Here is a 113,320-nt window from a genome sequence, read left to right on the forward strand (position 1 = left end):
GGGGCGTTGCCCGAGCGGGGCACCACCGGCTCGTCGGGTTCGGCGGCGCGGCGACGCCCGCCGGCTGCCGGAGCGGGGCGCTCGGAAGCGCGCCGCCCGGTGGGCTCGGGTGCACCGGGGTCGGCCGGGCCCGGGCGACGCCGGCCGGTACGCGGATCACGCTCGATGGCGGGGTCGGGCCGCAGGCCGTCCGCGGGCGGCGGCACGACGCCAGCCGGTGCGCCGTCGAAGCGGGCCGGCCCGGGGGCGGCAGGTGCTCCGGCGGCCCGCGCCGGGTCGGTCGGGCCGGCGGCGCGCCGACCGGCGGGCGTGCCGTCGGCGGGCGGCACGGCACGGCCGGGCGGGACCGGCTGATCGGGGCCGGGTCGGCGGCCCGCCGGACCAGCGTCCGGACGGCGCAGCGGCGGCATCGCGTCGGGATGCCCGCCGGGTGCGGCGGGGTCCTGATGACGGCCCGGTGGAACAGCGGCGTCCGGGCGACGGCCGGTCGGGGCGCCTGAGGTCGGTGGGCCAACGGGTGGGCCGGGAGGGACCGCCGTACCACGGGAACGGGCCGGGCCGCCGGGCCCGTCGGGTGTCGGGCGAGGCCCCTGCGGGCCGGCCGGGTCACCCCCGCCCGGGCGGGCGGTGGGTGTCGGCGGTGGTACGGCGGCGCGGGCGCCGGGCACCGGCTGCACTCCTCGGCGCGGCGGCTGCCCGGGGGCGCCGGGGCCGACTGCGGGTGGCCCGTCGTCCGGGCGACGGCCCGCTGGCGGCGCCTCCCCCGGCCAGGGGCCGTCGACCGGTCGACGGGCGGCGGCACCGCCCGGTCCACTCTGGCGCGGGGCTGGCGGCGTCGAGGACTCCGGGCCGCTGCCGCGCGCACCAGGCGGCTCCGCCGGCGTACGGGGGGCGGGTTGTGTCGGCGGCCCGGGCGGGTCTGCCGGCGGCATGCCCCCGCGGGGTCGGTTCGGCTCCGCCGGTGCGCCGTCCGGGCCCAGCTCGGTGCGTTGCTGCTTGGCCGAGCGCAGGTCGTCGATCCAGCCGAACTCCTCGCCGGCGACCGGCTCCTCCGGCTCGGGCTCGGCGGCCCGACCGCGACCCCAACGGCGGGTCTTGGCGCGGGGATCGCGCCCCTCGTCCGGGCCCTCGTCCGGGCGGTCCCCACCACGCGATCTCACTGTTGACCCTCTCCTGCGGCGTCGGTGCCGCTGTCCTGCATCGTGCCGGGGGCACCCGTGCCCGTCGTCGGGCGGGTGACCCCCGGGGATAGCGCTGGCGCGGTCTGCGCCGTTACGGACGGCTCGGATGCCGGCGTCTCCGGGCGGGCGGCCGGGGCCGCCAGACCACGAACGATCCGGCGCAGCAGCGGCAGCCGGCTGGCCACCGACCGCTCGGCGCCGTGCGGGCTGGGCTGGTAGTAGTCGGTGCCCACCAGGTCGTCCGGGACGTACTGCTGGGTGACCACGCCGCGCTGGTCGTCGTGCGGGTAGCGGTAGCCGGTCCCGTGGCCCAACCCTCGGGCGCCGGCGTAGTGCGCGTCGCGCAGCCCTCGCGGCACCGGGCCGCCGCGACCGGCCCGGACGTCGGCGATCGCGGCGCCGATGGCGGTGGTGGCCGAGTTCGACTTGGGCGCGGTGGCCAGGTGGATCACCGCCTGGGCTAGGTTGAGCTGCGCTTCGGGCAGCCCGACGTACTCGACAGCGTGCGCGGCGGCGGTCGCGACGCTCAGCGCACCGGGATCGGCCATCCCCACGTCCTCGCTGGCGAAGATGACCAGACGGCGGGCGATGAACCGGGCGTCCTCACCGGCGACGAGCATGCGGGCCAGCCAGTGCACCGCCGCGTCCACGTCCGAGCCACGCATGCTCTTGATGAAGGCGCTGACCACGTCGTAGTGGGCGTCGCCGTCGCGGTCGTAGCGCACCGCCGCCACGTCGACTGCCTGCTCGGCGGTGGCGAGGTCGATCCGCCCGCTGCCGAGGGCGGTGGCGGAGGCCGCCGCCGCCTCCAGGGCGGTGAGGGCCTTGCGGACGTCACCGGCGGCCAGCCGGACCAGGTGATCCTCGGCCTCGGTGGTCAGGGCGAGTGCGCCGGCCAGGCCACGCTTGTCGGCGACGGCGCGGCGCAGCAGACCCCGCACCGCCTCGTCGTCCAACGGCTGCAGGGTGAGCAGCACGCACCGCGACAGCAGCGGTGAGATGACCGAGAAGTACGGGTTCTCGGTGGTCGCCGCCAGCAGGGTGACCGTACGGTCCTCGACGGCGGCGAGCAGCGAATCCTGTTGGGTCTTGCTGAACCGGTGCACCTCGTCGATGAAGAGCACTGTCTGCGGGCCGCCGGAGCGACGCTGACGGCGAGCCGCCTCGATCACGGCCCGGACGTCCTTCACGCCGGCGGAGAGCGCCGACATGGCGACGAAGCGGCGGTCGGTCGCCCCGGCCACCAGGTGCGCGATGGTGGTCTTGCCGCTGCCCGGCGGGCCCCAGAGGATCACCGACATCGGAGCCCCGCCGGAGACCAGTTGCCGCAGGGGCGCGCCGGGGGCGAGCAGGTGCTCCTGCCCGACCAACTCGTCGAGGGTCACCGGGCGCATCCGGACGGGCAGGGGCGAATCGTCGGCCACCGCGGTGAAGCCGTCGACACCGGCGGGACCGTCGGGCGCGCTGCGCGACCCGGCGGGTTCACCGAGGGAGAAGAGGGCGTCGGACTCCATCACGAAGACAGTACCGGGCCGGGCCCGCGACGCCGGAATCGCGCCGCGGGCCCGCCACCGGTGATCGGTTCCGGTCAGCCACGCCCGGGGCGACGACCCCGGTACCAGCGGCCGCCGCCACCGCCGCCACCGCCGCGCGGGCCACTGCCCACGCCGGCCAGGTAGAGCGAGAGGAGGAGCAGTCCGATGAGCACGAGGGTGTTCCAGTTGAACAGGTCGGGTGCGCCGAAGTTGGTGTCGAGCAGGTCGAGGAGCAGAGCGAAGCCAAAGACGATGGCCGCGAGAATGGCGAGCATGTCGGTCCTCCGGTGGGGGTTCCCAGTAGGTCGGCGCGTGATGTACCCAATCGGTCGACTCGCCAATCTCCACGGTGGAGGTGGCCGCCCCGCGCCGGCTCGGCGCGGGCGTTCCACCCCCGGCTCCTAGGCTGAACCGCATGATCATCGACGACCGGGTGCTCCAGGACCGGAGCGCCATCCTGGCCGCCGTCGGCCATCACCCGTTCGCCCGGCACGCGCTCGGGCGGGCCGTGCCGGCGCACGCGTACCGGCGCGATGGCGCGGTGCTGTGGCTGGTCCCGCCCGAGCACGGACCGGCCGGCTGCGCGATCGGCCCGGCCCAACCGGCGCTGGAGATCTGTGTCGCGCTCGCCGCCGACGGGATGCTCCAGCCCGGACAACGGCTGCACCTGCCTCGATACGATCGCGGTCTACTGGCCGACCGGTTGACGGTGGCCGACCACAGCGACTGGGACTTCCACTGGACCGACACGTCGCCACCGACGCAGCCGGACGAGCAGTCGGTGGTACGCCTCACCGACGCCGACCAGCCGGCGCTGGCCGCACTGGTCGACGAGTCGTTCCCCACCAGCACCTCCCGCCCGGGCGACCCACGGGTGGTCGACTGGTACGGCATCCGGGCCGGCGACCGGTTGGTGGCGTGCGGCGCGGACCGCAGCCAGGGCGACATCGGCTTCCTCGCCGGCCTGACCGTCGCCCCCGACCAACGAGGTCGAGGGCTGGGCGCGGCCCTGACCGCAGGGATGACCCGGGCGCTGCTGGCGCGCCACGACACCGTGGGGCTCGGCGTCTACACGCACAATGTCGGTGCGGCGCGGCTCTACCGTCGGCTCGGCTACACCAATACTCTCCCGCTCAGCTCGATCCGCCTCGCCTGACCCGCAGCAGGGGCCCCTCGCGGACGAGGGACCCCTTCCTCAGCGGTCGGCGGCGGGTACCGGAACCGCGGTCGGCTCGACAGCCGGGACGGCTCGGCGGCCGGCCAGCCAGGCGGGCAGGTAGAGCGGTGCGGCGACGGCCAGCACCACAGCGCCGACCACCATCGCGGTACTGATGCTGGTGGCGGCGGCGAGCGCGGTCAGCACCACCCCACCAAGCGCGCCGGCCGGCTGCGCCATCATCGAGTTCAGCGAGAGCACGCTGGTCCGGTACGGGCCGTCGACCTGCCGGTGCAGCAGCCCACTGTGCAGCGGGTTGGACGCGCCGTGCACGGCGTAGCAGGCCAGATACGCCACCAGCACGCCGACCGGTCCGGCGAACAACCCCATTCCGACCACCGTCACGCCCTGGAGGATGCGCAGCACTGCCGCACCCGGCGCGGCGCCGAACCAGCGCAGCAGTAGCGGGGTCAGCGCCGCGCCGGCCGCCGAGGCGAGCCAGGCGGCCGAGTTCGCCGGCCCGAGCAGCGCCGCCGCACGTTCCGGATCACCGATCACCTCGGCGAGCCGGACCGGCAGCAGCGACTCGAAGGTGACCATGCCGAAGCCCCAGAACAGTTCGACGGCCACCAACGCCAGCAGCACCCGGGAGCGACGCAACAGCCCGACGGCCTGACCGATCATCCGGGGCGCCTGGACCACCGAGGATCTCAGCGCCGCGAACCCGGTGGCCGGCCGCTCTTCGACCAGCAGCACGACCAGCGCGACGAGCGCCGCCGCCTGCGCGACGATGGCGGCCAACACGGGCACCGTGAGCGCGCTGACCGGCCCGATCGGGCCGAGCGCGATGAGACCACCGCTGAGCAGCGCGCCACCGCCGATCGCCCCGCCAACGACGGTGCCGGCGTACCCGAGGCCGCGCTCGTACTCGGCCTCCGGGTCGGCGGCCAGGGTGGCGTCGACGTACCAGGACTCCAACGGGCCGCTGTCCAACGCCCGGTAGACGCCCTGCAGAGCCCAGACCACGAAGAACAGCCAGAACGAGTCGGCCACCGCGAACAGCGCCAGCGAGGCGAGGTTGAGCACGCCGGCGGCGAGCAGCACCGGTCGACGACCGAGAGCGTCGGCGAGCCCACCGGTGGGCAACTCCAGCGCCAGCACCAGCAGCCCCTGCGCCGTGCCGACCAGCCCGATCTGCGGCAACGACAGGCCGCGCTCCTGCATCAGCAGGATCATCACCGGGATCATCAGACCCGTGGGCAGCCAGCGCAGGCCGTACAGCGTGAGGTAACGACGCCGAACCTGGCGTACGGTCAGCGCGCTCACGACGACACCTCCGTTCGCGACTGCGGGGCTCGCAACCCCGGCTCACTCCTCGCGCTCACTGGAGGCCCTCGCGCAACGGGTAGGCAGCCAGGAACACCTGCACCGGGCGGGCTTCCGGGTCGGTGGAGGCGGTGGGCTCGGCCTCGCGGTGGTACCGCTCCAGCACCTGCCACACCTCCGCCTTGAGTTCTTCCAGCCGGTCCGGCGGAATGGTCATGAAGATGTCGCCCATGCCGAATCCGTCCCGCCAGGCGGCCGACCACTCGTGCTGGGTGGCGAACCAGCGGTCGGCGGTTTCGGCGAGGAGACGCACCTGGTCGCCCTGGATCCACTCGATCGCGGCCCGGGCGTCGGGGTCGTCGTCGAAGTCAGACGGCTCCCAGTTGGTGACGTCGTGGGCGGCCTGCCACCAGCGCTGCCGCCCGCTGCCCCGGTCGGGATCCTCAATGACCAGCCCGACCTCGGCGAGCTGTCGCAGGTGGTAGCTGGTTGCGCCGGTGTTGGTGCCGAGCAGCTCGGCGAGGGTGGTCGCGGTAGCGGGCCCCTTCACGCGCAGCGCTCCGACCAGCCGCATTCGCAGCGGATGCGCCAGCACCCGGACCTGCCGTTTGTCGATCCGCACTTCCCGCAGCGCCGGCCGCGAGACGCCTTCGTCGTTCACCATGACTGCACACTATCTCTGCACACTTTCTATGCACAACTCTTGTGCATAGAAAGTGTGCACGCGCCCGTTCAGGGGGCGAGGACTTCGCGGACGCCGCGCAGCCGGGTGCGCAGCAGGCCGGCGGCGCGGGTGGAGTCGAGGCGGACATCCGTCGGGCGGACCAGGCCGGCCGCCGCGCTGGTCGTGGTCTTCAGCCCGGCCGCGTCCAGGCCGTACCGCTCGGCGACCAGCAGGCCCAACTCCGCCCGGCTCACCGCGTCCGGACCGGCCACGTTCAGCAGACCGGCGTACGCCGAGGCGACCAACTCCAGCACGGCATCGGCCAGGTCGGCGACGTCGATCGGACAGCGCAACTCGTCGCTGAACAGGGTGGCCCGGCCGGCGAGCGCGTCCCGGCAGAGCTGGATCTGCTTGCTGCCCTCCCCCACGATCAGGGAGGTCCGCACCACTGCGGCGCCCGGGTCGATCGCCCGCACGGCGGTCTCGGCCGCCGCCTTCGCGGCACCGTACGCGTGCACCGGTGTGGGTGGTTCGTCGTCGGCGTACGGCACGGGTCGTCCGGCGTGCAGCGCGTCGCTGGACACGTGCACCAGCCGGGCACCCGCCTCGGCGGCGGCGAGCGCCACGTGCGCGGCCCCGTCGGCGGTGACCGCCCAGTCCCCGTACCGGTAGGGGGTTCCGACCACGGCGTCCGGCCGCACCTCGGCGACCAGCGCGCGCACGGCGGACCGGTCGGTCACGTCCAGCCGACGTGTCGCGACTCCCGGCACGGCGATCTCACCGGAGTGGAACGTCCCAACAACCGACCAGCCAAGCCCGAGGCCCCGCCGACAGACCGACCGCCCCAGTAGCCCACTACCCCCGACAACAAGCACCCGCATCCCAGCCCACTCCCCCACCTAGGTCGATCATGAGGTTAACGAGCGACACGCCGACGCGTGGGCCCGTCAACCCCATGATCAACGAGGCGAGAGGGAGGAGATGCGGGTCAGACCGGGTCTGCTACCGGGGCTGCGGGGCCGGCCGTTCCCGTGTGGGCCGTTGCGGCGGGCTTGGGCTTGGCGTCGATGCCGGCCTCGGCGCGCTGCTGGGCGGTGATCGGGGTGGGGGCGCTGGTCAGCGGGTCGAAGCCACCCCGGGTCTTCGGGAAGGCGATGACCTCTCGGATGGAGTCCGCGCCGGCGAGCAGCATGCAGACCCGGTCCCAGCCGAAGGCGATGCCGCCGTGCGGCGGAGCGCCGTACTTGAACGCCTCCAGCAGGAAGCCGAACTTGTCCTGCGCCTCCTCCGGAGTGATGCCGAGCAGGTCGAAGACCCGCTTCTGCACGTCACCCCGGTGGATACGGATCGACCCGCCGCCGATCTCGTTGCCGTTGCAGACGATGTCGTACGCGTAGGCCAACGCGCGGTCCGGAGCCTCTTCGAACCGGTCGACCCACTCCGAGTTCGGCGAGGTGAACGGGTGGTGCACGGCCGTCCAACCGCCCTCGTCCGTGCGCTCGAACATCGGCGCGTCGACCACCCAGCAGAACGCCCAGGCGCTCTCGTCGATCAGGCCGGACCGCTTGGCGATCTCGACGCGGGCCGCCCCGAGCAGCTCCTGGGCCTCCCGGGTGGTGGCGCTCGCGGCGAAGAAGACCGCGTCACCCGGCTTGGCGCCGACCGCGTCGGCGAGCCCGCCCAGGTGCTCGGCGGAGAGGTTCTTCGCCACCGGGCCGCGCGCCTCACCGGTCTCGGCGTCCAGCACCACGTACGCCAGGCCACGGGCGCCACGCGCCTTCGCCCAGTCCTGCCAGCCGTCCAGCTCCTTACGGCTCTGCGCCGCGCCGCCCGGCATCACCACCGCGCCGACGTAGCCGCCCGCGTCGATCGCCCCGGCGAAGACCCGGAACTCGGTGCCGCGCAGGTACTCGGTCAACTCGGTCAGCTCGACGCCGTAACGCAGGTCCGGCTTGTCCGAGCCGTACCGGGCCATCGCGTCGTGCCAGGTGATCCGCGGGATCGGTCGGGTGATCTCGTGCCCGGCCAGGTCCTTCCACAGCGCCGAGACGATCGCCTCACCGAGGTCGATCACGTCGTCCTCGGTGACGAAGGACATCTCGATGTCGAGCTGGGTGAACTCCGGCTGCCTGTCGGCGCGGAAGTCCTCGTCGCGGTAGCAACGGGCGATCTGGTAGTACCGCTCCATGCCGCCGACCATCAGCAGCTGCTTGAACAGCTGCGGCGACTGCGGCAGCGCGTACCAGCTGCCGGGCTGGAGGCGCACCGGCACCAGGAAGTCGCGGGCGCCCTCCGGCGTCGAGCGGGTCAGCGTCGGCGTCTCGATCTCCAGGAAGTCCCGCTCGTGCAGCACGCCCCGGGCGAGCTGGCTGGCGCGCGAGCGCAGCCGCAGCGCGTTCGCCGGGCCACTGCGGCGCAGGTCCAGGTAGCGGTACCGGAGTCGGATGTCGTCGCCGGCCTCGATCTGGTCGTCCACCGGCAGCGGCAGCGGCGCCGCCTCGGAGAGCACCTCCAGCTCGACGACGGTCACCTCGACCTCACCGGTGGGCAGCTCCGGGTTCTCGTTGCCGGCCGGGCGGCGGGTCACCTCACCGACGACCTTCACGCAGAACTCGTTGCGCAGCGCGTGCGCATCCTCCTCGCGGAACACCACCTGGACAACACCGGAACCGTCGCGCAGGTCGACGAAGATGACCCCGCCGTGGTCGCGGCGGCGGGCCACCCAGCCGGCGAGCGTCACCGTCGAGCCGGCGTCCGCGGCGCGCAGGCTTCCGGCATTGTGGGTACGGATCACGGCTGGCAACTCCTCATCGTGGAACAGTCCTCACCCGCATTCTGTCAGGGGTGGCCGCCCCGCCTCCGGGCACCCGGCAGGCCGGCACGATTCGCTGGTGGGGTGGACCGGCGAACCCCACTCCCCCGGCAGCCGCGCCGGTTAACGTGGCGAAATGCGGCCCGTACCGAACTGGGCCGTCGCCACGGCGGCGGCGGCGCCCGTGCTGCTGGTGGCCGGTTGGACGGTGGCGCAGGCCCAACAACCCGTCGGGTACGACCCGGTCCGGGACACCATCAGCGAGCTGGCAGGGCAGGACGCGACCGACGCCTGGATCATGGTGGTGGCCCTGGTGCTGCTCGGCTGCTGTTACCTGTCCGTCGCCGCCGTCCTGCACGCCGCCGGGCTGCCCAGCCGCTTCCTGCTCGCGATCGGAGGGGTGGCCACCATCGCGCTGGTCGCCTTTCCCCGGCCGCCGGTCGGCGGCTCGCTCAGCCACGGCATCGCGGCGACGGTGGCCGTCCTCGCCCTGGTGCTCTGGCCGGCCGGCTCGGCACTGCGACTGCCGCGCGGTCACGACACCGAGCACCCCACCCGACCGGAGCCGCCCTGGGCGTTCCGCCGGGCGGTGGGGCTGAGCGCCACGCTCGTGCTGCTCGCCCTCTTCGGCTGGTGCGCGTTCGAGGTGACCAGCGGATCCCGCACCGGGCTGGCCGAGCGGGTCACGGCGGTGGCGGTCTCCCTCTGGCCGCTGCTGGCGGTCCTCTCCGCCCGACGGGCGCACCTCGCCTGGTCGGCCGGCGGCACCGTCCGCGTCGGCCCGGACCTGCCGACCATCGGCGTCCTACCCCCGGATCCGCTCGGACCACCGAGCGGCCCCACTCCCAGGCGACCCGACGGGCTGCCCTGAGTCGTCGCCGAGCGTGCGGCCCGGAAACGCGTCTGTCGCATCGTTACGATCGCCCGATGTCCGCCGTTCCCCGTTGGACCCTGCTGTCGGCCGGTGGCGCACCGCTGTTCCTCGTCGGTGGCTGGACCCTGGCGCAGGCCGCCCAGTCCGATGGATTCGACCCGGTGCGGCAGACCATCAGCGCGCTGGCCGCCACGGGTGCGGACCACCGCTGGATCATGACGGTCGGGCTGGCCGGCCTGGGCCTCTGTCACCTGGTGACCGCGCTCGGCCTGGTCAGCGCCGCGCCGGCGGGCCGAGCGCTGCTCGCGCTGGGCGGGCTGGCGACAGTGGTCCTGGTCGCGTTCCCGCAGCGCCCGGCCGGTGACTCGACGACGCACGCCGTGGCCGCCGGCGTCGCGTTCGGGGCGTTGGCCGTCTGGCCGGCCCTGGCGGTGCACCGTCGCGCGAGGCCGTTTTCCGACCGGGAGCACCGCCACCCGCCAGCATCCGTACGCGGGCTGGCGCTCGCGGCGGCAGCGGTCCTCCTCGGGCTGGTCGGTTGGTTCGCCGTCGAGTTCTTCACCGACGGGGCATGGATCGGGCTGACCGAGCGACTGGCGGCGGCCGCCGAGGCCTGCGTACCGCTGGCCGCGGTGCTGGTCTCCCGGCGGCGACCGGGACCGTCCGGGCCCGGCTGACCGTCGTCGCGGCCGGCGGGGTGCGGTGGCTGTCAACGCGACGCGGGCCGCCGGAATGTTCCGGCGGCCCGCGAGCGGTGCGTGGATCAGAAGACGCTGACGCCGTAGCGGCTGAGCGCCTCGGTGACCGGCTGGAAGAAGGTCGTGCCACCGGTGCGGCAGTTGCCGCTACCACCGGAGGTCAGACCCAGGGCGGTGCCGCCGGCGAACAGCGAGCCGCCGCTGTCGCCCGGCTCGGCGCAGACGTTGGTGCGGATCAGACCGGAGACCGAGCCCTCGGCGTAGTTCACAGTGGCGTTGGTCGCCGTCACCGAGCCGCTGCGCAGGCCGGTGGTGCTGCCGGAGCGCTGCACCGACTGGCCGACGGAGGCGTTGCCGGCGCCGGTGATGTCGCGGTAGCTGCCGTTGTAGAGGTAGACGTTGCCGGCGGCGTTGGCGGAGTTGTTGTGCCGCACGATGCCGTAGTCGTTGCCCGGGAAGCTGGTGCCGGTACGGCTGCCGAGCAGCGAGGTCTGGGCGGAGTTCGAGTACCAGCTGGCCGAGATGTTGGTGCAGTGCCCGGCCGTCAGGAAGTAGTAGGTGCTGCCACTGCGAACGTTGAAGCCGAGCGAGCAGCGCCCGCCCCCGCCGGCGTAGATGGCCTGGCCGCCGGAGATCCGGGTGCTCAGCACGCCGGCCTCGGCCTCGACCCGGACCGCGCCGTTGGCCCGCGCGGCGGCGGCCTTGACCCGCTCCAGCTTGGCACCGGTGACGGTGCTGTCGACGGAGACGACGACCTGGTTGGTGACCGGGTCGCTCCACCAGGCGGTGCCAGGGATCTTGGCGGAGCGCTCCAGCTCGGCCGTGGCCCGGTTGAGCTCGGCGGCACCGCGGGTGACGTAACGGACGACGGCGCCGGCCTTGCTCGCCTTGCTGGCGGCGGCGGCGTCGGTCACCGTGACGACGGACTTGCCGCTGGCGTCGATGTACGAGCCGGCGGAGCGGTCGCCGAGTTCCGCGGAGATCGCGGCGGCGGTGTCGGGCGAGGCGGCGGTAGCGGCCTGAGCCGGCGCGCCGATGAGCGAGCCGACAACCAGGGATCCGGAAACGGCGACTGTAGCCGCAACGCGGAATGAGGACCTCGTGGGTCGCATGTAACAACCTCCTGGGCGGGGGAGCGGGTCTGGCCGGGGGCGGCTGACCCGAGGGCAACCCGGCCGATCTGGGGAAACCGGCCGACTGAGACTGAAGTATTCACATACTTAAGATCATTAACAAGGCTTGAATTCGCCCGGATCCGCCGACCTTGACCGGCCACATGGCCGCAACACCCCCGACACGCTGGCGAACAGGCACCGTCACACCCAACCGACATCCGGTTCACATTGGGCGTGCACGATCATCGATGTCTCGTCGCGCTTGGCGTCGCGTACACCGCCCGCGACGGGCGTCAGGGGGTGCGGCGGCGGGCGCCGGGACCCGGACTGGGCATCACGTCGCGTGGCCGGGCCACGTCGTGCCCGTCGGCGCAGCGCAGCTCGGCGCGCACCTCGGCGCCACAGTCGCGGTGCGTGACGCTGAGCGGCGGACCCTCCGCGTCGGCGAGGTACCGGTCACCCCACCCGAGGACGGCGACCAGCACGGGCCACAGATCCAGCCCCTTCTCGGTCAGTCGGTACTCGTGGCGCAGCCGACTGCCGGGCTCCCGGTACGGCTCGCGACTCAGCACGCCCTGCTCCACCAGGCTGGCGAGCCGGTTGGTCAGCACCTGGCGCGGGATGCCGGTGCGCACCCGCATGTCGTCGAAGCGGCGTACGCCGGTGAACACCTCGCGGAGGACCACAAGCGTCCACCGCTCACCGAGAACCTCCATCGCGCGGGCGATGGTGCAGTTCTCCACTGACCAGTCCAGAGCCGGAGGTCGCATCCGACCAGGCTAGATCTCGTTGACAGACTCAGCAACCGGCTGCCAGGCTGCGTCCATGACGCAGACGCAGGAACCAGCGCGCAGCCGTACCTTCACGTGGGCGGACCCGTCGGTCAACGCGGCCCAGGTCGGCCGACGCGGCGGCCTCGACATGTTGCGGGCGATGATCGCCGGTGAACTGGCCGCGCCGCCGGTGATGCACCTTCTCGACATGACCCGGATGGAAGCCGACGAGGGTCGGGTAGTGGTCGAGCTGACCCCGCAGGAGTTCCACTACAACCCGCTCGGCAGCGTCCACGGTGGCGTGCTGTCGACCCTGCTGGACACCGCCGCGGGGTGCGCCGTGCACACCACCCTGCCCGCTGGCGTCGGCTACACCTCGCTGGACCTCAACGTGAAGTTCCTGCGCCCGGTCACCGTCGACAGCGGCACCCTGCGCTGCGAGGGCACGGTGCTGCAACGCGGTCGCCGCACGGCCCTGGCGGAGGCCCGTATCACCGACGCCACCGCCCGCCTGATAGCCCACGCCACCAGCACCTGCCTCATCCTCCCGCTCCCCCAACCCCACCCCACCCCGGACCACCCACTGCGTTGATCATGGGGTTAACGGGCGATTCGAAGATCGAACGACCCGCCAACCTCATGATCAACGAGGGTCAGGGGGGTGGGGGTGGGGGTGGGGGTGGGGGTGGGGGTTAGCGGAGGGCTAGGCGGGCGGCTCTTGCGTCGCGCTTCTCCTCGAAGCGGCTGGCGGCGCGGTCCAGGTTCTCCAGCTGGGCGGCGAGCTGCTCGCGGGCGGCTTCGCCGTCGGCGTTGAGGCCGGTCACGTTGAAGACGTCCCACTGGCGCAGGACCGGCTGCAACACCTCGTCGCGGTGCTGGCGCAGGTCGTAGATGCCGGCCAGGGCGATCGCCACCGACTTACGGGCGAACCCGTCGATGCCGCTGCCCGGCATCTGGAAGTCGGCCACCACGTCGGCGACGGCCCGCATGGCCTGGCTCGGAGCCAGCTCGAACGCGGCCGCGAGCAGGTTGCGGTAGAAGACCATGTGCAGGTTCTCGTCGGCGGCCACCCGGGCCAGCAGCGCCTCGCAGGTGGGGTCGCCGGTGGCCTTGCCGGTGTTGCGGTGCGAGATCCGGGTGGCCAGCTCCTGGAACGAGACGTACGCCAGTGAGTGCAGCACCTCGTCGCCGTGGGCGTTGGTGTAGCCCTCCGACATGTGCGTCATCCGGGCGCGCTCCAACGCCACCGGGTCGACCGCCCGGCTGACGGTCAGGTAGTCGCGGATCGCGACGCCGTGCCGCCCCTCCTCGGCGGTCCACCGGTGCACCCAGGTGCCCCACGCGCCGTCGCGACCGAACAGGGTGGCGATCTCGTGGTGGTACGAGGGCAGGTTGTCCTCGGTCAGCAGGTTCACGATCAGCGCGGTGCGGGCCACGTCCGGAATGGTGGAGTCGGTCGGTGACCACGCCTCGCCGCCGAGCGGCCCGTCGAAGGTCCGCCCCTCGCTCCACGGCACGTACTCGTGCGGGAACCACTCCTTGGCGAGCGAGAGGTGGCGGTCCAGGTTGCGCGCGACAACCGGCTCCAACTCGACGAGCAGGGCGGTCTGGCTCACTGTGGTGCTGACGGTCACGAGAAACTCCCTACGGTGGCGTAACTTACGCTACCGTAGGTCCCCGCGGCCGTCAGCGCCAGTGGGGACACTCAACCGACTGTGGGCTTGAGGTCTCCCAGGGGTGGCATCCACTCCCCCGCTGCGGCCGTGACCTGCTCACCGGAGCGGATGTCCTTCACCTCGTCGGGCGCTCCCTCGGCACCGGGGAACCAGACGTACGGGATGCCGCGCCGCTCGGCGTATCGGATCTGCTTGCCGAACTTCGCCGCGCTCGGCGACACCTCGGTCGGCACACCGCGCCGCCGCAGCGCCTCGGCCACCCGGTTGCTGGCCGTCCGCTGCTCCTCGCTGGTGACCGCGACGAGCACGGCGGTCGGCACCTCCCGCGAGACCGACAGCTCCCCCGCGCCGAAGAGCAGCCCGAGCAGCCGGGTCACGCCGATCGAGATCCCCACCCCCGGGTACGAGACGGCGCCGGCGCTGGCCAGGTTGTCGTACCGGCCGCCGGAGCAGATCGAGCCGAAGCGCTCGTAGCCGCGCAGCTGGGTCTCGTAGACGGTGCCCGTGTAGTAATCCAGGCCACGGGCGATGCGCAGGTCCGCCACGCAGAGGCCGGGCGAGTGCTCGGCGGCGGTCTCCACCACCCGGACCAGTTCCTCGATGCCCTCGTCGAGCAGCGGGTCGCTCACCCCGAGCGCCCGGACGGCGTCGGCGAACGAGGCGTCCGGGGCGGAGATCTCGGCCAGGGCCAGGCACGCCTTGGCCTGCGCCTCGCTCGCCCCGGCGGTCTGGGCCAGCAGCTCGGCCACCTTCGCCGGGCCGATCTTGTCGAGCTTGTCCACGGCGCGCAGCGCCGCCTCCGGGTCGGTCAGCCCGATGCCCCGGTAGAAACCCTCGCAGATCTTGCGGTTGTTGACCTGGATCGTCACCGGCGGGATCGGCAACGAGCGCAGCGCGTCCCCGATCACCAGCGGCATCTCCGCCTCGTGGTGCGGGGCAAGGGTGTCCCGGTCGACGATGTCGATGTCGGCCTGGACGAACTCCCGGTAGCGACCCTCCTGCGGCCGCTCACCCCGCCACACCTTCTGGATCTGGTAGCGGCGGAACGGGAAGTTCAGCTTGCCGGCGTTCTCCAGCACGTACCTGGCGAACGGCACGGTCAGGTCGAAGTGCAGGCCGAGCTGGTCGTCACCACCGGCACCCTCGGCGTCGGCGTGCAACCGCCGGATCACGTAGACCTCCTTGGAGGTCTCGCCCTTGCGCAGCAGTTGGTCCAGCGGCTCCACGGCGCGGGTCTCCAGCGGCGCGAAGCCGTACAGCTCGAAGGTGGCCCGGATCTTGTCGAGCACGAACTGCTCGATCATCCGCTGGCCGGGGGTCCACTCCGGGAAGCCGGAGATGGGCGTGGGCTTGCTCATGGGCGTACTCCTTGCGGTTCCGCGCCCGCGGCGCGGTGGTGTCGTGGGTCCGCGCGCGGCGCGGACGAAGATCTAGAGGCCCCGGGTGGGTGCGGCCGGCGACGTGCCAGCCACCTCGATGAGGTACGGGTTGCTGGCGCGCTCGCGGCCGATCGTGGTGCTGGGGCCGTGGCCGGGCAGCACGACGGTGTCGTCGGCCAGCGGAAGGATCTTGTCGCGCAGGCTGGTGAGCATGGCTGGCATGCTCCCGCCCGGCAGGTCGGTGCGGCCGATCGACCCGGCGAAGAGGACGTCGCCGGAGAGGCACAGCTCGTCAGCCTCCCAGCTCGACCCGGCGCCCGGCAGCCGGAACAGCACCGACCCGCCGGTATGGCCCGGTGCGTGGTCGACGGCGATCTCCAGGCCGGCGAGGGTGAGGGTGGCGCCGTCGGTCAACTCGGCCACGTCCTCCGGCTCGGTGTAGCTCAGCCGGCCGCCGAAGAGCGACGTCAGGTCGGCCGAGAGGCCCTTGGACGGGTCGGCGAGCATCTCCCGGTCGCCGGGGTGCACGTACGCGGTGATGCCGCGCGCACCGCAGACCGGCGCGACCGAGAAGCTGTGGTCGAGGTGGCCGTGGGTGAGCAGCACGGCGGCCGGATGCAGGCGGTGCTCGGCGAGCAGCGCGTCGAGCTGGTCGAGCACCCCGATGCCGGGGTCGACCACCACGCACTGCTCCCCCGGCGCGGTGGCAACCACGTAGCAGTTGGTGCCGAAGGCGTCCGCGGGAAAGCCGGCCACGAGCACGGGCGCTGTCCTTTCCGTCGAGCAGCTGTCGTCCTGGACAGCAGCCTATCGGGCGCGCCGAGCGAGTTTGCCGCGTCCGTCCCACGCGCCCCGTACGGCACAGTGACAATCTCCGATAAGCGCTGCTCGGGACGGGGTGGACCTCGTACACCACATTCTCAGTCACTAGCCGTACACTCTGGCGGGCGTGTGGCGCGGCACACGTGACGCCCGGACGGGCCGGGGCGACCGGCCGCCGGCGACGACCAGGTAGAGGAAAGGGGAGCACGGGTGGCTTCCAGCAGGGACCGGCAGCGCAAACTGGCGCGGGCCAAGCTCGACCGGCAGTTGGCTCGCCGGGCCGCCTCGACGCGGCGCCGACGGCAGATCCAGGCCGGAGTTGGCGCCGCTCTGATCCTCGTGTTGGTAGTGGCCGGTTCGGCCTGGGCGCTCGGCGCGTTCGACTCCGACCCGAAGCAGAATACGGCCGCGGAGGACACCTGCCTCTGGACGCCGCAGGACGCGACGGCCAACACCAACCTCAAGGACGTCGGCACGCCGGCCACCAAGGATCTGCCCACCGACGGCACCCGGGCGATGACAGTGACCACCAACCAGGGCGGGCCGATCACCGCGGAACTGAACCTGACCAACTCCCCGTGCGCGGCGGCGAGCATCGCCCACCTGGCGAGCCGGTCGTTCTACGACAACACCAAGTGCCACGAGATCACCGCCGAGGGCGCGCTGCGCTGCGGCGACCCCAGCGGCACGGGTCTCGGTGGGCCCACCTACTCGTTCTACGACGAGGAGTTGCCGACCGTGCCGTCGGCGTCCCCGTCGGCCAGCCCGGCCCCCGGCCAGCCGCCCACGTACCCGAAGGGCACGATGGCGATGATCTCCAACCCGCCGGGCAGCAACGGCAGCCAGTTCCTGATCTTCTTCAAGGACTTCACCACCGCCGACCCGAAGTTCCCGGTCATCGGCCGGGTGACCGGCGGGCTGGACGTGGTGGAGAAGATCGGCGCCCTCCCGACCGTGGACAATGGGACCGGGGCGAAGGTCAAGCCCAGCACCGATGTGACGATCCAGAGCCTCACGGTCGGTGAGCCGGTCACCGGTGCGGCACCGGCTCCCTCGGCCTCCGGCACCCCGGCCAGCAGCCCGAGCGCCGGCTGACCGGGCGCCACCACCCACCCAAGCGGCACCCAGCAGCAGACAGCCAGGAGGATCCAGGCGTGACGTCCACCAGAGAGCGGCAGCGCGCGGCGGCACGCGCCCGGCTCGAGAAGGAGATGGCCGAGCGCGCGGCCAAGGCCCGCAAGCGCCGGCAGACGACGGCGATCGTCAGCGCGGGTGCCGCGCTGGTGCTCGTGGTCGCCGGCACCGTCTGGCTGGCGGTGAGTCTCGGCGGCGACGACGACAAGAGCAACACCGCCGCGCCGGCGGCGGGCGCGGCCGAGTGCGCGTACAACGCGCTGCCCACCGAGCAGCGGCCCCCGCAGATCAAGGACGTGGGGTTGCCGGGCAACCAGCAGTCCGCCAAGGGCGTCCAGACCATGACGATCGACACCAACCTCGGCCCGATCACCGCCAAGGTCGACAGGTCGCTGGTGCCGTGCACGGCGGGCAGCTTCACCCACCTCGCGGAGAAGAACTTCTTCGACAACACCAAGTGCCACCGCCTGGTGACCGAGGGCATCAAGGTGTTGCAGTGCGGTGACCCCAGCGCCACCGGCAACGGCTGGCGGGACACCGACGGCCAGGGCGGCCCGAGCTACCGCATGGCCGAGGAGAACCTGCCCACCGACAAGCGTCCGCCGTACCCGGAGGGCGTCATCGCGATGGCCAAGTCCCAGGATCCGGGGAGCACCGGCAGCCAGTTCTTCATCGTGTTCGGCGACTCTCCGCTGGACCCGGCGTACACGGTGCTGGGCACCATCACCGGCGGCATGGACCTGGTCAAGGACGTGGCCAAGGCCGGCGACGACGGGGCGTTCGCCCAGCAGGCCGGCGGCGGCCACCCGAAGAAGGAGGTCATCATCAAGGACCTCACGATGAGCAACCCCCAGGGCTGACACCCGCGCAGACGACACAGCGCCCGCCGGCTGAGCCGGCGGGCGCTGTCGCGTTCTGTGGGTACGCGTCGAGCCGCGCAACCGATCCGGTGGGTTGTCAGGCCCCGGAGGTGACCCGGTAGGCGTCGAAGACGCCGTCGACCTTGCGGACCGTGGCCAGCAGGTGGCCCAGGTGCTTCGGGTCGGCCATCTCGAAGCTGAACCGGCTCACCGCCACCCGGTCGCGGGTGGTGGTGACGGTGGCAGAGAGGATGTTGACCCGCTCGTCGGAGAGCACCCGGGTGACGTCGGCCAGCAGCTTGTGCCGGTCCAGTGCCTCGACCTGGATGGCGACCAGGAACGTCGAGGCGGAGGTGAGCTTCCAACTCACCTCGACGACCCGCTCGCTCTGCGCGCGCAGGTCCTCGGCGTTGGCACAGTCGTCGCGGTGCACGCTCACCCCGCCGGAGCGGGTGACGAAGCCGAACACCGAGTCCGGTGGGACCGGGGTGCAGCAGCGGGCCAGCTTGATCCAGACGTCGCTGACGCCCCGGACCACCACGCCCGGGTCGCTGCTGCTCTGCCGACTGCGCGGCGGCCGGGTGGCGACGGCGGTCTCGGCGATGTCCTCCGCCGCGCCCTCCTCGCCGCCGTACGCGGCCATCAACTTCTGCACCACCGACTGCGCGGAGACCTGGCTGTCGCCGACCGCCGCGTAGAGCGAGGCCACGTCGGCCAGGTGCAGGTCGCGGGCGATCGACATGAGCGCGTCGGAGGTGAGCATCCGCTGCAGGGGCATTCCCTGCTTGCGCATGGCCTTGACGATCGCGTCCTTGCCGGCCTCGATCGCCTCCTCGCGGCGCTCCTTGTTGAAGTACTGCCGGATCTTCGTGCGGGCGCGCGGGCTCTTGACGAAGCCCAGCCAGTCCTGTGTCGGGCCGGCCGTCTCGGACTTCGACGTGAAGATCTCGATCACGTCGCCGTTGGACAGCGTCGACTCCAACGGCACCAACTTGCCGTTGACCCGCGCCCCGATGCACTTGTGCCCCACCTCGGTGTGCACGGCGTACGCGAAGTCGACAGGCGTCGACCCGGTCGGCAGCGGGATGACGTCACCCTTCGGGGTGAAGACGTACACCTCCTGGCTGGACAGGTCGAAGCGCAGCGCGTCCAGGAACTCGCTCGGGTCGGCCGCCTCGCGCTGCCAGTCGAGCAGCTGCCGCAGCCAGGTCATCTCGTCGATGTGCGCGGGCGGGCCGACGATCTGGGTGCCCTTGTGCTCCTTGTACTTCCAGTGCGCGGCGATGCCGAACTCCGCGGTGCGGTGCATCGCGTACGTGCGGATCTGCATTTCCACCGGCTTGCCGGTGGGCCCGATGACCGTCGTGTGCAGCGACTGGTACATGTTGAACTTGGGCATGGCGATGTAGTCCTTGAACCGGCCCGGCACCGGCTGCCAGTTGGCGTGGATGACTCCCAGCGCCGCGTAGCAGTCGCGAACCGTGTCGACCAGGATGCGCACACCGACCAGGTCGTAGATGTCGTTGAAGTCGCGACCCCGCACGATCATCTTCTGGTAGATCGAGTAGAGGTGCTTCGGCCGCCCGGTGGTCTCCGCCTTGATCTTGGCGGCCTTCAGGTCGGTGCCGACTTTCTGGGTGACCTGCCGCAACAGCGACTCGCGCTGCGGCTGGTGCTCCCCGATCAGCCGGTTGATCTCCTCGTAGCGCTTCGGGAACAGCGTGCCGAAGGACAGATCCTCCAGCTCCCACTTGATCGTGTTCATACCGAGCCGGTGCGCCAGCGGCGCCAGGATCTCCAGCGTCTCCTTGGCCTTCTGCTCCTGCTTGGGGCGGGGCAGGAAGGTCAGGGTGCGCATGTTGTGCAGCCGGTCGGCCAGCTTGATCACCAGCACCCGCGGGTCCTTGGCCATGGCCACGACCATCTTGCGGATCGTCTCGGCCTTGGCCGCGTCGCCCAGCTTGACCTTGTCGAGCTTGGTGACGCCGTCGACCAGCAGGGCGACCTCGCCACCGAAGTCGGCGCGCATCTGGTCGAGGGTGTACTCGGTGTCCTCGATGGTGTCGTGCAGCAGCGCGGCGACCAGCGTGGTGGTGTCCATCCCCAGGTTGCCGAGGATCGTCGCCACCGCGAGCGGGTGGGTGATGTAGGGGTCACCGGACTTGCGGTACTGCCCGGAGTGCCACCGCGCCGCCGTGTCGAAGGCGCGCTGGAGCAGCCGGGCGTCCGCCTTGGGGTGGTTGTCCCGGTGGCTCGCGATCAGCGGCTCCAGCACCTCGCTGACCTGAGAGGTCTGCCAGGGCGCGTTGAACCGGGCCAGCCGGGCCCGGACCCGCCGGCCGGTGGGCGCGTTGGACAGCCCGAAGCCACCACTGGGCGACGGGTCGATGCCGGCGTCGGTCGGGAACGGCACCACGACACCATCGGCGCCAGGGGACGCCTCGGCGCTCGGCGGGCCGCTGGTCGGACGCACCGCGCTCTCGCCGGGAGCCCTGCCGGAGCCGTTGCCGGTGCCCGTCACCCGGGCCGGCGCGTCGCCTGTCCGGTCGGTCACCGAGCCGTCAGCGTCGCCTGTCGGGTGCACCGTGCCCTCCGCCGGAGGGACGACATCGTGGGACACCGGCCTCCTCACCGCTCGCCGGAAACACGCCAGCCGAAGATCGGCCGACCTGGTCTCGCCCGCCGGACGGCGTACCGCCGGCGTCAGCAAAGGGCAATGCTACCCGCACGGACGGTCCCCTGCCGCTCCGCCGGACGGTCGGCGCCGGGTCCATCCGACGGCTCCGGGATCAAACGGTCAGCAGGGCACCGACCGGCTCAAACGGTCAACAGGGCGTGCACGGGACGCGGTGCCAGTCGCTCGCGCCCACCAAGGAAGCCGAGCTCCAGCAGCACCGTGAAGCCGGTGACGGTCCCACCGGCCCGCTCGACCAGGTCCAGCGTCGCCTCAGCGGTGCCACCGGTGGCCAGCACGTCGTCGACCACCAGCACCCGGTGCCCGGCGGTGAAGGCGTCCTCGTGCACTTCGAGGGTGGCCTCGCCGTACTCCAGCTCGTAGGAGACCGAGTGCGCCGGGCGGGGCAGCTTGCCGGCCTTGCGCACCGGCACCACGCCCACGCCGGTCGCGTACGCGATGGCCGCCGCGACGACGAACCCGCGCGCCTCGATGCCGACCACCACGTCGAAGGTGTCCCGCCCGTGGTAGGCGACGATCCCGTCGATCACCTCACGGAAGACCTTGCCGTCGGCGAACAGTGGCATCAGGTCCTTGAACATGACGCCGGGCTTGGGAAAGTCGGGCACGTCCAGCACCCGACTGGCGACCAGTCGGGCGGCCTCCGGGCCACTGTCCCCGCGCGCTGCGGTGCTGTGGGTCTCCGTCACGGCTGTTTCGCTCTCCTTCAACGACGAACGGCGTCCGGCAACAGCATGCCGGACGCCGTTCGGGTGTCTCCTGTCGGGTCAGCGCCGCTTGGCGCCACCCGGCCGGTTGCCGCCGCCACCCGGGCGACCGCCCCGGGCACCGGTGGGCCGCTTGCCCGCCGGCCGAGCGCCCACCTTGGGGGCGGCACCGGCCAGCGCGGCGGCGTCCGGGTCGACCGGCTCGTCCGTCGCGTCGGCCTGGGCCACCGGGCTCGCGGCACCCTTACCGGGGACCTCGCCACGGCTGACCGCGCCCCGCCGGGTCAGGACCCGCTTGTTGTGCGCCTGGATCCGCGGGTCGTAGTTCTTCAGCAGCGCCAGCAACGGGGTGGCCACCAGGATGGAGGTCAGGAACGCCACCGCCATACCGACGAACAGCACCAGACCGAGGTCCTTCAGCGTGCCGGCGCCGAGCAGGCCGGCACCGATGAAGAGCAGACCACCGACCGGCAGCAGGGCGACCACCGAGGTGTTCAACGACCGCATCAGGCTCTGGTTGATGGCCAGGTTGGACGCCTCGCCGTACGTCTGGTTGTTGTTGGCGGTGATGCCCCGGGTGTTCTCCTGGACCTTGTCGAAGACCACCACCACGTCGTAGAGCGCGAAGCCCAGGATGGTGAGGAAGCCGATGATGGTCGACGGGGTGACCTCGAAGCCGACCAGCGAGTAGATGCCGGCGGTGAGGATCAGGTTCGTGATCAGCGAGGCGACCGCAGCGACGGCCATGCGCCACTCGAAGCGCAGGATCAGGTAGACCATCACCAGCGCGATGAAGATGACCAGACCGAGTACGGCCCGCTCGGTCACCTGGCTACCCCAGGCCTCACTGACCTGGTTGTCGCTGATCTGGTCGGCGCTGATGCCGAGGTCCTCGGCGATTTGGGCCTTGACCGCGGTGGCCTGCTCGGCGGTGAGCTGCGGCGTACGCAGCTCGTAGGAGTCGCCGCCCGGGCCGCCGACCTTCTGACTGGTCGCCACCGTGACGCCGGTGTTCTCCGCGGCGAGGGCCGAGTTGACCTCCCGCTCGGCGTCGTCCAGGGTGCCGACGCTGGCCGGCACCTGGAACGAGTTACCGCCGGCGAACTCGATGCCCAGGCTGAACCCACGGATCGAGAAGCTGAGGATCGCGATCAGGACCAGGACCCCGGCGACGCCGAACCAGAGCTTGCGCCGGCCGACGATGTTGAGACCGGCCTCGCCGTTGTAGAGGCGGCTCGCCAGACCGTTTTCAGCCATCTCAGGCCTCCTTGGCGCGCGGGTTGCGGGGCTGAGTCGGCTGGTTGCGGGCCGGAAGTGCCCGGCCCAGACCGCTGACCCGCGGGGACAGGAACGCCCGGGTCCGGGCGAACATCGTCATGATCGGGTGCCGGAAGAGGAAGACCACGACCAGGTCCAGGACGGTGGCCAGGCCGAGCGCGAACGCGAAGCCCTTGACCGTGCCGACCGAGACCACGTAGAGCACCACAGCGGAGAGCAGGGTGATCGCGTTGGCCGAGATGATCGTCCGACGGGCCCGGATCCAGGCACGGGGCACCGCGCTACGCGGGCTGCGCCCCTCCCGGATCTCGTCTTTCAGTCGTTCGAAGTAGATGACGAACGAGTCCGCCGCCACACCGAGCGAGACGATCATTCCGGCGATGCCGGCGAGGGTGAGCGTGAAGCCGATCTGCCGACCGAGCACCACCAGCGCGCCGAAGACCAGCAGCGCCGAGAGGATGAGGCTCAGGAAGATCACCGAGCCGAGCAGCCGGTAGTAGAAGAACGCGTAGATGATGACCAGCAGCATGCCGATACCGGCCGCGAGCAGACCGGCGCGCAGGTGGCTGGCACCCAGCGTCGCGGTGACGTTCTGCGCCTCCTGCTGCTCGAAGGTCACCGGCAGCGCGCCGTAGCGGAGCTGACCGGCGAGGGTGCTGGCGTCCTTCTGAGTGAAGGTGCCGGTGATCTGGGAGTTGCCGGTCAGCACGCCCTGGATCTCCGGGGAGGAGACGATCTTGTTGTCCAGCACGACGGCCACCCGGCACTTGCCGTCCTGACCCAGCGCTGTCGCGTCGCAGGCCTGGCCCTCGTTGTTGAACGCCTCACGGGTCAGCGAGGTCCACTTGCCCTGGCCGTCGCCGGTGAAGTCCAGGCTGACCACCCAGGCGTTCGTCTGGTCGAGCACCGCGTCGGCGTCGGACACGTCGGTGCCCTCGACCTTGGCCTGGTCGAGCAGGTACTTCGACGCGCCGTCCTCGCAGGAGACCACCTGCTGCTTCGGGTCGGAGATCGACGCCGGGGGGCGCTGGTCGAGCTGCGCGCAGCCGATCGTCGGCACGTTGAACTGCATCTGCGCCGGCAGCACCGCGACCTCCTGCGGAGACAGCGTGCCGAACGGATTGAGCTTCTCGGCCAGCGACGGGTCCGCGGTCAGATCGGCCGGGGCCTGCAGCCCGTTGGCGGCCTGCCACGCGGCGGCGCCGACCTTCTGCTCGACGACCTTGCGCTGCTGCTCGACGCTGGCCGGCACCGGCTCGGCACTGGCACTGGGTGCGGCGGCGCTCGGCGAGGCAGTGGCGGACGCGGAGGGGGTCGGCGTGGCGCTGGGCGACGCCGGGGCCATTCCGCCCTGACCGCCGCTGGGCGACGAGGTCACCTTCGGCGAGGCGCTGCCCGTCGGGGTCGGGGTCGCGGCGCCGGACGGGGTCGCACTGCCGGTCGGGGCGGCGCTACCGGACGGGGCCGGCGTGGCGGCGGGCGGCGCCTCGGCCACCCCGCTGCCGGAGGCGGCCTTGAGCACCTTGCGGAACCGCAGCTCGGCCGCCTCGCCCACGTCGTCGAGGTTCCGGTTCTCGCCGGGCAGGGAGATGACGATGTTGCGGTTGCCCTCGGTGACCACCTCGGCCTCGGCCACGCCGAACGCGTTGACCCGGCTCTCGATGATCTCGCGGGCCTCTTCGAGGTTCTCCGCCGTCGGGGGCTTGCCGTCGACGCTGTTGGTCGCCTCCAGCGTCACCCGCGTGCCGCCGATCAGGTCCAGACCGAGCTTGGGCTCGAGCCGGTCCTTCCAGCTGCCGCTGGCGCCAGCGAAGAACACCAAAAGATAGAGGACCACGAAGATGAACCCGAGCACGGCGAGCTGCCGCCCGGGGCGCATCTGTCCCTGAGGTGGTGCCACGGCTGTCCTGTCTCCCTGTACGGTCGCGCCGCTGTCGCAGCGGCGGCGGTGTCGGGCCGGGGGTCCCGCCCGACGGGGTCTGCCTTGAGCCGACGGAATGCCGACACGAGGACCGGGCACCTCGGCGCGGAACGCCGACGGTCACGGGAACGTGCCGACGCCCGGCGTCGACCCAACTATCCAGTTTTCACGTCTCGTCCGCTGCCCCGTCGGGCGCGACGACCCGGAAGCCGGCCGACCGGCCGTACGCCGGACTCGCCGCTCCCCGGGGGGTCACTCCTTGACGGTGTCCGCGTCCTCGGTGACCGGCTCGCTCGGCAGCTCCGCGCGGGTGACCACCCGCGCGATGGCCGGGCGGGCGTAGCGGGTCTGCACGCCCGGTGCGACCTCGATCAGGACAGTGTCGTCCTCGATGCCGGTGACCGTGCCGTAGAGCCCACCGATGGTCACGACCTCGTCGCCGGGACCGAGGTTGGACTGCATCGACTCCGCCTCTTTGCGGCGCTTCTGCTGGGGCCGGATCATCATGAAGTACATGACACCGAAGAGCAGGGCGATCATCAGGATCGGCGTGAAACCGCCGGCCCCGCCACCCGCTGCTGCGTAATGCACGGTTACTGACCTTCCCATTGGCCACCTGCCCGGCACCGTGGGTGCCGGAGCGGAGGCGGATTCTCACGTCCTGTACAGACCGCGGCGAAGTCTAAACCCTGCACCTGAGAACGCCGAATGCGGCACAGATCACGTTCACATCACGGCTGATCGACATCCAACGAGAACAAGTCGGGCACTGGTGGAGCATCTGCACCAAATGTACCATTCGGCGGTGTACGGCCCAGATGCCGCCAGGCGGCCTCGGTCGCCACCCGACCCCGAGGCGTCCGGGCCAACAGCCCGGCTCGCACCAGGAACGGCTCGCAGACCTCCTCCACCGTGTCCGGCTGCTCCCCCACCGCCACGGCGAGGGTGGACAACCCGACCGGACCGCCCCGGAACGAGTCGACCAGGGCGGTCAACACCGCACGGTCCAGCCGGTCCAGGCCCAGCGCGTCCACGTCGTACACGATCAGGGCCGCACGGGCGGTGTCGAGATCGACCACCCCGTCCGCCCGGACCTCGGCGTAGTCACGGACCCGGCGCAGCAGCCGGTTGGCGATCCGCGGCGTGCCCCGCGACCGACCGGCGATCTCGGTCGCACCCTCCGGAGTGATCGGCACCCCCAGGATCCGCGCCGAACGGTGCAGCAACGTCTCCAGATCCGCCGGAGCGTAGAAGTCGAGGTGCGCGACGAAACCGAACCGGTCCCGCATCGGCCCGGTCAACAGGCCCGAGCGGGTCGTCGCGCCGACCAGGGTGAACGGCTCGACGTCCAACGGGATCGCCGTCGCCCCCGGACCCTTGCCGACCACCACGTCGACCCGGAAGTCCTCCATCGCGCTGTACAGCAACTCCTCGGCCGGGCGCGCGATCCGATGAATCTCGTCGATGAAGAGCACGTCGCCCTCGGCGAGGCTGGTCAGGATCGCCGCCAGATCACCGGAACGCTCGATCGCCGGGCCGCTGGTCACCCGGATGCCCGCGCCCAACTCGGCGGCGACGATGTTGGCCAGACTCGTCTTACCCAGACCCGGTGGACCCGACAGCAGGATGTGATCCGGTGGCGACCCCCGTCGCATGGCGCCCTGCAACAACAGGTCGAGCTGGTCGCGTACCCGGTCCTGGGCGATGAACTCGGCCAACCGCCTCGGCCGGACGGTGGCCTCCGCATCCCGGTCGGCGTCACTGACGTACGCCGAGACGAGCCCCTCGGTCTCGCTCATCGTGCCGCCTTCATTCGCGACTGCGGGGCTCGCAAACCCGGCTCACTCCTCGCGCTCATCGTGCCGCCTTCATTCGCGACTGCGGGGCTCGCAAACCCGGCTCACTCCTCGCGCTCATCGTGCCGCCTTCATTCGCGGCTGGGCGGTCATCGGGTGCGGCCGAGCAGTCGGATGGCCTGCTTGAGCAGGACCGGCACCGGCGGGGTCTCACCCTCGATCGACTCCGCCACCGCGGCTACCGCCTGATCGGCCTGACCGGCCGTCCAGCCCAGCCCCACCAGCGCCTGCCGGACCTGGTCGGGCCAGCTGCCGCGGGTCACCCCGGCTACACCGTCGGCGCCGATCGGCACCGGGCCGATCCGGTCGCGCAGCTCCAACACGAGGCGTTCCGCACCCTTCTTGCCAATCCCGGGTACGCGGGTCAGGGCGGCCGTGTCAGCGTTGGCGATCGCCTTGCGCACCGCGTCCGGGGTGTGCACCGCCAGCACCGCCTGGGCCAGTCGCGGGCCGACCCCACTGGCGGTCTGGAGCAGCTCGAACAGCGACTTGGCGTCGTCGTCGGCGAAGCCGTAGAGGGTCAGCGAGTCTTCCCGCACGATCAGGCTGGTGGCGAGCCGGGCGACCTGGCCGACCCGCAGCTCCGCGAGGGTCCCCGGGGCGCAGTGCACGGCGAGCCCGACCCCGCCGACCTCGATCACGGCCTGGTCCGGACCCGTCGCGGTCACCGTGCCGCGCACGCTGGCGATCATCGTGCTCCTCCTCGTCGTGCCCGGTCGGCCGCAGCGGCCAGCTTGGAGCGGGTCCCGCCGCGCCACACGTGACAGATGGCCAGGGCCAGCGCGTCGGCGGCGTCCGCCGGCTTCGGCGGCTCGGCCAGCCGCAACAGCCGGGTCACCATCGCGGTCATCTGCGCCTTGTCGGCCTGACCGGACCCGGTCACGGCCGCCTTCACCTCGCTCGGCGTATACGTCTGCACCGGCAGCCCGGCCCGCGCCCCGGCCAGCACGGCGATGCCACTGGCCTGCGCGGTGCCCATCACGGTACGAACGTTGTGCTGACTGAACACCCGCTCGACGGCGACGCTCTCCGGTTGGTGCTCGGCGACCAGCTTGTTCAGCGACCGGTCCAGGTGCAACAGCCGCAGCGCCAGGTCGTCGGCCGGATCGGTGTAGACCACGTAGTAGGCGACCAACGTGCAGGGCCGTCCGGGCACACCCTCGACCACGCCCACCCCACACCGGGTCAACCCCGGGTCCACACCGAGCACGCGCACGCCGCCCCCTCCCCAGCTGTCAGCAGTACGTGTGTTCGACACCCTAACCGGCGCCCTTCCCACCAGCCCCACGGGACACGCCCTCCGCACCCCGCCCCTCGCGTGGCCCGCGGCCCCGCCGCGCCCCACGCCACAGGCCAGGCCAAGCCAGGCCAGGCCAAGATCTGGGCAACTTCCCGGATCTTGCTGCCTCCGACGGACGAGAGACAGCAACATCGCTGATATTGCGCGGATCTTGACGACGAAAACTGTGCCGATTGACCGGGAGCGGCTTTCGGGACGCCCTCGGCCGTCAAGGTCACGCTCGATCCAGGAAGTAGTGGCCACGACGAGCCGGGATGCCACTACATCCAGGATGTTGCACGATCTTGCGGCGGGACGCGCGCGGCGCGGCGAGACGGTGCGGCGCGCGGCGGGACGGGGGTGGCGCAGCGAGACGGGGCGCGGCGCGGGTGGAACGAGCGGCGGCGCGGCGGAGGCGGGCGGCAGGGACGGGTGGGGCCACACAGCTTTGGTACGGAGTATGTGTCGCTGGCCCATGTGCCGGGGAGCACACAGCTCGTAACTTCTTGCGCCATGACGGCAGAACCCGTGGTGGTCCCCCACGTCGTGCAGGTCGACCTCTCCGGTCGGACCGCCCTGGTCACCGGGGGCGGCGGCGGCATCGGGCGGGCGTGTGCCCTGCGACTGGGCGCAGCCGGCGCCAAGGTGCTCGTGGTGGACCGCAACCTGGAGGCGGCCAAGGCGGTGGCCGCCGAGGCTGGTGGCCGGGCCGAGGGTGTGGACCTGTCCGACGCCGCGGCGGTGGATTCACTCGACGTGGACGTGGACATCGTGGTGAACAACGCCGGGCTCCAGCACGTCGCGCCGTTGCAGGACTTCCCCGTGGAGCGTTTCGAGTACATCCAGCGGGTGATGGTGGAGGCGCCGTTCCTGCTGATCCGCCGGGCGTTGCCGCACATGTACGCGCGGGGCTGGGGGCGGGTCATCAACATCTCGTCGGTGCACGGGTTGCGCGCCTCGCCGTACAAGGCGGCCTACGTTTCGGCGAAGCACGCCCTGGAAGGGCTGTCGAAGGTGGTCGCTCTGGAGGGTGCCGCGCACGGGGTCACCGCCAACTGCATCAACCCGGCGTACGTGCGTACCGCCCTGGTGGAGAGCCAGATCGCCGACCAGGCGGCCAGTCACGGCATCGACGAGGCCGAGGTGATCGAGAAGATCATGCTGGCCCGGGCCGCGATCAAGCGGTTGATCGAGCCGGAGGAGGTGGCGGAACTGCTGGCGTACCTCTGCTCGCCGCCGGCGGCGTTCATCACCGGCGCGTCCATCGCCCTCGACGGGGGCTGGACGGCCAACTAGTGGGGTTGAGCACAATGTCGACCATGTCATCGCCGGTGGAGTTCCTGGAGTTGCTCGCCCGAGAGGCGGCGACGGTCGAGTTCGAGGGACCGCTGGTGGCCGCGCGGGCCGCCGGGCTGCCGCCGGACCGGCTGGCCGAGCTGGAGCAGGCCAAGTCGGTGGCGTTGCGGGTCCGCGCGCTGCTGGAGCGTCGCCGCCGCCGGGAGAGCGAGCTGTCCGGCCTGTACGACACGGTCAGCGACCTGGCCGGGCTACGCGACCTGGACGACGTGTTGCGGGCGATCGTGCACCGGGCCCGTCACCTGCTCGGCGCGGACGTGGCGTACATGACGCTCAACGACGACGAACGTGGCGACACCTACATGCGGGTGACGGACGGGTCGGTCTCGGCCCGGTTCCAGCGGCTGCGCCTGCCGATGGGCGCCGGTCTCGGTGGCCTGGTGGCCCAGTCCGGCGCCCCGTACGTCACCGCCAACTACGGCGAGGACGCGCGCTTCCACCACACCGGCGAGATCGACGCCGGGGTGGGTGAGGAGGGGCTGGTGGCGATCCTCGGGGTGCCGCTGCGGCTCGGCTCCACCTCGATCGGGGTGCTGTACGCGGCCAACCGTTCGGCCCGGCCGTTCGTCCGGGAGGAGGTGGCGCTGCTGGTGTCGTTGGCCGCGCACGCCGCGGTGGCGATCGACACCGCGCGGCTGCTGACCGAGACCCGGTCGGCGTTGGCCGAGTTGTCGGCCGCGAACACCACCATCCGCGCGCACAGCAGCTCGGTGGAGCGGGCCGCGGCGGCACACGACCGGATGACGGCGCTGGTGCTGCGCGGCGGCGGCGTGGAGGACGTGGCGGCGGCGGTGACCGAGGTGCTGGGCGGCGCGCTGCTGGCCCTGGACGCCGAGGGCCGCCTGCTGGCCCGGGTGGGTGAGATCGACGAGCCGGACCGCGCGGACATCGTCGAGGCGGTGGCGGCGTCGCGGACCGAGGGGCGCAGTGTCCGCCGGGGTCCCCTCTGGTACGCGGCGGTGGTGGCCGGCGCGGAGAACCTGGGCGCGCTGGTGCTGCGCCCGGACGACGAGTTGGTCGACGCCGACCAGCGCATCCTGGAGCGGGCCGCGTTGGTGACCGCGTTGCTGCTGCTGTTCCGCCGGACGGTCGCCGAGGCGGAGGGGCGGGTGCGTGGCGAGCTGTTGGACGACCTGATCGCCCGCCCACTGCGCGACACCGACGCGCTGCGTAGCCGGGCCCGTCGGCTCGGGGTGGACCTGGACGCACCGCACGTGCTGGTGGCGGTGGGCGACGACGCGATCGCCGCGACCGGATCGGCCCGGCAGCGGGTGCTCTCGTGGGCCACCACGTACGCCTCGGCGCGCGGTGGACTGGCCGCGGCGCGTGACGGCCGGGTGGTGCTGATGCTGCCCGGGTTGGACGCGGGCGGCAGCGCCCGCGCGGTGGCCCGGGACCTGTCCCGGGTGACCGGCCGGCCGGTGACCGCCGGGGCGAGTGGCCCGTCGAACACCCCGGCGGCGTTGGCCGGGACGTTCCAGGAGGCGGACCGGTGCCTGACGGCGTTGGGCGCGCTGGGCCGCGCCGGGCAGGGCGCGAGCACTGTGGAGTTGGGCTTCGTCGGGTTGTTGCTGGGCACTGTCGGTGACCGGGGTGAGAAGGACGTGACGGAGTTCCTCGGCGCCACCGTCGGGCCGGTCCTCGACTACGACGCCCGGCGCGGTACGGCGCTGGTGAAGACGCTGGAGGCGTACTTCGGGGTGGGTGGCAGCCTGGCCCGGGCCGCCGAGCAACTGCACGTGCACGTCAACACGGTGACCCAGCGGTTGGAGCGGGTCGGGCAGTTGCTCGGCGTCGACTGGCAGCGGCCCGAGCGGGCGCTTGAGGTGCAGCTCGCGCTGCGCCTGCACCGACTGCGCGCGCCGGCCAACTAACGCCGGTCGGCGGCACGAACGCCGCCGACCGAGCCACCCGACGCCACCGGGCACGAACGGCGCCGGCCGAACGGCCGGCGTCAGCGGGCCCGGATGCCCTCCAGCACGGCGTCGACGACCCGTTCGGGCAGGGACTGCTCGTCCAGGTCCGGGTTCCACTGCAGCACCCGCTGGATCAGCATCGGCCCGGTGAGCAGCGCCATCGTCACCTCGACGTCGATGTCGGCGCGGAGGACTCCCTCGTCGATGCCGCGGCGCAGCACCTCGCGCATCAGCTGTCGCCGGGGCGAGATGATGTTCTGGTAGAGCTGGAACTGGTCGGCGCTGCGGTTCACGGCGGGGGCCAGGCAGGGCATGATCTTGGCCGCTCGCGGGTCGACGTTCTTGCCGATCGCGCCGACCAGCAGCACCAGGTCGTCGCGGACGGAGTGGCCCGCCGGCTGCGCCAGGACGCCCTTGAGTCGGCGCAACGCGTCCAGCAGCAACGCGTCCTTGCCGGCCCAGCGGCGGTAGATGGTGGCCTTGCCGACCCCGGCGCGGGTGGCGATCGCCTCGATCGAGAGCGCCTCGATGGTGCTGCCCTCGGCGAGCAGGTCGAGGGTGGCCTCGATGATCGCCTCGTCGGCGCGGATGCTCCGCGGTCGCCCGGGCGACCGCGGAGCATCGGCAGTGGACGTCATGTCCGCCATTCTCCCCGAACCTATGCCGTGCCGGCCAGTTCAGGCTCGGCGACCGGGGCCGCCGGGGCGACGCTCGTGTCCTCCTTGCCTGGCATCCAGCGCAGCACCACGATGATCCCGAGTGCGGCGATGACAGCGGAGAGCCCGGCCGCCCAGTGCATGGCGGTGACGAAGGCGTCGTTGGCCGCCGAGATCAGCGCGGGCGCCGCCGGGCCGAGCTGGCCCGCTGCCGCGTACGCCCCGGAGATCGACTCGTTGGCCGCGTCCTGGGCCTGCGTGGGCAGACCGGTCAGCGCGTCACCGATGTCGCTGCGGTAGACCGCGGAGAGCACCGAGCCGAGGACGGCCACGCCGAGCGCGCCGGCCACCTGGCGGATGGTGTTGCTGACCGCGGAGCCCACCCCGGCCTTCTCCCGGGGCAGCGCCGACATGATCGACTCGGTGGCCGGCGGCATGATGTTGGCCATTCCGGCGCCCTGGATGAGGAAGACGAGCAGCACGATCCAGATCGGGGTGGAGGCGCCGATGAAGACGAAGGCGCCGAGTGACACCACGGTCAGCGCCAACCCGACGGTGGCGACGGCCTTGCCGCCGTAGCGGCGGACCATCGCGGCGCTGCGCGGCGCGAAGACCAGCTGGGCGCCGGCGAAGGGCAGGAAGAGCAGACCGGTCTGCAACGGGCTGTAGTCGCGTACGAGTTGCAGGTAGAACGAGCCGAAGAACATCGAGCCCATCGCGGCGAAGAACACCAGGCCGACGATGGCGACCGGCGCGGCGAACCGGGGCACCTTGAACAGCCGGACGTCCAGCGACGGGTGGTCGCTGCGCCGCTCGTGCTGCACGAACCAGGCCAGCACCGCGATGCCGACCAGGATCGAGCCCCAGGCCACCGGGCGGTCGAAGCCGTGCTCGCCGCCGTCGATGATGCCGTAGGAGAGGGCGACCAGGCCGACCACGGAGAGCAGCACGCCGAGCACGTCGATCCGGCCGGGCCGCGGGTCACGCGACTCGGGGACCAGCAGCGCCACCAGCACCACCCCGGCGGCGACCACCGGCACGTTGATCAGGAAGACCGAGCCCCACCAGAAGTGCTCCAGCAGCGCGCCGCCGAGGATCGGGCCGATCGCCACGGCGAGGCCGACGGCGCCGGCCCAGACACCGATGGCCCGACCGCGCTCGCGCGGGTCGAAGACGTTGGAGATGATCGACAGTGTCACCGGCATGATGGCCGCGCCGCCGACCCCCATCAGGGCGCGGGCCGCGATGAGCTGTCCGGGGCTCTGGGCGTACGCGGAGAGCAGTGACGCCAGGCCGAACAGCACCAGGCCGATCATCAGGAAGCGCTTGCGGCCGGCGCGGTCGCCGAGCACCCCGAAGGTGAACAGCAGTCCGGCGAAGACCAGGGTGTAGGAGTTGATGGACCACTCCAGCTCGCCCTGGCTGGCGCCGAGGCCGTGCACCGGGTCGGCCAGGGTGCGTAGGGCGACGTTGAGGATCGTGTTGTCGAGGACGACCACGAGGAGGCTGATCACCAGCACCCCCAGGATCGCCCACCGCCTCGGGTGTCCGGTGTTGTTGTGCAGCTCCATGCCGTGCTTTCCCCCCACGCTGGTCACCCGCGACGAAATACGATACGGGTCAGACTCGTAACGCGGGTCAGCCTACGACGCGTATTAACGATACGGCACCGATCCGTATCGTATGTGGTGGGCATCACGCCCGGGCACGACCGCCAGGCAGGCGTCGACGGCCTCCGTCAACGTGCCGAGACGGACCGCCGGACCGCCGAGCGGCTCGATCCAGCCCGGCCCCGCGCCGTACACCCGAAGGAGCGGAAAGTCCCGGGCGAAGCGCACCAGGCGGTACGCGCGGCCGGTGAGCGGCGTCTGCGACCAGAGCACGACGGTGCGCGGGCGGGCCCGGTACACAGCGCTCGTGAGGGCGGACCAGGGCAGCGCGGGGCCGAGGTTCAGACAGCCGCGGCCCTGCTCGCGCAGCGCGGCGGCGAGCGCCAGCAGCCCCAGGCTGTGCGCCTCCTTCTCGGCGCCGGCCAGCAGCACCCCGCCGGTGGGCAGTGACCGGCCCGGCTCCCGGCGGTACGCGTCCAACCCGACCCGGACGCCCTCGAAGAGGGCGTGCTCGACGACGATCTCGGCGGCGGTCCGACCCGACAGCCGGGCCAGCAGCGGACGGCAGACCTGCTCCCAGAGCGCCGGAACGCCCCACGCCGCGACCAGCTCCAGCAGCACCGAGGCGACGCCGTTGGCGTCCAGGTCCTCGGCCGCCAGCGAAACCTGCTTGTGCGCGATCTCCACGGCCTCCGCCGGCATCGGATCGGTCAGCACCAGACGTACCCCCGGGTAGACGTTCTCTACCCGGGGGTTCGCTCGGAGGGCGCGCGGCGGATGCGCCGTCGCGGAAATTCAGCGGCGGCGGGCCGCCAGCCGGTGGGCCAGCGCGGCCACGCTGCCCCAGATGCCGCGCCGGAACAGCACCACGACCAGGACGAAGATGCCGCCGGTCACCAGGCCGATCGCCTCGAACCCGGAGAACGACAACCAGTCCTCCAGCCGGACCACGAGGGCGGCGCCGAGCACCCCACCCCAGAGGGTGCCGATCCCGCCGAGCACCACCACGATGACGGCCTTGCCGGAGGTGGTCCAGTGCAGCACGTCCAGCGAGACGAACCGGTGGCCGACAGCGAACAGCCCGCCACCGAGGCCGGCGATGAACCCGGAGAGCACGAACGCGGTGAGCTTGTAGCGGTGCACCGGGTAGCCCAGCGCCCGCGCCCGGGCCGGGTTGTCCCGGATGCCGACCAGCACCCGACCGAACGGTGAGTGCACGATCCGCCAGGCGGCGGCGAGCCCGAGCAGCACGATCGGCAGGATCGCGTAGTAGAAGAAGTAGTCGTCGGTGAGGTCGAGGCCGAACAGCTCCCGGGGCACCCCCTGGAGGCCGTTCTCGCCCTGGGTCACCGAGCGCCACTCGTTGGCGACGTAGTAGACCATCTGCGCGAAGGCCAGGGTCACCATGGCGAAGTAGATGCCGGTGCGCTTGACCGCCAGGTAGCCGATCGGCACCGCCAGCACGGCCGCGGCGAGGGCCCCGGCCAGCACCGCGAGGGGAAACGGCAGGCCGGCGTGGATGGCCACCAGCCCGGTGACGTACGCGGAGGTGCCCCAGAACGCGGCGTGGCCGAAGGACATCAGCCCGGTGAAGCCGAGCAGCAGGTCCACCGCCACGGCGAACAGCGCCCAGCAGAGGATGTCCACAGCGACCGCCGGGTAGAGGCCGTTGGGCAGCCACGCCGCCACGGCCAGGCCGACGGCGAGCAGGGCGTACCGGACCCAGCCGGGGGCCCGGGCCACCGCGATCAGCCCGGACGGTGGTGTCGAGCGGGACGCGTCGGTGGGGGTGTCCACGGTGTTGGTCATGCGGGGGCCTCCTCCCGACCGAACAGGCCGGCCGGGCGCCAGAGCAGCACGCCGGCCATCACGACGAAGACGATCGTCTGCGAGACGAGCGGGAAGTTGGAGAGGTACGCCTCACCCCACGCCTGCACCAGCCCGATGCCAAAGCCAGCGGCGACCGACCCGAAGATCGAGCCCAGCCCGCCGATCACCACCACTGCGAACACCACGATGATCAGGTCCGCGCCCATCAACGGGTTGACCGCGCGCATAGGCGCGGCCAGCACACCGGCGAGGCCGGCCAGCCCGATGCCGAAGCCGAAGACCGGAGTCACCCACCGTCCGACGTCGATGCCGAACGCGCGGGTCAGATCCGGCCGCTCGGTGGACGCGCGGACCACCATGCCGATCCGGGTCCGGGTCAGCACCCACCACACCGCGACGCAGAGCAGCACCGCGAAGCCGAGGATGAACACCCGGTACGTCGGGAAGTCGAACAACCCGAAGTTGACCGACCCGCTCAGCAGCGACGGCGTCTCGTATGGGCTGGACTGCACGCCGTAGCGCAGTTTCACCAGGTCCTGAAGGATCAGCGTCAGACCGAAGGTGAGCAGGAAGTTGTAGAGCGGGTCCAGTTTGGTCAGCCGGTGGATCACCGCGCGTTCCAGCGCCATGCCGAGCAGACCCAACCCCACCGGCATGATCACCAAGGCGGCCCAGAACGGCACGCCCGCCTCGCTGAGCAGCACGTACGCCCCGAACGCGCCGAGCATGTAGAACGCGCCGTGGGCGAAGTTGACCACCCGCAGCATGCCGAAGATGACAGCGAGCCCGAGGGCGAGCAGGGCGTAGAACGCCCCACTCACCAACCCGTTGAACGTGTTCTGCGCGAATCCGCTCATAGTTTGCAGTCCGCCGAGGGCGCGCGGAACGCCTCCGCGGCGGGGATCGTCTTGAGCACCTTCACGTAGTCCCACGGCTCGGCGACCTCGGCCTGCGGCTTCACCTGGGCCAGGTACGCGTCGTGCACCACCCGGTGGTCCTCGGCGCGGATCTTCCCGTTGCGCAGGAAGACGTCCTCGACCGTCTTGCCCTCCAGGCCCTTGACCACGGCGTCCGCGTCGTCGGTGCCGGCTGCCTGCACGGCCTCCAGGTACTGCAACGCGGCAGAGTAGTTGGCGGCGTGCGCGAAGGTCGGCCGAGTGCCGGCCTTCTGCTGGAAGCGGTCGGCGAACTCCCGGTTCTTGGCGTCGAAGTTCCAGTACCAGGCGTCGGTGTACGTGGTGCCGGCCAGCGCGGCCGGGGTGAGCGAGTGGATGTCGGTGAGGAACATCAGCCCCACCGCCAGGCCGACGCCCTTGTCCCGCAGCTTGAACTCGTTGTACTGCTTCACCACGTTGACCAACTCCGCGCCGGCCTGCATGGTGCCCAGCACGTCCGGCTTCGGGTTCAGGTTCGGCGCCTTGAGCAGGAAGGTGGAGAAGTCACCGCTGGTGTTCGGGAACGGCGCCCCGTCCTTGCCGACCACAGTGCCGCCGGCCGCCGTGATCGCGGTGGAGAAGCTCTTCTCCATGTCCTGACCGAAGGCGTAGTTCGGGTAGAGGATGTACCAGTTCTTGCCGATCTGCTCGGTGGTGGTCTTCCCGGTGCCGTTGGCGAGCATGTACGTGTCGTACGCGTAGTGGAAGGTGTACTTGTTGCAGCTCTTGCCGGTCAGGTCGGTGGTCGCCGCACCGATGTTGAAGTAGAGCTTCTTCTTCTCCTTCGCCACGTCGGCGACCTTCAACGCGGCCGACGAGGTGGGCACGTCCAGGATCAGGTCGACGCCCTTGCGGTCGTACATCTCCTGGGCCTTGGAGTTGGCCACGTCCGGCTTGTTCTGGTGGTCGGCGGTCTCCACTGTGATGTCGGTGGTCACCGCCTTGTCGCCGTACTTCGCTGTGAAGTCGGCGATGGCCATCTCCACCGCCGCCACCGAGTTCTTCCCGGACAACTCCGAGTACGCCCCGGACTGGTCGTTGAGCACGCCCAGCACGATCTTGTCGCCGGTCAGCTTCTGGTCGCCACTCGACTGGGGGCCACCGCCGCCGCATCCGGCGACCAGCACCACCACGGCCGACGCCGCGGCCACACCCATCGTCCTGCGCATGCCCACTCCATCCATCCCGCGCGCCGTCGCGCGGGTCGTCGTTGAGAAAATTCAGATCCCGAGGTATGCGAGCAGTTCGCGCTCGCGTGAACGCACCTCGGAGTTGTCCATCGCCTCGGCGACCCGGCCCTCGGCCAGCAGGTAGTGCCGGTCGGCGACACCGGTGGCGAAGTGCAGGTTCTGTTCGACAAGCAGCACTGTCACCCCGTGCCGCTTGGCCTCGCGCAGCAGGTCGCCGACCTGCTGCACCAGCAGTGGCGACAGCCCCTCGGTGGGCTCGTCGCAGAGCAGCAGTCGGGCGCCCATCCGCAGCACCCGGGCCAGCGCGAGCATCTGCTGCTCGCCGCCGGAGAGCATGGTGGCCGCCGAGTCCCGTCGGGTGTGCAGGGCCGGGAACGCCTCGTACACCCGCTCCAGCGACCACGGGTCGGGACCGACAGTGGGTGGCAGCGTGAGGTTCTCGGTGACGGTCAACGTGGCGTAGCTGCCCCGGTCGTCGGGCACCCAGCCGAGCCCCAGACGGGCCCGCTTGTGCGCCGGCAGCCTGGTGATGTCCCGCCCGTCCAGCTCCACAGTGCCGCGCTGACCGGAATGCAGTCCCATCACGCAGCGCAGCAGTGTGGACTTGCCGGCACCGTTGCGGCCGACCAGGGTGACCACCTCGCCGACGGAGACCTCGAGGCTGACGTCGCGCAGCACCTGCGCCTCGCCGTAGAAGGCGGACAGGTTCTCAATGCGCAGCATCGGCCACTCCCAGGTAGGCGGTGATCACGCGCTCGTCGGCGCGGACCTGCTCGTACGGGCCCTCGACGAGGACCTTGCCGGCCTGGAGCACTGTGACGGTGTCGGCGAGCCGGCCGACCACGCTCATGTTGTGCTCGACCATCACCACGGTCCGGCCCTGGCGGACCCGACCGATCAGCTCGACGGTGCGGTCGACGTCCTCCAGGCCCATGCCCGCTGTCGGCTCGTCGAGCAGCAGCACCTTCGGGTCCAGCGCCAGGGCGATGGCCAACTCCAGGGCGCGTTTGCGGCCGTACGCCAGGGCCGCTGAGGGGGCGTGCGCCAGCTCGGCCAGCCCCACCATGGCCAGCAGTTCGTCGGCCCGCTCGGTGTAGCGGCCCATCAGCTTGGCCGAGCGCCAGAAGCGCCAGCCCAGCCCGCTGGACGACTGCAACGCCAGCGCGACGTGCTCGCGGGCGGACAGCTGCGGAAAGAGGCTGGTGATCTGGAACGAGCGGGCCACACCGAGCCGGGCCACCTGCTCGGGGGGCAGCCCGGTGACGTCCCGCCCGGCCAGCTCGATCCGGCCACCACTGGGTCGCAGGAAGCCGGTGAGCAGGTTGAACAGGGTGGTCTTGCCCGCGCCGTTCGGGCCGACCAGCGCGTGCACACTGTCCGACGCCACGTCGAGGTCGACGTCGTCGACCGCCCGGAAGCCCCGGAAGTCGCGGGTCAGCCCACGGGCCGACAGGAGCGCTTGCCCGGCCATCGCCTCATCCTCCGCACGTCGCGGCGACGGTCGGTTCGGTGACCGTGGTCACAGGCCCGTCGCGTGGACGAAACCTACGGCGGGCCGCCAGAGTCGAACCATGTCGATCGGCTCCATATTCGACAGGCGTTTGGCGTGCCCGAACGCCACTCCCCCGCGCCGTCGACTTGACCGGACCCCCTAGGTTGATGATCCACACAGCCCACCGGAAGGTCCCCACCCCATGCCCGTCGGCTTCACCATGGCGATCGTCTTCGCCGTCGCCCTGGCGGTCAGCGCCGTCGTCGCTCTCGTCGCTCCCGCACGGTCGTTCAAGCGGATGGCCGCCCTCGCGGCGCTCGGCTTCCTCGCCCTCACTCTGGTGGTCGGCGTCGCCTCCAGCGCCCACTCGGTGCCCATCCGCTCGGTCGGCATCGTCACCAGCTTCGGCAAGCCCACCGGCGAGGTGACCGGCTCGGGCCTGAAGTGGGTGGCGCCCTGGCAGAAGGTCGGCGAGTGGGACGCGGGCCGGCAGAAGTACGACCACATCGGCGGCAACAACTGCGTACGTGTGCGAACCGGCACCCTCGCCGACGCCTGCGTCGAGGTGCTCGTCGAATGGCAGGTCAAGCCGGAGAACGCGCCGAAGCAGTTCATGGACTACAAGGGCGACTTCGGCAGCTTCCGGGGTCAGCGGGTGGGTGTGCAGCTCGACAGCGCGGTCAACGACGCCTTCGCCGCGTACAACCCGCTGGAGAAGATCGACGCCCAGACCGGTGACCTCAACGTCGACCTGAAGCCGTTCGCGGCGAACATCAAGACCAGTGCGGAGGCCCGCCTCGCCACCGACGTGGACATCCTCTCGGTGACCATCACCCGGGTGAACCACGACGACAAGACCGAGGGCAACATCAAGGCGTTCCAGGACAAGCTCGCGCAGACCCGCAACCTGGAGCAGGACCGCAAGAACGCCGAGATCTCCAAGCAGATCACCGAGACCAACGCGAAAGTCGACAAGGTGACCCGCTGTCTGGAGATCGCGGAGAAGAACGGCGCCAACCCGGGGCTCTGCATCAACCCGGGCATCGTCACCGGCAAGTGACCAGAAGCCGGCCCACCCGTGGCGGGTGGGCCGGCTCAGCTAGGCGAAGCTGAACAGCGGCGGGAAGACGAGGACCACGATCCAGGCCCACACCGCGTACACCGGCAGGTAGCCGGTCTGCCAGCGTTCAAGTGTCGCGAACGGCGTACGCCGGCGGATGAAGGTCAGCAGTAGCCACGCCGACCAGGCGAGGTTGACCAGGAGGATCACGTTCTCGCCGAGCGCGGCGGCCCGGTTGGGCGTACCGCCGTACTCGTCGGTGATGCGCCCGGTGATCTCCAGCAGCACCAGCACGTCGATGGCCAACGCACTGACCACGAGCGCGAGTTGGAGCTTGTCGAACGGGCCGGGCGGGGCCAGCGGCTCACGGGCCGAGAGTGAGTAGAGCAGCAGCCCCAGCACCACGACCAGCAGCAGGTCGAAGAGGAGCAGTGCCTCCCGCTCGACGTCGATGCCGTGGCTGGTCCAGACGACGGCAACCAGGAAGGCGAGCAGTGCGGCCGTGAAGAGCGGGGTGAACAGCCTGGTGAGGACCGGCGCGATGTTCTCCACGACGCTCTGCTTGGCCTCGACGAGCCAGCCGGCCACCACGACCGCGGCCGCGGCGCCACCGGGCAGCAGCCACTGCGAGATGAACGCCTCCGGGACGATCCCGATGGCCGCGAAGGTGTTGAACAGGAACGCGGCGAGCACGCCCCCGCCGAGCGCCATCAGCACCAGGTAGATGAACCACTCGCCGGTGAACCTGATGAAGTCCATGCGTCGACGCGACGAGCGCCAGTCGTCGGCGACATAGGCCAGACCGACCACCAGCCACAGGGCGATGGGCAGGTGGATGCTGGTGACGACAACTGACTGCGAATCGTCCGCCAGAGGGTAGGCGTTGGCCGCCACGGCGCCGAGGACGAAGAGCGCCGCCAGTGCCGCGATCACCGTCCGTCGGGCTCCCCGGCGCCACGCCAGGTACGCCGCCAGCCAGGGCAGCACGAACACTGTGAAGTTGCGCGCGTAGAACGAGCCGTCGTCGGCGAAGCTCAGCCCGAACAGTGCCGGCACCTTGACGGAGACCAGCGCGCCCGCGGCACAGCCGAGCATGACCCACAGGTCCCGGCGCGAACGCGTGCCGCCGACCGGGCTGCCGGAGTCGCCGGTCAGCACCAGTTGCTTCCACAACCGTTCCGAATGTTCCCGGGCGAACTCACGGGAGAGGTCGTCGAGGCTGCCCATCCGTTTCACAGCGACCAGGAACGCCTCGTCCGGGCTCAGGCCGGCGGCGACGAGCGCGTCGACCGAGCCACGGAGGTGGTCTTCCAGCTCGTCGGCGTCCACCGCCTGCAGCTCCCTGCGGCGCAGCACGTACTGACGCCACTGCTCGAACTGCGCTTCCAACTCCGGCGGCCCGTCGTGCGCGGTCATGCGAGACCCTCCAACGGGTGCGCCGTGAGCGGCGCGCGGTCGTGCCAGATCTCCTTGAGCGCGCCTACCACTGTGTCCCACTGCCGGCGCTGCTCGGCCAGCTCGGCCAGGCCCCGGTCGGTGATGCGGTAGTACTTGCGCTTGCGCTCGCCGGCGACCGCCTGCCAGCTCGACTCCAGGTGGCCGAGGCGCTCGAGCCGGTGCAGCAACGGGTAGAGCAGCCCTTCGGTCCAGTCCAGCTCACCCCCGGACAGCTCGTTGATCCGCCTGATGATGGCGTAGCCGTAGCTCTCGCCCTCGGCCAGGATGCCGAGCACCATCGGCGTCGCCGAGGCGGCGACCAGATCCTTGGCGACCTTCACGTAACCTCCCACCACTGAACCTAGAAGTACGATGCATAGTACTGCTAGGTATAGCTCCCGGCGCAACGGCCGGGAGCGAGACAACGACCGAATCGCCGTCCCGGGCAACTGTGGTGCCGCGATCGGGCACTTCCGGGTTAGCCTTGGCGCATATGGCTACCTTTCGCAGCGCCTCAGTGCTCCTTTCCTCAGACGGCACCAGGACCCCCGGCACCGCCGCGCTCTTCGCCGAGCCGGCCCGTAGAGGCGGGACCCCGCCGTGGGCGGGCGACTTCCGACCCGCAAACAGCGCCGGCAACGGCCCCAAGAACGCAGTTGGAAAGACCTTCACCCTGGAGTTGCCCGACGGCAGCACCGGCAAGGTCGTCGTACAGGGCCTCAAGAGCGGCAAGGGCGGCGTCGTGCTGGCGCTGATGGGCGAGGACGCCCCGCCCTTCTGACCAGTCGCACGGCTCGCGTCGCTCAGACGCCCAGGTTGGCCCCGTCCGGGGTCAGCCCGGGGCGCCTGGCCAACCACGCCCGTCGTCCCGGGAAACCGCTGGGCCGTCGATGGTCGGGGCGCGACAATGGCCGCTGTGCCGGAGGTCGAAGTCGTCGTCGCCCACCAGGAACGCGCCACCCTGCGCGTCGGCGACGTGTTCCTGAAGATCGACGCTGACCCGGGGCGTACCGACGTCGAGGTCGAGGCGATGGTGCTGGCGCCCGTCCCGACCCCCGAGGTCCTCTGGCGTAGGACGCCCGTGCTCGCGCTCGCCGCCCTGCCCGGAACGGCGCTCGGTCGCCTCGGCGAACCGTCGACCGCGTCCCCGGCGGCGTGGGCCGCGGCCGGCGCCGCCGCTCGCACGCTGCACGACGCGCCGCTACCGCCCTGGCCGGGCCGCAGCCGCGAGGAGTTGACGTCGCAGCTCGACGCCGAGTGCGCGTGGCTGGTCGGCAACGGCGTCCTCCCCACCGACCTGGTCATCCGCAACCGCCAGGTTGCCGAGGCGGCGCTCCGCCCGTGGACACCGGTATTCACCCACGGCGACCTGCAGATCACCCACGTGTTCGTCGACGGTGACGAGATCACCGGCGTCCTCGACTGGTCCGAGGCGGGCCAGGGCGACGCCCTCTTCGACCTGGCCACCCTGACGCTCGGCCACGAGGAGCACCTCGGCGACGTCCTCGCCGGCTACCGCGCCGACGTCGACCTCGACGTGATCCGCGCGTGGTGGTCGTTGCGAAGCCTGCTGGCGGTCCGCTGGCTCGTCGAGCACGGCTTCGACCCGTACGCACCAGGCTGCGAGGTCGACGTGCTGAGATCCCGGCTGTGACGAGCGTCAGTCCACTGTGACCACCCAGCGGGCGCCCTCGCCCCGCGCCAGCCGGTCGAACGCCGCGGGCGCCTCGTCCAACGGGATCGTTCCGCTGACCAGCACACCCAGATCCAGTGCGCGGTCGGCGAGCTCGGCAGCCAGCACCGGCACCTCCCGGTCCGGGTCGGACGAGCCGTACACCGAGGAGCGCAGGGTGCGCGCGGAGTGGAAGATGTCCAGCGCGCCGAGGCTGACCATGTCGTCCTTCGCGCCCATGCCGACCACCGTCACCGCTCCCCCACGCCGGGTGAGCCGCCAGGCGGCGCGGATGGTGGCGGCCCGGCCGACGCACTCGAAGGCATGGTCGACGCCACGGCTCTCGGTGCGCGCCCGTACCTCCTTGGAGAGCCGGTCGTCGGAGAGCAGGAAGTCGGTCGCCCCGGCGGCGAGCGCCAGTTCCCGCTTCGCTTCGGCGACGTCGATGGCCAGGATCGTCGTGGCACCGGCCCGGCGGGCCGCGCTGAGAACGGCGAGCCCGACCCCACCGAGCCCGACGACAGCGACCGACTCGCCGGGTGCCACCCGGGCGGTGTTCCGGACCGCGCCGACGCCGGTGAGCACCGCGCAGCCGAGCAGTGCGGCCTGCTCGGGCGGCAGCCCGGCGGGAATCGGGATGACGGCACGTTCGGGTACCACCACCGCCTCGGCGAGCGCGCCGAGGCCGAGGGTCAGGTGCAGCGGGACCCCGTCGTCGGTCTCGCCGCGCGGCACCGTCGGGGCGGTGGTGTCGGCGCAGAGCCACGGCTCGCCGCGCCGGCACCACCAGCAGGCCCGGCAGGCCGGTGCCCAGTTGAGCACCACCGGGGTGCCGACGGTCAGGTGGCTGCCCGGCCCGACCTCGGCCACCACCCCGGTCGCCTCGTGCCCCAGCGCCAGCGGGAACCTCGCGGCGAGGGTGCCGTTGACCATGGACAGGTCGGAGTGGCAGACACCGGCCGCCCTGATCGTCACCCGCACCTCGCCGGGGCCGGGCGCGGGCAGGCGTACCCGCTCGACCCGCAGCTCGGCGCCGGAACCGCGCGCGACAAGCGCGCGAACGATGACCGGCGCGGACGCCGGCTCGGCGTCGCCGCCCGGCGCGGTCGGGGACAGGTCGGGCCGGCCTGCGGGCGCGGCCGGGGACAGCTCGCTGTCTTTCATCGCTGGATCGCCTTCAGCTCGCAGAACTCGGCCAGGCCGTGCACGCCCAACTCCCGGCCCAGGCCGGACTGCTTGTAGCCGCCGAACGGGGCGAGCGGGTTGAACGGGGCGCCGTTGATGTCGACGGCGCCGGTGCGCAACCGCCGGGCCACCGCGAGCGCCGCGTCGGTGTCGGCGGACCAGACCGCGCCGGCCAGCCCGTACTTCGAGTTGTTGGCGATGGCGACCGCCTCGTCGGTGTCGGCGAACGGGATGACGGCGAGCACCGGGCCGAATACCTCCTCCTGGGCGAGCGCGCTGTCGGGGTGCACGTCGGCGAAGACGGTCGGGGCGACGAAGTGCCCCCGAGTCGGCACCGGGGCGTCGGGCCCGCCGACGACCAGTCGGGCGCCGTCGGCGAGGGCCCTGTCGATGTGGCCGCGCACCCGCTCGGCCTGGGCGGCGGAGACCAGCGGGCCGAGCCGGGTCGCCGGGTCGAACGGGTCGCCGAGCCGGTAGCCGGCCACCGCCGTGGCGATCAGGTGCAGGGCCTCGTCGTACCGGTCGCGGTGCACCAGCATCCGGGTCCACGCGGTGCAGGTCTGCCCGGAGTTGAGCAGGGCGTTGCCGACGCCCACCTTGACGGCGGTGGCCAGGTCGGCGTCGGGGAGGATCACGTTGGCGGACTTGCCGCCAAGCTCCAGGGCGACCCGGGCGATCCGGTCCGCGGCGGCCCGCATGATCCGCGCGCCGGTGGCGGTGGAGCCGGTGAACGAGACCAGGTCGACGTCGGGGTGCCCGGCGAGCGCCTCACCGACCACCGGCCCGGTGCCGGGGACCAGGTTGAGCACCCCCGGCGGCAATCCGGCCTCGGCGACCGCGTCGAAGAGCAGGTACGCGGTCAACGGGGTCAGCTCGCTGGGCTTGAGCACCACCGTGCAGCCGGCGGCCAGGGCGGGTGCGAGCTTCGCCATCACCTGGTGCAGTGGGTAGTTCCACGGGGTGATCGCGCCGACGACGCCGATCGGCTCGCGGACGACGAGCGAGTTGCCGATGCTCTCCTCGACCGGCGCCTGGGCGGCGAGCGCGACGTGGTCGCGCAGCACGGTCAGCGGCAGCCCGACCTGCACCCGGGTGGCGAGCTTGAGCGGCGCGCCCAGCTCCACGGTGATGGTGCGGGCGAGGTCGTCGGCGCGGGTGGTGAGCGCCGTGTGCAGCCGGTCGAGGTGGGCGGAGCGCTCGGCGGGGGTGGCGGCCGACCAGGCGGGAAACGCGGCCCGGGCCGCGGCCACGGCGCGGTCCACGTCGGCCGGGGTACCGGCCGGCACCTGCCCGACCCGCTCCCCGGTGCTCGGGTTCTCCACGTCGATCAGGTCGGTGCGGGCGGGTGACGTCCACTCCCCACCGACGTGCAGGTGGTGCCGGAGGCGCAGGGAGTCGGGCAACTGCGACGGCGGGGCGGCGAGGTCCATGTCGTCCCTTCGATGGTGGGCGATGGGCGATGGCGACGGGGTCGCGATGGGGGATGGCGACGACGTCGCGGCGGGCGATGAAACTAGCGCTGGGAGTTTGGACGCTACCCGTTGGGCCGGGCGGACTCCACCGTGTCGACGGTGCGGGTGTACTCGGCGGCCAGTCCGTGCAGCAGGGCGTCCAGGCCGAGCGCGAAGGCGCCCTCGTCCACGCTCTGCTGGTGCTCGGCGAGCCGGTGTGCCTGACGCAGGTGCGGGTAGTGCGCCGCGTACAGCTCCGGGTCCTCGACGAAACCGCGGGCGAACGAGCCGAGCGCCGACCCGGCCACGAAGTAGCGCAGCGCCGCGCCGATGTGGGTGGCGCGGGCCGGCGGCCAGCCGGCCCGGACCAGGCCTCCGTAGACCGCGTCGGCCATGGCGAGGGCGGCTGGACGACGACCCGGCCCCTGGGCCAGGTAGGGCACGATGTTCGGGTGCGCGGTGAGCGCCCGCCGGTACGACCAGGCCCAGTCGCGTAGCGCGGCGACCCAGTCGCGGCTGGCGAAGCCACCGGTGTCGACGGCGCCGGTGACCGTGTCGGCGACCGCGTCGAGGATCTCGTCCTTGGTGGCGAAGTGGTTGTAGAGCGAGGGACCCTGCACGCCGAGCGCGGCGGCGAGCCGGCGGGTGGAGAGTGCGCCGAGCCCGTCGGCGTCGATCAGCGCGAGCGCCGTGTCGACGATCCGGTCGCGGGTGAGCAGCGGCCGCCGAGGTCGGGGCACGTCAGACCTCCTCGGTGTGGGGCGTCCCTGCCCGTGGGAACCACCTGTTCACGCACCCTATCGGGGACCGTCGTCGGGTCGGCGTCTCCACGAGGGGTCTGGACGAATGAAAACTTACACCGCTAGTTTAGGGATGACCGCTGCGACCCGCAGCGGCGCACCACGCCGACCGAGGGGGAACCGTGGACTTCGCACTGTCCGACGAGGAACGCGCCGTCCGGGACACCGTGCGCGCGTTCATCACCCGCGAGGTGATGCCCCTGGAAGCGGAGGTGCTCCGCCGCGAACGGGCGCACCAACCGGGCCTCGACCACTCCGAGGTGCGCGAACTGCAACTCAAGGCGCGCAAGTTCGGCTTCTGGGGCCTCGCCACCCCGGAGGAGTACGGCGGGATGAACCTGCCAGCCGTGCTCCAGTCGTTGATCTGGACCGAGCTGGGCCGCACGTTCGTACCGTTCCGCTTCGGTGGCGAGGCGGACAACATCCTGTTCCACGCCACCGAGGAGCAGAAGCGGGAGTTCCTCATCCCCACCATCGAGGGTGAGCGGCGTTCCTGCTTCGCGATCACCGAACCGGGCGCCGGGTCCGACGCGGCCAACATCCGGCTGTCCGCCCGCCGCGACGGCGACGACTGGATCCTCGACGGCGAGAAGACCTTCATCACCGGCGGTCACGACGCCGACTTCGCCATCGTGGTCGCGGTGACCGACCGGGAGAAGGGCGCCCGGAACGGCGGCGCCACCGCGTTCCTGGTGGACCGGTCGATGGGCTGGCGCTCCGAGTTCATCCAGACGATGGGCGAGGGCGGGCCCGCGTCGCTCATCTTCGACGGCGTACGCGTGCCGCACCGCAACATCCTCGGCGAGATCGGGCAGGGCTTCACGCTCGGCATGGAGTGGATCGGCAAGGGGCGCTACACCATCCCGTCGCACGCCATCGGCATCGCCGAGCGGGTGTTGCAGATGGCCATCGAGTACGCCAACACCCGGGAGACCTTCGGCGCGAAGATCGGCACCAACCAGGCCATCCAGTGGATGATCGCCGACTCCGAGACGGAGCTGGAGGCGGCCCGTTGGCTGGTGCTGCGCTCGGCGTGGACCGTCGACGCGGGCCTGGACCCCCGGCACGCCTCGTCGATGGGCAAGCTCTACGGCGCCGGCATGGTCAACCGGGTGGTCGACCGGGTGCTCCAGATCCACGGCGGCATGGGCTACACCCGAGAGCTGCCGATCGAACGCTGGTACCGGCAGGTCCGGCTCTACCGGATCTTCGAGGGCACCGACGAGATGCAGCGGCTGATCATCTCGCGGGACCTGCTGCGCGGCTACACGAAGATCGGCGGCCACCTGGCCTGAGCCGGACGTCTGATGCCGTCGAGGACGGCCGGCCGCGCGCCCGGCCGTCCTCGACGCCGGTTCAGCCGGTCAACGCCGTCAGCGCGGCATCCACGTCGGCCTCCGTGGAGTAGACGTGGAACGAGGCCCGGACCCGTCCGGCGCGCACCGCCGCCCGGATGCCGGCCGCCGCGAGGCGCTGCTCCGCGTCGGGCACGTCCACGCTGACGATGGCGCTCTCCCCCGGCGGTCGACCCAGCCCGGTCAGGAACCGGTTGGCCAACGCCACGTTGTGCGCCCCGATCGCCGACACGCCGATCTCGGCGACCACCTCCAGTGCGGGCGCCGCCCCGACCCAGCTGAACCAGGCCGGTGAGATGTCGAACCGGCGAGCGTCGTCGGCCAACCGCAGCGGCGGGCCGTAGTAGGAGGCGTGCGGGTCGGCACCCGCGTACCAGCCGGCCGCGTCGGGGCGCAGCCGCTCGCGCAACGCCGGGGCCAGATAGGCGTACCCCGTCCCGCGCGGATTCATCAGCCACTTGTAGCCGCCCACCGCCACCGCGTCGGCCCGGCTGCCGTCGAACGGCAGCCAGCCGCACGCCTGGGTGGCGTCCACCGCCACCAGCGCGTCGTGCGCGCGGGCCGCGGCCACGATCTCGTCGTACGCGGCTACCGCCCCGTCGGTCGACTGGACCAGGCTGAACGCGACCAGGTCGGTGTCAGCGTCGATGGCGTCGACCAGCGACTCCAGTGGCACCGTGCGGACCCTGACGCCCCGTTCCTCCTGCACCAGCCAGGGGAAGAGGTTCGAGGTGAACTCGACCTCCGGGACCACCACAGTGGCACCGGCCGGCAGTGCCGCCGCGACCGGTGCGAGCAGCTGGGACACCGCCGCGCCGACCGCCACGTCACCCACCGGCACCCCGATGAGGCCGGCGAAGGCGACGCGAGACCGCTGCGTCGACTCGCCCCAGCCTTCCCACGACGTACGACCAACCCGCCAGGCGGCGAGGGCCTCCTGCACCGCCGCCCACGCCGGCTCCGGCGGCAACCCGTAGCTGGCGGTGTTCAACCAGCCCGGCTCCGGCTGCCACAGCTTCTGCGCCTGCTCGATCTCCATGCCGTCGACGTTAGGCCGGGCGCCGCGCGACGGGCACGGCCAATCGGCGACCGGCGGCCTGTCAGATCCGTACATCAGGTCACCTGGCAGGTGTCGCTCGCAGTCCGTCGATGGTCAGCCCGAGGACGCGGTCGCGCTGGGCGTCGTCAGCGTATGAAACCGTGCTGACGCCGGAGATCATGCGCAGGATGTCGTCGATCGATGGTTCCGGGCGCGCGACCCCGGCACGTTGCGCGCGTTCGAGCAGCGGGCTGCCGGCCTCCCGCATCGCCCGGCGGCAAGCCTGGAAACTGTCACTGGTGCGGTTGAGCGCGTCGGCGAAGGCGAGCTTGGTGCCGATGTAGTCGACGAAGCGGCGGAGCCAGGTGACGAGCGCGTCCCAGGGTTCGAGGTCGTCGAGGTCGGCGGCCACCCGGCACAACGCCTCGACTTCTTCACGGTGGACCTCCTCGACGAGGTCCTCGCGGGTGGGGAAGTTGCGGTAGAGGGTGGCGATGCTCACGCCGGCCCGTCGCGCGATCTCCTCGAGTGAGGCCTGCGCGCCGTCTTCGGCGAACGCGTCCCGGGCGGTCACGAGCAGGGCATCGAAGTTGCGGCGGGCGTCTGCGCGTTTCGGCCGCCGCGACGTGGGGATCGCCACCATGCCACCTCCCGTTGTTGCCAAACGTAGGATCCCTACGTTTAAAGTGTAGGGGCACTATCAGTTCTGATCCTACGTGCCTTTCACCTGAGGGAGCGACGACATGTCCGCTAAGAAGATCGCGCTGGTCACCGGCGCAAACAAGGGTGTCGGTCTGGCGACCGCACGCCAGCTCGCCGAGCGCGGCCTCACCGTTCTCCTCGGAAGCCGCGACACCGAGCGGGGTGCCGCAGCGGCCAAGGAACTCGCTGACACGGGGCTCACAGTGCGACCGGTACAGATCGACGTCACCGACGACGCGTCGGTCGCGCGGGCGGCCGAGCTCATCGACCGCGAGTACGGCCACCTCGATGCTCTGGTCAACAACGCCGGCCTGCTCATTCGCAAGCCGGCCGTCGCGGTGACGGCCGAGGACCTGCGCCCGGAGTTCGAGACCAACGTGTTTGGCACCGTCCGGGTCATCCACGCCATGTTGCCCCTTCTGCGTAAGTCGCCGTCAGCGCGAATCGTCAACCTCTCCAGCGACTCGGCGATCTTCGCGAAGGCCACCGAGAAGGGCTCGATGTTCGCCCGCTCGCACGAGTCGTTCGCCTACTCCGCCACCAAGACCGCGGTGAACATGCTGACCGTCAAGTACGCCAACGCCTTCCTCGACGACCCGGAGCTGGCGCACGTAAAGATCAATGCGGTGACTCCGGGCTACGTCGCCACCGACCTGAACAACTTCAAGGGCGTGAAGAGCACAGACGAGGGTGCGCGCGCCTCGGTGTACTGGGCCACCGTTGACGATGACGGTGAAACCGGCGGCTTCTTCGACGACAACGGTCCGGCGCCGTGGTGACTGCTCGTCAGGGCTAGTCGCGGTGGCCGGTCGGCCCGCCGACAACAGGCGGGTGGATCCGGGCGAGACTGTCGGCGAGGCTGGCGAGCCACCTGTCGGCCTCCACCAGGTGCCGGACCGACCGGAGGTCGGCCTCGCCGAGGAGGGGACGGATCCGGTCCAGCTGGTCGACGCAGGTGGTCGAGACCTGTGCCCCGGCCGATGTCGGGCCGTGGGCGACCTCGTCGGCGAGGGCGTCGTACGCCGACCGCAGGCGCCCGGCGGTGTCCCGCAGCAGCGCCGCCGCCTCGGGCCAACCGGCGAGGCAACCGGGCGGGTTGCGTCGCAGCAGCGACTCCGCGCCCGGCACGACGTGGTGCCCGGTGCTCAGGACGGCATCCCAGTTCACCTGCTGACGGTGCGGATCGTGCCGCTCCGAGTGGTACTGGCAGTACGACGAGTCGATCAGGACCATCCGCCGACGGACACGGTTGAGGGCACCCTCGGGTGGCGGAGCGTCGCCGAGCACCGCCTGGACGGTCTGGTCGACGGCGTCCGCGCTGGCCTTCAGGTATCGGGTGGCGTTGTGCCGCAGGTCGTGGCCCGCGCCGCGCGGCCACATCGCCACCCCGGCGAGGACGCCGATCACCGCTCCGAGCAGCACGTCGACGAGGCGGGCCTCGGCGAGCCGCCACCCTGCCGGGCTCAGCTGGGCGAAGACGACAGTCAGCAGCACGGTGAACAGCGCCTGCTGCCACACCGGCCCGAGTAGGCGACCGACGCCGAAGGCCAGCAGCAGGGTGATCGGCAGGACGATGGCGTACACGATCGGCTCGTCGACGACGAGCATCACCCCGCCGCTGACCACCGCGCCGATGATGGTGCCCAGCACGGCCGGCCGCAGCGCGGTGCGGGTGTCGGAGGCCGAGGTGCGCAGGACCGTGAGGGTGGCCAGCAGGACCCAGAAGCCGTGGGTCAGCTGCAACACTCCGGCGGCGACCCGGGCGATGGCGAGCGCCACGGCCAGCCGCAGCGAGTTGTGCAGGTGGGCCGAGCGCGGCGCCAGGTGGGAGCGGAACTGCCACCAGTACAGCGTCCACGGGCTGCGCCGGGTGTACTCGAACAGCCCCGAGGAGGCGTCGTCGTCGAGCCGCACCCCGGTGGCCACCCGGGAACCGACGGCGAAGACCCGCACCTGGTCCGCGAGGGCCAGCGCTGTCGCGTCCCGACACAACCGGGGTACGTCCGGCGCGTCGCGGACCCGGCCCTCTCCCACGGGGTACGCCGCCTCGGCTCGTCCGACCGCCACGTCCAGGTCGGCGGGGGCTACCGCAGGGGCCCCCGGCGACAGGCTCCGGCCGGCGGCGCGGGTGGTGTCCGCGCACGAGCGCAGCAGACGGGCCGCCGCCAGGTCCGGGATCGGCTCCGGCGGGGCGTCCGCCGCCAACCGGTCCGCCTCGGCGAGCACCTCCCGTAACGCGGCGGCGCAGATCCGCAACGCCCGGTCCTGAACGCCCGCCGCGGAGGGCGCCCACGCCGGAGGGCTGCGGTTCAGCTCGATCGCCGCCACCACGTCGTACGCCCGCCCGCGCCGCGTGTCCCGATCACCAGCGGCGGCGTGCGGGTCGGTCAACCTGTCGGCGGCGGCGTCGAGGAAGGCGGCGACGCCGTCCGCCGCCTCGGCGAGGCGCTGCCGGTAGGAGACCGGCACCGGGTCGGGCCAGACGAACACCTCGGCGGCGGCGAGCAGCACGACGGCGAGCGTCACCCCGCCGAGTCGTTCCGGCAGGGTGCCCGGCTGGTACGGCGGGAACGACGCCAGGATGTAGAAGAGCTGGAACGCGCTGGCCAACCCCACCAGGCGTGGGTTGCCGACCCCGGCGAACGCCACCACGAACCCGACGACCAGCATGCCGCCGGCGGCCGCCCACGTGCTCCACGCCACCAGTGAGCCCACCGCGATCAGCGCCCACACCGCCGGCAACGACAACACGAGGATCCGCGCCCGTTGCGGCGCCGGGCCGGGCAGCTGCGCGAACGACCCGGCGGCGATCGTGCCGAACAGCCCGTAGGTGGCGAGCGTCGAGTTGCCCGCCCCGTACCGGCAGCCGTAGAAGACGACGGACGCGACGAGCGTCAGTCGGGCCGCGCGTCGCAGGATGGCGTCACCTGGGTCACGGCGGCGAAGCCGGCCAAGGAGGCTGGTTCCGAGCACGACCGCTCCCCCGGGTTCGTCGCAGCACCCCTCCCCGGCCCACCATTCTCCACCGCGCCTCGGCGGGGGCGGCGGGTTTGGCGACGAATCACCGTCGGACGCTGCCGAGCAGACCGAGTCGGAGGGCCCGGAACAGGGTGCCGGGACGGCTCAGGGCGGCCGGGTGGTCGAGCATGGTGGTGACCCGACCCAGCCGTGCGTTGAGCACCGGATCGGTCAGCGACGCCCGGAAGAGCAGATCCCCGAACCACTTGGTGACCTTGTAACCGGGCGGGTAGGGCCCGTCGACGTGCGGCAGCTCGATGTCGGCGGTGGTGGAGATCTGCCAGGCGGCGTCGACCACCACCCGAACCTGGTCGAAGTACGCCCGTGCGGGCTCGTCGTGCGGCTTCGGACCGGAGCGCAGGTACTTCGACAGGCAGGAGGCGTGCAGCGTCGCGGAGGTCATGCCCTGGCCGTACACCGGGTTGAAGGACGCGACCGCGTCACCGGCGGCGACCAGCCCGGCGGGCAGCCGGTCGAGCTTGTGGAAGTCGCGGCGTCGGCTGTCCGCCTGGTGGTACGTGACCACCCCACCGAGCATCTCCCCGTGTTCGGCGATGTCACCGAACATCTGCGGGTAGTGCTCCCGGCAGCGGGCGGTGAAGTCGGCGACGTCGCGGCTGGGTCGGTCCCCGTCGTAGCCGGCCACCAGCATGATCCAGCGGTCCCCCTCGACCGAGTTGATCCCACCGATCCGGGCGGTGCGCCCCTTGCCCGCCATGGTGTGGAAGACCGCCACCCAGGCGTCGCTGACCTTCTCGTCGCGCGTGAAGAGGGCCGTGGCGTAGTTCAGTTTGATCGGCATGCGGTGCATCGGCGGGCGCGGCCAGCCGTGCTCGGCCAGCCAGTCGCTCAACCGGCTGGACCGCCCCATCGCGTCGACCACCAGGTCGGCCGCTTCGACGACGGGCTCGGTGCCCCCCTCGGGCAGGTACCGGACGCCGGTGACCCGCCGTTCGTCGAAGAGCAGGCCCTCCGCCCGGCCGTACACCATCCGGATGTTGTCGACGGCGAGGGTGCGCCGCCGGACCAGCGCCTCCAGGAACGGACGCGTCGTGATCAGGGCAGGCCCGGTGCCGGTCGGCGCGGGCGGCAGACCCAACATGCCGTTCACGAAGATCTTCGCCGTGCTCGGGTCGCGTGGCGGCGGCGGGGCGCCGAGCGCGAGCGCCTCGTCGGCGATGCCGGGGAACCAGCGCTCCAACTGGACCTGACCGGCGGGCAGCAGCGCGTGCACCTGACTGCCCTGGGGCACACCCGGGCGGGGCCCGGCGTCGACATCGGACGGATCCCGTTCGATGATCAGCACTTCCTCGGCGTGGTCGCTCAACACCCGGGCCGCCAGCAACCCGGCCATGCTGCCGCCGAGCACCACCGCACGTCGCATGACCACTCTGGTCTCGGCCGGTGGTTCGGCCGTCGCTAGCTCGGCGAAGAGCCGGGACGGAGAGGGGGGCATGCGATCACTCCTCGAACGGTCGGGAAACCTCGGCATCCACGACCGTAACCACCGCAGCCCCTGCCGTCAGCGCTCAGTTGGCCCGCCACTTCTGGTTGGCGTTGCCGTTGCACGGCCAGATCTGCAGCCGGGCGCCGTTGTTCGGGTTCGAGTCGAGCACGTCGACGCACCTGTCCGCCCTGGTGTTCACCAGGTCGTACGCCTTGTTGAGGGTGAACCTCTGCGATGCCGCGCCGGAACAGTCGGCCAGTTGGACGGCAGCACCGTCCTCGGTGGAGTGGCCGGCGACATCCAGGCACTTGCCCATCGAACGGACCGTGCCATCCGCCGGGAAGGTCCACAGCTGCTTCGCGGTCCGCCGACAGTCCCAGATCTGCAGCCGCGCGCCGGCGACAGCGTTGCCGTCCGGGATGTCGATGCAGCGGTCACTGGCGAAGCTGGAGATCTGCTTGCCGGCGGGCGTGCCGCCCTGCGTGGGGGACGGCGGCGGCGGGGCAGCCGGCTGCTGCGTCGCATTTCCCGGGCCGATCGTCGTGCCGCTGCCCGTCCCGGGCGACGGCGGCCCCGCGCTCGCTGATGATGGCGGTCCAGCGGGTCGGGACGGCGGGACACCCACGACCGGCAGGCCCTGGAAACCATCAGCGATCAGCGCGAAGACGGCGGCGCTCGCGGACCATTCGGCGGCGGAGGTGGTCCAGTCGATCGAGTACGCGTGCCCGTTGTGGCCGACGAAGGCACGGCTCAGCATGTGCATCGGCGTGCCGTCCTCGTCGGTGTACGTCCACTCCCATTCGGCGGCCCGCAGCTGGTAGCGCAGCGCGTCGAGGCGGACCTGCCGGTAGTCGGCGTACTGCCCGCGCTGCGCACCCTCTCGCTCCCGCAACTCGGTGACCAGGTCCGCTGGGATGGACCGAAGCTCGTCGACGACGAGCACGCGACTGCCGTCCGGCTCGCGGAACGCGGCGCGCTCACCGTCGCGCCGCGCCTGCCAGCCGTCCGGCACCGGTACGAGGAAGCGGGGATCGTCACGGTAGTAGCGCCAGCCCGCGGGCGCCGGTGGCAGCACCCTGGACACCGGCGTCTCGGCTATCGGCGACGGGTTCACTGCCGGCGCCGCCACTCCGCCGTCACCCGCGCCACCGAACAGCCCGCCTTCAAGCAGGGACGTGGTCGCCAGCAGGACGACGAGCAGCGCGGCGGCCCCGATCGACCCGATCAGACGAGCCCGACGCTTGCGGCCCGCCCCGGACGCCGGCCCGGCGGGGACAGTCGGCGACGTGGGGACAGTCGGCGACGTGGGCGGACCGGGCTCGGCGGTGACGAACTCGGGCACGATCGTCGGACGGGGCCCGTCGCCGGCGGGGGCGGTGGCCGTCGTGGCGGTGAGCCGGGTTAGCGGCCCGCCGTCTGTGGTGCTCACCTCGGCGGCTGGCACGTCCGGGGTGGCGGCCTGCCGCAGGAGACGATCCGCCTCATCGGCGCTGATCCGCTGATCCGGCTCGCGGCGCAGCAGTCCTTCCAGGAGCGGGGTCAGCCGACCGGCTCGTCGCGCCGGCGGTGGCGGCTCGGTGGCGAGGGCTGCCAGCGTGGCGATCGGAGACGAGCGGTGGTACGGGGTACGTCCCTCGACCGCCGCGTAGAGGGTGGCGCCGAGCGACCACAGGTCGGCCGCCGGCCCCACGTCGCCGTCGGTGGCCCGCTCGGGCGCGAGGAACGCCGGCGAGCCGAGCACCATCCCGGTCTGCGTCATCCGTGGGTCGCCGGGGAGGGTGGCCAGACCGAAGTCGGTAAGCACCACTCTGCCGTCGTCGCCGAGCAGCACGTTGGCCGGCTTGACGTCCCGGTGCAGCACGCCGGCCTGGTGTGCGGCGCGCAGCGCACCCAGGATGCCCAGCCCGATCCGTGCAGCGCGGTCCGCCGGCATCGACCCCTCGGCTTCGAGCACCTGATGCAGGGACCGGGACGGCACAAGCTCCATCACGATCCAGGGGTCGCCGCCCGCGTGCAGCACGTCGAAGACGCGTACCACATTGGGGTGGCCCAGGCGGGCGACGGCCCGCGCCTCGCGCATGGACCGTTCGCGCATCTCCCGGCGTTCGTCGTCGCGCAGGCCGGGCGGTGCCACCAACTCCTTTATGGCGACGTCGCGCTGGAGCATCTCGTCGCGGGCCTGCCACACGCGGCCCATCCCGCCCTGACCGAGCGGACGGACCAGCCGATAGCGATCGGCAATCAACTGTCGAGAGGCGTCTGGCACGACAGGAAGGTACCCGCCGAGCTTTACGCGCCCAATTTCTGTGGCCGCTGGAAAAGCGACAGTTGGATTTGTCACACGCAAGATCGACTGCTTACCGATCGTTCATTTAGACATAACTCCACTATCGGCACGAGCACTGTCGCCCACCGCGATGTTACCAACGCGTATATCGGTAACCTGCTATGAATATCGAATGAATTCGAATTCCGCAGAACGCCGGACCGGCCGCGCCACGGCCTGGTGTGGCTTCCTGTGCCTGGCGTTGGTCCTGTCCGCCTGCACGTCGGCAGGTGACTCGCGCCAGCGCACCACGCCGCCGGCCAACAGCGCGGCGCCGTCGACGGGCGCCAGCGTTGGGGTGCCGCCCTGCACGCCATCGGTCGACACGCTGCCGGCACCGCCGGCGGGCTACCGGTTGGTGGGGAAAGACGTGGCGGTGCCCGACGCCCCCGTGCTGTCGGCAGAGACATCCGGGGAGGCCGATCCGGCGGCGCGACTGTTCGCCAAATGGGGGCTCGTCGTCCGCGCCGGCCGCGTCGTCGACCTGCGGGTGGCACCGGGCTGGCAGGACAAGGCCCGGCTCGGATGGGGCCGCACCGGCATCCCCGGGGCGACCGCCACGGTGCACGCCTGCACGCCTGAGGGTGGGCAGGCCCAGTGGATGGCCTTCGTCGGCGGCACTTGGGTCGCGCGGGCCGCCTGCGTACCACTGATCGTGACGTCGAACGGCCAAACCGACCGCGTCAACGTCGGCATCGGCACCCCCTGCGACAAGACCACCACGCCGTAGCCCCGGGCGCCCCACCGCGCCCACGGATGATCAAGATCTTTGCGTCATCCGCCGCGGCGTGTCGTGACGCAAACCTCTTGATCATCGCCGGCCGGGGTGGGGGTGGGGTGGGGGTCGTTGCGGGCGGTTGGGGTGGACGGGGGCGTCTACTGTCTACACAGCCTGCGTACCGACTGCTCACCCCGCCGACACCCTGGACGTTCTGTCGAGAGGTCAACGACATGCTGAAGGCCGAGGATCTTCCCCCGTTTCAGCGCGCCGTGTCCTACGAGTCGCAACGCGGCCAACACGTGTACGCAACCCTGATCGCGCTGCGGCTGTCTTTGCTCCTGGTGGCCGCCGTCGCGGGGGTCGCCACCTGGAAGCTCGACAATTTTGCCCTGGGCCCGGCGCTCGCGGCGGGCGCCTTCGCCGCCACCTCGATCGTCGAGGTCTTCCTCCTTACCAATCGCCCCGACGAACGGTGGTACGTCGGCAGAGCCCTCTCCGAATCCATCAAGTCGCTCACGTGGCGATTCACCATGGCGGCGGATCCTTTTCCCCGATCGCGGAGCGAGTTGGAAAGCGTCGAGGAATTCACCAACCGGCTGTTGGGTCTGACCCGGGACATGTCGGCCGCCGGGTTGGCCGCCCCAGCGGTGGCCGGGCAACAAATCACGGAAGGAATGCGGAAACTACGGGCGGCCTCCCTTGCGGACCGCCGCGCCGCGTACCTGACCGGCCGCCTGGAGGCCCAGCGAGCCTGGTACGCCGAGCGATCGCTGTCGAATCGGGCGCGGGCGACCCGCTGGTCGGTCGGCATGCTCGTGCTGGAGATAGCCGGGGTGACCCTGGCCGTGTCGAGGGCTGCCGGGCTGACCGACCTCGACCTGCTCGGAGTGGCCGCCGCGGCGGTCGCGGCCGGCGCGGCGTGGACGCAGACGCGGCAACACTCCGGGGTGGCCACCGCCTATGCCCTGGCAAGTCAGGAGCTTGCCGCCATCGGGTCCCTCGCCACCCGGATCAGCTCGGAAGCCGAGTTGTCGCGGTTCGTGAATGACACCGAAACGGCGATCTCCAGGGAACACACGATGTGGCGTGCACGCCGACGCTGACACCTCGCGGTCGAGGGTCGCGGCGGCACCCGGCCGCCGCGACCCCGGCCACGCCGCGGATCAGGCCGGCACTCCGGCCGGCGCGGCCTCCTTCTCGTCTGCGCGCGGCGTCGCCGCCTCGTCGTCGTCGTGCTCGTCGACCATGGTGGCCTCGTCGAACGGGTCGTTGCCGCTCAGCACCGCAGCCGCCCGATCCCTGTCGAACTCTCCGGTCCAGGTCCCCACCAGTACTGTCGCCACCGCGTTGCCGGCGAAGTTGGTCAGCGCCCGGGCCTCCGACATGAACCGGTCGATGCCGACGATCAGCCCGACCCCGTCGACGAGGTCCGGCCGGTGTGACTGGAGGCCGCCGGCCAGCGTGGCCAGCCCCGCGCCGGTGACCCCGGCGGCGCCCTTCGAGGCGATGATCATGAACAGCAGCAGCGAGATCTGCTCGCCGATGGCCAGCGGTTTGCCCAGCGCGTCGGCGATGAACAGCGACGCCATGGTCAGGTAGATCGCCGTACCGTCCAGGTTGAACGAGTAGCCGGTTGGCACCGTGATGCCGACGACCGGCCTGCTCACGCCGAAGTGCTCCATCTTGGCGATCAACCGCGGCAGCGCCGACTCCGACGACGAGGTGGACAGGATCAGCAGGAACTCCCGGCCCAGGTAACGCAGCAGCGAGAAGATCGAGACCCGGGCCACGAACCACAGCAGCGCGCCCAGGAAGACCAGCACGAAGATCAGACAGGTGGCGTAGAAGCCCACCATGATCTGGGCGAGGCTCTTGAGGGCGTCCACGCCGGTCGCGCCGACCACGGCGGCCATCGCGCCGAACGCGCCGATCGGCGCCAGCCACATGATCATGGCGAGGACCTTGAAGACGACCCGCTGGATGACGGTGATCGCGCTGAGAACCGGCTCACCCCGCCGGCCCATGGCCTGGACGGCGAAGCCGACAAGCAGGGCGACCAGCAGCGTCTGGAGCACCTTGCCCTCGGTCAGCGAGGAGAGCAGCGTCGTCGGGATGATCCCGAGCAGGAAGTCCGCCGTACCGGCGGCCTCGTCACCGGCGGCGGCCTTGCCGGAGCCGGCGAGCTCCGGGCCGAGGTTCAGGCCGGAGCCGGGGTGGATGAGGTTGCCGACGACCAGGCCGATGGCGAGCGCGACAGTCGACATGGTCAGGAAGTAGCCGAGGGCCAGGCCGCCGACCTTGCCGACCTTCGCGGCCTGCCGGACGGAGCCGACGCCGAGCACGATGGTGCAGAAGATGACCGGGCTGATCATCATCTTGATCAGGTTGACGAAGCCGGTGCCGATCGGCTTGAGTTCCTTGCCGAAATCGGGGGCGACCAGGCCGACCACGATGCCTGCGACCACGGCCACGATGACGGCCAGATACAGGAAACGGGTACGGTCCCGGCGGACCGCCGGTGCCGGGGTGGTGTCGGGTGCGGTGGTGTCCATGTCGACAATGTGAAGCGCGTCTCACCCGTTGACAGCCTTGCGGTCATTCTGTTCACCGCGACGGCGTCAACGGTGGCGTGACAAGGAGGTGGTGGAGGTGGCCCGACGCCAGTGGAGCATCGCGGGGCAACTCTTCGCCCTCCAGGCGATGGTGGTGACGCTGCTCGTGCTGGCCGGCGCGGCGGGCGCCGTCTGGCTGGCCCGCAGCGACGCGCGTCAGGCCGCGCAGGAGGAGGTGCTCGCGGTGGCGCAGACCGTGGCCGGCTCCCCCGACGTCCGCGCGGCCCTCGCCACCACCGACCCCGCGAGGGTCCTCCAGCCGTACGCCGAATCGATCCGGAAGGCCACGGGCATCGACTTCGTGGTGGTGATGGCCCCCGACCGCACCCGTTTCTCGCACCCCACCCGGGAACGGATCGGCGAGCCGTTCGTCGGCGAGATCGGGCCGGCGCTGGCCGGCCGCCCGTTCACCACCACAAACGTCGGCACGCTCGGCGAGTCGGTGCGCGCTGTCGTTCCGGTGTACGACGAGCAGCGGCGCCTCGTCGGTCTGGTCTCGGTGGGCATCACCACCCGTGCGATCGACCGTAAGTTGCTCGGCCAGTTGCCGGTGCTCTTCGGTGTGGCCGCGCCGGCTCTGGCGCTCGCCGCGATGGGCTCCTGGCTGCTCAGCCGCCGGCTCCGTCGCCAGACGCACGGCCTGGGGCCGGCGCAGATGACCCGGATGTACGAGTACTACGACGCCGTTCTGCACTCGGTGCGCGAAGGGCTCGTCGTGCTGACCACCGATCGTCGGGTGGCGCTCGTCAACGACGAGGGCCGCCGGCTGTTGGGGCTCGACGCGGACGCGCCGGTGATCGACCAGCCGGTGGCCGGGATCGACCTGCCGCCCGCGGTGGCCGAGCTGCTCGACTCCGGGCGTGACGCCCGTGACGAGCCGATCCTCGCCGGTGACCGGGTGCTCGTCGCCAACCAGCGGACCACCCGCTTCGAGGGCGCGGTGCTCGGCACCGTGCTGACCCTGCGCGACCAGACCGAGTTGCGCACGCTGGCCAGCGAGCTGGATTCGGTGCGGGCGCTGACCGAGGCGTTGCAGGCGCAGACCCACGAGTCGGCCAACCGGCTGCACACAGTGCTGACCCTGGTGGAGCTGGGCCGCGCCGACGACGCCGTCCGGCTCGGCACCCGGGACCTGGCCCTCGCCCAGCAACTGACCGACCGGGTGGTCGGCGCGGTGACCGAGCCGGCGTTGGCCGCCCTGCTGCTCGGCAAGTCCGCACAGGCCGGCGAGCGCGGGGTGGACCTGGTCATCGAGCCGGACTGCCGCCTCGACGACAGCCCACTGCCCACCGGTGACCTGCTCACAGTGGTCGGCAACCTGGTCGACAACGCCCTGGAGGCGGTCGCCGGCACGCCGCCGCCGCGCCGGGTGCGGGTCTTCGTCGGTACGGCCGACGACGAACTGGTGGTCCGGGTCGCCGACAGCGGCCCCGGGCTGGCACCGGAGCGGGTCGCCGACGCGTTCCGGCGCGGCTGGTCCACCAAGAGCACCGGCCGCGGCCTCGGCCTGGCACTGGTCGGGCAGGTGGTGCGCCGGCACGGCGGTAACGCCGAGGTCTGTCGCTCGGACGACGGCGGCAGCCTGTTCACCGTCCGACTACCGGTCGTCGGGGCACGCCGATGAGCGACATCCGGGTGCTGGTCGTCGAGGACGAGCCGCTGCTGGCCGAGGCGCACAGCGCGTACACCGAACGGGTTCCCGGTTTCGTGGTGGTCGGGATGGCGCACACCGCGCGGGCGGCGATGGCGGCCCTGCGCGCCAACGACGGCGGCGACGTGGACCTCGTACTCCTTGATTTTCGGCTGCCCGACCTGCACGGCCTGGACGTCTGCCGGGCGCTGCGCGCGGCCGGCAGCAGCGTCGACGTGCTCGCGGTGACCTCCGCGCGGGACCTGGCGGTGGTACGCACCGCCGTATCCCTCGGGGTGACCCACTACCTGCTCAAGCCGTTCACGTTCGCCGCGTTCCGCGACAAGCTGGAGCGGTACGCCGACTACCGCGCCCAGGCGCTCGCCGACGGCGAGGTCGCCGCCCAGCACGAGGTCGACCAGATGTTCGCCACCCTGCGCGGCACCGCCGGGCACAGCCTGCCCAAGGGGCTCGACGCGCAAACCCTCGATCGGGTACGCGCCGCGCTCACCGACGGCTCCCGCCCGGAGGTCGGACTGTCCGCGACCGAGGTGAGCGCGCTGACCGGCATCTCCCGGGTGACCGCCCGCCGCTACCTGGAGTACCTGGTGACTGTCGACCGGGCCGCCCGCACCCCCCGTTACGGCACCCCCGGCCGCCCCGAGGTCGAGTACCGCCCCCGCTGACGCGCCCCACGCCCCGCGCTCATCGTCAAGATCCGAGCAGTTTCCCTGTTTTTGCTGCCTCCGACGCGCGCGAGACAGCAACAACCCTGATGTTGCGCGGATCTCGACGATGCGCGCTTCCGTAGCGCCGGGCGTGGCTGTTCCGCACGGCGGAGCGCCATCTGATCAGGAACCCGGTGGCGGGGCGAAGATCCGTTGTTAGACTCGGCGGAGTTGGGTTGGCGGTACGACCAGGGAGACCAGACATGGCGGGTGACGACGACATCTCCGGGTGAGACCGGACATGTTCGGCCATCGGTTCGGCGCGCGTAGGCGCAGCCGCCGTGGCCATGACGTCGTTCCACCGGTTCCCGTTGTCGTCGGGCGGCTGAGGCGCGCCCACCCCACCCTTTGAGGTCACTCGCATGTCTGATGCTTTCATCGTCTGCTCGAATCTGTCCTTCTCCTGGCCGGACGACACCCCGGTCTTCTCGGAGCTGTCCTTCACCGTGCCGGGCGGTCGCACCGGCCTGGTCGCGCCCAACGGCGCCGGCAAGAGCACCCTGCTGCGGCTGATCGCCGGGGAGCTGCGGCCCAGCGGCGGCAGCGTCACCGTCGACGGGGTGCTCGGCTACCTTCCGCAGACGCTGCCGCTGGTCGGCGACCTGAGCGTGGCGCAGGTGCTGGGCGTGGCCGAGCGAATCGCGGCGTTGCACGCCATCGAGACCGGCGATGCCAGCGAGGAGCACTTCGCCACCATCGGAGACGACTGGGACATCGAGGAACGCACCCGCGCCGAACTGGACCGGCTCGGCCTCGGTGACCTGGAACTCGACCGGCGGCTGCACACCCTCAGCGGAGGCCAGGTGGTCTCCCTCGGTCTGGCGGCCCAACTGCTGCGCCGCCCGGACGTGCTGCTGCTCGACGAGCCGACGAACAACCTGGACCTGGAGGCCCGGCACAAGCTCTACGACGTGCTGACCGACTGGTCCGGGTGCCTGCTGCTGGTCAGCCACGACCGGGAACTACTGGACCGGATGGACCGCATCGCCGAGCTGGACCAGGGCGAGATCCGCTGGTACGGGGGCAACTTCACCGCGTACACCGAGGCGGTGCAGGCGGCGCGGGAGGTGGCCGAGAGCAACCTGCGCAACGCCGAGCAGGAGGTCAAGCGGGAGAAGCGGGAGATGCAGCAGGCCCGGGAGCGGGCCGACCGGCGGGCCAGCAACGCCTCGAAGAACCTGAAGAACGCCGGCCTGGCCCGGATCGTCGCCGGCGGGTTGAAGCGCAGCGCGCAGGAGTCGGCGGGCAGGGCGCAGGAAACCCACTCGTCCCGGCTCGGTCAGGCCAAGGCTCGACTCGACGAGGCCGGCCGGGCGGTACGCGACGAGGACCGGATCGTCGTTGACCTGCCGGACACCACAGTTCCGGGCGGGCGCACCGTCTTCTCCGGCCACGGGATGCGGGCCCGCTTCGACGACCGGGAGCTGTTCGGCGGCGACGGCGCCGACCTGGTGATCCGGGGTCCGGAACGGATCGCGCTCACCGGGGCGAACGGCGTCGGCAAGTCGACCCTGCTGCGCCTGGTCCAGGGTGACCTGCAACCGTCCGGCGGTGAGCTGAAGCGCGGCGACGGGCGGATCGCGTACCTGTCGCAACGGCTGGACCTGCTGGACCTCGACAGCACGGTCGCGGAGAACTTCGCCGCGTACGCGCCGAACCTGCCGGACGCCAAGCGGATGAACCTGCTGGCCCGGTTCCTGTTCCGGGGCGCCCGGGTGAACCTGCCCGTCGGGGTGCTCTCCGGCGGTGAACGGCTGCGCGCCACCCTGGCGTGTGTGCTCTGCGCCGAACCGGCGCCGCAACTGCTGCTGCTCGACGAGCCGACGAACAACCTGGACCTCGTCAGCGTGGGTCAGTTGGAGAGCGCGCTGTCGGCGTACCAGGGGGCGTTCGTGGTGGTCAGCCACGACGAACGGTTCCTCGCCGAGATCGGCGTGCAGCGCTGGTTGCGGCTGGCCGACGGCCAGCTGCGGGAGATCAGCGCCCCCGAGCGGGGCTGAGCCTGGCGGTCCGGCCGGCGCACGCCGGCCGGACCGAGGCCCGCTCAGCTCACGTTGGCCGGGCCGAGGACGCTCTTCAGGTCACCCATCAGCGCGGTCGTCGCCGCCACCCGGAACGGACCCAGCCGCAGGGTGGTGGTGCGCCCGCCGTTCTGGAGTTTGACGTGCACCTCGGTGTCGCCGGGGTGCAGCACAAGGGTCTCCTTGAGTTTCTCCACCAGCGGTGGTGTGCAGCGGTGCACCGGGATGGTGAGGGTGACCGGCTTGTTGGTGGCGCTGGTGCTGACGTCCGGCATGGACATGTCCATCGCCATGATCCGTGGGGTGTCGTCGCGGCGGTCCACCCGACCCTTGACCACCACGATGGCGTCCTCGGCGATGTACTGCCCGATCACCTCGTAGGTGTTCGGGAAGAACAGTGTCTCCACCCCACCGGCCAGGTCCTCCAGGGTGGCCGATGCCCAGGCCCGGCCCTGCTTGGTGACCCGGCGTTGCACCCCGGAGAGGATGCCGGCGAGGGTGACGACCGCCCCGTCGGGCACCGCGCCCTCCTCGGCCAGCGAGGCGATGGTGGTGTCGGCTGCCGCGTTGAGGATGTGCTCCAGGCCGAACAGCGGGTGGTCGGAGACGTACAGGCCGAGCATCTCCCGCTCAAAGGCCAGCTTGTCGCGCTTGTCCCACTCACTGTCGCCGATGGTCGGCATCACAGTGGTGCTGCCGGTGTCGGCGTCACCGAAGCCGGCGCCGAACAGGTCGTACTGGCCGACGGCCTCCTTGCGCTTGACGTCGGCGTACGCGTCGATCGCGTCGGCGTGCACAGCGAGCAGGCCCTTGCGGGGGTGGTCGAGGGAGTCGAACGCGCCCGCCTTGATCAGCGATTCGATGGTCTTCTTGTTGCAGACCACCGCGTCCACCTTGGAGAGGAAGTCGTAGAAGTCGGCGTACTCGCCCTTCTCCTCCCGGCAGCGCATGATCGAGGCGACCACGTTCGCGCCGACGTTACGCACGGCGGCCAGGCCGAAGCGGATGTCCTTGCCGACCGGGGTGAACGGCCCGGCCGAGGTGTTCACGTCCGGCGGCAGCACCTGGATGCGCATCCGGCGACACTCGGCCAGGTAGAGCGCCATCTTGTCCTTGTCGTCGCCGACGCTGGTCAGCAACCCGGCCATGTACTCGGCCGGGTAGTGCGCCTTCAGGTACGCGGTCCAGTAGGAGACCAGGCCGTACGCCGCGGAGTGCGCTTTGTTGAAGGCGTACCCGGCGAACGGCACCAGGACGTCCCACACGGCCTGGATCGCCTCGTCGGAGTAGCCGCGCTCGCGGCAGCCGTCCCGGAACGGGATGAACTCCTTGTCGAGGATCTCCTTCTTCTTCTTACCCATGGCCCGGCGCAGCAGGTCCGCCTGACCGAGGGTGTAGCCGGCGAGGATCTGCGCGGCGCGCTGCACCTGCTCCTGGTAGACGATCAGGCCGTGGGTGGGCGCCAGGATCTCCCGCAGCGGCTCCTCCAGCTCCGGGTGGATCGGCGTGATCTCCTGGAGGCCGTTCTTGCGCAGCGCGTAGTTGGTGTGCGAGTCGACGCCCATCGGGCCGGGTCGGTACAGGGCCAGGACGGCGGAGATGTCCTCGAAGTTGTCAGGCTTCATCAACCGCAGCAGTGACCGCATCGGCCCACCGTCGAGCTGGAACACGCCCAGGGTGTCACCGCGGGCCAGCAGCTCGTACGCGGCCTTGTCGTCCAGCGGCAGGCCCAGCAGATCGAGCTTGAGGCCGTGGTTCAGTTCGATGTTCTTGACCGCGTCGTCGATGATCGTCAGGTTGCGCAGGCCGAGGAAGTCCATCTTCAGCAGCCCGAGCGACTCGCAGGTCGGGTAGTCGAACTGCGTGATGATCGCTCCGTCGGCGTCGCGGCGCATCAACGGGATGTGCTCGATGATCGGCTCGGCGGACATGATGACGCCGGCGGCGTGCACACCGGTCTGCCGGATCAGCCCCTCGATGCCCTTTGCCGTGTCGATCACCTTGCGGACGTCCGGGTCGGAGTCGTACAGGCCGCGGATCTCGCCCGCCTCGGCGTAGCGGGGGTGCTTGTTGTCGAAGATGCCGGTGAGGGGAATGTCCTTGCCCATCACCGCCGGTGGCATCGCCTTGGTGATCCGGTCGCCGACCGCGTACGGGAAGCCGAGCACCCGGGCCGAGTCCTTGATCGCGGCCTTCGCCTTGATCGTGCCGAAGGTGGCGATCTGGGCGACCTTGTCGTCACCCCACTTGTCGGTGACGTACTTGATCACCTCGCCGCGCCGACGCTCGTCGAAGTCGATGTCGACATCCGGCATCGAGACCCGCTCGGGGTTGAGGAACCGCTCGAAGATCAGGCCGTGCTGGATCGGGTCCAGGTCGGTGATGCCCAGCGCGTACGCGACGAGCGACCCGGCGGCCGAACCACGGCCCGGGCCTACGGCGATGCCCTGGTTCTTCGCCCACTGGATGAAGTCGGCGACCACGAGGAAGTAGGACGGGAAGCCCATCTGGTTGATGACGCCCAGCTCGTACTCCGCCTGGACGACGTGCCCCTCCGGGATGCCGCTCGGGTAGCGGCGGGCCAGGCCGGCGAAGGTCTCCTTACGGAACCAGGACTCCTCGGTCTCCCCCTCGGGCACCGGGAAGCGCGGCATCAGGTTGTGGAACTCGAACATGCCCTTCGGGTCGACCTTCTCGGCCACCAGCAGGGTGTTGCGGCAGCCCTCCTGCCACAGCTCGGACGAGTCCACAGCGCGCATCTGGTCGGCGCTCTTGATGAAGTAGCCGCCGCCCTCGAACCGGAACCGGTTGGGGTCGTCGATGTTGCTGCCGGTCTGTACGCAGAGCAGCACGTCGTGGGCGGTGGCCTGCGCCTCGTGGGTGTAGTGGGAGTCGTTCGTGACCACCGGCGGGATGTCCAGCTTGCGGGCGATCTCGGTGAGCCCCTCGCGGACCCGGCTCTCGATGGAGAGGCCGTGATCCATGATCTCCAGGAAGTAGTTGTCCTTGCCGAAGATGTCCTGGTAGCTGGCGGCGACCTTGAGGGCTTCGTCGAACTGGCCCAGCCGCAGCCGGGTCTGCACCGCGCCGGACGGGCAGCCGGTGGTGGCCATGATCCCCTCGGCGTGCTCGGCGATCAGCTCCATGTCCATCCGGGGCCACTTGACGTAGTGCCCCTCCATGGAGGCGCGCGAGTTGAGGGTGAAGAGGTTCTTCAGGCCCTGCGCGTTCTTCGCCCACATGGTCTTGTGGGTGATCGCGCCGTTACCGGAGATGTCGTCGCTCTTCTGCTCCGGGCGACCCCACTTGACCCGAGCCTTGTGATAGCGCGACTCCGGCGCCACGTACGCCTCGACGCCCAGGATCGGGGTGATCCCGGCGGCCATCGCCTGGTTGTAGAAGTCGTTCGCGCCGTGCATGTTGCCGTGGTCGGTGATCGCCACAGCGGACATGCCCAACCGCTTGGCCTCGGCGAACAGGTCCTTCAGTCGGGCCGCTCCGTCGAGCATCGAGTACTCGGTGTGCACGTGCAGATGCGCGAACGAATCAGCCATGCGTGGCGCCCCCCGGCGGTGTGGATCTTGTTGGTCGGAGCCGACCGGGACCTACCCTACCGAGGTGATCTCGGCGGCTCCACCGTCCGCGCCGAGGGTGGCCCTCGTCTCCTGATCGCCCCCGGGTACGCCTAGGCTCGGAGGATGGCGAGGTACTACGACGTACACCCGGAGAACCCACAGACCCGGGTCATCGGGCAGGTCGCCGACCTGATCCGCGGCGGTGGGCTGGTCGCCTACCCGACGGACTCCTGCTACGCGCTCGGCACCCAACTGGGCAACCAGGACGGGCTGGACCGGATACGGCAGATCCGACACCTCGACGATCGGCACCACTTCACGCTGGTCTGCCACGACTTCGCCCAGCTGGGTCAGTTCGTCCAGATCAGCAACTCGGTCTTCCGCCTGGTGAAGGCGTCCACCCCGGGCAGCTACACGTTCATCCTGCCGGCCACCCGGGAGGTGCCCCGCCGGATGCTGCACCCGAAGAAGCGGACCGTCGGCGTGCGGGTGCCCCGGCACACCGTCACCCAGGCGCTGCTGGCCGAGTTGGCCGAGCCGCTGGTGTCCAGCACGCTGGTCCTGCCCGGCGACGAGGAGCCGATGACCCAGGGCTGGGAGATCAAGGAACGGCTCGACCACCAACTCGACGCGGTGCTCGACGCCGGCGACTGCGGCAAGGAGCCGACGACCGTGATCGACCTGTCCGGGCCGGAGCCGGAGATCCTGCGCCGGGGCGCCGGGGACCTGTCCCGCTTCGAGTAGCGCGCCAATTACGCGTCGGGTGCCGGACGGTACGGGGCCGCCGCGCCGGCACCGGTCGTACGCTCAGGGATCGGCACCGGCGAGCATTGGACACCCGGCATGCCCGACGCGGACGACATCGACGCCCTGGCCCGGTCCGCCGCGCACGGCGACCCGGCCGCGCTGAACGCCCTGCTGGTCGCGGTGCGCCCGGAGGTGCTGCGGCTGTGCGCCCGATTCCTGCCCAGCCGGGAGGACGCCGAAGAAGCCTGCCAGGACACCCTGCTGGCGCTGGCCGGCGGCATCACCCGGTTCGAGGGGCGCTCCTCGTTCCGCACCTGGCTGCACCGGCTGACCGCCAACCGGGCCCGCTCCACGTACCGCACGCTGCGCCGCCGCTGCCGCCTGGAGGCCGAGGGCGTGCCGCTGCCCGACCAGGCCGACCCCCGACGGACCAGCGTGGTCGCGGGCACCCGCCTCGACCTGCTCGACGCCTTCGACTCGGTGCATCCCGACCTCGCCGAGGTGGTCGCCCTTCGCGATGTCCTGGGGCTGAGCTACCCCGAGATCGCCGCCCTGCTCGACGTGCCGCTGGGCACTGTGAAGTCCCGGTTGCACCTGGCCCGACGCCAGGTCCGGCAGCGGCTCGGCGCGGAATGAACCGCAGGTCGTTCCGCCGGGTCGTCGTCCTCGCGGCCACCGTGGGGGTCGCCGCCTGCGGCGCCGACGCCGTCTCGCCCCTGCCCGTCCAACCGGCCGGCCCGACCCTCTCGACCCCGACCCTCTCGCCGCCGTCCCCCTCCGCGATCCTCCCGATCCCCGCGCCCACCGGGTCGCCGTCCCGACCGCCGCCGGCCAGCGCGCGCCCGGCACCGCCCGCACCCACCAGAACACGGGGTACGCCCCGAACGACTCCCCCACCGACCGACGCGACGCCGGCCTGTCAGGGCGCGGTCCGCTACGACCTGCCGCTCGCCGAGACCGAGATCGAGCTGCTGAAATCGCTCTGCTTCGCCACCGGTGCGGTGTTGCGCATCCAGGGCATCGGGCCGGGGCTCGTCACAGTCGACCGCCCGGAGTTGGTCTCCCAGCAGTACGAGGCGGGCGTGGTGGACATCCGCTTCGTCCGCGCCGGCACCGTCGCCGTGACGATCCCCAAGGACGGCCGTGAGCACACCATCACCGTGGTGGTCCGCTAGGCCCTGTCTCCCGGATCACGAATCTCGTTCGCTGGACGGACGGGCGGTCGATGCCGTCTCCGCTTGTTCGACCTGCTGGATGAGTTGCTTGAGGTGGGCGATCTCGTCGCGCAGGGCTGACTGACCGGCAGCGGTGAGAGTCACCCAGGTGCGTGGGCGCTTGCCCTCGTAGCCCTTCTCGATCTCGATCAGCTCGGCCTTCTCCAGGACGGTCAGGTGCTGCCCGAGGTTGCCTGCGGTCAGCTGCAGGGTGGTGCGTAGGAAGCCGAACTCGACCTGGCGGGCTTGGTGCGCGATGGCCAGGATGCCCAGTCGGACGCGCTGGTGGACCACGTCGTCGAGGCCGTTGGTGGGATGGTCGGTCATCGCCCCGCAACCTCGGTGGTCGGCCGGGTCATGGCGAAGGCGGCACTGCCGAGCAGCAGCAGCGCCGCCGGGACTAGCAGGTACGGCAGGAAGAACCACGGCGAGGTCGAGTGGATGACCTGGCCGCCCTGCACCATCACGATCGCCAGATAGACGAGGCTGTACGCCAGCAGCGCCCAGTTGTGTTCGACCCGCGCGAGCACCAGCAGCGCCAACGCGATGACCGCTAGGGGGCTGGCCAGCCCGTTGATGAGCCACGCCGCCGGCCCGACCTCGATCTCGACCGGATCGGTGGAGAAGGGGTCGGCGGGGACGGGGATGAGCGGGTGGAACGTCAGCCAGATCGACACGGCTGCCATCAGAACGGCCAACGCGACGCCGACGACGACGTAGGGGCGGATCGGGGTGCCCACGCCACGCCGTCGGGACTGCCTGACGTAGAAGCCTGCGATCGCCGCGTAGGCGAGCACCAGCGCGACCGTCCAGTACCCGAGCTGCGTGGGGTTGGGCCCCATGCAGACCGTGTGCTGCGGGCGGGATCGGCAGGTGTCGAACAGGTCGAGGTAGGGGGCGTACCGGTAGACGGGTACCGCGACCAGGGTGATCACCGCGAAGACCAGCAGTGGAAACCAGGTGCCGCGCTGGGCGGAACGGACCTGGCGTGTCAGGTCGCGCACGGCCGCCAACAGCTCGCGAGGCCCGTCCGCCTGAGGAGCGGATTCGTGTGTCATGCAGTCAGCTTTGCATTACAGACCTATCCGCGCAAGAGAGTCTGACAACCTAGCCCGTGGCTCGGCGGCGGGCCCGCAGGAACTCGGTGCCCGCGACCCCCAGCAGCACCAGACCGGCGGCGACGCTCACCGCCAGACCGGGCAGGTGCGGCGCGACCGGGGCGAGCGCGATCGTCACGACGACGCCGACGACGTGGGACAACGGCAACCGCTCGTAGACCTCGTACTCGAGCACCGCCCGACCACACAGCACCAGCCCGGCACCGCCCAGGATGAGCGCGACCATCGCGGCGCCCGGCCGCTCGCCGGGCTGCTCGATGATCCGTTCGACGCCAGCGGCCGTGCCGACCACGCCGGCGATCATCAGCCAGTGGGCGTACGGGTTGGTCTGCACCAGCCGGGCCGGATGCGGCGACGACTCGATGGCGGCGCGGAGGGTCGCCCTGGCTCCCCGGGCGTAGCTCCACCAGAGCACCGCGGCCGTGAGGAACGCGGTACCGAAGGCGGCCACCCGGTCCGCTGTGAAGGGTTGATGGCCCAGGCTGAGGACGCTGACCAGGACCAGTTCACCCAGGGAAAGGATGTAGATCTGCTGGTAGCGCTCGGCGAGGTACTCGGGCACCACCTGGTAGCGCGGCAGAGGTGCCCGACCGGGGAGCGGAAAGCGCAGACCGAACGCGGTGTAGTCCACCGTCAGCGCGGCCAGCCACAGCCCGAGCCGCCAGCCGGGATCGGCCACCAGACCGCCGACCACCCAGAGGCTCCCCGAGCCGACGTCCCAGATCAGGGCGCGTACCGGACGTTCCTGCTCCGGCTGGCCCCGCAGGGACCAGGCGAGCACCAGCCCCCGGACCAGGAAGATCGCGACCCAGGTACCGCTGAAGATCAACCCGTGGTCACCGAACGCCGTGGGCAGCGCGGCGGCCATCAGCATCAGGCCGAACATGGTGCCCAGGATCAGCAGCGGGACCGGCTGTCTCCGAGGGCTGTAGCTGTCGGTGATCAACGTGGTGGTCACCCACACCGCGAACAGTGTCGACAGCAGGAGCAGCGCCTGGGCAATGCCGATCCAGCTCTGGTCGGCGGCCATCTTCCTCGATGTCATCGCCAGACCGGCGACCAGTGCGAGGTCGAAGAACAGCTCCAGCAGATCCGTACGCGGTGACCCGTTCCGCGTGCGGATCTGCGCCCGACGCGTGCCGCCGCTCACCGGCTCGCGCTTCTGGGCCACAGTGACAGCTTCACACCCGCAGGGCCGCCGCCGAGCGCGTTTCGACAGCACCTACCGCAGGTGTACGCCGGCGAGCAGGGTGTCCACGAAGTCGGGCCCGCTGGCCACTGGTGGGGTGATCTGCGCGTACACCAGGGCGGATCGGCCGGGGTGCAGAGCGGCCGACTCGACGATCTGCGGCCGACCCCGGTCGCAGCGGTACGCCACCACTGTCCACTCGACGCCGTCCTGCCGGGTGACGCGGGTCGGCGCGGGCGTGCACTCGCCGTGCGTACGCTCGGCAAGGAACCCGGCGGGCGTGGCGCGGGCCGCCGTGCTGGCGGAGAGGCCCACGAACGCGCCAGGGAGTCGGGGGTCGGCTGCCCAGCGGCGGGGTTGCGGCGACATCACCAGCGCCGGTTCGGGTTCGCCGTCGGCGCCGTACTGACCGGCCCAGGTGGCACCCGTGGCGGACCAGCCGGGCGGCAACGTCACTGTCAGCGGCCCGGTCGTGTACGTGCCGCCGACCGGCCGCGCCGACCCGGCACCACCCGGCTCGGCGCCCACCGCCCCCACCGCGGCGACGGCCACGACCGCGGCCCCGGCTAGCCGCAACCGGTACCGGCGACCCGGTCGAGATTGGCGCCGCCCCGGACCGGTCGCCGTAGCCGGTCCCGCCCGGCCGCTCCCGCCGGTCGCCACGCCAGGCCGTCCCGGCTGGCCGCTCGCGCGGAGCAACGCGTCGTGCATCGTCGCGGCGTCGGGGTAGCGGTCGGCCGGGCGGTGGGCGGTGGCCTGGGCGAGCACCGCCGCGACCGCCGGGGGCACGTCGTTTCGCAGTCGGAACTCCGGTGGGTGCCGATCGGTTCTGGTCGGGTTCGCGCCGGTGGGGTCGGCGGCCAGCAGTCGGATGCCGAGCCGGCCGAGCCCGTACACGTCGGCGCGGGTGTCGATTACCGCGCCCGGGTCGTCCTGTTCGGGGGCCATGTAGCCGGGAGTGCCGGCCCGGGCGGTCAGCCCGGAGGCGGCGGCGAGCGCCTTGGCGAGGCCGAGGTCGGCGATCAGCACCTGTTCCGCGCCGCCGGGGCCGGCGGAGCGGAACAGGATGTTGCCAGGGGTGAGGTCGCGGTGCACGACGCCGTGGCGGTGCAGCACGGCAACCCCGGCGCAGACCTCGCCCAGCAGCCGCAACGCTGCCGGAGTGGGGAGCTCGTCGGCGGCCAGCCGGTCCCGCAGGCTGCCCCCGTCCGCCCAGGCCAGGACCGCGTACGGCCGGCCGTCGGGCAGCTCACCGACGGTGTGTACCCGGATCAGCCGCTCGTGCTCCAACCGGCGCAGCAACCGGGCCTCGTCGAGGAAGCGTTCCCGGACCCGCAGGTCGTGGCTCCAGTTCTCGGCCAGCACCTTGATCGCCACGTGCGCGTCGAGCGCCCGGTCGTAGCCCAGCCAGACGGTCGCGAACGAACCGACGCCGAGCAGTCGCTCGATGGTGTAGGACCCGATCCGCAGTGGAGCCGTCACGGTGCCACCCCCGGCCGGCGTTTCTCTGCAGAGTAGACCGGGCGGTCGGAATCCCGACGAACCGTTTGCCCCGGCGCGGTGACTAACAGGGCAGGAGAACCATCACCGAAGGAGCCACCATGAACCGTCCCGCGATCCTCCTCACCACCGCCGCGTTGGCGCTCGGCACGCTCGTCCCGGCGACGGTCGCCGGTCCGGCGGCGGCGTCCCCGGCCGGCGGCGCCGTGCCCGCCTCGGCGCCCGGTCCGCTCGGCACCACCGTCGAGCACAGCCACCCGGAAGTGCTCAGCGTTCGTGGCGCCGGCGTGTACCGCATCGGCGCCAGCCTGGCGTCGCTCACCAGGAACGGGCACGTCGGCTGGACCGCGCCGGGTTGCGACGGGGTGGTGCACACCGGCGTGACCGGTTCCTGGGCGGGCGTGCTGCTGTTGGCCTTCCGCAACGGGCGGCTGGTGGAGGTCGGTACGGCCACCGCGCCGCCGCGTTCCCCCGCCGGCGCCTCGGTCGGCATGTCCTTCGACGAGTTGGAGGCGATCTACGGGCGGCGGGGTTCGCTGATCCGCAACGACGCGGGCGACGCCGAGGCGTACCTGGTCCGGGTCGGGTCGCGGGTGGAGTTGTTCACCGGGCACCCGATCCGGCCCGGGGTCGGCTACTTCCAGGTCGGGCCGGCCAGCTTCCTCGAGCGGAACTTCCGGCAGGGCCCGTCCTGCTGACTTTTCCCAGGTGCGGGGCGTCCGGTGTCGACCGGGCGCCCCGTTCGTCGTCTCGGCCCGAACGGAGGTTGGGCGGACACGATGATGTCGCGGTAGACAACAGTGTGTGCCACACAGTATGGTGTGACACATGGTTAGCGAGGACGTTCTACGGACGCACCTACAGGAGTTGCGTCGAGGCACCGTCGTGGTGGCCAGCCTGGTCGCGCTGCGCCGACCGGACTACGGCTACGCACTGCTGCAACGGCTCACCGACCACGGCTTCCCGGTCGACGCCAACACCCTCTATCCGCTGCTGCGCCGCCTGGAGGACCAGGGGCTGCTGACCAGCGAGTGGAACACCGAAGAGAGCCGGCCGCGCAAGTTCTACCGGACCAGCGACGAGGGCGAGTCGATGCTGAGCCGGCTCCTCGACGACCTCGCCGCCGTGCAGACCTCCATCACCGGCCTCATCCAAGGAGTCGACCGATGAACACCCTGACCGACCGCTACCTCGCCGCCACCCTGCGCTCGGTGCCCACCCAACGCCGCGACGAGATCGCCACCGAGCTGCGGGCCTCCATCGAGGACATGATCGACGACCGCACCGGCGGTGGCGCGGACCCGACAGTGGCCGAGCGGGAGGTGCTCACCGAGCTGGGCAACCCGGACGAGCTGGCCGCCCGGTACGCCGACCGCCGGTTGCAGCTCATCGGCCCGACCTACTACCTGGTCTGGCTGCGGCTGCTGAAGCTGCTGCTCAGCTTCATCCCGGCGCTCGTCGGCACGATCTTCGCCATCGTCAAGGTCGCCGAGGGCAGCGGTTTCGGGGCCATCGGGCCGGGCATCGTCATCGCCCTGCACGTGGCCGTGCACATCGCCTTCTGGCTCACAGTGACCTTCGCGATCATCGAGCGCTCCCAGGCGACTGTGGACCTGCCGGGCTGGACGGTCGACCAACTGCCCGACGCGCCTGTGCACCGGGGCATCCCACTCGCCGACACCGTCGCGTCGGTGATCATGCTGGTGCTGACCATCGCGTACCTGCCGTTCCAGCACTACCAGTCCTGGGTGCGCGGCACCGACGGCGAGAACATCCCGCTCCTCGACCCGGCGCTCTGGTCGTTCTGGCTGCCGGCGCTGATGGTCGTCCTGGCCGCCAGCGCGGTTGTCGAGATCGTCAAGTACCGGATCGCGCACTGGACCTGGGCGCTCTTCGGCATCAGGGCGCTGCTCAGCCTGGCCTTCTCGGTGCCGCTGATGTGGCTGGCGCTCTCCGACCGACTGCTCAACCCGGCCCTCGGCGAGCGGCTCAGCTGGCTGGCGGACGCGGACAACCGCAACGTCCTCGGGGCGACCATCGCGGTCGGCACGGCCGTGGTGGTGGTCTGGGACCTGATCGACACCGCTCTGAAGACCCGGCGGCAGACCGCGTGAGTGATCCCCGACCCGACGGCCCGGCGCGAACCCCGCGCCGGGCCGTCGCCCGTCGTGGTGACCACTGCGACATCGGCCCGCCCGGTCGGCGGGCCCGGTGGGCGGCGTGGCATCGTTCCCGGATGACAGTGGCACCGCGAGAGGGATGGCGCCGGCCGGGCCCGACGGCGGAGCAGCGCCGAAACGACCTCTGGATCGGCCTGGGAATGACCGGGCTGGCGTTGGTCAGTCTGACCCTGGCCCGCAGCACCGGCGCGTTCCTGCTGGGCCCACCGCCGTCCGGGCCGGAGCAGCTGTTCTGGACCGTCGCGGTGACCCTCCCGCTGATCTGGCGACGACGCTGGCCGACAGCGACCCTGGTGGTCGTCGCGGTGGCGTTCATCGCCGCGCAGGCGCGCTCGGCCCCGGAGAGCCAGTTCTCCTCCTGGGCCCTGTTCTGCGCCCTCTACACAGTCGGCGCCTGGGGGCAGGACCGCCAACTGTCCCGCCGGCTACGGATCGGCGTGATCGCCACGATGTTCGCCTGGCTCGGGATCTACTACGCGGTGATGATCGACCACATCCCGGCGGACGCCTTCGCCGACGCGGTCGGGCCGGTGCCCCCGGTGCTCGCCGCGATGGTCAACGGTGTGCTGCTCAACGTGCTGGTCTTCGGTTTCGCGTACTTCTTCGGCGAGACCGCGTGGGTGGCCGCGCGCCGCGAGCACGAGCTGCGCGCCCAGGCCGAGGACCTGCGCCGGTCGCAGGCCGAGGCCCGGGAACGGGCGGTGCTCGGCGAACGGGTCCGGATCGCCCGGGAGCTGCACGACGTGGTCGCCCACCACGTGTCGGTCATGGGCGTGCAGGCGTCCGCCTGCCGCCGGGTGTTCGACCGCGACCCGGGCAAGGCCCGCACGGCACTGACCGCCATCGAGCAGAGCGCCCGCACCGCCGTCGACGAGCTGCGTCGGATGCTCGGCGTGCTGCGGACCTCCGCCGGCACCGACGCCCCGCCGCCGACGGCCGGCGGCGTCGAAAGGATCGACGAGCTTGTCGAGCGGGCCCGGGCCGCCGGGCTGACGGCAACCCTCGGGGTGTACGGCGACCCGGTCGCGTTGCCCGAATCGGTGTCCCAGACGGCCTACCGGGTGACGCAGGAGGCGGTGACCAACACCCTGAAGCACGCCGAGGCGGCCCTGCTCGACGTGCGGGTCCGGTACCTGGCCCGGGAGGTGGAGGTCGACGTGACCGACGACGGGCGGGGCGGCAGCCCGGCCAACGCCGTCGGGTTGGGCCTGATCGGGATGCGCGAACGGGTCACCGCGCACGACGGTGACCTGGAGGCCGGGCCCCGGGCCGGCGGCGGCTGGCGGGTACGCGCCCGCTTCCCGCTCGCGGCGTCGGCGGACCGCCCGGTCGGCCCGCAGCGGGAGCCGAGCGACAGGCACCAGGCGGCGGCCGGCGCGGAGCCTTCGGCATGAGCGCGGCAACCCGGCACACACCCGACACCGGCCCGACGGTCCGGGTGCTGCTCGCCGACGACCAGCACCTCGTCCGTACCGGCTTCCGGGTCATCCTGGAGGTGGAGGACGACATCGAGGTGGTCGGTGAGGCCGCCGACGGTGAACGGGCCGTCACCATGACCCGGGCCACCCGACCCGACGTCGTACTCATGGATGTGGAGATGCCCGGGATGGACGGCCTGGAGGCCACCCGGCAGATCGTCGCCGACGGCCCCGGGGCGCCCGCGGTGCTGATCCTCACCACCTTCGACCGCGACGACTACCTGTTCGCCGCGCTGCGGGCCGGGGCCAGTGGCTTCCTGCTCAAGAACGGCACACCGGAGGAGCTGATCGAGGCGATCCGGGTGCTGGCCAGGGGCGACGGCCTGCTCGCCCCGGAGATCACCCGCCGGGTGATCTCCACGTTCGCCCGGCCCGGTGACCCGACGGGCACCGCCCACCGGGGCCCGGACGCCGATGCCGCGCTGGCCGAGCTGACCCCACGCGAACGGGAGGTGCTGATGCTGCTCGCCGCCGGGTCGAGCAACGCGGAGATCGCCGCGACCATCCACCTGGGCGAGGCGACGGTGAAGACGCACGTGAGTCGGGTACTGGCCAAACTCGGCCTGCGCGACCGGGTGCAGGCCGTGGTGTTCGCGTACGAGAACGGGGTGGTCCGGCCCGGCGGGTGACCGCCGTCCGCCGCGAGGTGGACCCGTCCGCTCACCCGCCGGGCGGACGGCGCGGCGGCGTACCCGATCTAGCGTGGGTACGTGACCAGAACGCTTCGCCTCGACGGCGTCGACCGCAGCTTCGGCGACCGTCAGGTGCTCAGGAACGTGTCCTTCGAGGTGACCGCCGGCCGGATGACCGGTTTCGTGGGCGCCAACGGCGCCGGCAAGACCACCACCATGCGGATCATCCTGGGTGTCCTCGCCCCCGACGCCGGCGAGGTGAGCTGGGGCGGCGCCACCCTGACCCGGCAGGACCGGCGGCGTTTCGGCTACATGCCGGAGGAACGGGGCCTCTACCCCAAGATGACCACCCGCGAGCAGGTGGCCTACCTGGGCCGGCTGCACGGGTTGGACGCCGCCGCGGCCCGGCGTTCCACAGACGCACTACTGGACCGGGTCGGGCTCGGCGAGCGCGGCGACGACCTGCTGGAGACGCTGTCGCTGGGCAACCAGCAGCGCGCCCAGATCGCCGCCGCGCTGGTGCACGACCCCGAGGTGCTGGTGCTCGACGAACCGTTCTCCGGCCTCGACCCGCTGGCCGTGGAGACCGTCGTGGCGGTGCTGCGGGAACGGGCCGCGGCCGGCGCGCCGGTGCTCTTCTCCAGTCACCAGCTCGACGTCGTGGAGCGGCTCTGCGACGACCTCGTGATCATCGGGGACGGGGTGATCCGGGCCGCCGGCAGCCGGCAGCAGCTGCGCGACTCGTACACAGTGCGCCGCTTCGAACTGGTGGTGGAGCACGACGCCGGCTGGGTACGCGACCAGCCCGGGGTGACAGTGGTCGAGCTGGACGGCGCCCGCGTGGTCTTCGACCTGCCGGCCGGCACCGACGAACAGCCGGTGCTGCGGGCGGCCCTCGCGCGCGGCCCGGTCCGCGCCTTCCGCCCGGTCAGCCCCTCGCTCACCGAGATCTTCCGAGAGGTCACCCAGTGAACGTCACCCAGGCCACCCGGCTGGTCGCCGAACGCGAGATCCGGGTCAAGCTCCGCGACCGCACCTTCCTTTTCGGCACGCTGTTCTTCCTGCTGATCGCCGCGGCGGGCACCATCCTGCCGCCGCTGTTCTCCGGCGGGCCGTCCACTGTGGCGGTGACCGAGAGCCTCGCCGCGCCACTGCGCGCCGCCGGGCTGGAGGTCCGGGTCGTCCCCGACGACCGGGCCGCCGAACAGGCCGTCCGCGACGACGACGTGGACGCGGCGGTGGTCACCGGACCGGCCGTCCTGGCCATGGACGACGCTCCCGACGACGTGGTGAAGGCCCTGAGTACCCAGCCGACCGTCCGCCTGCTCGACCCGGACGCTGTCGACCCGGTGGTGGCGTTCCTGGTGCCGTTCGTCTTCGCGTTCGTCTTCTTCCTCACCTCGCAGACGTTCGGTGTGCAGATCGCGCAGAGCGTCATCGAGGAGAAGCAGACCCGCATCGTGGAGATCCTGGTCGCCGCCGTGCCGGTCCGGGCCCTGCTGGCCGGGAAGGTGGTGGCCGGGGCCATCCTGGCGTTCGCGCAGATCGCCCTGATCGCGGTGGTTTCGGTGCTCGGTCTGCAGTTCGGTGACAGCGGGGGCCTGCTCACCCTGCTCGCCCCGGCGATCGGCTGGTTCGTGCCGTTCTTCCTGATCGGTTTCGTGCTGCTCGCCGCCATGTGGGCGGCGGCCGGCGCGCTGGCCAACCGGCAGGAGGACATCGCCGCCGTGTCGACGCCGGTGCAGCTCGCCGTCATGCTGCCGTTCTTCGCGGTGATCTTCCTGAACGACAACGCCACAGCGATGCGGGTGCTGTCCTATGTGCCGTTCTCGTCGCCCACCGCCATGCCGCTGCGGCTGTTCACCGGGGACGCGGCCGGATGGGAGCCGATCGTCTCACTGGTCATCCTGGTGCTCGCCGCCGGCGCGTTCCTCCTCGCCGGAGCCCGGGTGTACGAGGGGTCGCTGCTGCGCACCAACGGCCGGACCTCGCTGCGCACCGCCTGGCGGGAGCGGGAGACGATCGGCTGAGTCGACGGGCTCGCCCCGCGCGGGCGCCGGTGTCCTGATCGGATGCCGGCGCCCGCTGCCGTGCGGCACCGTTCCGCGCACTGTTCGGTGGCCGTGAACAGCGCGAACACTCCTACGTTGAGCCGATCCTCACGGCAACGACCTGGTCGTCGCCGTTTCCCGGACCGGAAAGGCTCTCGATGTCCCCACCGATCAACGCACGGCGGTTCCGCCGGCTGCTCAGCGTGGTCCTCGCGGTCGCCCTCGCCAGCACCCTCACCGCCGTCGTCCGCCCCGCGCCGGCCGCCGCCGCCCCGGGCGACCTCATCCTCAACGGCACGTTCGACAACGGCAGCACCCAGCCCTGGTGGACCCGGCTCGCCTCGACCAGCACCACTGTCAACGCCGGGCAACTGCGCGTGCGCACCAGCGCGACTGTCGGCAAACCCGTCTGGGAGGACCTGGTCGGTCACTTCGAGTTCGGTGTGACGGCCGCGCAGCCGTACCGGTTGCAGTTCGACGCCTCGGCCGACGTCAACCGTTCGCTGCGCGTCTCGGTCTCCCGGGCGGACACGCCCTTCACCTCCGCCGTCGACCAGAGCGTCGCGCTGACGTCCTCGACGCGCCGGTTCACATTCGACTTCACGTCCCCGTTCGGGGACCCGAAGGCCGTGCTGCTGTTCCACTTCGGCGGCCAGGCCGCCTCGACGGTCCGGTTGGACAACATCTCGCTCACCCCGCTGGCCGTGGACCCGGCCACCGATCCGATCCTGTACTGGAACGGTGTCCTGCTGTCCACGTACAGGGCGCTGGACCTGCCACCCACCTCCTCGTCCCGCGAGGCCGCCATCCTGCACGCGGCGATGCACGACGCCGCCGTCTCGGTCACCGGGGTCGGCAACCCCTACCGGGTACGCGTGCCGGTCAGCTACCCGGGCACCATGGACAACGTGGTCGCGCCGTCTCTGCACGCGGCCATCGACCGGGCCGCGTACGACGTGCTGACCGCCCTGTACGGCGGCCAGGGCCAGTCCTACTCCCAGGCCCTCGCCGGCGCTGTCGCCCTCCGGCCGTCCGGGGTGAACGCCGCCGAGGTCGCCCGTGGTGACACCGTCGGCGCCGCCGCGGCCGTCGCCAACCTCCAGGCCCGCGCCAACGACGGCTCCGGCAACACCACGCCGTACCAACTGGACGGCGTACCCGGGTCGTGGCGACCGACCAACGGCAAGGCGGCGGTCAGCCCGAACTGGGGACTGGTCACCCCATTCGCGCTCACCTCGGGCCGGCAGTTCCGGCCCGGCCTGCCGGCCGACGCCACCGATTACGACAACCTGCTCGACAAGGAGGAGTACGACGCCCAGGTGCGGGAGGTCCGCGACTACGGCGGTCGGACGTCGTCGCTGCGGACCCCCGAGCAGACGCAGATCGCGTTCTTCTGGGCCAACGACCTGGGGGGCACGTACAAGCCGCCGGGTCAACTCTTCGCGCACACCCGGATCGTGTCGGAGCAGCGTCAGCTCGGCATCCTGGCCAACGCCCGGCTCTTCGGGCTGGTCGCCCTCGCCCTCGCCGACGCCGCCATCGCCGCCTGGGACGCCAAGTACCAGACGCCCATCGACCTGTGGCGGCCGGTGAGCGCCATCGAGGCGGCGGAGGGCCCCGGTTGGCAGCCGCTGTCGAAGACCCGCGAGGGGGTGCCGTACACGCCGGCCTTCCCGGCCTACATCTCCGGGCACGCCACCTTCGCGGGGGCCTGGTCCGCGGTGATGAAGAGGTTCTTCGGCACCGACGCGATCGCCTTCGACGCCACCACTGACGATCCGCACGCAGTGAACGTGGTCCGGCACATGACCGGCTTCGACGATGCCGCCGAGGAGAACGCGCTGAGCCGGATCTACCTCGGCGTGCACTATCGGTTCGACGCTGACGCCGGGCTCGCCACCGGACGCTCCGTGGGCGCGTACGTGTTCGCCAACCGCCTGCGACAGTGAATCTCCACTAGGGGGTAACGGGGGGATGCTCCCCGTCCGGTTCGTGGACCGGGCGGGGAGCATCACGCGTGACCGCTACGTCGCGCAGTTCCAGTGGCCGAAGTCGCCGGTACGGGACCAGATCTCCCGGGCCGTCCCGATGTTCCAGGCCGGATCCAGCACCGTCCGGCGGTCGACCCCGAAGCGGGACACCTCCACGTCGCTGAACTGGAACAACCCCCAGCGCCGCGACCCGTCCTCGACGACCTCCACCCGGTACGGGTCCAACCCGGACAGGCAGCGCGCCACCTCCACCGCCCCGGCCGGGTCCTCCGGGAACATCTGCCGCAGGTGCTTACGGATCCGGTCCTGCGGCCAGCTGACGGGAACCTTCCGATCGCCCGCCAACTCGTCGAACAACCGCGCGTCCGCGGTGCCACTGACCGGCAGACCGCCGAACGCCTGGAACACCATCACCCGGCTGGTGGTGTCCGGGCCGAACCAGCCGTCGACAGGCACTGTGAGTCCGTCGGCCACCAGATGTTCCTGGAGGCTCAGCACGCAGGGGTCGTACATGCCCTGGCGCAGCACCGCCGGGCAGCCGCCGGTCGACGCGCTGTCCACAGTGGGAGCGGCGCGAGGTGGCAGCGCCCCGGTCGCCCCGACCGTCAGGACGCCGAACACCGCCAGCAGCGCCAGCCGGAGCCAGCGACGGGCCGGCCAGGGCGCTTCGGGTCGGGGCGGAACCGAGCCGACGCTCGGGCGGATGGTCGCCGGAACGGTCGAGGATGGGCCGGCCGGAACCTGCGCCGGGCCGCCCTCCCGTCGACCCTGCTCGCTCAGGCGGGCCTCGATGTCCCGCCGTGTCTCCAGCCACCTGTCGACCTCGACCGCCGGGGTACCGCAGGCCGCCAGCAACGCGACGACGGTGCGCTCCCGTGGCAGCGTCGTCCGCCCCAGCATCGTCGCGAGGGTGCTCGGTGGCAGCCAGTGTCCGGCTGCCGAGGCGCGCCGGGCGATCTCCCGGTAGGTCAGCCCGGACCGCCGCCGCGCCTCCCGGAGCAACGCCACATACTCCCCCGCCGTGGCCACCTGCGGCACCGGATCCCGGACAGCATCATCCATCGAATCTCCCCGTGTCTTGGTGTGGTCGAGCCGGCGCTGGCGCGGGCCCGTCAGCCGAACACCGGTCAGCGGCGCGGCCATCGAGAGAAGACGCTAGGCAAGCCGGTGGGCGAAGACAATGCCCTGATGGCCGCGCCGCGCTGTCCGGGCAGCTCAGGGCGGCCTGTCCGGATCCTGTCCGACCATCTCGGACAGTGGGCGGGACCCGATTTGCCCACGCGTCCGCGGTGTCTGGACAATCGGGCGATGACCACGGGGGAGCTACGCCCGGACGACGCGTCCAATCCGGCCGAGTTCGTCGAGTTGCTGCGCCAGCTCAAGGACCGGTCGGGGCTCACCTACCGGCAACTGGAGCAGCGTGCCGCGGCGGCGGGTGACGTGCTGGCCCGGAGCACGGCGGCCGACATCCTGCGCCGGTCCACACTGCCGCGACCCGAGGTGGTGGCCGCGTTCGTCAGGGCCTGCGGCGCGGAGGATCAGGTCGAGACGTGGCTACGGGCCCGGCACCGCCTCGCGGCAGGTCAGTTCGCCCCGCCGTCGCCAGCAGCTGACCCACCGCCGGTTGACGCAGTCACGACTCCGGAGCGCGCCGGCCCGGCCCGCCCACGCTGGTTCGCGCGGCCCGCGCCGCTGGCACTGCTCGTCGTGGCTGCCCTGCTGGTCGCGCTCAGCGTGGGCTTCTGGATCGAGCGACGCGACGACGAGCGAGCGCGAGCCACCGATCCGACCGCATCGGCGGCCGCCCGTTTTCCGAGCGGGGGGCTCAGTCAGATCCGCCCCGTCCGCAGCCCGCACCTCTGCCTCACTGAGGGTCGCGATCGCACCGGCCAGTACACCAAGGAGATAGCGGTCCAGCGGCCCTGCGCGGAGGCCACCCCACCGGACACCTCGCTGGAACCGGTGGCCGACGGAATGTACTTCATCCACTGGGTCCACCCGGTGCTCGGTAAGGGCTGCCTCACCATCCGCGACGAGGATCCCGGCCGGGATCTACTCGAACCCTGGAACGAGGAGGATTGCAGCGCGGACAGGCCGAAGCAGGTGTTCCACTTCGAACCGGCCGGGGCGACGCCCAGCGCATACCGAATCCGGCCCGACCGTAGCGAGTTGTGCGTCGGCCTGCGCGACGACGACAGCGACGTGTCCGACGCGGCGCTGGTCGAGCCGTGCACCGGCGGCCCGGATCAGGTGTGGCTGGTCAACGCGCTGCCCGGGAACTGATCTCGGCGCCGCTCAGCGCGGGTGGCACCTGATCCCAGTGGGCGGGCAGCGGAGGCGCCGTCCAGGCGGGGTCGGGCTGCCAGGAGGCCCACGCCCGGTCCCACCAGCGCTCACCGCCGTCGAGCAGGTCGGCGATCCGGTCGCCCTCGGCCTGGATGGCGTCCCCCATGCCCGGGTAGCGCCCCTCGACGAGGCGCTGGGCGAACATCTCCACGTCTTTCCAGACGTACCGGTCGGCATCCGCGGCCCACCACAGGTCCAGCTCGTGGTCCAGGGTGTCCACCCCGATCGCCGTACGGCGCACCGGGTCCTGGAGGTTGAAGTACCAGCCGGCGAAGTCGCGCCCCGGCCCGGTCCAGAACACGTCGATCGAGTGTGCCTCACCGGGGCGTTGCAGCATCAGCTTGCCGTGCCCGGACCAGGAGCGGTGCCCGGCGGTCTCCCACGGGTGCCGCCCGCACGGGAAGACGCCGGTCTCCGGGAAGCCGAACTGGGCGCCCGGTGGAAGGTAGAGGGCGAGCAGGTCGGGCGAATCCTCGACGCAGATCGTCGGGCAGCCGAACCAGACCTCGCCTCGCAGCACCTCACGGCGTACCACGGTCTCGCCCGGTGCAAAGCGCTCCGCCCCCACCGCGGCACCTCCTCGTTCGACGCCAACCCAGCCCCGCCGCGATCGTGCACTTTCGGTTGACGACATGTCACGTGTGACCCGGTCTGCTGGGCCAGAAAGTGCAAGATCGCGGCGGGATGAGGCGGGGCGGACTCAGGCGTCGACCGCCGCCATCACGTCGTCGCTGATGTCGAAGTTGGCGTAGACGTTCTGGACGTCGTCGCAGTCCTCCAGGACGTCGATCAGCTTGAAGATCTTGCGGGCGCCCTCTTCGTCCAACGGCACGTTGACGCTGGGGATCAGCGAGGACTCGGCCGACTCGTACTCGATGCCGGCATCCTGCAACGCCGTCCGCACCGGGACCAGGTCGGTCGGCTCGGAGACCACCTCGTACGCCTCGCCGATGTCGTTGACCTCTTCGGCACCGGCGTCGAGGACGGCCAGCATCACGTCGTCCTCGCTGGTGCCCTCCTTGGGGACGATCACCACGCCCTTGCGGGAGAACATGTACGACACCGAGCCGGCGTCGGCGAGGGAGCCGCCGTTGCGGGTCAACGCGGTCCGTACCTCGGTCGCCGCGCGGTTGCGGTTGTCGGTGAGGCACTCGATCAGCATGGCCACGCCGTTCGGGCCGTACCCCTCATACATGATCGTCTGCCAGTCGGCGCCGCCGGCCTCCAGGCCGGAGCCGCGCTTGACGGCGCGATCGATGTTGTCGTTCGGCACCGAGCTCTTCTTCGCCTTCTGAATGGCGTCGAAGAGCGTCGGGTTACCGGAGGGGTCACCGCCGCCGGTCCGTGCGGCCACCTCGACGTTCTTGATCAGCTTGGCGAACATCTTGCCGCGCTTGGCGTCGATGACGGCCTTCTTGTGCTTGGTCGTCGCCCACTTTGAGTGGCCGGACATCTTCTACCTCCGTTGCTACCCGCCGTCTGCATCGACCGCACCGCTCACGCCCTGCTCCCGCCGGCGCACGCGGAGGTGCCGGTCAGCTCTGGTGGAAGCCGTGGCGGGCAGATGGCCCTGCCGAATCTCCGCAATCCTACCGACGTCCCCCCGGTCGCTGTCATGCACCGCGCTCGGCACGGCCGCCCGGCCTGCCCGGACCAGGGCAGACGGGACAAAAACCCGGTCCGGGCCGCGACCGCGGCGAGCATCATGGACAGCCCGGCACGGTCACCCGCCGGTTCAGGAGGCGGCGCGGACCAGGTCCACGAAGTACGCGTGCACCCGCAGGTCACCGGTGAGCTCCGGGTGGAACGAGGTGGCCAGCAGGTTGCCCTGTCGGACCGCCACGATCCGGTCGGCGGCCGGGCCGCCGGCCACGACCCCGATGACCTGTACGCCGGCACCGACCCGCTCGACCCACGGTGCGCGGATGAACACCGCGTGGAACGGCTCGCCCGGCACCCCGGCGACGGTCACCGGCGCCTCGAACGAGTCGACCTGCCGGCCGAACGCGTTGCGTCGGACGGTCATGTCGATGCCGGAGAAACCCCGCTGATCGGGTCGACCGTCGAGCACCTCGGTCGCCAACATGATCATTCCGGCGCAGGAGCCGTACACCGGCATGCCGTCGGCGATCCGCTTGTCGATCGGCTCGCGCATCTCGAAGATGTCGGCGAGCTTGCTCATTGTGGTGGACTCGCCGCCGGGGATGACCAGGCCGTCGACAGCGTCCAGCTCCGCCGGACGGCGGACCGGGCGGGCGTCCGCGCCCGCCGCGGCCAGCGCCGCCACGTGCTCGCGGACGTCGCCCTGGAGCGCGAGCACACCGATCACGGGTGCCGTCATGGTCGCACCGTTCCTCTCCGCGTCCGCCGTCCGGGAAAAGCGCTCACCAACCGCGCTCGGCCAGCCGGTGCGGCTGCGGGATCTCGTCGACGTTGATGCCGACCATCGCCTCGCCGAGACCCCGGGAGACCTTGGCCAGCACGTCCGGGTCGTCGTGGAAGGTGGTCGCCTTGACGATCGCGGCAGCCCGCTGCGCCGGGTTGCCCGCCTTGAAGATGCCGGAGCCGACGAAGACGCCCTCCGCGCCGAGCTGCATCATCATCGCCGCGTCGGCCGGCGTGGCGATCCCGCCCGCGGTGAACAGCACCACCGGCAGCTTGCCGCTCTCGGCGACCTCCTTGACCAGCTCGTACGGGGCCTGCAACTCCTTGGCCGCGACGTACAACTCGTCGGTCGGCAGCGAGGAGAGCCGGCTGATCTCCTGGCGGATCTTCCGCATGTGGGTGGTGGCGTTGGAGACGTCACCGGTGCCGGCCTCACCCTTGGAGCGGATCATGGCCGCGCCCTCGGTGATCCGGCGCAGCGCCTCGCCCAGGTTCGTCGCGCCACAGACGAAGGGCACCGTGAACGCCCACTTGTCGATGTGGTTCGCGTAGTCGGCCGGGGTCAGCACCTCGGACTCGTCGACGTAGTCCACGCCGAGCGACTGGAGGATCTGCGCCTCCACGAAGTGGCCGATGCGGGCCTTGGCCATCACCGGGATGGAGACCGCCTCGATGATCCCGTCGATCATGTCGGGGTCGCTCATCCGAGACACCCCGCCCTGCGCGCGGATGTCGGCGGGCACCCGCTCCAGGGCCATCACCGCGACGGCGCCGGCGTCCTCAGCGATCTTGGCCTGCTCGGCGTTGACGACATCCATGATCACGCCGCCCTTGAGCATCTCGGCCATGCCACGCTTCACGCGGGCGGTGCCGACGACGGGGGCGGTACCGGTGTTCGACGGGGTGTTCTCGGGCACGGGTCATCGCTCCTTGGACGTGCGCTGAGGGTGGCAGCGAAAATGCTACGCGCGGTGCAACGCCGTACCGACAGCCAATCAGACCCCCGGTGGCCTGCACTGTGGCAGTGGTCACCGGCTCGGCGCGAGAGCACGGCGACCTCGGAGGTCAGGCCGCGGGGACGTCCGCGGGGACGACGAGGGTCGGATCGTCGATGTCGAAGTAGCGCGGCCACTGCCGGCCCCGCCCCATCCGCAACAGGCGCACCAGCGGCCGGCTGCGCGCCGAGCGGGCGTCCCGGACCAGGTCGGTGTGCACCTGCCGGGACAACGCGAGCCGACGGCTGGCGGCGATGACCGCCGCGCAGTCCGGGTCGCCCGGGTCCAACTGGACGCCGCGCAACTGCCGGGTGAGGTCGTTCTCCGCCGCCTCCCGCTCGTCCGGGCTGGCGTCCAGGGCGATCCGGGCGGCCGCGTACAGCTCGACGCCGAAACGCCGCTCAGCCAGGACCGCGGCTGCCGCCGCGCGGCGCAGCAGGTGAGCGTCGAGGGCCCGGGCCGCCAGCTCCGCGCGGCTCTGTAGCCGCTCGACCCGGCCGGCGGTCCAGATGAGGTACGCCGCGACCAGCCCCACGACCACGCTCGCGGCCACCACCCACCACATGTGCGGCATCGTAGTGCTGCTCCGTTTCGTCCGATTGGGCGCGGCCGGACCGGTCCCACCGGTCACCACCGCGCCATCCGTCACACCGGCTCAGCCCAGCCCCACCCATTCCTGGTCGATGACCCGCCCGTCGGTTGCCTCGATCGCCGCTGCGTATACCTCCAGAACGCGGCGAGCAACCACCGGCCAGTCGAAATTCGCGACCACCTGATCGCCGCAGGCGCTCAGCGTGGCCCGACCGGCAGGGTCGTCCAGCAGCTCGCCCAGCACGTCACGCAGCCCCGCCGCGTCACCGGTGGGGAAGAGCCGACCGGCCCGCCCACCGTCGAGCACCCGCCGGAACGCGTCCAGGTCACTGGCGACCACAGTCGTGCCCGCCGCCAAGGCCTCGGTGAGGATCATGCCGAACGACTCACCGCCGGTGTTCGGTGCGACGTAGAGGTGCACGCTGCGCAACATGCGCGCCTTGTCCGCTTCGCTGACCAGGCCGAGGAACGTGATCCGCTCGTGCAGCTCGGTGGGGAACTGGTCGTACAGGTCGTCGGGGTCACCCGGGCCGGCGACGAGCAACCGCAGACCGGGCCGGGTGCCGGCCAACGCCACGAACGCGTCGCGCAGCACCGGGAAGCCCTTGCGTGCCTCGGTGAACCGGCCCAGGAAGCCGAGCGTGCCGCCGGTGCCGGCCGCGCTCTCCCCCGGCCAACCCGGCAACGGCTCGGCGTCGGCGAACTTGGCCACCGCCACCCCGTTGGGGATCTCCACCGCCCCGCCGTCCATGTGCTCGACCTGGACCTTGCGGGCCAGCGCGCTCACCGCGATCCGGGCCGTGATCCGCTCCAACACGATCTGGAGCACACCCTGGGCGGCGGCGAGGACCCGCGAACGGGTCATCGCGGTGTGGAACGTGGCCACCACCGGGCCACGGGCGGAGAGCACGGCCAGCAGCGACAGACTCAGCGTGAGCGGCTCGTGCACGTGCAACACGTCGAAGTCGCCGTTGGTGATCCACCGCCGCACCCGGGCGGTCGACACCGGACCGAACGCGATCCGGGCCACCGAACCGTTGTACGGCAGCGGAACGGCCCGGCCGGCGGACACCACGTACTCCGGCAGCGGCGAATCCTCGTCGGCCGGCGCCAGCACACTGACCTCGTGGCCCAGCGCGATCAGCGCCTCGGCGAGATCCATGACGTGGTTCTGCACCCCACCGGGCACGTCGAAGGAGTACGGGCACACGATGCCGATCCGCATGTGTCAGCCCACCTCCTCAGGCCTGGCCGGAGGCCGGCGAGGGCAGCGCCGTGCCCTCCCCCGCCCTCCCCTGGTCCAGCCACATCCGCTGCAACATGTGCCAGTCTTCCGGATGCCGGGCGATACCCGCCGCCAGACGGTCGGCGATCAGCTGGGTCAGCGACCGGACCCGCTGGTCCAGCGGTCCCACCTCAGGCCCCGGCACCGGCAACGGACCAGCCAGCGACGCACAGGCGGCATCCGGCTCGTACCACATCGAGGCCACGTAGAGCGGCGCGCCGGTGTGCAGCGCGAGCAACGCCGGCCCGGCGGGCATCCGGGTCTTCCCGCCGAAGAAGTCCACCTCCACCCCCCGGGCGGAGAGGTCACGGTCGGCCAGCAACGGCACCACCGCGCCGGCACGGAGCCGGTCCAGCAACACGTCGAACGCCGGACGCGGCCCACCGTGGGTCGGCAGGATCTCCATCCCGAGAACCTCTCGGAAGGCCAGGAACCGCTTGTACACGCCCTCCGGTTTGAGCCGCTCCATGACGGTGGTGATCGGCCAACCGGTGGCCGCCACCCAGGCGCCCGCGGCGTCCCAGTTGCCGGCGTGCGGCAGCGCCACCACCGCGCCCCGGCCGGCGGCCACGTCGGCGGCGAGCAGCTCGGCGCCGTCGAGCCGGAAACCGGACAGGATCTGCGACCGGCTCAGGGTGGGCAGCCGGAACGCCTCCATCCAGTACCGGGCGTACGAGCGCAACCCGCGCTTGACGAGATCGTCCAACTCGGCCTCGGGCAGCTCCGGGCCGACCACCCGGCGCAGGTTCGCGCGCAGTCGGGCCGTACCCCCGCCGCCGGTGCGGTGGGCGCGGTCCGCGCCCGCCTGGAACGCCGCCGCCACCAACGACCGGGGTAGCGCGCGGACCACCCGCCACCCGGCGATGTAGCCCAGCTCGGTGAGGTTCACGCGACTCGGCCGCCGGTCGTCCGACGCCGGGCCCGCACGCCACTCACGCCTGGCCGTCCGGCTGGAGCTGCTGGGCCTGGCGGTAGACGTGCGTCATCCGCTGCCCCACCGTGAAGATCGACACGGCGGCGAGCAGCCAGAGTGCGATCTCCAGCGCCGGCTTCACGTTCAGGCCGGTGAGGATGCCGCCGACCCCGACGATCAGCAGCCGCTCGGTGCGCTCGGCGATGCCCACGTTGCAGGTCATGCCGAGCCCCTCAGCGCGGGCCTTGACGTAGGAGACGAGGCTGCCGGCGGCCAGGCAGACCAACGCGGCGGCCACCCCGGAGTGGTTGCCCTGCGTGGCCAGCCAGTACGCGACAGCGCCGAAGACGGCGCTGTCGGCGACCCGGTCCATGCTTGAGTCGAGGAACGCGCCGAACCTGGTGGAGCCGCCGCTCATCCGGGCCATCGTCCCGTCGAGCAGGTCGGTGAGCGCGAACAGGGTGACGATCAACGCGCCCGCGACCAGGTGGCCGCGGGCACCGAAGCCGAGCGCGCCGACGAGCACACCAACGGTGCCCGCGACGGTGACGGCATTGGGGGTGACGCCCGCGCGCAGCAGGGCGCGGGCAATCGGCTCGACGACGCGGGTCATCCCCGCGCGGGCCGACACTTGGAAGATCTTCGCCATGGCGGTCCCCACGATAACGGTCCGCCCAGCTCCGGCGATACGGACGGTCCCGCCGACCCGCCCGGGGGAGGCTTGTGCCTACCCGGCAACGGGTGTGAGATCGAGCCGGGAGGTGAGCCAGCTCACCCGTCCGCCCGTCCCGTTCCCGCTGTGCAGCAGACCACCGGAGGATATCGCCGCGCACTCGCCCCGGGCCGCTTCCCGTCGCGCGGCGGTCGCCACCACCACCGGCTGAGGGAGGTGCGCCCCATGGCGCAGAAGAGTCACGAGAAGGGTTCCACCGGCGGCACGCCGGTGGTGACCGAGCCCGAGCGGGTTCGCAACGTGGTGCTCGTCGGGCACTCCGGGGCGGGCAAGACCACACTGGTCGAGGCCCTGCTCGCCGCGACCGGCACCATCGGCCGCGCCGGCACCGTCGTCGACGGCACCACCGTCGGCGACCACGACCCCGCCGCCGTACGCCAGCAGCGCTCGGTCAGCCTGTCCTGCGCGCCGCTGCTGCACAACGGCATCAAGGTCAACCTGCTGGACACCCCCGGGTACGCCGACTTCGTCGGTGAGCTGCGCGCCGGGCTGCGGGCCGCCGACGCCGCGCTGTTCGTGGTCTCCGCCGCGGGCGGCATGGACGCGGCCACCGTCGCGCTCTGGGAGGAGTGCGCCGCCGTCGACATGCCGCGCGCGGTCGCGGTGGCCCGACTGGACCAGCCCCGCGCCGACGTCGACGAGACCGTGGCGCTCTGCCAGCGCCTCTTCGGCGACAACGTGATGCCGCTCTACCTGCCGATGCTCGGCGACGACGGGGTCTCCACCGAAGGTCTGCTCGGCCTGATCACCCGTCGGGTCTTCGACTACAGCGCCGGGCTGCCCGCCGACGTCCGCGACCCGGACCCGGAGCACCAGCGGGCCATCGACGAGTCCCGCGACGAGCTGATCGAGGGGATCATCGCCGAGAGCGAGGACGAGACCCTCATGGACCGCTACCTCGACGGCGAGGAGATCAGCGACGAGGTGCTCATCGACGACCTGGAGAAGGCCGTCGCCCGGGGCCACTTCTACCCGGTGGTGCCGGTCTGCGCCCAGACCGGCGTCGGGCTGGACGTGCTGCTGGAGGTGCTGACCGCCGCGTTCCCGTCGCCACTGGAGCACGAGCTGCCGGCGGTGACCGGCGTGGACGGGTCGCCGCGTCCGCCGCTGAGCTGCGACCCGGCCGGGCCGCTCGTCGCCGAGGTCGTCAAGACCACCGTCGACCGCCACGTCGGTCGGGTCTCGCTGGTCCGGGTCTTCTCCGGCACGCTGCGCCCCGACCAGACCGTGCACGTGTCCGGGCACGGGATGGCCGAGCGCGGGCACCCCGACCACGACGCCGACGAACGGGTCGGGCACATCTACACCCCGCTGGGCGCCACGCTGCGGGAGGTGTCGCTCTGCGTGGCCGGTGACATCTGCGCGATCACCAAGTCGGGCAGCGCCGAGACCGGCGACACCATCTCGACCAGGGAAGACCCGCTGCTGATCGCCCCCTGGGAGATGCCGGAGCCGCTGCTGCCGGTGGCGATCGTCGCCCGGAGCCGCGCCGACGAGGACGCCCTGGCCCGCAACCTCGCCCGCCTGGTCGCCGGCGATCCCACGCTGCGGCTGGAGCGCAACCCGGAGACCCACCAGCTGGTGCTCTGGTGCATGGGCGAGGCGCACGCGGACGTGGTGCTCGACCGGCTGCGCGCCGGCGGCGTCGAGCTGGACACCGAGCCGGTCAAGGTGTCGCTGCGCGAGACCCTGACCGTGCCCGCGACGGGGCACGGCCGCCACGTCAAGCAGTCCGGCGGCCACGGCCAGTACGCGGTCTGCGACATCGAGGTCGAGCCGCTGCCCCGTGGCAGTGGCTTCGAGTTCGTCGACCGGGTGGTCGGCGGCGCGGTGCCGCACAACTACATCCCGTCGGTGGAGAAGGGCGTCCGCGCCCAGCTGGAGCGCGGGCTGGTCGCCGGGCACCCGGTGGTGGACCTGCGGGTGACCCTGGTCGACGGCAAGTCACACAGCGTCGACTCCTCCGACGCGGCCTTCCAGACCGCCGGCGCGCTGGCGCTGCGCGACGCCGCCGAGCGTGGCCAGCCGGCGCTGCTGGAGCCGATCGACGAGGTCACCATCCGGGTTCCGGACGGCTCGGTGGGCACGGTGATGGGCGACCTGTCCGGCCGACGCGGCCGGGTGCTCGGCACCGAACCGGACCCGGACACCGAGGGCCGCACCCTCGTCCGCGCCGAGGTGCCGGCCACCGAACTGCTTCGGTACGCCGTCGAGCTGCGCTCCATGACGGCCGGCACCGGCACCTTCCGCCGTCACTTCGTCCGCCACGACCCCATGCCCGCCCACCTGGCCGACCAGACCCGCAAAGAACAACTCCCCTAACCCCCGACGCGCCCCCCGCTCTCGGGTCGATCATGGAGTTGTGGTGGGCAGAAGGTCGACCTAGGCCCGATTTGTGGGGCACCACAACTCCTTGATCGACGCGGGCCGGTGCGCGGGGGCGGGGCCGGAGCGGGGGGCGGGCTACGGGTGGACTGTGGGGTGGGTGGGGCGGGGCCAGTGGGGGCGGTCGGCGTCGCGGAGGGCTGCGGTGCGGACGGCGGCGAGCTGACGTTCCACCTCGACGAACTGGTCCGCCGGCAGCGGGCCCCTGTGCAACGCGGCCGCGTTCTCCTCGACCTGGGCGACCGTACGGCAGCCCGGTATCGGGATGGTGCGACCGCTGCGCGCCCAGATCCAGCCCAACGCGCCCTGGGCGAGGGTGCGCCCGTCGGCGGTGAGCGCGGCACGGACCGTGCCGACCCGGCGCAGCCACTCCGGTGCCGGCCGGCCACCCCGGAACCACTCCAACCAGCCCGGCGCCAGCCCACGTACGTCGTCGCGGGGCAGCGTCGACCCTGCCGAGTACTTGCCGGTGAGCAGCCCCATCCCGAGTGGGCCCCGGTTGACGCTGGCCAGGTCGTACTTGTCGCAGACGGCGAGCAGGTCGGGGGCGTCGCGCAGCACCGACAGCGTGTGTTGCACGGCGGTGGCGCCGGCGGCGGCGTGCCCGAACGCGGCGGCCCGGTCGGGGCGGTCGGTGCTCCACCCGTACGCGCGGATCAGGCCCTCGGCCACCAGGTCCTCGCAGGTCCCGATCAGCGCCTGCGCCCTGGGGACCGGAAGGTCGGCGAGGTGCAGCTGGTAGAGGTCGATCCGGTCGGTGTCCAGCCGGCGCAGTGAGGCGGTCACCGCATTGCGCAGGTAAGCGGGTGACGCGTCCTCGCCGGTGGCCTGCCGAGCGGCCTCGTCGAAGGTGTAGCCCCACTTGGTGGCGATCACGGCGTCGTCGCGGCGACCGGCGAGGGCGCGACCGAGCACCCGCTCACCGTGCCCGGCCCCGTACGTGTCGGCGGTGTCGAAGAGGGTGATGCCCAGATCAAGTGCCCGGCGTACCGCCCGCACCGACTCGTCGTCGTCGACCGCGCCCCAGCCCAGCGGCTGGGCGCCCTCCGCCCAGGGCCCGCCGATCGCCCAGCACCCCATGCCGAGGGCGCTGACCTCGATGCCGCTGCGCCCCAACGTCCGTGTCGTGACTGCCATCGGCCGATCGTGTCACCTTCGACCGGCCGGGGCGTAGCAGTTCCGCGGGCGGACACGCGGGTGCACGGAGACGGTCACGGTGCGGCATGATCAACGCCATGCGACGGCTCGGTGTGGACATCGGCGGAGTGATCATCGAGCCGGCCGACGACGACGCGGACACCTCCTTCTTCGGCGCGAACTACCTGCGTACCCCTGCTGTCGTCGGGGCGTTCGACGCGCTCGCGGCCCTCGGCCCGGCCTTCGACGAGGTGCACCTGGTGTCCAAGTGCGGGGAGGCCACCGAGCGGCGCACCCGGGAGTGGTTGGCCCACCACGGCTTCCCGGCCCACACCGGCATCCCGGTCGAGCGGGTGCACTTCTGCCGCACCCGACCGGACAAGGCGCCGATCGCCCGACGCCTCGGCCTGACCCACTTCGTGGACGACAAGCTTGAGGTGCTCGGCTACCTCGACTCGGTGCCGCACCGCTTCCTGTTCCGGCCCCGCCGGGCCGAAGTCGCCGCACACGCCGCGCTGCTGCCCCGCGTACACCGGGTGGAGAGCTGGTCGGAGCTCAGTCCGCTGCTGCGCGCCGCCTGACCGGTCCGGCGCGGACGTCGCGCGGCGCGGACGTCGGCGGTCAGGACGGCCAGGCGCGGGCGAGCAGGTCGCGGGTGTCGCCGAGCAGTTGCGGCAGGACCTTGGTACGGCCGATCACCGGCATGAAGTTCGCGTCGCCGCCCCAGCGCGGCACCACGTGCTGGTGCAGGTGCGCGGCGATGCCGGCGCCGGCCACCCCGCCCTGGTTCATGCCCAGGTTGAAGCCGTGGGCGTTGCTGACCTTGCGGATCACCCGCATGGCGGTCTGGGTGTACGACGCCAGTTCGGTGGTCTCCGGCACGTCCAGGTCGGTGTAGTCGGCGACGTGCCGGTAGGGGCAGACCAGCAGGTGCCCCGGGTTGTACGGGTAGAGGTTGAGCACCACGAACACGTGCTCGCCCCGGGCCACCACCAGGCTCTCGTCCGGAGGCAGCTGAGGGCCCCGGCAGAAGGGGCAGCCGGTGGGTTTCTCGTAGCCCTCGGCCGGGCGGTCCTCGCCGGAGATGTAGGTCATCCGGTGCGGCGTCCAGAGCCGCTCCAGGCCGTCCGCCATGCCGTCGATGTCCGTGTGCCGTTCCGCCCCTGTCACGAGCCGATCCTACGGAGCCCCGCTGGCACGCCGCGACACCCGCCGTCAGGAAACCCGGGCGATGCAAGTTCTTGACGGATCAATACTGAAGCCTGAAACTTCCATGCATCCACGTACTTCCATGCATTGATGGAGGGCTACATGTTCCGACGGCTCGGCAGGCTCCTCGCGGCACTGGCGTTGACCGCCGCCACCACAGTGGCCGGCGTCACCCTCACTGCCGGCGCGGCCCAGGCGGACGGCTGCTACACCTGGGGACGCACCCTGTCCCAGGGTGCGTCCGGCGAGGACGTCCGGCAACTCCAGATCCGGGTCGCCGGCTACCCCGGCTACGGCGCGGTGCTCACCCTCGACGGCGCGTACGGCCCGGCCACCCGATCGGCGGTGATCCGCTTCCAGCAGGCGTACGGGCTGCCCGCCGACGGCATCGCCGGCCCACAGACGTTCAACAGGCTCTACGCCCTCCAGGACGACGACTGCACCCCGGCCAACTTCAGCTACCCCGAGCTGAACAAGTGCAACAGCGACTGGTCCGGAGGCGCGGTCTCGGCGAGCACCGCCCGGTTCAACGCCCTCGTCTCGATGTGGAAACTCCAGGCCATGCGGCACGCCCTCGGGGACGTCTCCATCGCGATCAGCAGCAGCTTCCGCAGCTACGCCTGCAACAGCGCGGTCGGCGGGGCATCCAACAGCAGGCACCTGTACGGCGACGGGGTGGACCTGGTCGGGTCCCCGTCGTTCTGCCGGCTGGCGCAGCAGGCCCGCAACCACGGCTTCGGGCAGATTCTCGGCCCCGGCTACCCGGACCACAACGACCACACCCACGTGGCGGCCGTCGGAGGATGGTCAGCCCCCAACTGCGGCATCTGACACCCCGCGCCGCCTCCGGGCGAAGATCGTGCTCGAACATGGCAGTGGTGGCCTCCCCCACCGGGGAGGCCACCACTGCCTGGATCGCACACGATCATGCGGCACGCGGACCGCGCGCGGCGGTTCCGCTACTCGGCGGCGGCGGAGGGGCCGATGTTGGTCCGCGAGCTGACCACGTCCAGCACGTGGGTCACCGCCTCGGCGACCGGCACCCCGTTGCGCTGGGAGCCGTCGCGGTAGCGGAACGAGACAGTGCCGGCGGCCACGTCGTCGTCACCGGCGATCACCATGAACGGGATCTTCTGCTGCTGCGCCGTCCGGATCTTCTTCTGCATCCGGTCGTCACCCGCGTCCACCTGTGCCCGGATGCCCTCGGCGCGCAGCGCGGCGACGAAGCCGTGCAGGTAGTCGGTGTGGTCCTCGCGGATCGGGATGCCCACCACCTGCACCGGTGCCAGCCAGGCCGGGAAGGCACCCGCGTAGTGCTCGGTGAGCACCCCGAAGAACCGTTCGATCGACCCGAACAGCGCACGGTGGATCATGACCGGCCGTTGCCGGCTACCGTCGGCGGCCTGGTACTCCAACGCGAACCGCTCCGGCTGGTTGAAGTCGACCTGGATGGTGGACATCTGCCAGGTCCGGCCGATGGCGTCGCGGGCCTGCACGGAGATCTTCGGCCCGTAGAACGCCGCGCCGCCCGGGTCGGGCACCAGGTCCAGGCCAGAGGTGGCGGCGGCGGTCCGCAGCGCCTCGGTGGCCTCGGCCCAGTCCTCCTCGGCGCCGATGAACTTGGGCGAGTCGTCCCGGGTCGACAGTTCCAGGTAGAAGTCGTCCAGGCCGTAGTCGCGCAGCAGGTCGAGGACGAAGCTGAGCAGCGTGGACAGCTCGCCGGCCATCTGCTCGCGGGTGCAGTAGATGTGCGAGTCGTCCTGGGTCAGGCCACGGACCCGGGTGAGGCCGTGCACGACGCCGGACTTCTCGTACCGGTAGACAGTGCCGAACTCGAACATCCGCAGCGGCAGCTCCCGGTACGACCGCCCGCGCGACCTGAAGATCAGGTTGTGCATCGGGCAGTTCATCGCCTTGAGGTAGTAGTCCGCGCCCTCCAGCTGCATGGGCGGGAACATGGTGTCCGCGTAGTAGGGCAGGTGGCCGGACGTCTGGAACAGCTGCGCCTTGGTGATGTGCGGGGTGTTGACGAACTCGTACCCGGCGGCCTCGTGCCGCTGGCGGGAGTAGTGCTCCATCTCCCGGCGGATGATGCCGCCCTTGGGGTGGAAGACCGCCAGGCCGGAACCGATCTCGTCGGGGAAGCTGAACAGGTCGAGGTCCGCGCCGAGCTTGCGGTGGTCGCGCCGGGCGGCCTCCTCCAACAGCTTCAGGTACGCCTTGAGCTCGTCGCGGGTCGGCCACGCGGTGCCGTACACCCGCTGTAGTTGGGGGTTCTTCTCCGACCCCCGCCAGTAGGCGGCGGCGGAGCGCATCAGCTTGAACGCGCCGATCAGTCGGGTGGTCGGCAGGTGCGGGCCCCGGCACAGGTCCGACCAGCAGACCTTGTCCTCCTTGGCGTCGAGGTTGTCGTAGATGGTCAGCTCGCCGCCGCCCACCTCCATCACCTCGGCGGTGTCCAGACCCTCGCCCTTGACCTCGATCAGCTCCAGCTTGAACGGCTCGTCGGCCAGCTCGGAGCGCGCCTCGTCCAGGCTGCCGAAGCGGCGGCGACGGAACCGCTGCCCGGACTTGATGATCTCCTGCATGCGCTTCTCGAGCTTGCTGAGGTCATCGGGCTGGAACGGCTTGTCGACGTCGAAGTCGTAGTAGAAGCCGTTCTCGATGGGCGGGCCGATGCCCAGCTTGGCCTCGGGGAAGATGTCCTGCACGGCCTGGGCGAGCACGTGCGCGGTGGAGTGGCGCAGCACGTTGAGCCCGTCGGGCGAGTCCAGGCTGACCGGCTCGACGACGGTCTCCTCGGCCGGCGTCCAGTCCAGGTCGCGCAGCTGGCCCTGCGGGTCGCGGACCACGACGATCGCCTTGGGGCCGTTCGCGGGCAGTCCGGCCGCGGCCACCGCGTCGGCCGCCGTGGTCCCGGCGGCGACGACGACGGGGTCGGCCACGGCGGGGGTACGGGGTGCGGACACGGTGACTCCTCCAAGTGGTACGAAACGGTGCCGATCCTCGGCTCCTGCCGATGCTATCGGTCGCCCCGCCCCCGGCCGGGAAGGGCACCTCCTTACCGCCGACGTTGAACCTTTCGCGCCTCGCAGCCGAACTAGAGGGTGTGGCCGGAAACCGGTGCCGGCCGCGTCGAGACGGATGGGGGCACGAGATGGCGAGCACGTACGGCGGTGGCCGTCGGCGGCGGATCGTGGCGGCGACCGCGGTGACCGCCGCTGGGCTGCTGCTCTGGCCCGGCGCGGCGTACGCGGCGGACGTGACGACCACCCCGACCGAGGCCCGGCAGGGCGACGCGGTGCGGCTGGAATTCAGCGTTCCGGAGGAGCGGGCCGGCACGAAGACCAAACAGATCGAGGTCCGGCTGCCGGCCGACGCGCCGATCGCCGAGGTCTACCCCATGTCGGTGAACGGTTGGGCGCCCCGGATCAGCTCCCGCACCCTGGACAAGCCGGTGGCCGGCATCCACTCCGCCGGGGTGAGCACTGTGACCACAGCGGTGACCTGGGTCCGGGTCGGCGCGAGTGACAGCGGACCGGCCCGGTTGGCGCTCTCCATGGGGCCGATGCCGCAGGCCGAGCGGCTCACCTTCGAGGTCGTCCAGACGTACGCCGACGGCACTGTGGTCCGGTGGGCGGACGCCGCCGGTCCGCACCGGGCCCCGACCCTCACCCTGCTGCCGGCGGCGCCCGGCGCGGCGGGTCCGGCCGCACACGGCGGGCACGGTGGCCCGGCGGCTGGCGCACCGACCGCCGCGGGCGACGGTGCGGACGCCGCGCCGCCGGCCCGATCGGGCGGTGCCGACGGGGGCAGCGCCGACGGGATGCTGGCCGCCGGCCTGCTCGCCGGGCTGGGCGGCGGCGCGGCGATCGGCTGGCTGGTCAGCCGGTGGCGCCGACGCGACCCGGACGAGGCCACCGCGCTCGCCGAGGTGACCGGCGGCCCGGACGAGGCCGCGACGCTGGCCGAGATAACCGGCCGCGGAGACGACACCGCAACGCCAGACCCGACGCCAGCCAACCCGCAGCCCGCTGTTCCCGCTGCATCGCGCTGATCCACTCGGGTTCCCGGAAACCGTGGTATCCAAGCCGCACGGACAACCCGATCTAGCGGTGATCCACTCGGCTTTCCGGAAACCGCGGCATCCAAGCCGCGCGGACGGCCCGATTTTCAGGAAGCCGAGTTGATCGTGCGCAGCGCAGGCGCAGCGCAGGCGCAGCGCAGGCGCAGCCCGGTTGGCCAGGGATCCCCGGGGATCAGGGGAGCCAGGTAGGTAGCGGTTCGCGGGCGGCCAGCCACTTCTCGGGCACCCCGCCCGGGGTGCCGACGCCGGTGTGTGCCGCCACCACCGCCCCTGCGATGGCCGACGTGGTGTCCACGTCCCCACCGGCCCGTACGCACGTCTCGATGGCCGCCGGATAGTCGTCCAGGTGGGTGGCGGCCACCCAGAGGGTGAACCCGACGGTGTCCTGGGCGGTCACCCGGGAGCCGTTGCCGAGCGCCGCCACCACCCGGGGCAGCGGCCGGCCGAGCAACCCGGCGGCCCGGAGTACGCCCCGGTGCACCTCGGTGCCCGGGTCGAGCACGGCGGCGATCCCGGCGAGCAGCCGCTCCGGCGGCGGCCGGTGCCCGTCGAGGCGGGCCCGGGCGGCCAGCGCGGCGGCGACGGCGACCGCGACCGCACCGGCGATCCCCTCCGGGTGGGCGTGCGTCACCTCCGCGGAGGCGCGGGCCTGCGCCGCGGCGCGCGCTGTCGAGTCGGCGAAGTACGCGCCCAGCGGGCCGACCCGCATCGCCGCGCCGTTGCCGCAGGAGCCCTGCCCGTCGAAGGCGGAGGCGGCGGCCAGCGGCCACGGGGTGCCGTCACGGATCAGCCCCAGGATCAGCATCGCGCCCGCGCCGTAGCCTCGGCGCTCAGTGCACCGCTGGGCGAAGGAGAGGGCCAGCCGGTCCCGGTCGATGCCGCCGGAGTCGGCCAACTGGGCGAGGACCGAGCAGGCCATCTCGGTGTCGTCGGTCCATTCCCAGGGCGCCGACGGTAGGGCGTCGGTGGCGAGGTCCACTGGCGCCGGCGTCGGCAGGAAGTACTGCGCGCCGAGCGCGTCGCCGGTGGAGAGACCGGCGAGGCTGTCCCGGGCGAGCGCCAGGCGGGCATCGGCGAACAGGGTGAACGACATCGTCGTACCAGCTTGCCCGGTCGCCAGGCACGCCGCAACGCGATCAACTTGCCAGGCCAAGTACGGTCTTGTCGTGGCCTCCGTGCTCCTGGTCGAAGACGATCACGTCGTACGCGGCGCGATGCTGCGGTCCCTCACCGACCGGGGGCATGCCGTGCACGCCGTGGGTACGGCGTTGGACGCCCTGCGTCGGGTCGCCGCGGAGACACCCGACCTGGTGGTGCTCGACCTCGGCCTGCCCGACCTGGACGGCTCGGACGCGCTGCGGATGCTGCGCGGCATCACCGACGTGCCGATCATCATCGCCACCGCCCGCGACGACGAGCAGTCGGTGGTCAAGCTCCTGCGCGCCGGCGCCGACGACTACATGGTCAAGCCGTTCACCGGGGCGCACCTGGACGCCCGGATCACCACGGTGCTGCGGCGGGCCGGTCGGGCCAGTCGGTCCGTGCAGCCCGCGGTGCACAGCGTCGGCGGGCTGCGGGTGGACGTGGGCGAGCGCAGCGCCCAGCTCGACGGGGAGCCGCTGGCGCTGACCCGCAAGGAATTCGACCTGCTGGCGTATCTCGCCGCACGACCTGGGCGGGTAGTGTCCCGCCGGGAACTCTTGGAGGAGGTATGGCGGCAGCCATCGGTCGGCGAGGATCAGACCATCGACGTTCACCTGTACTGGCTCCGCAGAAAGATGGGCGAGTCCGCGGCGAAGCCGCGCTACCTGCGCACCGTGCGGGGGGTCGGATTCCGGCTGGTGGCACCGGACTGAGGACGGCGCTGGCCCTGCTCACGGCCGGCATGTGCAGTCTCGTCGCGCTCGCGTTCCTGATCCCGCTCGGGCTCAGCCTGCGGGAGCAGAGCCGGGACGAGGCGATCGCCGACGCGGCGCGGCGCAGCGCGCTGGTGACCGGCGCGCTGGCGGTGAGTACCGACCCGGCGGTCGTCGAGCGTGCAGTGGTGGCCAGCGCCGAGGGCGCCCCCACCCGGCCCGTGGTGCACGGCTTGGGGTTGGACGAGTCCGCCGGTCGGGCCAGCGGCAGCGACCTGGACCGGGCACGCTCGGAGCGCCAGTCGTTGGTCGTCGACGTCGACGGGGGTGTGGCCCGGCTCGACCCGGTCGTCCTCGGTGACCGGACTGCCGTGGTCGAGGTGTTCCTTCCGGAGTCGACGCTGGGCGAGGGCGCGGGCGGCACCTGGCTGCTGCTGTTCGCTGTCGGCGCGGCGCTGGCCGGCGCGGCGGTGCTGGTGGTCGACCGGGTCGCCGCCCGCGCTGTGGACTCGACCCGAGGGCTGGTCAAGGCCGCGCTCTCCGTCGGCGACGGCGACCTCGGCGTACGTGTCGAGCCGACCGGTCCGCGCGAGTTGGCCGAGGCCGGGTACGCCTTCAACCGGATGGCGGACCGGCTGGACGCCGCCCGCACCGACGAGCGGGAGCTGGTGGCCGACCTGTCGCATCGTCTGCGCACCCCGTTGACGGTGCTGCGGTTGGACGCGGAGGCGTTGGAGTCCGACGACACCAGCGTGGGTTCGTTCAGCCCTGCGGAGCTGGACCGGCTGCGCGGGATCCGGCGGATCCGGCAGGCGATCGTCACCCTGGAGGGTGAGATCGACGTGCTGATCAAGACCACCCGTAAGACGGTGGCGCTAGAGGCCGGGCCGGCGATGTGCGACGTCAGCGAGGTGGTCCGGGACCGGATGGTGTTCTGGGCGGCCCTCGCTGGCGACCAGAACCGGCCGCACCGGGTCAACGGCGCGCAGCTGCGCATCCCGGCGCCGGTGCCGCGGGCCGAGCTGGCCGCCGCGCTGGACGCGGTGATCGGCAACGTCTTCCGGTACACCCCGCAGGGCACCGCGTTCGAGGTGGCCGTGTCCCGGCGCGACGGTTACGTGGCGATCCGGATCGACGACGCCGGCCCCGGCATCGCCAACCCGGACCGGGCGCTGCGCCGGGGCGCCAGTGACCAGGGTTCGACCGGGCTCGGCCTGGACATCGCCAAGCGGGTGGCGTTGCAGGCAAATGGCTCGGTGAGCATCGACCGCGCCCGGCTGGGCGGTGCCAGCGTGGTGATGCTGCTCGCCGACCCGGAGGCGACTCCCCGGCAGGTCAGCCGCTTCGGTCTGGTCGGCCGGATGGCCCGCGACGCCCGGGACACCAAGGCCAGCGGACGTCGCTGGCCCCGCCAGCGCCCCACCGACGACTGACCCGGCCGAACCCCCGGGGCTGTGCGCCGGCGCAAGTCTTCCTTAGATCGCGGTTAACGACCGCGTCGGATCGGTCACGGGCTGACAGGATCAGAGCACGAACCCACCAGTTCCACCGGCCGAGCGCACCACGCACCCAGGGCCGGTGGAGTCGCGCGCGCGGCGGGAGTCACAGGTCCCCCCACACCCACGCTCCCGCCGCGCGCCCTGCTCGACCGACCGACCAGCTCAGCCAGCGGTGGCGAGGTACGCGTCGATCTCGTCGAGGATCCGCTGCTTGCCGGTGGGGTCGAGGAAGGACGCGGTCACCGCGTTGCGGGCCAGCCCGGCAAGGCCCTCGGTGCCCACCCCGAGCAGGCGGGCCGCCACCGCGTACTCGTCGTTGAGGGTGGTGCCGAACATCGGCGGGTCGTCGGAGTTGATGGTGACCAGCAGCCCGGCGGCGACCAGTTGGGGAAGCGGGTGCTCATCGAGGGTGGCCACCGCCCGGGTGCGGACGTTGGACGTCGGGCAGATCTCCATCCCGATCTGCCGCTCGGCCAGGTACGCGAGCAGCTGCGGGTCCTGCGCGGCGGAGATGCCGTGCCCGATCCGCTCGGCGCCCAGCTCGTTCAGCGCGTCCCAGACGGTCTGCGGTCCGGTGGTCTCCCCGGCGTGCGGCACCGAGCGCAGGCCGGCGGCGCGGGCCTGGTCGAAGTACTGCCGGAACTGCGGTCGGGGTACGCCGATCTCCGGGCCGCCCAGACCGAAACTGACCAGCCCGTCCGGGCGCTCGTCCAGGGCGATGCGCAGCGTCTCCTCGGCCGCCGGCAGGCCGGCCTCGCCGGGGATGTCGAAGCACCAGCGCAGCTCGATGCCGAAGTCGGCCAGGGCGCGCTTGCGGGCGTCCTCGATGGCCTCGCAGAACGCCGGCGCGGGAATGCCCCGTCGGACGTGCGAGTACGGGGTGATGGTCAGCTCCGCGTACCGGACCTGTTGGCGGGCCAGCTCCCGGGCCACCTCGTGGGTGAGGATCCAGACGTCCTCCGGGTCACGGATGAGGTCCACGACGCTCAGGTAGACCTCGATGAAGTGCGCGAAGTCGCGGAACTCGAAGTAGCTGGCCAGCGCGTCCGGGTCGGCCGGCACGGGGGTGCGTCCCTCGTGGCGGGCGGCCAACTCGGCGACGATCCGGGGCGAGGCGGAGCCGACGTGGTGCACGTGCAGCTCCACCTTGGGCAGGCCGGCGATGAAGGTGGGCAGGTCGGTCACGGGTTCTCCTGGGCATGGTCGCCGGTGCGGGCGACGACGAAGACGCGGCGGAACGGGAAGTACACCTGACCCTGCCGCACCGGGTACACCGCGGTGAGCCGTACTCCCAGCTCGGCGCGGAAGGCGGACCAGCCGGCGGCGTCCAGTGCGGCCCGGACCGGGCGCAGCGCGGTGCCCTCCATCCAGGCCAGCACCGGGTGCTCGGCGGCGGGTCGAGCCGGCAGGAGGTGCACGTAGGTAGTCTCCCAGGCGTCCACCGCGCAGCCGGCGGCGGTCAGCAGCGCCGCGTAGTCGGCCGGGTCGTCGACCGGGTCCGCGCGCAGCAGCGGCGCGACGTCGGCCCGCCAGGTCGGCCGGTTGGCGACCTCCCGCAGGGCGCGGTGCGAGTCGGCGGCGAAGTTGCCGGGGACCTGCATGGCGAGCCAGGCCCCGGCGGGCAGCTCGGCGGCCCAGCGGCGCAGCAGGTCCTGGTGGCCGGGAACCCACTGCAACGCCGCGTTGCTGACCACCACGTCCTCGTCGCCGGTCGGACCCCAGTCGCGAAGGTCGGCGACGGCGAAGTCGACGGGCGCGCCGAGGGCCTCGGCCCGCTCGATCATGTCAGGTGAGGAGTCGAGGCCGAGCACCCGACTCGTCGGCCAGCGCTCGGCGAGGACGGCGGTGAGCTGACCGGGGCCGCAGCCGAGGTCGACAACGGTCCGGGGTCGGTCGGCCGGCACCCGGGCGAGGAGGTCGTGAAACGGCCGGGACCGCTCGTCGCCGAAGCGCAGGTAGGTCGTCGGGTCCCACATGGTCGCCTCCCTAACCGTACGTCCGTACTGCTGAAGGTACGGCTCGCGTGGCAGGGTGGCAACCCGATCACTAGGCTCGGGGCATGGAACAGCGCAGCTTCAACCGGCTCGGCCGGACCGTTGGCGCGGTCGGCCTGGGCGCGTGGCAACTCGGCGCCGACTGGGGCACCGTCAGCGAAGACGACGCCATGGCGGTGCTCGCCGCCGCCGTGGACGCCGGGGTCACCTTCCTCGACACCGCCGACGTGTACGGCGACGGCCGCAGCGAGCAGCTGATCGGCCGCTTCCTGCGCACCCGACCCGACGCCGGGCTGACCGTCGCCACCAAGATGGGCCGCCGCGTCGAGCAGCGGCCGGAGGCGTACACACTGGCCAACTTCCGGCAGTGGACCGACCGCTCCCGGGCCAACCTGGGCATGGACACGCTGGACCTGGTCCAGCTGCACTGCCCACCCACCGAGGTCTTCTCCTCCGACGAGGTCTTCGACGGCCTGGACACCCTCGTCGCCGAGAAGGCCATCGCCGGGTACGGGGTCAGCGTCGAGACCTGCGACCAGGCCCTCACCGCGATCGCCCGACCGGGGGTGGCCAGCGTCCAGATCATCCTCAACGCGGTTCGCCACAAGCCCCTGGAGCGTGTGCTGCCCGCCGCGGCGGCAGCCGGGGTCGGCATCATCGCCCGCGTGCCGCTCGCCAGCGGCCTGCTGTCCGGCCGTTACGACGAGCACACCGAGTTCCCCGCCGACGACCACCGCAACTACAACCGGCACGGCGCGGCCTTCGACGTCGGGGAGACGTTCTCCGGAGTCGACTTCGACAGAGGTCTGGCCGCCGTACGCCGGCTGGCCCCGCTTGTCGACGCGGACCGCACGATGGCGCAGTTCGCGCTGCGCTGGGTGTTGGACCAGGCGGGCGTCACAGTGGTCATCCCCGGTGCCCGCGACGCCGACCAGGCCCGACGCAACGCGGCCGCGGCGACCCTGTCCCCGCTCACCGACGAGCAGCTGGCAGCCGTACGCGAGACCTACGACGAGCTGATCCGCCCGCAGGTGCACGACCGGTGGTGACCCGCGCGCCCGGGGTGCTCGCGTCGCACCGCCCGGCCCGCGATGCTGGACTGCGGCGCGCCGCCCCGGGCGGCGGAGAGGGGACGCGATGAGGGGCTGGCTTCCGCTCACCCTCGGCCTGCTGGCCGTGGTGATCGGTGCGGTGTGGACGGTCCAGGGCCTCGGCTACGTCAGCGGCAGCGTGATGACCGACGAGAAGATCTGGGCGGTGATCGGCCCGCTCGTGGCGGCGGCCGGGCTGGTGGTGATCTGGCTCGGCCTGCGCTCGCGTCGACGCTGACCGGTCGCCGCACCGGGGAGCCCGAGCAGGCGAAAGCCCCGCATCCCAACCGGGATGCGGGGCTTTACCGCGACCCGTGAGCCGGATCGTCCCACTGGCCGGCGGGGGCCGGCCGTCCTACTCAGATGGGACGGACCTGCTCAGCCTGCGGGCCCTTCTGACCCTGAGCGATCTCGAACTCCACCCGCTGGTTCTCCTCCAGCGAGCGGTAGCCGCTGGTCTGGATGGCCGAGAAGTGGACGAACACGTCAGCACCCCCACCATCGACGGTGATGAAGCCGAAGCCCTTGTCAGCGTTGAACCACTTCACGGTTCCCTGAGCCATGTGTATCTCCCTCTAAAAACTGGCGGCCGTGCACGCCGTCCGGCCGATTGGCCGTTTTTGAGCAGCGGCGCCTGAGGCAGCCCCACGAAGGAGACTTCTCTCAACCCACGCCATCTCGCAACAGCGGGGACCAGCAAATCACGGAGGTAAAAAGTCTGTCACGACCTCTCCAACGAATTTCTCCGACATGTGACCTGACGGATGCCTCAGGTGTGCCGGGCGGCGTGCGATGCCATGCGAAAGCCCCCTTCCCATCGATGCGGGAAGGGGGCTGAAGTCGCTGCTGGTCAGTCCGGCCAGCTGCCGGTCATCCGGCGTACGCCGACCGCGCCGCCCCGGTCCACTGCGGCCCGGACGACAGCGAAGATGGCGCCCTGCAACGCCGCGGCGGCCAGGATCTCGCCCCAGCCGCGATCCTCGTCGGTCGCGTTGGGGGCCTCACCATCGCCCGCGGTGACCTTCCAGACCTGCCGGAAGATCGCCCCGGCCACCGTGCCCGCGGCGATACCCAACAACACGCCGACCGGCCGGTACGCGACCCTGCCGATGCTCTTACTCACCTACGCCTCCCCCGCACGATCATCAGCACCACCACGGTGGCCACCGCACCGGCCGCGATGGCCGCCCACGGCACCGGGTTGCGGCGCACCAACTCGCCCTTGTCGTACGCCTGTGCGCGTACCAACTCGCCCTTCTCGTACGCCTGCGCCCGCGCCATCCCGGCGCCACGCGCGGCCTGTCCGCGGACCCGAGCGACGGTCTGCGCCGCCTGCTCCCGCATCCGCTCCTTGGCCTGCTCGGCGGACTCCTTGAGACGCGCCTTGACGTCGGCCTTGGCGGCCAACGCCTCCATCGTCTCGCCCAACTCGACCCGGGTGCGACGGATCTCCTCGCGGAGGGCCTCCGTGTCGCCGGTCCCGTTGCCGGTCATTGCCGCCCCCTGTCCTTCACCGCGGCGGTGACAGTGTCCATGTCTGCCCGGAGGCTGCGGACCGTGGCCGCAGGCATCGGCGGGACGGCACGGCTGACCTGCTTCTTGCCCACCAGGGCGAGGATGCCGGCCACCAGGAAGCAGGCCACCGCCACGATCAGCGCCGCGGCCCAGGCGGGCAACACCAGGTCGAGCAGCAGGATCGCCGTGGCGACCAGCGCGCCCAGACCGAAGAACGCGAGCGCGCCACCGCCGCCGAACAGGCCGAGCCCGATGCCCGCGTGCTTACCCTTCTGGGTCAACTCAGCTCGGGCCAGCGTCAGTTCGTCCCGCACGAGGCGGGAGATCTGCTCGGTGGCCCGCTGCACCAACTCGGCGGTGGAGGGCTCGCTCCCGTTCTGGGATGTGCGGGCTTTCGCCACGTCAGCCATGCTGTCCTCCTTTCCTCATCACCGCGCTGTATGCCCGAAGTCGCCGCTCGTCAATCCTAAAGCGCGCCAAGCAGCTCACCGTCCCCGTTGTCCGGACGCCGCGCCGCCGATACGCGGCCAGCCGCCGCGATCACGCCAGAGACGTCCGGCAGCACATCCCCCACCCAAGCCCGACCAAACCTCCCGCAACGGACCCCGCTCCCCCGGGCCCGGCCCCCGGCTCCGCGCCCCCGCAGCGGTGATCATGAGGTTGGCGGGGACAAACCAGACGCACCCACCCGCCAAGCCCATGATCACCGCGCCCTGACCGACCCCGGACTGGTGTGCGGGATGTCAGGGGCGGGTTTCTTCGGGGCCTACGAAGGCTTCGCTGCGGGCGTCGCCGTCGTCGCTACCGCCGAAGACCCGGGCGTCGTCGGGCGCCTCGGTGTCGGACGGGCGGGCCGGCCGCCGCGGTTGCACCCACTGCCAGGACAGGTTGCTGGTGGCGTCGCCCAGCTCGGTGCGCAGCCGGGGCATCGCGGTCGGGCGGTTGTCCCGGATCCAGGCGACCAGGTGCTCCCGGACGAGGCAGCGCAGGTCCCACAGGCTGCCCGCGTCGGCGGCGCTGACCAGCGCCCGCAACCGGACCGTCCCGCCGGTGGCGTCGGTGACCTGGAGGACGCAGACCCGCCCGTCCCACAGCTCGGTGCCCTCGACGAGGCGGCGCAGCTCCTCACGCATCGTCTGCACCGGCACCGCCCAGTCGACGTCGAACTCGGCGGTGCCGAGCACCGCCGCCTCGGTCCGGGTCCAGTTCTGGAAGGGCTTGCTGGTGAAGTACGAGGTGGGCAGGATCAACCGGCGGTCGTCCCAGATCTGCACCACGACGTAGCTGAGGGTCAGCTCCTCGATGCGACCCCACTCCCCCTCGACGACGACCACGTCATCGAGCCGGACGGCGTCGCTGAAGGCGAGCTGGAGGCCGGCGAAGACGTTGCCGAGCAGGCTCTGCGCGGCGAGCGCGGCCACCACACCGACCACACCGGCCGAGGTGAGCACACCGGCGCCGATGCCCCGCACGCTGGGGAACGTCATCAGCATCACGCCAACGGCCAGGATGACGATCACCGCGATGGTCAGTCGGCGCAGCATCACCACCTGGGTCCGGACCCGCCGGGCGTGCCGGTTGTCCGGTACGTCGACCCGGAACCGGGCCAGCGCGGTGTCCTCCACGACGACAAGCAGACCGGCGACCAGCCAGGCCACTGTGGCGATGACGCCGAGGATGAGCAGGTGCAGCAGCAGCCGCCGCCAGCTCTCGCCGACCGCGTACCCGGTGCTGAAGCGGACGGCGAACTGCACGGCCAGGACCGTTCCGGCGACCTGGAACGGACGGTGCGCGTGGTCGGTCAGCTCGGTCAGCAGCAGTGATCGGCGGCCGAACCGCCGGGTCAACCGGTGGACGACCTCGACCAGGAACAGGGCGACCGCCGCCGCGACGAGCGCGGCGACGGCCGTTTCGAGATAGTTCTGCACGGCTTCGATGCTCCCCTTCGACCAGGCGTCGGGCACTTCGGGCAAAAGCCCAAGAGTGCCCGACGGCCCGGGAATCGACCAGTTCAGACCTTGCGGTACCGGGACTGGAGGAAGCAGTACACGCCGAAGGCGGCGATGCCGAGGGCGACAAGGGTCAGCAGGAACGTGCCGTACGACTGCTCTCGCAGGGCGTGCAGCGCGGCGTCCAGACCACGTGCCTTCTCCGGGTCGTACTTGACCGCGGCCACGATGATCAGCAGACCGGCGATGCCGTACGCGACGCCCTTGGCGATGTATCCGGCCATGCCCAGCCGGCGGGCGAGCTGGCGGGTCTTCGGGCTCATCTCGCCGGTCTTCAGGTGCTTCTCGAACCGCTTGACGGCCCCGTAGATGACCAGGCCGACACCGATCGCGGCGAGCACCAGCCCGGCCAGGCCGACGAGCCAGCGGCCACCGCTGGAGGTCATCAGCTTGCCGGTCAACGCCTCCTGCTGGTCGGCGCTGTTCGACCCGGCGTCCTTGAAGACCTTGAAGGCGGTCCAGGCGAAGTAGAGGTAGACGATGGTCCGGCCGGCCGAGGCGAGCCGTTCCGTGACCCGCTCCTTGCCGCGCTCGGCGCGGTGCCCGACCGCCGCCTCCAGCGCCTGCCAGATCGCCATCGCGAGCAGGCCGACCGCGACGGCGATGACCAGGAACTTGCCGAGCGGCTGTGCGGAGAGGGTACGCAGCGCGCCGGACTGGTCGCCGTCGTCGGACGACGTACCGAACGCGATCTGCAACGCCAACCAGGCGAAGAGGAGGTGGACGATGCCGTAGCCGATGAAGCCGGCCCGGGCGAGGAGTTCCAGCCACCGGCTGTCCGCCGTACGGGAGGCGGTGGCTTCGGCGCTACGGGTGAGTGACATGGCGTCACAATCTCCGATTCTGAAGATTCCCAAACGTCGGCCACCGCCGCCCGCCCAGGTCAGCTGCCCGGGTTGCGCGATACGCGAATCTTGACCTGCTGGTCGGTCACGCTGTCCAGGGTGACCGCGAAGCCCCCGGCCTCGGCGGCCTGCTGGCCGGTGGTCAGGGTGAGCTGCTCACCGGCGACCTCGACGGTCACCTGGTCACCCTCGGCGCCGACCAGCTTGGCCTCGACGCCCAGGATGGTGGCGCTCGCGTCGACACCCCGCTCGAAGGTGACAGTGCAGGCGTCCAGCCCGCAGTCGGTGGAAGCTCCCTGGGAGCTGCACCCGGCGAGCACGGCGAGGCCGAGCGCCAGACCGGCGAAGAGACCGGCGGCGCGGCGGACGGGGGGAATGGGCATGGTGGCGGGTCGGTTCGTCACCCCGCCAAGAGTACGAGACATCCGCGACGCCACCGCCGAACGGTGCACCTGGCGGCCGACCAGGGCACGGGGAGCACCGGCTAGGGTCCCGGACATGCCGTTCGACATCGCCCGTACCCGGGCCGCCTACCCCGCCCTGACCGAGGGTTTCGTCCACTTCGACGGTGCCGGGGGCACCCAGACCGCGGCCGGTGTGATCGACGCGGTCACCGACGCCATGCGGTCGGCGGTCGGTAATCGCAGCGCCGCCAACGTTGCGGGTCGCCGGTCGTTGGAGTTGGTGGCCGGGGCCCGTTCGGCGGTGGCCGACCTGCTCGGCGCCGACCCGGCCGGGGTCGTGCTCGGCCCGAGCGCTACCGCCCTGACGTACACCCTGGCCCGTACGCTCGGCGCGACCTGGCGCCCGGGTGACGAGGTGGTGGTCTCCCGGCTCGACCACGACGCGAACGTACGACCGTGGGTGCAGGCCGCCGAGGCGGCCGGCGCGACGGTGCGCTGGGCCGAGGTCGACCGGCACACCGGTGAGCTGCCCGCGGCCCAGTACGCGGACCTGGTGGGTGAGCGGACCCGGTTGGTAGCGGTGACCGCCGGCAGCAACGCCATCGGCACCATGCCGGACGTGTCGGCGATCGCCAAGACCGCGCACGCGGTCGGCGCGTTGGTCCATGTCGACGCTGTGCACTCGGTTCCGCACGGGCCGACCGACCTGGCCTCGCTCGGCGCCGACGTGCTGGTCACCAGCGCGTACAAGTGGTCCGGTCCGCACCTGGCGGCGATGGTGGCGGACCCGGCCCGGTGGGCGGCGCTGCGCCCGGCGAAGCTGGTGCCGTCCTCCGACGCGGTGCCGGACCGGTTCGAGTACGGCACGCCGAGCTTCCCCCTGCTGGCCGGTGTGGCCGCCGCTGTGGATCACCTGGCCGGGTTGGACCCGGACGCGGTCGGGGACCGGCGGGCGCGGCTGCGGGCCGGCCTGGCCGCCGCCCAGGCGCACGAGGAGGCCCTGCTGGACCGCCTGCTCGCCGGGCTGGCGCAGCGGCCGGCGATCACCGTCTACGGCTCGCCGGCGCGGCGCTGCCCGACGGTGTCGTTCCGGGTCGCCGGGATGTCGCCGGGAGCCACCCAGGAGGCGTTGGGCTCCGCCGGGTTCTGCCTCTCCGTCGGCGACTACTACGCGTACGAGTACTTCCAGCTGATGGGTCTGCGCGACAGCGGCGGCGCGGTGCGGGCCAGCATCTACCACTACAACACTGCCGACGAGGTGGACCGGCTGCTCGGCGAACTCGACGCGCTGGCCGACCTGGCGGGGAGAATGGCCGGATGAGCACCCTGGTCGAGGACAACCCGGCGAAGCACCGCTTCGAGATCCTGGTCGACGACGCGCTGGCCGGCTTCACCGCGTACCTGCCGCGTGGGGAGGTCCTGGTCTTCACCCACACCGAGGTGGATCGGGGCTTTCAGGGCAAGGGGGTGGGCGGCACGCTGATCCGCGGCACCCTGGACCAGCTCCGGGCACGCGGCACGAAGCTGGTGCCGCAGTGCCCCTTCATGGCCGCGTTCATCGACAAGCACCCCGAGTACGCCGACCTGGTCGCCGACCTTCCGTAGGGCGGCCGGTCAGCGGGCGCCGGTGAGCACCTCGGCGGCGGCCCGCCCGCTGGCCCGGGTGGCGCCGTGGGTGGCCAGGTGCACCGCCCCGGTGACCAGCTCGGGCACGCCCAACTCGACGACGACCGCGTCCGGCCGGGCGGCCAACGCACGCTGCACTGCGGCGCGCATCCAGTCGTGCCGGTGCAGGTCACGGACGACCAGGACCAGGGGGCGGTTGCCCGCCCCGGCGCCCGGGTCGGCCGGCACGTCGGGTTCGGCGTAGCGGACCGTGCTGGTGTCGGGCAGCAGTTCGGCCAGTGGCAGGCCGATGCCCCACGGGGTCTCGGCGCCGATGGCGATGTTGCGCAGCGGCTCGAACTCGACGACGTGCGCCGCGCGGGTCAGGGGCAGTGCCACCGTCGTGCCCGGGGCTGCGGTGACCCGGACGGCCCGGCGGGCGGCGACCAGCCCGACGTCTGCGGCGCCGCGCGCGCCGACAGTGCCGGCGCTGCGGGCGCCCACCGTCCAGGCGGCGAGTTGACCGACGCGCTTCGCGGCCTCGGCGAGGCGTTCCTCGGGCAGCTCACCGGAGACGACGGCGGCCACGATGGCGTCGCGCAGCTCGCTGGCGGCGTGCTCGTCGGCCCGTTCGCCACCGATGCAGATGGCGTCGGCCCCGGCGGCCAGGGCGCGGATCGTGGCACCGGCGAAGCCGTACCGGTCGGCTACCGCGCGCATCTCTACCGCGTCGGTGACCACCACGCCGGAGAAGCCCAGCTCGTCGCGGAGCAACCCGCCCAGGATGCGCTGACTCAGCGTCGCCGGCAGCTGCGGGTCGAGGGCGGGCAC

106 protein-coding genes (1 of these 106 cut by a window edge) are annotated in these 113,320 nt (G+C 71.7%); 40 read left to right on the top strand and 66 right to left on the bottom strand.

Annotated features, from left to right (window positions below; genetic code table 11):
* Positions 1-1,156 precede the first annotated feature (1,156 nt).
* Positions 1,157-2,695: a replication-associated recombination protein A gene (locus OH804_RS16485; protein ID WP_406066233.1), complete on the bottom strand. Its 1,539-nt coding sequence runs from the start codon at positions 2,693-2,695 to the stop codon at positions 1,157-1,159.
* A gap of 74 nt (positions 2,696-2,769) precedes the next feature.
* A complete protein-coding gene (locus OH804_RS16490) occupies positions 2,770-2,991 on the bottom strand; it encodes a hypothetical protein (RefSeq protein ID WP_030335598.1) in 222 nt (73 codons plus the stop codon).
* Between the two features lie 140 nt (positions 2,992-3,131).
* Between OH804_RS16490 and OH804_RS16495 the strand changes: the two genes are divergently transcribed.
* Entirely contained in the window at positions 3,132-3,872 is a 741-nt protein-coding gene (locus tag OH804_RS16495) for a GNAT family N-acetyltransferase (RefSeq protein ID WP_406066235.1), read from the top strand.
* 39 nt (positions 3,873-3,911) lie between these two features.
* On the opposite strand, the gene OH804_RS16500 is transcribed toward OH804_RS16495, so the two are convergent.
* The 4 genes from OH804_RS16500 to aspS all read right to left on the bottom strand — a co-directional run bounded on the left by OH804_RS16500 (position 3,912) and on the right by aspS (position 8,656).
* A complete protein-coding gene (locus OH804_RS16500) occupies positions 3,912-5,198 on the bottom strand; it encodes an MFS transporter (RefSeq protein WP_406066237.1) in 1,287 nt (428 codons plus the stop codon).
* A 55-nt stretch (positions 5,199-5,253) separates the two neighbouring features.
* The gene (locus OH804_RS16505; RefSeq protein ID WP_196922296.1) at positions 5,254-5,862 is read right to left on the bottom strand and encodes a transcriptional regulator; all 609 of its coding nucleotides are present in this window, start codon (positions 5,860-5,862) and stop codon (positions 5,254-5,256) included.
* Positions 5,863-5,930: 68 nt separating this feature from the next.
* Positions 5,931-6,743: an SDR family oxidoreductase gene (locus OH804_RS16510; protein WP_406066239.1), complete on the bottom strand. Its 813-nt coding sequence runs from the start codon at positions 6,741-6,743 to the stop codon at positions 5,931-5,933.
* Between the two features lie 107 nt (positions 6,744-6,850).
* Positions 6,851-8,656, bottom strand: a complete 1,806-nt coding sequence (aspS, locus tag OH804_RS16515) for an aspartate--tRNA ligase (protein WP_196922295.1) — start codon at positions 8,654-8,656, stop codon at positions 6,851-6,853.
* Positions 8,657-8,810: 154 nt separating this feature from the next.
* Between aspS and OH804_RS16520 the strand changes: the two genes are divergently transcribed.
* Both OH804_RS16520 and OH804_RS16525 read left to right on the top strand, forming a co-directional pair.
* Positions 8,811-9,545, top strand: coding sequence for a DUF998 domain-containing protein (locus OH804_RS16520; RefSeq protein ID WP_406066241.1), 735 nt, complete (start codon positions 8,811-8,813; stop codon positions 9,543-9,545).
* A 56-nt stretch (positions 9,546-9,601) separates the two neighbouring features.
* The gene (locus OH804_RS16525) at positions 9,602-10,225 is read left to right on the top strand and encodes a DUF998 domain-containing protein (protein ID WP_196922293.1); all 624 of its coding nucleotides are present in this window, start codon (positions 9,602-9,604) and stop codon (positions 10,223-10,225) included.
* Positions 10,226-10,311: 86 nt separating this feature from the next.
* On the opposite strand, the gene OH804_RS16530 is transcribed toward OH804_RS16525, so the two are convergent.
* Both OH804_RS16530 and OH804_RS16535 read right to left on the bottom strand, forming a co-directional pair.
* The gene (locus OH804_RS16530; protein ID WP_406066244.1) at positions 10,312-11,358 is read right to left on the bottom strand and encodes a S1 family peptidase; all 1,047 of its coding nucleotides are present in this window, start codon (positions 11,356-11,358) and stop codon (positions 10,312-10,314) included.
* Between the two features lie 296 nt (positions 11,359-11,654).
* Complete coding sequence (locus tag OH804_RS16535; RefSeq protein WP_366342279.1) at positions 11,655-12,131, bottom strand: helix-turn-helix domain-containing protein; 477 nt, start codon at positions 12,129-12,131, stop codon at positions 11,655-11,657.
* 55 nt (positions 12,132-12,186) lie between these two features.
* On the opposite strand from OH804_RS16535, the gene OH804_RS16540 reads away from it, so the two are divergent.
* Entirely contained in the window at positions 12,187-12,726 is a 540-nt protein-coding gene (locus OH804_RS16540; protein WP_196922290.1) for a PaaI family thioesterase, read from the top strand.
* Between the two features lie 100 nt (positions 12,727-12,826).
* On the opposite strand, the gene OH804_RS16545 is transcribed toward OH804_RS16540, so the two are convergent.
* The 3 genes from OH804_RS16545 to OH804_RS16555 form a co-directional block, all read right to left on the bottom strand.
* On the bottom strand, positions 12,827-13,768 hold the full coding sequence (locus OH804_RS16545; RefSeq protein ID WP_181518646.1) for an acyl-ACP desaturase: 942 nt from the start codon (positions 13,766-13,768) through the stop codon (positions 12,827-12,829).
* A 71-nt stretch (positions 13,769-13,839) separates the two neighbouring features.
* Positions 13,840-15,168 (bottom strand): histidine--tRNA ligase, encoded by a 1,329-nt coding sequence (gene hisS, locus OH804_RS16550; protein ID WP_406066247.1) that lies wholly within the window; start codon positions 15,166-15,168, stop codon positions 13,840-13,842.
* Positions 15,169-15,240: 72 nt separating this feature from the next.
* Positions 15,241-15,951 (bottom strand): MBL fold metallo-hydrolase, encoded by a 711-nt coding sequence (locus OH804_RS16555; RefSeq protein ID WP_406066249.1) that lies wholly within the window; start codon positions 15,949-15,951, stop codon positions 15,241-15,243.
* Between the two features lie 270 nt (positions 15,952-16,221).
* Here OH804_RS16555 and OH804_RS16560 point away from each other — a divergent pair, with 270 nt between their 5' ends.
* Together OH804_RS16560 and OH804_RS16565 are read left to right on the top strand one after the other, a co-directional pair.
* Positions 16,222-17,106: a peptidylprolyl isomerase gene (locus tag OH804_RS16560; protein WP_406066250.1), complete on the top strand. Its 885-nt coding sequence runs from the start codon at positions 16,222-16,224 to the stop codon at positions 17,104-17,106.
* Between the two features lie 59 nt (positions 17,107-17,165).
* The gene (locus tag OH804_RS16565; protein WP_196922287.1) at positions 17,166-18,005 is read left to right on the top strand and encodes a peptidylprolyl isomerase; all 840 of its coding nucleotides are present in this window, start codon (positions 17,166-17,168) and stop codon (positions 18,003-18,005) included.
* A 97-nt stretch (positions 18,006-18,102) separates the two neighbouring features.
* Here OH804_RS16565 and OH804_RS16570 read toward each other — a convergent pair whose 3' ends face one another.
* The 8 genes from OH804_RS16570 to ruvC all read right to left on the bottom strand — a co-directional run bounded on the left by OH804_RS16570 (position 18,103) and on the right by ruvC (position 27,678).
* Positions 18,103-20,625 (bottom strand): RelA/SpoT family protein, encoded by a 2,523-nt coding sequence (locus tag OH804_RS16570; protein WP_406066252.1) that lies wholly within the window; start codon positions 20,623-20,625, stop codon positions 18,103-18,105.
* Positions 20,626-20,822: 197 nt separating this feature from the next.
* Complete coding sequence (locus tag OH804_RS16575) at positions 20,823-21,389, bottom strand: adenine phosphoribosyltransferase (protein ID WP_196922285.1); 567 nt, start codon at positions 21,387-21,389, stop codon at positions 20,823-20,825.
* 78 nt (positions 21,390-21,467) lie between these two features.
* A complete protein-coding gene (gene secF / locus OH804_RS16580; RefSeq protein WP_196922284.1) occupies positions 21,468-22,664 on the bottom strand; it encodes a protein translocase subunit SecF in 1,197 nt (398 codons plus the stop codon).
* Position 22,665: 1 nt separating this feature from the next.
* Entirely contained in the window at positions 22,666-24,585 is a 1,920-nt protein-coding gene (gene secD / locus OH804_RS16585) for a protein translocase subunit SecD (protein WP_406066255.1), read from the bottom strand.
* 273 nt (positions 24,586-24,858) lie between these two features.
* On the bottom strand, positions 24,859-25,215 hold the full coding sequence (gene yajC / locus OH804_RS16590; protein ID WP_196922282.1) for a preprotein translocase subunit YajC: 357 nt from the start codon (positions 25,213-25,215) through the stop codon (positions 24,859-24,861).
* A 122-nt stretch (positions 25,216-25,337) separates the two neighbouring features.
* A complete protein-coding gene (gene ruvB / locus OH804_RS16595; RefSeq protein ID WP_196922281.1) occupies positions 25,338-26,405 on the bottom strand; it encodes a Holliday junction branch migration DNA helicase RuvB in 1,068 nt (355 codons plus the stop codon).
* Positions 26,406-26,551: 146 nt separating this feature from the next.
* Complete coding sequence (gene ruvA, locus OH804_RS16600; protein ID WP_091401818.1) at positions 26,552-27,154, bottom strand: Holliday junction branch migration protein RuvA; 603 nt, start codon at positions 27,152-27,154, stop codon at positions 26,552-26,554.
* Complete coding sequence (ruvC, locus tag OH804_RS16605) at positions 27,151-27,678, bottom strand: crossover junction endodeoxyribonuclease RuvC (RefSeq protein WP_112584546.1); 528 nt, start codon at positions 27,676-27,678, stop codon at positions 27,151-27,153. The genes ruvA and ruvC overlap by 4 nt, the downstream gene beginning before the upstream one ends.
* Positions 27,679-28,254: 576 nt before the next feature.
* Here ruvC and OH804_RS16610 point away from each other — a divergent pair.
* Positions 28,255-29,037 carry a 3-hydroxybutyrate dehydrogenase gene (locus OH804_RS16610; protein ID WP_196922280.1) on the top strand — a complete coding sequence of 261 codons (783 nt, stop codon included), beginning with the start codon at positions 28,255-28,257 and terminating at the stop codon, positions 29,035-29,037.
* 14 nt (positions 29,038-29,051) lie between these two features.
* A complete protein-coding gene (locus tag OH804_RS16615; protein ID WP_196922279.1) occupies positions 29,052-30,971 on the top strand; it encodes a helix-turn-helix domain-containing protein in 1,920 nt (639 codons plus the stop codon).
* Positions 30,972-31,051: 80 nt separating this feature from the next.
* On the opposite strand, the gene OH804_RS16620 is transcribed toward OH804_RS16615, so the two are convergent.
* The 8 genes from OH804_RS16620 to OH804_RS16655 form a co-directional block, all read right to left on the bottom strand.
* The gene (locus OH804_RS16620; protein ID WP_196922278.1) at positions 31,052-31,660 is read right to left on the bottom strand and encodes a TetR/AcrR family transcriptional regulator; all 609 of its coding nucleotides are present in this window, start codon (positions 31,658-31,660) and stop codon (positions 31,052-31,054) included.
* Positions 31,661-31,671: 11 nt separating this feature from the next.
* Complete coding sequence (locus OH804_RS16625) at positions 31,672-33,240, bottom strand: MFS transporter (RefSeq protein WP_196924880.1); 1,569 nt, start codon at positions 33,238-33,240, stop codon at positions 31,672-31,674.
* An 84-nt stretch (positions 33,241-33,324) separates the two neighbouring features.
* On the bottom strand, positions 33,325-33,996 hold the full coding sequence (locus OH804_RS16630) for a transcriptional regulator (RefSeq protein WP_406066259.1): 672 nt from the start codon (positions 33,994-33,996) through the stop codon (positions 33,325-33,327).
* A gap of 78 nt (positions 33,997-34,074) precedes the next feature.
* Positions 34,075-35,088 carry a branched-chain amino acid ABC transporter permease gene (locus OH804_RS16635; protein ID WP_196922277.1) on the bottom strand — a complete coding sequence of 338 codons (1,014 nt, stop codon included), beginning with the start codon at positions 35,086-35,088 and terminating at the stop codon, positions 34,075-34,077.
* Positions 35,085-35,966 carry a branched-chain amino acid ABC transporter permease gene (locus OH804_RS16640; protein ID WP_196922276.1) on the bottom strand — a complete coding sequence of 294 codons (882 nt, stop codon included), beginning with the start codon at positions 35,964-35,966 and terminating at the stop codon, positions 35,085-35,087. The genes OH804_RS16635 and OH804_RS16640 overlap by 4 nt, the downstream gene beginning before the upstream one ends.
* Complete coding sequence (locus OH804_RS16645) at positions 35,963-37,213, bottom strand: ABC transporter substrate-binding protein (protein ID WP_406066261.1); 1,251 nt, start codon at positions 37,211-37,213, stop codon at positions 35,963-35,965. The genes OH804_RS16640 and OH804_RS16645 overlap by 4 nt, the downstream gene beginning before the upstream one ends.
* A 51-nt stretch (positions 37,214-37,264) precedes the next feature.
* A complete protein-coding gene (locus OH804_RS16650; RefSeq protein WP_196922275.1) occupies positions 37,265-37,957 on the bottom strand; it encodes an ABC transporter ATP-binding protein in 693 nt (230 codons plus the stop codon).
* Positions 37,944-38,705 (bottom strand): ABC transporter ATP-binding protein, encoded by a 762-nt coding sequence (locus tag OH804_RS16655; protein ID WP_196922274.1) that lies wholly within the window; start codon positions 38,703-38,705, stop codon positions 37,944-37,946. The genes OH804_RS16650 and OH804_RS16655 overlap by 14 nt, the downstream gene beginning before the upstream one ends.
* A 223-nt stretch (positions 38,706-38,928) precedes the next feature.
* Between OH804_RS16655 and OH804_RS16660 the strand changes: the two genes are divergently transcribed.
* Complete coding sequence (locus OH804_RS16660; RefSeq protein WP_196922273.1) at positions 38,929-39,786, top strand: SPFH domain-containing protein; 858 nt, start codon at positions 38,929-38,931, stop codon at positions 39,784-39,786.
* Between the two features lie 39 nt (positions 39,787-39,825).
* Here OH804_RS16660 and OH804_RS16665 read toward each other — a convergent pair whose 3' ends face one another.
* Positions 39,826-41,202, bottom strand: coding sequence for a permease prefix domain 1-containing protein (locus tag OH804_RS16665; RefSeq protein WP_406066264.1), 1,377 nt, complete (start codon positions 41,200-41,202; stop codon positions 39,826-39,828).
* Positions 41,199-41,522, bottom strand: coding sequence for a PadR family transcriptional regulator (locus tag OH804_RS16670; protein ID WP_231393828.1), 324 nt, complete (start codon positions 41,520-41,522; stop codon positions 41,199-41,201). The genes OH804_RS16665 and OH804_RS16670 overlap by 4 nt, the downstream gene beginning before the upstream one ends.
* Before the next feature lie 194 nt (positions 41,523-41,716).
* Between OH804_RS16670 and OH804_RS16675 the strand changes: the two genes are divergently transcribed.
* Positions 41,717-42,004, top strand: a complete 288-nt coding sequence (locus OH804_RS16675; protein ID WP_231392589.1) for a hypothetical protein — start codon at positions 41,717-41,719, stop codon at positions 42,002-42,004.
* Positions 42,005-42,130: 126 nt separating this feature from the next.
* Positions 42,131-42,877, top strand: a complete 747-nt coding sequence (locus OH804_RS16680) for a phosphotransferase family protein (protein ID WP_406066266.1) — start codon at positions 42,131-42,133, stop codon at positions 42,875-42,877.
* Positions 42,878-42,883: 6 nt separating this feature from the next.
* Here the strand turns inward: OH804_RS16680 and OH804_RS16685 are convergent, their stop codons facing one another.
* From OH804_RS16685 to OH804_RS16695, 3 genes are all read right to left on the bottom strand, one after another.
* A complete protein-coding gene (locus OH804_RS16685; RefSeq protein WP_406066268.1) occupies positions 42,884-44,059 on the bottom strand; it encodes an alcohol dehydrogenase catalytic domain-containing protein in 1,176 nt (391 codons plus the stop codon).
* Positions 44,056-45,510 carry an aldehyde dehydrogenase family protein gene (locus OH804_RS16690; RefSeq protein ID WP_406066270.1) on the bottom strand — a complete coding sequence of 485 codons (1,455 nt, stop codon included), beginning with the start codon at positions 45,508-45,510 and terminating at the stop codon, positions 44,056-44,058. Before OH804_RS16690 ends, OH804_RS16685 begins: the two co-directional genes overlap by 4 nt.
* Positions 45,511-45,614: 104 nt before the next feature.
* Entirely contained in the window at positions 45,615-46,271 is a 657-nt protein-coding gene (locus tag OH804_RS16695) for a TetR/AcrR family transcriptional regulator C-terminal domain-containing protein (RefSeq protein WP_406066272.1), read from the bottom strand.
* A 182-nt stretch (positions 46,272-46,453) separates the two neighbouring features.
* Between OH804_RS16695 and OH804_RS16700 the strand changes: the two genes are divergently transcribed.
* The gene (locus OH804_RS16700; RefSeq protein ID WP_196922268.1) at positions 46,454-47,626 is read left to right on the top strand and encodes an acyl-CoA dehydrogenase family protein; all 1,173 of its coding nucleotides are present in this window, start codon (positions 46,454-46,456) and stop codon (positions 47,624-47,626) included.
* Between the two features lie 61 nt (positions 47,627-47,687).
* Here OH804_RS16700 and OH804_RS16705 read toward each other — a convergent pair whose 3' ends face one another.
* On the bottom strand, positions 47,688-48,725 hold the full coding sequence (locus OH804_RS16705; RefSeq protein ID WP_406066274.1) for an aminotransferase class V-fold PLP-dependent enzyme: 1,038 nt from the start codon (positions 48,723-48,725) through the stop codon (positions 47,688-47,690).
* 79 nt (positions 48,726-48,804) lie between these two features.
* Entirely contained in the window at positions 48,805-49,368 is a 564-nt protein-coding gene (locus OH804_RS16710) for a TetR/AcrR family transcriptional regulator (protein WP_406066276.1), read from the bottom strand.
* Positions 49,369-49,468: 100 nt separating this feature from the next.
* Here OH804_RS16710 and OH804_RS16715 point away from each other — a divergent pair, with 100 nt between their 5' ends.
* Positions 49,469-50,206, top strand: coding sequence for an SDR family oxidoreductase (locus tag OH804_RS16715; protein ID WP_406066278.1), 738 nt, complete (start codon positions 49,469-49,471; stop codon positions 50,204-50,206).
* 13 nt (positions 50,207-50,219) lie between these two features.
* Here the strand turns inward: OH804_RS16715 and OH804_RS16720 are convergent, their stop codons facing one another.
* From OH804_RS16720 to OH804_RS16730, 3 genes are all read right to left on the bottom strand, one after another.
* Entirely contained in the window at positions 50,220-52,400 is a 2,181-nt protein-coding gene (locus tag OH804_RS16720; RefSeq protein ID WP_406066280.1) for an FUSC family protein, read from the bottom strand.
* An 88-nt stretch (positions 52,401-52,488) separates the two neighbouring features.
* Positions 52,489-53,901 carry an FAD-dependent oxidoreductase gene (locus tag OH804_RS16725; protein ID WP_406066282.1) on the bottom strand — a complete coding sequence of 471 codons (1,413 nt, stop codon included), beginning with the start codon at positions 53,899-53,901 and terminating at the stop codon, positions 52,489-52,491.
* Positions 53,902-53,974: 73 nt separating this feature from the next.
* Positions 53,975-56,089, bottom strand: a complete 2,115-nt coding sequence (locus tag OH804_RS16730; protein WP_406066567.1) for a protein kinase domain-containing protein — start codon at positions 56,087-56,089, stop codon at positions 53,975-53,977.
* 262 nt (positions 56,090-56,351) lie between these two features.
* Between OH804_RS16730 and OH804_RS16735 the strand changes: the two genes are divergently transcribed.
* Entirely contained in the window at positions 56,352-56,948 is a 597-nt protein-coding gene (locus OH804_RS16735) for a hypothetical protein (protein ID WP_406066284.1), read from the top strand.
* A gap of 221 nt (positions 56,949-57,169) precedes the next feature.
* Positions 57,170-58,042: a DUF4231 domain-containing protein gene (locus tag OH804_RS16740; protein ID WP_196922260.1), complete on the top strand. Its 873-nt coding sequence runs from the start codon at positions 57,170-57,172 to the stop codon at positions 58,040-58,042.
* 60 nt (positions 58,043-58,102) lie between these two features.
* Here OH804_RS16740 and OH804_RS16745 read toward each other — a convergent pair whose 3' ends face one another.
* Positions 58,103-59,491, bottom strand: coding sequence for a cation:dicarboxylate symporter family transporter (locus OH804_RS16745; RefSeq protein ID WP_406066286.1), 1,389 nt, complete (start codon positions 59,489-59,491; stop codon positions 58,103-58,105).
* A 97-nt stretch (positions 59,492-59,588) separates the two neighbouring features.
* On the opposite strand from OH804_RS16745, the gene OH804_RS16750 reads away from it, so the two are divergent.
* The 3 genes from OH804_RS16750 to abc-f all read left to right on the top strand — a co-directional run bounded on the left by OH804_RS16750 (position 59,589) and on the right by abc-f (position 63,909).
* Entirely contained in the window at positions 59,589-61,175 is a 1,587-nt protein-coding gene (locus OH804_RS16750) for a sensor histidine kinase (RefSeq protein WP_196922258.1), read from the top strand.
* Entirely contained in the window at positions 61,172-61,867 is a 696-nt protein-coding gene (locus OH804_RS16755; RefSeq protein WP_406066289.1) for a response regulator, read from the top strand. Before OH804_RS16750 ends, OH804_RS16755 begins: the two co-directional genes overlap by 4 nt.
* 404 nt (positions 61,868-62,271) lie before the next feature.
* Positions 62,272-63,909, top strand: coding sequence for a ribosomal protection-like ABC-F family protein (abc-f, locus tag OH804_RS16760; protein ID WP_406066291.1), 1,638 nt, complete (start codon positions 62,272-62,274; stop codon positions 63,907-63,909).
* A gap of 44 nt (positions 63,910-63,953) precedes the next feature.
* Here abc-f and dnaE read toward each other — a convergent pair whose 3' ends face one another.
* A complete protein-coding gene (gene dnaE / locus OH804_RS16765) occupies positions 63,954-67,484 on the bottom strand; it encodes a DNA polymerase III subunit alpha (protein ID WP_406066293.1) in 3,531 nt (1,176 codons plus the stop codon).
* Between the two features lie 144 nt (positions 67,485-67,628).
* Between dnaE and OH804_RS16770 the strand changes: the two genes are divergently transcribed.
* From OH804_RS16770 to OH804_RS16780, 3 genes are all read left to right on the top strand, one after another.
* Positions 67,629-68,249, top strand: a complete 621-nt coding sequence (locus OH804_RS16770) for an L-threonylcarbamoyladenylate synthase (RefSeq protein ID WP_406066295.1) — start codon at positions 67,629-67,631, stop codon at positions 68,247-68,249.
* A gap of 99 nt (positions 68,250-68,348) precedes the next feature.
* Positions 68,349-68,888: an RNA polymerase sigma factor gene (locus tag OH804_RS16775; RefSeq protein ID WP_328655128.1), complete on the top strand. Its 540-nt coding sequence runs from the start codon at positions 68,349-68,351 to the stop codon at positions 68,886-68,888.
* A complete protein-coding gene (locus OH804_RS16780; RefSeq protein WP_406066297.1) occupies positions 68,885-69,427 on the top strand; it encodes a hypothetical protein in 543 nt (180 codons plus the stop codon). The genes OH804_RS16775 and OH804_RS16780 overlap by 4 nt, the downstream gene beginning before the upstream one ends.
* 15 nt (positions 69,428-69,442) lie before the next feature.
* Here the strand turns inward: OH804_RS16780 and OH804_RS16785 are convergent, their stop codons facing one another.
* From OH804_RS16785 to OH804_RS16800, 4 genes are read right to left on the bottom strand one after another with little or no spacing between them, the layout of a single operon-like run.
* Positions 69,443-69,793 (bottom strand): winged helix-turn-helix domain-containing protein, encoded by a 351-nt coding sequence (locus OH804_RS16785; RefSeq protein ID WP_406066299.1) that lies wholly within the window; start codon positions 69,791-69,793, stop codon positions 69,443-69,445.
* Positions 69,790-70,524, bottom strand: a complete 735-nt coding sequence (locus tag OH804_RS16790; RefSeq protein WP_406066301.1) for a hypothetical protein — start codon at positions 70,522-70,524, stop codon at positions 69,790-69,792. Before OH804_RS16790 ends, OH804_RS16785 begins: the two co-directional genes overlap by 4 nt.
* 49 nt (positions 70,525-70,573) lie before the next feature.
* Positions 70,574-71,755, bottom strand: a complete 1,182-nt coding sequence (locus OH804_RS16795) for a low temperature requirement protein A (RefSeq protein WP_406066303.1) — start codon at positions 71,753-71,755, stop codon at positions 70,574-70,576.
* A 51-nt stretch (positions 71,756-71,806) separates the two neighbouring features.
* Positions 71,807-73,255 (bottom strand): protein kinase domain-containing protein, encoded by a 1,449-nt coding sequence (locus OH804_RS16800; RefSeq protein ID WP_406066305.1) that lies wholly within the window; start codon positions 73,253-73,255, stop codon positions 71,807-71,809.
* A 119-nt stretch (positions 73,256-73,374) separates the two neighbouring features.
* Here OH804_RS16800 and OH804_RS16805 point away from each other — a divergent pair, with 119 nt between their 5' ends.
* The 8 genes from OH804_RS16805 (at position 73,375) to OH804_RS16840 (ending at position 81,563) form a co-directional block, all read left to right on the top strand.
* Complete coding sequence (locus OH804_RS16805; protein WP_406066307.1) at positions 73,375-73,971, top strand: hypothetical protein; 597 nt, start codon at positions 73,375-73,377, stop codon at positions 73,969-73,971.
* A 130-nt stretch (positions 73,972-74,101) separates the two neighbouring features.
* Entirely contained in the window at positions 74,102-74,443 is a 342-nt protein-coding gene (locus OH804_RS16810; RefSeq protein WP_110564981.1) for a PadR family transcriptional regulator, read from the top strand.
* Positions 74,440-75,387 carry a permease prefix domain 1-containing protein gene (locus OH804_RS16815; protein WP_406066309.1) on the top strand — a complete coding sequence of 316 codons (948 nt, stop codon included), beginning with the start codon at positions 74,440-74,442 and terminating at the stop codon, positions 75,385-75,387. The genes OH804_RS16810 and OH804_RS16815 overlap by 4 nt, the downstream gene beginning before the upstream one ends.
* Before the next feature lie 122 nt (positions 75,388-75,509).
* Positions 75,510-76,847, top strand: a complete 1,338-nt coding sequence (locus OH804_RS16820; protein ID WP_196922244.1) for a sensor histidine kinase — start codon at positions 75,510-75,512, stop codon at positions 76,845-76,847.
* Positions 76,844-77,560, top strand: a complete 717-nt coding sequence (locus OH804_RS16825; protein WP_196922243.1) for a response regulator transcription factor — start codon at positions 76,844-76,846, stop codon at positions 77,558-77,560. Before OH804_RS16820 ends, OH804_RS16825 begins: the two co-directional genes overlap by 4 nt.
* Before the next feature lie 81 nt (positions 77,561-77,641).
* Complete coding sequence (locus tag OH804_RS16830) at positions 77,642-78,535, top strand: ABC transporter ATP-binding protein (protein WP_406066312.1); 894 nt, start codon at positions 77,642-77,644, stop codon at positions 78,533-78,535.
* Positions 78,532-79,593, top strand: coding sequence for an ABC transporter permease (locus OH804_RS16835; protein ID WP_196922241.1), 1,062 nt, complete (start codon positions 78,532-78,534; stop codon positions 79,591-79,593). Before OH804_RS16830 ends, OH804_RS16835 begins: the two co-directional genes overlap by 4 nt.
* Positions 79,594-79,772: 179 nt before the next feature.
* Positions 79,773-81,563 carry a carbohydrate binding domain-containing protein gene (locus OH804_RS16840; RefSeq protein ID WP_406066314.1) on the top strand — a complete coding sequence of 597 codons (1,791 nt, stop codon included), beginning with the start codon at positions 79,773-79,775 and terminating at the stop codon, positions 81,561-81,563.
* Between the two features lie 75 nt (positions 81,564-81,638).
* Here OH804_RS16840 and OH804_RS16845 read toward each other — a convergent pair whose 3' ends face one another.
* Positions 81,639-82,667 carry a helix-turn-helix domain-containing protein gene (locus tag OH804_RS16845; protein ID WP_406066316.1) on the bottom strand — a complete coding sequence of 343 codons (1,029 nt, stop codon included), beginning with the start codon at positions 82,665-82,667 and terminating at the stop codon, positions 81,639-81,641.
* A gap of 246 nt (positions 82,668-82,913) precedes the next feature.
* On the opposite strand from OH804_RS16845, the gene OH804_RS16850 reads away from it, so the two are divergent.
* Complete coding sequence (locus tag OH804_RS16850) at positions 82,914-83,888, top strand: helix-turn-helix domain-containing protein (RefSeq protein WP_406066318.1); 975 nt, start codon at positions 82,914-82,916, stop codon at positions 83,886-83,888.
* Here the strand turns inward: OH804_RS16850 and OH804_RS16855 are convergent.
* The 8 genes from OH804_RS16855 to pgsA form a co-directional block, all read right to left on the bottom strand.
* Positions 83,866-84,519: a DUF402 domain-containing protein gene (locus tag OH804_RS16855; protein WP_406066320.1), complete on the bottom strand. Its 654-nt coding sequence runs from the start codon at positions 84,517-84,519 to the stop codon at positions 83,866-83,868. The genes OH804_RS16850 and OH804_RS16855 overlap by 23 nt on opposite strands.
* 132 nt (positions 84,520-84,651) lie before the next feature.
* On the bottom strand, positions 84,652-85,404 hold the full coding sequence (locus OH804_RS16860) for a YebC/PmpR family DNA-binding transcriptional regulator (protein ID WP_196922236.1): 753 nt from the start codon (positions 85,402-85,404) through the stop codon (positions 84,652-84,654).
* A 282-nt stretch (positions 85,405-85,686) separates the two neighbouring features.
* Positions 85,687-86,292 (bottom strand): pyridoxal 5'-phosphate synthase glutaminase subunit PdxT, encoded by a 606-nt coding sequence (pdxT, locus tag OH804_RS16865; RefSeq protein WP_406066322.1) that lies wholly within the window; start codon positions 86,290-86,292, stop codon positions 85,687-85,689.
* Positions 86,293-86,335: 43 nt separating this feature from the next.
* A complete protein-coding gene (gene pdxS / locus OH804_RS16870) occupies positions 86,336-87,253 on the bottom strand; it encodes a pyridoxal 5'-phosphate synthase lyase subunit PdxS (protein ID WP_406066324.1) in 918 nt (305 codons plus the stop codon).
* 148 nt (positions 87,254-87,401) lie between these two features.
* The gene (locus OH804_RS16875; protein WP_196924874.1) at positions 87,402-87,896 is read right to left on the bottom strand and encodes a hypothetical protein; all 495 of its coding nucleotides are present in this window, start codon (positions 87,894-87,896) and stop codon (positions 87,402-87,404) included.
* 90 nt (positions 87,897-87,986) lie between these two features.
* Complete coding sequence (locus OH804_RS16880) at positions 87,987-89,147, bottom strand: glycosyltransferase family 4 protein (RefSeq protein ID WP_196922233.1); 1,161 nt, start codon at positions 89,145-89,147, stop codon at positions 87,987-87,989.
* Between the two features lie 16 nt (positions 89,148-89,163).
* Positions 89,164-90,096 carry a phosphatidylinositol mannoside acyltransferase gene (locus OH804_RS16885; RefSeq protein WP_406066327.1) on the bottom strand — a complete coding sequence of 311 codons (933 nt, stop codon included), beginning with the start codon at positions 90,094-90,096 and terminating at the stop codon, positions 89,164-89,166.
* A 43-nt stretch (positions 90,097-90,139) separates the two neighbouring features.
* Positions 90,140-90,769, bottom strand: a complete 630-nt coding sequence (gene pgsA / locus OH804_RS16890; RefSeq protein ID WP_130400261.1) for a phosphatidylinositol phosphate synthase — start codon at positions 90,767-90,769, stop codon at positions 90,140-90,142.
* A gap of 249 nt (positions 90,770-91,018) precedes the next feature.
* Between pgsA and OH804_RS16895 the strand changes: the two genes are divergently transcribed.
* Positions 91,019-93,175: an elongation factor G-like protein EF-G2 gene (locus OH804_RS16895; protein ID WP_196922230.1), complete on the top strand. Its 2,157-nt coding sequence runs from the start codon at positions 91,019-91,021 to the stop codon at positions 93,173-93,175.
* Between the two features lie 141 nt (positions 93,176-93,316).
* Here the strand turns inward: OH804_RS16895 and OH804_RS16900 are convergent, their stop codons facing one another.
* A complete protein-coding gene (locus tag OH804_RS16900; RefSeq protein WP_406066330.1) occupies positions 93,317-94,375 on the bottom strand; it encodes an aldo/keto reductase in 1,059 nt (352 codons plus the stop codon).
* An 86-nt stretch (positions 94,376-94,461) separates the two neighbouring features.
* Between OH804_RS16900 and OH804_RS16905 the strand changes: the two genes are divergently transcribed.
* Positions 94,462-94,956 (top strand): hypothetical protein, encoded by a 495-nt coding sequence (locus OH804_RS16905; RefSeq protein ID WP_406066332.1) that lies wholly within the window; start codon positions 94,462-94,464, stop codon positions 94,954-94,956.
* A gap of 40 nt (positions 94,957-94,996) precedes the next feature.
* On the opposite strand, the gene OH804_RS16910 is transcribed toward OH804_RS16905, so the two are convergent.
* Positions 94,997-95,509, bottom strand: coding sequence for an HIT domain-containing protein (locus tag OH804_RS16910; protein ID WP_196924873.1), 513 nt, complete (start codon positions 95,507-95,509; stop codon positions 94,997-94,999).
* A 177-nt stretch (positions 95,510-95,686) separates the two neighbouring features.
* Between OH804_RS16910 and OH804_RS16915 the strand changes: the two genes are divergently transcribed.
* Positions 95,687-96,415 (top strand): D-Ala-D-Ala carboxypeptidase family metallohydrolase, encoded by a 729-nt coding sequence (locus OH804_RS16915; RefSeq protein ID WP_196922227.1) that lies wholly within the window; start codon positions 95,687-95,689, stop codon positions 96,413-96,415.
* Between the two features lie 128 nt (positions 96,416-96,543).
* On the opposite strand, the gene thrS is transcribed toward OH804_RS16915, so the two are convergent.
* A complete protein-coding gene (gene thrS / locus OH804_RS16920; protein ID WP_406066334.1) occupies positions 96,544-98,553 on the bottom strand; it encodes a threonine--tRNA ligase in 2,010 nt (669 codons plus the stop codon).
* A gap of 188 nt (positions 98,554-98,741) precedes the next feature.
* Here thrS and OH804_RS16925 point away from each other — a divergent pair, with 188 nt between their 5' ends.
* Positions 98,742-99,641, top strand: a complete 900-nt coding sequence (locus OH804_RS16925; protein ID WP_406066336.1) for a DUF1775 domain-containing protein — start codon at positions 98,742-98,744, stop codon at positions 99,639-99,641.
* 202 nt (positions 99,642-99,843) lie between these two features.
* Here OH804_RS16925 and OH804_RS16930 read toward each other — a convergent pair whose 3' ends face one another.
* Positions 99,844-100,764 (bottom strand): ADP-ribosylglycohydrolase family protein, encoded by a 921-nt coding sequence (locus tag OH804_RS16930; protein ID WP_406066338.1) that lies wholly within the window; start codon positions 100,762-100,764, stop codon positions 99,844-99,846.
* 73 nt (positions 100,765-100,837) lie between these two features.
* Between OH804_RS16930 and OH804_RS16935 the strand changes: the two genes are divergently transcribed.
* Together OH804_RS16935 and OH804_RS16940 are read left to right on the top strand one after the other, a co-directional pair.
* A complete protein-coding gene (locus OH804_RS16935) occupies positions 100,838-101,527 on the top strand; it encodes a response regulator transcription factor (protein ID WP_091401712.1) in 690 nt (229 codons plus the stop codon).
* 29 nt (positions 101,528-101,556) lie between these two features.
* Positions 101,557-102,960, top strand: coding sequence for a HAMP domain-containing sensor histidine kinase (locus tag OH804_RS16940; RefSeq protein ID WP_196922223.1), 1,404 nt, complete (start codon positions 101,557-101,559; stop codon positions 102,958-102,960).
* A gap of 228 nt (positions 102,961-103,188) precedes the next feature.
* Here OH804_RS16940 and OH804_RS16945 read toward each other — a convergent pair whose 3' ends face one another.
* Together OH804_RS16945 and OH804_RS16950 are read right to left on the bottom strand one after the other, a co-directional pair.
* Complete coding sequence (locus OH804_RS16945) at positions 103,189-104,211, bottom strand: adenosine deaminase (protein WP_406066341.1); 1,023 nt, start codon at positions 104,209-104,211, stop codon at positions 103,189-103,191.
* Positions 104,208-105,002: a trans-aconitate 2-methyltransferase gene (locus OH804_RS16950; RefSeq protein ID WP_406066343.1), complete on the bottom strand. Its 795-nt coding sequence runs from the start codon at positions 105,000-105,002 to the stop codon at positions 104,208-104,210. The genes OH804_RS16945 and OH804_RS16950 overlap by 4 nt, the downstream gene beginning before the upstream one ends.
* A gap of 83 nt (positions 105,003-105,085) precedes the next feature.
* Here OH804_RS16950 and OH804_RS16955 point away from each other — a divergent pair, with 83 nt between their 5' ends.
* Positions 105,086-106,069: an aldo/keto reductase gene (locus OH804_RS16955; protein ID WP_350855859.1), complete on the top strand. Its 984-nt coding sequence runs from the start codon at positions 105,086-105,088 to the stop codon at positions 106,067-106,069.
* An 88-nt stretch (positions 106,070-106,157) separates the two neighbouring features.
* On the top strand, positions 106,158-106,349 hold the full coding sequence (locus tag OH804_RS16960; RefSeq protein WP_196922219.1) for a hypothetical protein: 192 nt from the start codon (positions 106,158-106,160) through the stop codon (positions 106,347-106,349).
* Positions 106,350-106,470: 121 nt separating this feature from the next.
* On the opposite strand, the gene OH804_RS16965 is transcribed toward OH804_RS16960, so the two are convergent.
* From OH804_RS16965 to OH804_RS16995, 7 genes are all read right to left on the bottom strand, one after another.
* Complete coding sequence (locus OH804_RS16965; protein ID WP_030338233.1) at positions 106,471-106,674, bottom strand: cold-shock protein; 204 nt, start codon at positions 106,672-106,674, stop codon at positions 106,471-106,473.
* A gap of 287 nt (positions 106,675-106,961) precedes the next feature.
* Positions 106,962-107,234 carry a DUF4235 domain-containing protein gene (locus OH804_RS16970; RefSeq protein WP_130400249.1) on the bottom strand — a complete coding sequence of 91 codons (273 nt, stop codon included), beginning with the start codon at positions 107,232-107,234 and terminating at the stop codon, positions 106,962-106,964.
* Positions 107,231-107,605 (bottom strand): DUF3618 domain-containing protein, encoded by a 375-nt coding sequence (locus OH804_RS16975; RefSeq protein WP_196927356.1) that lies wholly within the window; start codon positions 107,603-107,605, stop codon positions 107,231-107,233. Before OH804_RS16975 ends, OH804_RS16970 begins: the two co-directional genes overlap by 4 nt.
* Complete coding sequence (locus OH804_RS16980) at positions 107,602-108,036, bottom strand: phage holin family protein (RefSeq protein WP_196922217.1); 435 nt, start codon at positions 108,034-108,036, stop codon at positions 107,602-107,604. The genes OH804_RS16975 and OH804_RS16980 overlap by 4 nt, the downstream gene beginning before the upstream one ends.
* A 333-nt stretch (positions 108,037-108,369) precedes the next feature.
* On the bottom strand, positions 108,370-109,554 hold the full coding sequence (locus OH804_RS16985) for a mechanosensitive ion channel family protein (RefSeq protein WP_196922216.1): 1,185 nt from the start codon (positions 109,552-109,554) through the stop codon (positions 108,370-108,372).
* An 83-nt stretch (positions 109,555-109,637) separates the two neighbouring features.
* Positions 109,638-110,459, bottom strand: coding sequence for a DUF1206 domain-containing protein (locus OH804_RS16990; RefSeq protein WP_196922215.1), 822 nt, complete (start codon positions 110,457-110,459; stop codon positions 109,638-109,640).
* 59 nt (positions 110,460-110,518) lie between these two features.
* Entirely contained in the window at positions 110,519-110,884 is a 366-nt protein-coding gene (locus OH804_RS16995) for a hypothetical protein (protein WP_372432984.1), read from the bottom strand.
* A 94-nt stretch (positions 110,885-110,978) separates the two neighbouring features.
* Between OH804_RS16995 and OH804_RS17000 the strand changes: the two genes are divergently transcribed.
* Both OH804_RS17000 and OH804_RS17005 read left to right on the top strand, forming a co-directional pair.
* Positions 110,979-112,205, top strand: coding sequence for a cysteine desulfurase-like protein (locus OH804_RS17000; RefSeq protein ID WP_406066348.1), 1,227 nt, complete (start codon positions 110,979-110,981; stop codon positions 112,203-112,205).
* Entirely contained in the window at positions 112,202-112,489 is a 288-nt protein-coding gene (locus OH804_RS17005) for a GNAT family N-acetyltransferase (protein WP_196922212.1), read from the top strand. The genes OH804_RS17000 and OH804_RS17005 overlap by 4 nt, the downstream gene beginning before the upstream one ends.
* A gap of 9 nt (positions 112,490-112,498) precedes the next feature.
* Here the strand turns inward: OH804_RS17005 and OH804_RS17010 are convergent, their stop codons facing one another.
* Positions 112,499-113,320: the 3' portion of a glycoside hydrolase family 3 protein gene (locus OH804_RS17010; RefSeq protein ID WP_196922210.1), read on the bottom strand. The gene runs 666 nt beyond the window's last position; 822 of the gene's 1,488 nt are visible here — the last part of the coding sequence; the start codon falls outside the window, past its right edge; it ends in the stop codon at positions 112,499-112,501.

Source organism: Micromonospora sp. NBC_00860, from assembly GCF_045207375.1.
Taxonomy (GTDB): domain Bacteria; phylum Actinomycetota; class Actinomycetes; order Mycobacteriales; family Micromonosporaceae; genus Micromonospora; species Micromonospora vinacea.

What these genes read in the sequence shown, in the direction of transcription:
- OH804_RS16485 (WP_406066233.1), bottom strand. Translation starts at nt 2,695, where the DNA reads ATGGAGTCCGACGCCCTCTTCTCCCTCGGTGAACCCGCCGGGTCGCGC.
- OH804_RS16490 (WP_030335598.1), bottom strand. Translation starts at nt 2,991, where the DNA reads ATGCTCGCCATTCTCGCGGCCATCGTCTTTGGCTTCGCTCTGCTCCTC.
- OH804_RS16495 (WP_406066235.1), top strand. Translation starts at nt 3,132, where the DNA reads ATGATCATCGACGACCGGGTGCTCCAGGACCGGAGCGCCATCCTGGCC.
- OH804_RS16505 (WP_196922296.1), bottom strand. Translation starts at nt 5,862, where the DNA reads ATGGTGAACGACGAAGGCGTCTCGCGGCCGGCGCTGCGGGAAGTGCGG.
- OH804_RS16510 (WP_406066239.1), bottom strand. Translation starts at nt 6,743, where the DNA reads ATGCGGGTGCTTGTTGTCGGGGGTAGTGGGCTACTGGGGCGGTCGGTC.
- OH804_RS16520 (WP_406066241.1), top strand. Translation starts at nt 8,811, where the DNA reads ATGCGGCCCGTACCGAACTGGGCCGTCGCCACGGCGGCGGCGGCGCCC.
- OH804_RS16525 (WP_196922293.1), top strand. Translation starts at nt 9,602, where the DNA reads ATGTCCGCCGTTCCCCGTTGGACCCTGCTGTCGGCCGGTGGCGCACCG.
- OH804_RS16530 (WP_406066244.1), bottom strand. Translation starts at nt 11,358, where the DNA reads ATGCGACCCACGAGGTCCTCATTCCGCGTTGCGGCTACAGTCGCCGTT.
- OH804_RS16535 (WP_366342279.1), bottom strand. Translation starts at nt 12,131, where the DNA reads ATGCGACCTCCGGCTCTGGACTGGTCAGTGGAGAACTGCACCATCGCC.
- OH804_RS16540 (WP_196922290.1), top strand. Translation starts at nt 12,187, where the DNA reads ATGACGCAGACGCAGGAACCAGCGCGCAGCCGTACCTTCACGTGGGCG.
- hisS (WP_406066247.1), bottom strand. Translation starts at nt 15,168, where the DNA reads ATGAGCAAGCCCACGCCCATCTCCGGCTTCCCGGAGTGGACCCCCGGC.
- secF (WP_196922284.1), bottom strand. Translation starts at nt 22,664, where the DNA reads ATGGCTGAAAACGGTCTGGCGAGCCGCCTCTACAACGGCGAGGCCGGT.
- yajC (WP_196922282.1), bottom strand. Translation starts at nt 25,215, where the DNA reads ATGGGAAGGTCAGTAACCGTGCATTACGCAGCAGCGGGTGGCGGGGCC.
- ruvB (WP_196922281.1), bottom strand. Translation starts at nt 26,405, where the DNA reads ATGAGCGAGACCGAGGGGCTCGTCTCGGCGTACGTCAGTGACGCCGAC.
- ruvA (WP_091401818.1), bottom strand. Translation starts at nt 27,154, where the DNA reads ATGATCGCCAGCGTGCGCGGCACGGTGACCGCGACGGGTCCGGACCAG.
- OH804_RS16610 (WP_196922280.1), top strand. Translation starts at nt 28,255, where the DNA reads ATGACGGCAGAACCCGTGGTGGTCCCCCACGTCGTGCAGGTCGACCTC.
- OH804_RS16615 (WP_196922279.1), top strand. Translation starts at nt 29,052, where the DNA reads ATGTCGACCATGTCATCGCCGGTGGAGTTCCTGGAGTTGCTCGCCCGA.
- OH804_RS16620 (WP_196922278.1), bottom strand. Translation starts at nt 31,660, where the DNA reads ATGGCGGACATGACGTCCACTGCCGATGCTCCGCGGTCGCCCGGGCGA.
- OH804_RS16625 (WP_196924880.1), bottom strand. Translation starts at nt 33,240, where the DNA reads ATGGAGCTGCACAACAACACCGGACACCCGAGGCGGTGGGCGATCCTG.
- OH804_RS16635 (WP_196922277.1), bottom strand. Translation starts at nt 35,088, where the DNA reads ATGACCAACACCGTGGACACCCCCACCGACGCGTCCCGCTCGACACCA.
- OH804_RS16640 (WP_196922276.1), bottom strand. Translation starts at nt 35,966, where the DNA reads ATGAGCGGATTCGCGCAGAACACGTTCAACGGGTTGGTGAGTGGGGCG.
- OH804_RS16645 (WP_406066261.1), bottom strand. Translation starts at nt 37,213, where the DNA reads ATGCGCAGGACGATGGGTGTGGCCGCGGCGTCGGCCGTGGTGGTGCTG.
- OH804_RS16650 (WP_196922275.1), bottom strand. Translation starts at nt 37,957, where the DNA reads ATGCTGCGCATTGAGAACCTGTCCGCCTTCTACGGCGAGGCGCAGGTG.
- OH804_RS16655 (WP_196922274.1), bottom strand. Translation starts at nt 38,705, where the DNA reads ATGGCCGGGCAAGCGCTCCTGTCGGCCCGTGGGCTGACCCGCGACTTC.
- OH804_RS16660 (WP_196922273.1), top strand. Translation starts at nt 38,929, where the DNA reads ATGCCCGTCGGCTTCACCATGGCGATCGTCTTCGCCGTCGCCCTGGCG.
- OH804_RS16665 (WP_406066264.1), bottom strand. Translation starts at nt 41,202, where the DNA reads ATGACCGCGCACGACGGGCCGCCGGAGTTGGAAGCGCAGTTCGAGCAG.
- OH804_RS16670 (WP_231393828.1), bottom strand. Translation starts at nt 41,522, where the DNA reads ATGGTGCTCGGCATCCTGGCCGAGGGCGAGAGCTACGGCTACGCCATC.
- OH804_RS16675 (WP_231392589.1), top strand. Translation starts at nt 41,717, where the DNA reads ATGGCTACCTTTCGCAGCGCCTCAGTGCTCCTTTCCTCAGACGGCACC.
- OH804_RS16680 (WP_406066266.1), top strand. Translation starts at nt 42,131, where the DNA reads ATGGCCGCTGTGCCGGAGGTCGAAGTCGTCGTCGCCCACCAGGAACGC.
- OH804_RS16685 (WP_406066268.1), bottom strand. Translation starts at nt 44,059, where the DNA reads ATGAAAGACAGCGAGCTGTCCCCGGCCGCGCCCGCAGGCCGGCCCGAC.
- OH804_RS16690 (WP_406066270.1), bottom strand. Translation starts at nt 45,510, where the DNA reads ATGGACCTCGCCGCCCCGCCGTCGCAGTTGCCCGACTCCCTGCGCCTC.
- OH804_RS16705 (WP_406066274.1), bottom strand. Translation starts at nt 48,725, where the DNA reads ATGGAGATCGAGCAGGCGCAGAAGCTGTGGCAGCCGGAGCCGGGCTGG.
- OH804_RS16710 (WP_406066276.1), bottom strand. Translation starts at nt 49,368, where the DNA reads ATGGTGGCGATCCCCACGTCGCGGCGGCCGAAACGCGCAGACGCCCGC.
- OH804_RS16715 (WP_406066278.1), top strand. Translation starts at nt 49,469, where the DNA reads ATGTCCGCTAAGAAGATCGCGCTGGTCACCGGCGCAAACAAGGGTGTC.
- OH804_RS16725 (WP_406066282.1), bottom strand. Translation starts at nt 53,901, where the DNA reads ATGCCCCCCTCTCCGTCCCGGCTCTTCGCCGAGCTAGCGACGGCCGAA.
- OH804_RS16730 (WP_406066567.1), bottom strand. Translation starts at nt 56,089, where the DNA reads ATGGGCCGCGTGTGGCAGGCCCGCGACGAGATGCTCCAGCGCGACGTC.
- OH804_RS16735 (WP_406066284.1), top strand. Translation starts at nt 56,352, where the DNA reads ATGAATTCGAATTCCGCAGAACGCCGGACCGGCCGCGCCACGGCCTGG.
- OH804_RS16740 (WP_196922260.1), top strand. Translation starts at nt 57,170, where the DNA reads ATGCTGAAGGCCGAGGATCTTCCCCCGTTTCAGCGCGCCGTGTCCTAC.
- OH804_RS16745 (WP_406066286.1), bottom strand. Translation starts at nt 59,491, where the DNA reads ATGGACACCACCGCACCCGACACCACCCCGGCACCGGCGGTCCGCCGG.
- OH804_RS16755 (WP_406066289.1), top strand. Translation starts at nt 61,172, where the DNA reads ATGAGCGACATCCGGGTGCTGGTCGTCGAGGACGAGCCGCTGCTGGCC.
- abc-f (WP_406066291.1), top strand. Translation starts at nt 62,272, where the DNA reads ATGTCTGATGCTTTCATCGTCTGCTCGAATCTGTCCTTCTCCTGGCCG.
- dnaE (WP_406066293.1), bottom strand. Translation starts at nt 67,484, where the DNA reads ATGGCTGATTCGTTCGCGCATCTGCACGTGCACACCGAGTACTCGATG.
- OH804_RS16770 (WP_406066295.1), top strand. Translation starts at nt 67,629, where the DNA reads ATGGCGAGGTACTACGACGTACACCCGGAGAACCCACAGACCCGGGTC.
- OH804_RS16775 (WP_328655128.1), top strand. Translation starts at nt 68,349, where the DNA reads ATGCCCGACGCGGACGACATCGACGCCCTGGCCCGGTCCGCCGCGCAC.
- OH804_RS16780 (WP_406066297.1), top strand. Translation starts at nt 68,885, where the DNA reads ATGAACCGCAGGTCGTTCCGCCGGGTCGTCGTCCTCGCGGCCACCGTG.
- OH804_RS16785 (WP_406066299.1), bottom strand. Translation starts at nt 69,793, where the DNA reads ATGACCGACCATCCCACCAACGGCCTCGACGACGTGGTCCACCAGCGC.
- OH804_RS16790 (WP_406066301.1), bottom strand. Translation starts at nt 70,524, where the DNA reads ATGACACACGAATCCGCTCCTCAGGCGGACGGGCCTCGCGAGCTGTTG.
- OH804_RS16805 (WP_406066307.1), top strand. Translation starts at nt 73,375, where the DNA reads ATGAACCGTCCCGCGATCCTCCTCACCACCGCCGCGTTGGCGCTCGGC.
- OH804_RS16810 (WP_110564981.1), top strand. Translation starts at nt 74,102, where the DNA reads ATGGTTAGCGAGGACGTTCTACGGACGCACCTACAGGAGTTGCGTCGA.
- OH804_RS16815 (WP_406066309.1), top strand. Translation starts at nt 74,440, where the DNA reads ATGAACACCCTGACCGACCGCTACCTCGCCGCCACCCTGCGCTCGGTG.
- OH804_RS16820 (WP_196922244.1), top strand. Translation starts at nt 75,510, where the DNA reads ATGACAGTGGCACCGCGAGAGGGATGGCGCCGGCCGGGCCCGACGGCG.
- OH804_RS16825 (WP_196922243.1), top strand. Translation starts at nt 76,844, where the DNA reads ATGAGCGCGGCAACCCGGCACACACCCGACACCGGCCCGACGGTCCGG.
- OH804_RS16840 (WP_406066314.1), top strand. Translation starts at nt 79,773, where the DNA reads ATGTCCCCACCGATCAACGCACGGCGGTTCCGCCGGCTGCTCAGCGTG.
- OH804_RS16845 (WP_406066316.1), bottom strand. Translation starts at nt 82,667, where the DNA reads ATGGATGATGCTGTCCGGGATCCGGTGCCGCAGGTGGCCACGGCGGGG.
- OH804_RS16850 (WP_406066318.1), top strand. Translation starts at nt 82,914, where the DNA reads ATGACCACGGGGGAGCTACGCCCGGACGACGCGTCCAATCCGGCCGAG.
- OH804_RS16860 (WP_196922236.1), bottom strand. Translation starts at nt 85,404, where the DNA reads ATGTCCGGCCACTCAAAGTGGGCGACGACCAAGCACAAGAAGGCCGTC.
- pdxT (WP_406066322.1), bottom strand. Translation starts at nt 86,292, where the DNA reads ATGACGGCACCCGTGATCGGTGTGCTCGCGCTCCAGGGCGACGTCCGC.
- OH804_RS16875 (WP_196924874.1), bottom strand. Translation starts at nt 87,896, where the DNA reads ATGTGGTGGGTGGTGGCCGCGAGCGTGGTCGTGGGGCTGGTCGCGGCG.
- OH804_RS16880 (WP_196922233.1), bottom strand. Translation starts at nt 89,147, where the DNA reads ATGCGGATCGGCATCGTGTGCCCGTACTCCTTCGACGTGCCCGGTGGG.
- pgsA (WP_130400261.1), bottom strand. Translation starts at nt 90,769, where the DNA reads ATGGCGAAGATCTTCCAAGTGTCGGCCCGCGCGGGGATGACCCGCGTC.
- OH804_RS16895 (WP_196922230.1), top strand. Translation starts at nt 91,019, where the DNA reads ATGGCGCAGAAGAGTCACGAGAAGGGTTCCACCGGCGGCACGCCGGTG.
- OH804_RS16900 (WP_406066330.1), bottom strand. Translation starts at nt 94,375, where the DNA reads ATGGCAGTCACGACACGGACGTTGGGGCGCAGCGGCATCGAGGTCAGC.
- OH804_RS16905 (WP_406066332.1), top strand. Translation starts at nt 94,462, where the DNA reads ATGATCAACGCCATGCGACGGCTCGGTGTGGACATCGGCGGAGTGATC.
- OH804_RS16910 (WP_196924873.1), bottom strand. Translation starts at nt 95,509, where the DNA reads ATGGCGGACGGCCTGGAGCGGCTCTGGACGCCGCACCGGATGACCTAC.
- OH804_RS16915 (WP_196922227.1), top strand. Translation starts at nt 95,687, where the DNA reads ATGTTCCGACGGCTCGGCAGGCTCCTCGCGGCACTGGCGTTGACCGCC.
- OH804_RS16925 (WP_406066336.1), top strand. Translation starts at nt 98,742, where the DNA reads ATGGCGAGCACGTACGGCGGTGGCCGTCGGCGGCGGATCGTGGCGGCG.
- OH804_RS16930 (WP_406066338.1), bottom strand. Translation starts at nt 100,764, where the DNA reads ATGTCGTTCACCCTGTTCGCCGATGCCCGCCTGGCGCTCGCCCGGGAC.
- OH804_RS16940 (WP_196922223.1), top strand. Translation starts at nt 101,557, where the DNA reads ATGTGCAGTCTCGTCGCGCTCGCGTTCCTGATCCCGCTCGGGCTCAGC.
- OH804_RS16950 (WP_406066343.1), bottom strand. Translation starts at nt 105,002, where the DNA reads ATGTGGGACCCGACGACCTACCTGCGCTTCGGCGACGAGCGGTCCCGG.
- OH804_RS16955 (WP_350855859.1), top strand. Translation starts at nt 105,086, where the DNA reads ATGGAACAGCGCAGCTTCAACCGGCTCGGCCGGACCGTTGGCGCGGTC.
- OH804_RS16960 (WP_196922219.1), top strand. Translation starts at nt 106,158, where the DNA reads ATGAGGGGCTGGCTTCCGCTCACCCTCGGCCTGCTGGCCGTGGTGATC.
- OH804_RS16965 (WP_030338233.1), bottom strand. Translation starts at nt 106,674, where the DNA reads ATGGCTCAGGGAACCGTGAAGTGGTTCAACGCTGACAAGGGCTTCGGC.
- OH804_RS16975 (WP_196927356.1), bottom strand. Translation starts at nt 107,605, where the DNA reads ATGACCGGCAACGGGACCGGCGACACGGAGGCCCTCCGCGAGGAGATC.
- OH804_RS16980 (WP_196922217.1), bottom strand. Translation starts at nt 108,036, where the DNA reads ATGGCTGACGTGGCGAAAGCCCGCACATCCCAGAACGGGAGCGAGCCC.
- OH804_RS16990 (WP_196922215.1), bottom strand. Translation starts at nt 110,459, where the DNA reads ATGTCACTCACCCGTAGCGCCGAAGCCACCGCCTCCCGTACGGCGGAC.
- OH804_RS17000 (WP_406066348.1), top strand. Translation starts at nt 110,979, where the DNA reads ATGCCGTTCGACATCGCCCGTACCCGGGCCGCCTACCCCGCCCTGACC.
- OH804_RS17005 (WP_196922212.1), top strand. Translation starts at nt 112,202, where the DNA reads ATGAGCACCCTGGTCGAGGACAACCCGGCGAAGCACCGCTTCGAGATC.